We start from the raw sequence: 113,051 nt of genomic DNA on the forward strand, positions 1-113,051 counted from the left end.
TGATTCCTGTTGTCGTGGGTTCGAGCCCCATCAGCCACCCCAAAGAATTCGAGAAGTTTGAGAACGGCGTTGTGAGAAATCACAACGCCGTTTTTGTTTTTGGGCGATGAAATTGGATGGACTAGGTCTTGAGTGAGTTCCTGCACAGGCAGGGACTCACGGAGAACCAATAGCTGCGTGAATCAGCCCGTCTGCTTCGACAAAAAAACTCGCGGACAGGCCGGTTCAGCAACATCACCAAGTAATCACTTCTTCCACATAGCCGCGACGCATCGGATAGGCGTATCGAGTCGCACGGGCATCCTTAGCACCCCGGTACAACTCGCGGACCGTGTGCGCATTGAATTCATGATTGATCGACAGAACGGTGCGCGTCGCTTTGCGCGCAAAGTCCCAGTAGGACTGAGCTACGTCTTTGGGCATTTCTGTCCACGAATCGACATTGACGATGAGGTCGTATTTATCCTGATGTCCGTCGATTGCCGTATTGGAAATCACCCGAAGCGGGCCGCCGCCGTTTTCCGCGCCTAGCGATATTTCACTGTCGCCCAGCACGCGGCCCAGAAAATAGCCTTGCGCGGCGTTTGTCAGCGGCAGGTCTACGATCGTGTAATTTTTTACGCCGAACTGACGTGCAAAGTAGGCGGTTCGCCCAAGGCCTGCACCGATTTCCATGACCCGGAAGTCAGGATTCCCTTGCGCCAGTTGCCCGATACGCCAGCCTTGATAAAGAGATTGCACTGACCGGAAACCGATGACGCCACGCTTGGACGGAATGCCCAGTTCATTCGGATACGGATTCGGAAAGTTGATCTGAATCCCGAGTTCGGCTTCAATCTCGTCGAGCAACGAATCGACGTTAAACGGGACCGAGCGACTTGCCAGCGTCGTATCGACCTCGAACTCCGGGTAGGCGACTTTGCGTGCACCGATGGCCTCAGCGAAGGTGACCAGCGCATCGGAAATCCAGTAAGCGTAGAGCTCGCGCCAATCCGTTTGTTTGTTGAGGCGGGTCAGCACAAGTTCGTGCGGCTCGACTTCGCCTTCGGGCGAACTCGCAATCGCATCGAAACCCCAAAAAAACACGCTCGATGCCGGATCTCTAAGCACTCGGGTTGCAGCGTCGGCATCGTCGCCTGAAAGTGCGTCGTGGATGGGCTTCTTGATCGTGCAGTGCCAGATGTCCCAGAACCCATCGGTCGGCGCGAAGCGTTCGACCGCGTTGCGATACGCGGTCATTACGCGAAGCACCAGATTCTGGTCGGAGATCGAGCCAGGATTGGGCGACAGCGCGAGCGCGGGTGGCAGATAGGACGGCATCCGGTTCAGGAGCCAGGTGAAATTTTCCAGCCCCGACATGCGTTTGAGGAATAGCGCCCGGTGATCGGTGCTGCGCTTATATTCGCGACCTTCCTCGTGCCCATAATGCAGGTAGTGAGTGGCAGGCTCGACGCCGGCCGCCATGACATCGGGGTTGAGGGTCAGATAGTCATCGGCGTTGAAATCGTCGGGCAGCTTGACTTGCGGCATTGCAGTTCCTTGCATGGTTCAGGCGGCTTGCATGTTACCAAACTGAGTCGCGCGAAAACTCAGTATCGACAGTTTGCCGACCGCCGCCAATAGCCTTGCGGCAGGCGCGCTGAGCGGGCCGACGCTGAACGTCCACGGTGGCGAATTTTGTCTGTGGGGAAGCGTCAGAGGGATGCGAATGAGGCAGATGAGCCCCCGTTTTCAGGGGGCTATTGCTCGACAGGCTTTATTAGAATCAGGTGGACTGGCACCGTCGAGGTGCCATTTTGTTTCAAATGCCTGGCGTTTGACGGAAAAAATTAAACGACTTATATGAGCCTGCGCACAATGGATCGAATTACCGGCAACTTTCTTAGCGTAGCCAATCGCTGAAAATTCTTCGATTTCATTCTCGTGGTGAGATATGAAACTCGCTGAACGGAGGTTTTATAATCCATCGGCACGAACGGATTGGCCGCTACCATATCGCTGTATTCTTTCAGGATCGCGCAGAGTTCTTCCCGGTTGGGATCGCCCACTTTAGATGCCTCCAGTGCTTCGCGAATAAACACATCGCCGAAACGCGGAACCAGGCATTCGTGGAAAAAGAACATTTTACGCCGCGGTTCGTCCTTGAACGAAAAGGCCAGTTTCTTGAAATAGCGAAAACGGCTGCGCGACATCTTGATGCTGTACGAGGTCGATCCCGTATGCATACACCAGGCCGTAACCGGCTTGTCCAAAAAGTGGTTGGTGTAGCCCGAGCGGAACATGCGCAAAAACAGGTCATCGTCTTCATAACCCATGAACTGCTCGTCAAAGCCGCCCAGCGCTTCAAAGCTTGACCGGCGAATCAACGATGCGGACGGCAAGACGAAAATGTCATTGCGCAGCATGGTGGTGATATGGCCTTGCTTCGGGTGCTGACCCAATTGCGCACGCAACATATTGGAGTGAACGATGTTGCCGTCGCCGTCGGCCTCGCAAAGGTCGGCGTAGACGAAGCCGAGCCGCGGATCATCTGCCGGAAGCGCGCCGACAAGATCCTGGATGTGATTCGGGAAATAGTAATCGTCCTGGTCCAGAAAGCTGATGTACTCGGACGTGGTTGCCGCTACGCCGGCGTTCCGGGCTGAACCCTGGCCGCCGTTGGCCTTGTCAAGGACGGTAAAACCATATTTGGCGGTAAGCGGTTCAAGCGCTGCGCGTTCCTGCGGCGTCGACCCATCGTTCACAACGATGAATTCGTTTGCTTTAACCGTCTGATTTACAACGCTTTTTACAGCTCTCTCGAGCCACTGCGAGCCATTGTAGTAAGGAATGACGACGACGACAGTGGGTGCTGCTCCCGTTTTTTTGTCCAATTCAGGTGTCATATTGGCTGGTGAGTGGATTTTTTTGACCCCGAAGTATTACACATCCGTTCCACCCTCCCGCCCGGGGGTGGGAAACGTCCAACGGCGGCGCATCCTCGCTGGACGGATCGCACGTGGTTTGGTAGCGTCGCGGGTTTGTTGATCGCGCGGGGATTTGATGGATCTGAGGAGCTCTAGGTTTCGGGCGGTGTTCGTCTTCTTGATGGCTTTGCTCATCATCTGGTACAGGGCGCCGATGCGTATGGCGCACGGCTTTCTCTGGGCCGAGGATGCCGCGGTTTTCATGGCGCAAGCCCATCAGTTTGGCGTGAGATCAATCATCACCAGCTACGCGGGTTACCTGCATCTGATACCGCGGGTCATCGCATGGGTCCAGATGAAAATCTCGTCGGTCCAAACAGCGCCTCATTTCTTTGTCTTATGCTGCGCGGTCATCGTCTGTCTCTCCAGCGCCTGCATCGCAAAGACGCTCGACAATATTCGGCCGGGCGCGGCGATAGCGGTCGCCCTTGCTCCAGTGCTGTCGCCGCAGAACGGCGAGGTGCTTTTAACCATAACGAATTTGCAGTGGATGCTATTTCCACTGCTGATCGTCCTGCTCTGGGAATGTGTTTTCCAACCGCCTGAAAAGGGTTATGCGTGGAGAACGGCTCTGGTCGCCGTGCTTACCTTGACTGGGCCGTTCGGGGTGCTCGCGTGGCCTTTCCTCGCGGCCGCCGTAGTTCACGCGCTAAGGCAGCGCCGCCTGTCGTCCAGACAGGTCACATTGCTCGTGGTTTATTCGCTTGCGGTCGCTGTTCAGGTGTTCGTCATGATCAGGTTCCCGGGCGAGCAGCATCCTTCCGGCAAGATTGCGTGGGCGTCGCGAGCGTATAAAGAGCTGTTTCTCGATTATTTGCCGTCACAAGCCCCGATTTTGCTGGGTGCGGTTTTCGCGATTTTGCTGGCGCTAGTCGTGTGCCTGTCTCGCGGGGCGCTTGCGCTGGTGTCTATCGTGATCATGGGCGTTGCGATCTGGGCGTTGGGTGCAGTACGAATCAACATGTACGTCGCCAACTTCGTTTGGTACGGAGACGGTTCCCGGTACCTATATGTCCCACTCCTGTTCTTCATGTGGTGCGCCATTGTTTCCGCGGAAACGGCACGTTTTCGATGGGCGGCCGTGACGTCGGTATTCCTGGCTTGCGCGATGTTGCTCGCCAGTGTGTCGAAGTTCGAGGTTGCCGAATTCCCGGCAACCGTCATGCAGCGCACGGCGACGGGTTACGATATGGACGTGGCGCCGGGCTGGCATGTTCATGTCGATAGCGCCAGATAACGAACGTCCCGCCGAGGGCGTCACCGGACCTCAGGCTGGCCACGTGCCAGCCGCGCAGCATCCCCTGCGGCGCTCGTGCGCCGCTTCATCGCCAGCGCCCGTCGCTCAACCAGATGAAACGAAACAAAAGCGACCCCACACGACACCAGGATGCTAGCGACGATCTGAACGTCGATCCAGCCACGCGCGACTGGGCGCCTGCCGATCAAGGTGATCAACAATTCGGCGACCAGAAAATGCCAGATATAAATTCCGTATGAAAGGTCGCCGATAGCACCCGGAATTCGCACCGTAAAACGCGACATCGAACCTATCCCAATCACGATAATGGGAAATGCAACCATTTCCACGATGTCATAAACCCGGCGATCGCTATTCAAAAGCGCGATCAGCCATACCGCCATAAGAATTGGCGTCACTTGAGTAAGCCGCGTCACATCCTTTAAAAATGTTGCGATCATCGACCCGGCGAATAAGTAGAAAACACAGATCAAGCCGAGCCGAACAGGAAACATGAAAACAATCAGTTGCCCAACCTTCAGCGTAATCAGACTCGAAAACGAAAGCGTCGAATAATCGAAGTGGACAAACGCGGCGAACAGCAGGGCGGTCAGAACGGTCAGCAGCTTCGAGTAATCCAGTCGAGTGCCAAGCCAGCCCACAAACGCATAAAAGCTGAGTTCCGCCGTCAAGGAATAAAGCTGACCGATCAACGGTGCGCCACCAAATACACCAGGCAACGTCGAATTCAGCGGGAACACCAGCATGCTGCCCAAAAACCGCCAGGTCGCTCCCGACGCGAAATACTCCTTAACGGGCAAGCTGGACATCATCGGACCGATAAGCAGCGCCATAATCGGCACCGATACAAGCAAAGCCGGAAATATCCGCAAAATTCTCGACCGGAAAAAACCAGACGTGTCGTTATTGTTGCGGCTCTTCGTTATAAGAAATCCGCTAATGACACAGAATATATTCAGGCCGACGCCACCGAACGACTGGTTCCCGGTCGCGTCCGCCAGCGGATCCCCGCCGACGAAAACATCGTACGTATGACCCACCGCTACCAGAAGCGCCCCCAGCAGTCGTAGTGCATCAAAATTGTTCGATCGATGGGGCATCAGGCGGCTTCTGGTAGCTTCCACGGTTGCGCCGATCGGAGACCTCGGCTGAAGGGGAGCTTCAGCTGTGGCATCATTCGGCAGTGCAACGGATTTTCATCGCCAGCGCGTCAGAATGGCCCTCGATCACAACTGATTCGTGTGACGAAAGAGGGCGTCCAACCTTCCGATTCCCGCGAACATCGATCTGCTCCGTCCAGCAGGAGCGTCGCCCGCTCACCCGCTGTTGTCAACCCGAACAACCCTGAAGCAAAGCGCGTCCACGCCACCTTAAAGTTTTGCGCGTGCGCGCCGAAAACGATAAGCATGAAACACTTTTTCGACTACCCACTCGCCGAGCGATTCGGCTACGCCATGGCCGTCTTCATCGCTGCGGAAATGTCCGATCTCCAGCGCGCGATCGATTTGACGAACGTTCGACGCATCAAAGCCGGCCGACGCCCGCTCGAAGATGGTCTGATCGAAGACGTCTTGTCGTCGCTACGCAACCGGGGCCTCCTTCCCGCTGAAACGGACGTGAAAGCCGCGAACGGCGCAGAGCAGGCTGCCAACGTTCCGCGGACCAAAGCGACCCGCTGAAGCGCCGCATCCGGCATGGCGCCAAACGCTCAATGCCCATGCCCGCCGTGTCCACCACCGCCGCCGCTGCTCCACGAACTGCCGCCGCCACCGCCATACCCGCCACCGTGCCAGCCGCCGCCCCCGTGGCCGCCCCCGCCGTGCCATCCATTTCCGCCATGCCAGTAGCCATGGCCGTGGTAGTAGTAGCAGCAACCGCCGCCGCCCCAACCGCCATAGATGCCGACGCTGCCGTACACCGGCCCGTATGGTCCATAGCCGTACGCATACCCGTACCCAGGGTAGTACGGCGCGTAGCCATAGTCATAGGGCGGTGCGACCACGCATCCGGTGAGACTCGCCGCCGCTACCAACAGCACCATCGATGCAATGAGCCTGCTCACGATTTTCTCCCACGTATGTGAATGAGAAATCTCGCGCACAAACGAGTTCATTGCCATTTGTGTCCGCAAATTACGCTCCGACGGGGGCAGCGCCTCAGCGCGGATCGCACGTGCCAGCCAACACCATGATGGCGAGGCCTCGCGAGATTCTTCCGATCGCTTACCGATGATAAGCCTTGTAACAGTTAGTTAAATTTTCGCAACGTAACTGTAGGGCGCGCCTGTTAATTTCCCGTCAGACAAATCCCTTCGACTCCGCGCCCGTTTCAACGTGAGCGGACGAAAAAGCACGCATCCCCTGCCAGGCTCGCTCATGCGAAGCCTGCAAAAACCTGCCGCCAATGAAGCACGAACCTCAGCCGGCTAACTCATCCGAATGGCGCGCCGCAGGCGACGCCTGTGCCGCGCGCGGCGACTTCGCCGCCGCCTTGCAATGTTTCGACACCGCCCGCACCCTCGATCCCACCGACGCGGGCGCAATCGAGCGCTATGCCGCGACGCTTGCAGCGCTGAACCGTTTCCCCGAAGCCGTGGCCGGTTTTCGCCAGGCGATCGCGCTCGACCCGCACAACAAGGACTCGCATCACGGTCTGGGCTGGTCGTACGAACAGATGCATCGGCTGGAGCAGGCCGTGAGCGCTTATCACGAAGCGGCGCGCGTTAGCCCGAACGCGGACGGCTCGCTCAACAACATGGGCAACTGCCTGCAGGCGCTAGGGCGTTTCGACGAAGCGCACGAGGCGTATCGCCGCGCGATCGCCGCCGCGCCGCAAGTGCCGCTGTATTACCGCAATTTCGTGCAGTCCAAACGCCTGACGATCGACGATCCCGTGTTCCTCGTCCTGGAGCAATTCGTCGCGCACGCGGATTCGCTGAGCCAGGCCAATCAGGCGGAGATTCACTTCGCGTACGGCCAGGCGCTGTCCGATCTCGGTCGCAACGACGAGTCGTTCGCACACTTTCTGAAGGGCAACGCGCTGCATCGCGCCGGCGTGCCTTATAACGAAGCGGAAACGCTCGGCCTCTTCAAGCATCTGCCCGACCTGATGACGTCGGAAATGCTCGCCCGGAAGCAAGGCCTGGGCGAGCCGTCGGCGGCGCCCATTTTCATCCTCGGCATGCCGCGCTCGGGCTCGACCCTGATCGAACAGATTCTCGCGAGCCATCCGCAGGTGTTCGGCGCCGGTGAGCGCACGGAATTCGCCGAGGCGTTGGTGAATTGCATCCGCCGCACGTCCGACGATCCGCTCCGAATCGATATCGACGCCATGCAGGGCGTGGACGCGACTCAACTGGGCGCGCTCGGCGCGGACTATTTGCACCGCATGCGCGACGCGCAACCGGAACTTCAGGGCGGATCGCCGGATAACGCGCCGCACTACACGCATTTCACCGACAAATATCCGTTCAACTTCATCAACATCGGCCTGATCCATCTGGCGCTGCCGAACGCACGCTTCATTCACAGCAAGCGTGCGCCGTTGCAAACCTGCCTGTCGGTTTTTTCGCGGATATTTCACGACGTGCCCTTCAGTTACGACCTCGGCGAACTGGGTCGCTACTACCGCGCTTACGATGCCTTGATGCAGCACTGGCAACGTGTGCTGCCCGAGGGCGTGATGATCGAGGTGGAGTACGAAGACCTCGTGGAAGATTTCGAAACCAACGTGCGCCGCCTGCTCGCGCATTGCAGGCTCGATTGGGACGATCGTTGTCTCGCGTTTCATCAGACGACGCGCCGGGTGAGCACCGCGAGTGCGGCGCAGGTACGTCGTCCGCTCTACAAGAGCTCGCTACGCCGCTGGCAGCCGGAGCGTACGCTGTTGCAGCCGCTACTCGATGGATTGGGACCGCAACTCGCGCCCGCCGACGATCACACCGAATGCGAGACCGCGACGGCCCCAACGGACCACAAGTCATGAGCGCAAGGGGCGCCGTGATCTGGATGACGGGGTTGTCCGGCGCGGGCAAATCCACTTTGGCGAACGCCTTGCATGAACGTCTGACCGCAGCGGGCCATCGCGCGATCGTGCTGGATGGCGACGCGTTGCGGCGCGGGCTCAATGCGGACCTCGGCTTCGCTTCCGGGGATCGCAGCGAAAACCTGCGCCGGGTTGCGCATGTCGCACAGTTGTTCAGGCAGCAAGGGTTCGTCGCGATCGTCGCCGTGATTTCGCCCGAGCATCGACATCGGTTGACGGCGCGCGAGATCGTGGGTGAAGGGTTCGTCGAAGTGTTCGTGAGCGCGCCGCTCAAGGTGTGTGAAGCGCGCGACGTCAAAGGACTTTATGCCCGTGCGCGCCGTGGCGAGATTGCGCATTTCACCGGTATTTCCGGCCCCTTCGACCCGCCGCTTGCGCCGGACGTGGTGATCGAGACCGATCGTGTGCCGCTCGACGAAGCTGTCGAACGCCTACTCGCGCAGTTGCGTGCGGCAGGGCGTTTGTCCGGCTAGAGCCTGAGCCGCGAATCGCGAATCGCGAATCGCGCTCACGCTATCGCAGCACCGCGACGGAATGATGCAGGGCAGGGTACACGCCGACAATAAACGCCGCATACAACGCCGCCATCGTCACGCCGGCCGCCGTACCCCACACGTCGCGCGAGGCAGCGCCCTGGCGGAAATGCATGGGCAAGCCCACCACCAGATAGCCGAACAGAAAAAAGGCGATGACAGCTCGCACGGGCGATAGATCGTGACCGATGAATTCAAGCAAAGCGGGCAAGGTGAATGCGGACATGAACGGGTCGCCGGATGGCGTACGGATGAGGCGCGAAGTGTTCGAGGCATCGGCAGAAGAAGCTGTGCGATGACCTCGATGAATCAAGCAACGACTGAAGCGGATTTAAGCTCACCCGACGACAAGGTGCAAGGGAAAGTCTGTATGAATTTGTACAGCTTTCGATTCGGCTTGCACGCAGCCTGCGCGCTCGCTTTCATCGGCCTTCGCTGCACGTCATGGCGCTTTCATTTCTTGCCCGACATTGGCTTATCGCTTGCGCAGCGGCTCGATCAGCGACGACAAACCGTTGTGATCGATCTCGTGCATCAAGGCAAGCAGCCGGCCGATTTCGCCGGGTGGGAAACCTTGGGCCGCGAACCAGTTTAGATAGTGACCGGGTAGGTCCGCAATCAAACGGCCTTTATATTTCCCGTAGGGCATCACGCGCGTGACCAGCAGTTCGAGGTGTTCGGAGTTCATCGCTAGGCGGTCGGCGCAGAGATCGTTGATGCAGGCGAACGCACGGGGTGTGCGCGGAAAAACGCATTTTAGCGCGCGCTGCAGGCATTGCGCCGGCGTGGTAACGTCAGCGCTTTCCGTTCATCTTTCAACAGGACAAGTTCGATGGAACACCGCAGACTCGGCGACTCCGATGTGCAGGTTAGCCTGATTGGTCTGGGCACCATGACGTGGGGCGAGCAGAACACCGAGCAGGAAGCGCACGCCCAGATCGACTACGCACTCGATCACGGCGTCAATCTGATCGACACGGCTGAAATGTATCCGGTGCCGCCGCGCGCCGAGACGCAAGGTTCGACAGAACGCTATATCGGCACGTGGCTCGCGCAGCATCGCAGCGCGCGCGAGAAGATCGTGCTGGCCACCAAGATCGCCGGCCCGGCGCGTCAGCCGCATAATCCGCGCCATATTCGTGGCGAGGGCAACCAGTTCGATCGCAAGAATCTCACCGAAGCGCTCAACGACAGCCTGAAGCGTTTGCAAACGGACTATGTCGATCTGTATCAGTTGCACTGGCCGGATCGCAACACGATGACCTTCGGCCGCCCGTCGTACCCGTGGATCGACGACGAATACACGGTGCCCATCGAAGAAACGCTGTCGGTGCTGGCCGAGTTCGTCAAGGCGGGCAAGGTGCGCCATATCGGCGTGTCGAATGAAACGCCCTGGGGCGTCGGGCAGTTTCTGCGCGCGGCCGAGAAACTTGGCTTGCCGCGCATCGTCAGCATCCAGAATCCGTATAGCCTCCTGAACCGCACGTACGAAGTGGGTCTGTCGGAATACGCGCATCGCGACAACATCGGCTTGCTGGCTTATTCGCCGCTGGCGTTCGGCTGGTTGTCGGGCAAGTATGAAGGCGGCGCGCGGCCCGACGGCGCACGCATTTCGCTGTTCGAGCGCTTCAAGCGCTACAGCAAGCCGCAAGCGATCGAAGCGACCACGCGTTACGTCGAACTGGCCAGGCAGCATGGCTTGTCGCCTGCGCAATTCGCGCTCGCTTTCGTGAACAGCCGGCCGTTCGTGACCAGCAATCTGATCGGCGCGACCTCGCTCGATCAGCTGAAGGAAAACATCGCCAGCGCCGAGGTCAAACTGTCGCCGGAAGCGCTCGAGCAAATCGACGCGCTGCACGAGTTGCAGCCGAATCCCGCACCGTGATGCGGACGCTGAGTGCGCGCGGGGCTAGTCCAGCCCCGCTGCACTCAGCGAATCTTCAGCTTCGTGCGCACGGCGTAGAGCGCCAGCAAACTCGCCGCCGCGCAGAACATCAGGTAAAAACCGGGCGCTAGCTTGTTGCCGCTGGCGTCGATCAGCCAGGTGATCACGAAGGGCGCAAAGCCGCCGAACACCGTTACGCCGACGTTGTAGCTCACCGACAAGCCGGTCGCGCGCGTCTGCGTCGGGAATATCTCCGACATCAAGGCCGGCAGCGCGCCGAAGTAGGTCGCCTTCAACACGCCGATCCAGATCAACGCGAGCAGCATCGTCGTGAACGACGGATGCGCATTCATGTACACGAACGCCGGATAGACCGTCGCCAGCATCAACACGGCAGCCACGGCCATGATGCGGATCCGTCCCATGCTGTCGGACAGATGACCCGCGAACGGCGTCAGCACCGTCAACACGACGCCGGTGGCGAGCGTGGCCGCGAAACCGGTCGAGGCGGGCAGATGCAGTTGCTTGATCGCATACGTCGGCATGTACAGGATCATGTAATTGGCTGCCGTCGAAATGATCAGCGAGCCGACCGCCAGCAGCATGCGCAGCTTCTGCGTGCCGAACAGATCGCCCAGGGGCGTGCGGGTTTTCGGCTGGGTGTCGAACTCCGCGCCTTCATCGACGTAGCGGCGAATATAGAAACCGACTGGCCCGATGGCGAGGCCGAACAGAAACGGCACACGCCAGCCCCACGACTCGAGTTGCGCCATGCTGAGCTGACTCGTCAGCAACGCGCCGAAGCCGGACGCGAGCAACGTGGCCAGACCCTGACTCGCGAACTGCCAGCTGCCCATGAAGCCACGCCGCGTCGGCGCATGTTCGACCAGAAACGCCGTCGACGCACCGAATTCCCCACCCGCCGAAAAGCCCTGCACGAGTCGCGAAAGCATGATGCCCGCCGGCGCCCACAAACCGATCGCCGCATACGGCGGCATCACCGCGATCGTCAAGGTGCCGACCATCATCAACGCGATCGACAGCAGCAGCGATGCCTTGCGCCCGGCGCGATCCGCGAGCGAGCCCAGCACGAGGCCGCCGAGCGGGCGGATCAGATAGGAAATGCCGAAGGTGCCGAGCGTGAGCATCAGCGAAATCGCCTCGGTGCGCGCGGGGAAAAACAGCTTCGCAATCGTCACCGCAAAGAAGCCATACACGACGAGGTCGAACCATTCGAGCGCATTGCCGATCGACGCCGCGAGAATGATGCGATGGACCTTCGCGGTCGACGGCCGCGCGGCGCTGGCTTGCAAGGTGGACGTGCTCATCGTGGACGGATCTCGTGACGGATGCGGCTTGCGGCGTGCTGCGCTCGCTCAGGTTCGCGAAGGTCTCGCGCGGTTCGTACAGCTTTCAGGTGGTCGTTGAAACAGTCATCCGGCTCGCGCATGCGGCGAGTTCTCGCCCAGATCCCAGAAAAGCCCCGCCATGATCTGCAGACCTTCGCGCACGACCGGCCCGAGCAGATGCTCGTTGGGCGCATGCTGCGAACACGCGGGATAGGAATGCGGCACCCAGATGGTCGGCAAGCCCAGCGTGTCCGCGAAGACCTCGTTGGGCAACGTGCCGCCCAGGTTCGGCAGTACCGCCGTCTTCTTGCCGGTGGTTTGTTCGAGCGAGGCGATCGCCCACGTGACCCAGGGGTCGTCCGGGTTCAGTCGTGTGGCCGGCGCGCCGCGTTCGACCTCGATCTGCACAAGAGAGAATCCGTGAGCATCGAGATGGGCGCGCAGATGCTCTTCGAGCCGATGCCAATCGGTGCCGACCACGAAGCGCAACTGGCAATGCGCGAATGCCGACGACGGAATCGCATTCACCGGGTTCTCGGGATTGCCCGCCTTGAAGGCGAGTATTTCGAAGCTGTTCCAGCCGAACACACGCTCGGGCGCGGAGAGGCCGGGTTCGCCCCAGTTCTCGTCGACCTCGGGGTCGCCCGGGCCGCCGCCTACCGAGATATCCGCCAGAGCACGACGCACGGCTTCCGGAATCGGCGGCGGACGTAAGCCGTCCACGGCAATCACGCCACGTGCGTCGACGAGGCTGGCCAACGCGTTCGCCAGCACGGTGGCCGGATTGCGCAGCAGCCCGCCCCAGTTCCCCGAGTGATGCGCGCCGTCGCGCAGATTGAGCGAGAGTTTGAAGTTCACCGACCCGCGCGAGCCGAGAAACACCGTCGGGCGGCGTGCGGCGAGACGCGGGCCGTCGGAGGCGATCAGCACGTCGGCGGCCAGTTCCTGCCGGTGCGCACGGCAGATCGCGTCGAGGCCCGGCGAGCCGGTCTCTTCGCCCATCTCGATCAGCAGCTTCGCGTTGAAACCGAGCTTGCCGCCGCGCGCGGCCAGCACGCTCGCCAGCGCTGCCAGGTTAATGGTGTGCTGGCCTTTGTTGTCGGCGGTGCCGCGGCCGAACCAGCGTTCGCCTTCGATCGTCACGGCCCACGGCGTCAGCGGTGCACGCCACTGGTTGTCGTAGCCGCGTACGACGTCGCCGTGGCCATAGATCAGCACGGTGGGCAGGTGCTCGCCCTCGTGACGGCTCGCAATCAGAAACTGACCGAAGCCTGCCACCGGGTTGTCGACGATGCGTGTCTCGAAGCCGAGACGCCCGGCTTCGGGCGTGATTTCGTCAGTCAGATACGCGAGCAGGGTGGCGGCGCGGTCGCTTTCCTGGCTTTCCGTGCGAAAGCCGACGCGGCGGTTGAGGTCTTCGAGAAAGGCGCCCGATTCGAAATGCTGCGTGGCGTGCTCGATGGCCTGATGGCGGGTCATGGTCGTCTCCAATGCGGGGGGCTGGGGTGCCTGTAGTGTCGAATTGATTCTAGGAGGCCGTTTTTTTTGTCACAATGATCGTGTTTCGAAGCTTGCGTTGCCGAAAAGGCAAAGCTCGAGCATGCTCATCCGGGATCGACGAGGCACCGCTTCATGGCACTTTCGCTGCACGGCATTGCCCTGCGTTACTTCGTCGAAGTAGCGCGCTCCGGTTCGATTAGCGACGCCTCCGCGCGGCTGCATGTGGCCGTGTCGGCGATCAGCCGGCAGATTGCGCGGCTCGAGAGCGAGCTCGGGGTGGCGCTGTTCGAACGTCGTCCGCGTGGCATGGCGCTCTCGGAAGCCGGCGAGCGGCTGCTCGTCTACGCTCAGCGCAGCCTGCTCGAGGCGGCGCACGTGATGAAGGAGATCGGCGGCCTCGAGAGCCTGCACGGCAGCATGATCAGGGTGGCGAGTTCGGAAGGGTTCGCGGCGGACTTCCTGCCGGGGGCGCTGGCGAGCTTTCGGCGCCAGTATCCCGGCATCGATTTCACGCTCTCGGTGATGTCGCCGGGCGAGGCCACGCGCCGCGTGCGCGAGGGTGACGCAGACCTCGCGCTAACCTTCAGCCTCGCGCCGGAGAAGGGCGTCAAGGTCGAGCACACCGAGCGGGCGCCGGTATTCGTGCTGCTGCGCGCCGATCATCCGCTGGCCGTGCGCGCGAAAGTGTCGCTCGCGGACTTGCAGCGTTATCCGCTGGTCCTGCCCGAACCGGGCACGACCATCCGCCAGTTGATCGACATCACATGCGCGCTCGAAGGCATCCTGCTCGAGCCCGATCTCACCTGCGACAACAGCGCGGCAATGTATCGCTACGCGCAGAAGTCCGGCGCGATCATGTTCACGGGACTGCTGTCGGTACGCGATCGTTACGCGGATGACGGCTTCGTGGTGATGCCGCTCGTCCATCCGCAGATGCGTCAGCGCAGCATTCAGGTGCAGACCATGGCGGGGCGCGAGTTGCCGCCGTCGGTGCGGGCTTTTCGCGATCATCTGATCGTCGAGATTGCCGGAACGAAGCCCCCGGCGGGCGGGAGGGCGAAGACCGGCCGGCAGCGCAGCGGGCGTGCAACGTGACGCATGGGAAGGCAAATGTCTCTGCCGGAACGCGAATCACGACCTAAACTGTGGTGGACGGGGCGGGCGGTCAATGCCGGCATGCGCGGCTTGCGATGTTGCGGTGCACGCCAGTGGTAGGATTCAGCCCGAAAAATGGCGAGCGGCGTGCCAGCAATACGACACGCCTGTTCACAACAGAGCGATAGGACTCAGGACACAATGGCGCAACAAAAAACAAACCCAAAACTTGAGCAGGCGCTGACGCGCGGGGATCTGGCTATCCGTCAGGCAAATTCGGCACGAGCAACCGCCTTGCTGCGCGCGCTCGGCAAGATGATCGTGGATGCCTCGGCGACGATCGGGGTCGAAGCTTTTACGCTGATCCCCGACGGCGACAAGATCTACGATCCGGCCGACGGCTTGTGGCCGCAGGAGTTGCAGGTCTCGCTCGACGGTCCTGTCGAGGAAGCCGATCCGGACGAGGTGCGCACGGTGCGCCTGATCGCCGACGATCCGGGCACGGTGTTTCGCGTCGAATGGCAGCGCGCCGACGGCAAGATCGGTCGCCAGGATGGCGGCCCGTTCGCGACGGTGGCGTTCATTTCCGACGTGGATATTCCGTGGACGGACGACGAGGATTGAGGCGCGACTCGAGCCTGACTTGAGCGCGGCTTAACCCTTCGATGTTTCCAGTTGCGCCGGCGTTCGCCGGCGCAACGCAGCTTCCTATTTCATCATCCTGCGGCGAAACAGAATCGCCGAAATCACGAATCCACCTACGGCATACGCCGCCAGCACGGCCACATGCAGCAGCACCGCATCGACCGGGCGCCCGAGCATCGCGGGCCGGATCAGATCGACCGCATGCGCCAACGGCAACACGTTGGTCGCCACGCGCGCGGCGGGCGGCAGTTGCGACGCCGGAAAGAACACGCCGGAGAGCAGCAGCATCGGCGTCAACACCAGCGTTTGATAAAACATGAAGAAGTCGTATGACGGCGCGAGGGCCGTCACGATCATGGTGGTGCTGGCAAACGCTAATCCGGTCAGCACGATGACCGGCAACGCCAGCAGCATCGACGGAAAATTCGCGTAGCCCAGCGCGCCCGCCACCAGCATGATCGCCGCGCCCGAGAGCACCGACTTGCTGCCCGCCCAGATGACCTCGCCGAGCACGATGTCGCCGAGCGTGAGCGGCGTGTGCATGATCGCCTCCCAGGTGCGCTGCACGTGCATGCGCGAGAAGCCCGAATACATGGCTTCGAAGCTCGCGGACATCATCACGCTCGAGGCCACCGTGCCCGCCGCCAGAAACGCGATATACGACACGCCGTCGACATGTCCGACCATCAGTCCCAGCCCGAAGCCGAGGCCGAACAGATAGATCATCGGATCGGCGAGGTTGCCGAACATCGAGGCGATCGCGAGTTTCTTCCACACCAGATAGTTGCGACGCCATACGGCGACCCAGTTCGTCGCGTTGGCGGGGAACGCGGCGAAGGGTTCCTGTTTCGACGGCTTGTTGCTCGGGGTGTGGTCCGGGGCGTGGTACGTGCGTGCGTCCATTGCGTGTCTCGTGCTGGTGTGGTGCCTGTGTGGTGCTGGTGTGGTGCTGGTGTGGTGCTTTTCCGGAGCGTGGGTGGTGCGCTGTGCTGCGCGCGCGGTGTTCTGAATTGCGCTTACAGAGAACTCATGCGCTTCAATCCTGCATCTCGCGGCCGGTGAGCCGCAGGAACACATCTTCCAGATTGGCCGGGCGATGCAGATAGCGCAAATCCGTTCGCTGCTTCAGTTTCGCGTGAACGGGTTGGGCATCATGCACATAACAGAACAGTGTCTCGCCGCTGATCTCGGTGCGCTCGGCGAGCGGCGCGAGTTCATCGCGCAGCGCTTGTGGATCGGGACCGAAAATCTCGATCACGTCGCAGCCAATTTCAGACGCGATCAACACGCTCGGCGCGCCTTCGGCGATCTTGCGGCCTTCTTCGATCACGCACAGGCGATGGCAAAGCCGCTCGGCCTCTTCCATGAAGTGCGTGGTCAGCAGAATGGTCTTGCCGCGCGCGAGCAAGGAGCGCAGACGCTCCCAGATCAGATGCCGCGCTTGAGGATCGAGGCCGGTGGTCGGCTCATCCATGATCAGCACGTCGGGATCGTTGACGAGCGCGCGCGCCAGCGTGAGGCGTCGCTTCATGCCGCCCGACAACTCGCTCACGCGTGCGTCCGCCTTGCTCTCGAGGCGCGCGAATTCGAGCAGCGACGGCACCATCGCCCGACATTGCGCGGCGCTCAGACCGAAGTAGCGGCCGAACACGAGCAGGTTCTCACGCACCGTGAAGTCGGGATCGAGATTGTCGAATTGCGGCACCACGCCGACCCGCGCCCGCGCGATGCGGGCGCGGCCGGGGACCGGTTCGCCGCACAGGCGAATCGCGCCTGCGTCCGGCGCGGCGATACCGAGCAGCATGCGCAGCGTGGTGGTCTTGCCCGCGCCGTTCGGGCCGAGCAAGCCGAAGCATTCGCCGGCGTTGACGTGAAACGACAGTCCGTCGACGACCGTCTTCTCGCCGTAGCTTTTTTTGACCTGATTAAATTCGATAGCGACTTCAGACATGGATCGATCCAGGCTCCGGGAAAAGGCACGAATGACCGTGAAGGCCGCTCATTCTAGGACATTGGCCGACTCGCGGCGGGACCGCTGAAGGGTCGAATAAGCCGCTTCTTGCACTGCCGCATGAAGCAACCGGCGACGCCTCAGGAAGGGCAGACCCCGCTCGCACCGGATTAGGGCGCAGCTAGTGCGCGACAATTGCGCACTTAGCGTTTTCCATCCCTTGCAACCTGAATTGCGGCGCACCATGATTGATTTACACCGCGCTTATCGCGGGAAGGGAGAAAACCATGGCGAGCTACCAGAAAATCCTGTTGTGCTACGACGGCTCGCGAGAAGGCCGCAAAGCACTGCGCTGCGGCGCCGATCTTGCGATGGACCTGAAGGCCGAAACGCACCTGCTCTCGGTGGTGGACATGCGTTCCAGCATTGCGCAAAGTGCAGGCCTGCTGACCGACGTGGCATGCGGCAGTTTCGAAAAGACCGCGCGCGATGTTCTGAAGGAGGGCGTGGACTGGCTCACCGAGCGCGGCGTGAGCGCGCAGGGGCATTTCGCCTTCGGTCATCCAATCGATGAAATCGCCAACCTCGCGAACGATTTGCACGTGGACCTCGTGGTGGTCGGCCACCGCTGCCGAACCGGTTTGTCGCGCTGGTGGATGGGCGCGGGCAATACGCCGCTGCTCGACCGCGTTTCGTGCAGCATTCTGGTCGCGTGTTCTTCCGCGCAGGAGCAACAGCAGGCCGCGGCTTGATACGCGTTCGCTGGGAACGCGCTGACCAGCGTGGCGGCCGTGGCTCAATCCGCGTCGACGATCATTCGTTCAGATTGACCGCGGCCAGCTTCCAGGTGAATAAGCCTTCACGCTGAAAGATCGCCGAGTAACGCGCGTCACCCGCGCCGTGCTGGTACGTGACGACGAATTGATTAAGGCTGCGATAGCCCGCCGTGGTTTGCGGCGGTTGCGTTGGCGTGGTGTCCGCCTGGTTTGCCGCACTGCTGCTGGGCGGGTTGGCCTCAGCAGGTGAGGCCGGCGTGGCTGAAGTCCCGGCGTCCGCCGAAGGGCTGTTCACCGAAGGCGACGCCGATGCTGCCGGCGGCACCGGTGGCCGCTCACCCGGATTGCCACGCGGCGGCATGCCATTGAGCAGGGCCGCTACGCCATCGGGCGTCGCGTAAGCGTCGACGAGCGGACCGATCAAGGCCACGCCGATCATCGCACCGATAGCGGCCAGCGGATTGCCGCTGCTGTGCACATCGAGCCGGCGCGTTAGCAAGCCGGTGACCTGCTGCTTCAGACTCTCGCGCAACGCGGGAAAGTCGACATACTGATTGACGGTCTGCGCGTCGCGCGCGTCGGCGGCACGCTTCAGATTGTTCAGTGCGATATACGGTGTCGCATAAGCAAACCCTAACGCGGCGATCACCACGATCACGATCAGGGTAACGATTAGCGGCCGGGTGGCGCCGCCTTTGTTGCGTGTCGAAACTGCCATCGAGTGGGATTCTCCATCAGGTGTGATCTAACGATGGACCATCGCCACGCGAAAACGATCCCACGCAATGCGATCTCGTCGCCCGCACGAGGACGCTTCAAGACTCGAACACGGCGCCGTGCACGTTGGCTTCTTCAGCAATGCAGCGATCGATCATGCGGCACACCGCGTCCATCGTTCCCACCATGATCAGGCGCGACGGCCCATGGTAGACCCGCACCGGCGCACGCCGGGCCGGCTCGGCCGTATTCAGCCCGGAGTTCAACGACACCCGTGCGAAGGCCGGCAGCGACGAAGGCAGACTCGATTCGCCCACAGGCGAATCGAACAGCGACGGCGTGCTCCCGGTGGACGCCTCGATCAATGAGCACGGCACCAGCTTGCGCAAATGGCGCAGACGACCGAACTGGCGAAAAGGCAGCAGGCGGGCAAGGCGTTCCATGAGTCTCTCCAGGCGTTGCAACGTTGGACGGCGGATTCTTGGGCGAACAGGGCGGGTTAGAACTCGCCTGGGCGGATCAGCCCCACGGCGATGCCCTCCAGCGCGAACTCCGCGCTGCCGGTCTCAACGAAGATGTTGTCGTAATCGGGGTTCTCGGCAATCAGCTCGAGACCGTTCGGCCGGCGCTTCAGGCGCTTGACCGTGACGTCGTCGCCCAGCCGCGCAATGATGATCTGCCCGTCTTTGGCTTCGCTCTTCTTCTGCACGGCGAGCAGGTCGCCGTCGAAAATGCCCGCGTCGCGCATGGACAGGCCGCGTACCTTCAGCAGGTAATCGGGCTTGCTCGAGAACAACGCCGGGTCGCAGGCGTAATGCTGCGAGATATGTTCCTGCGCGAGGATCGGGCTACCCGCCGCCACCCGGCCGATCAGCGGCAGCGACAACTGCATGATGCTGGCGTGCGGCAGCGTGAACTGGTAAGGCGAGTCTTCCGGACCGCTCAGCAGACGAATGCCACGCGATGCGCCAGCCGCGAGTTCGATCACGCCCTTGCGAGCCAGCGCGCGCAAATGCTCTTCTGCCGAGTTGGCCGAGCTGAAGCCCAGTTCGGCGGCGATCTCCGCTCGGGTGGGCGGGAAACCGGTGCGTTCGATCGCCCGGCGGATGAGATCGAAAACCTGCTGCTGTCGTGCGGTGAGTTTTGTCATGGCCACTGTATGTATGAACAGGTGACTGTATTTTTATACAGTATTCGGCGCAATTCAAGCTTTACTTTAAGTTCGTCGCGAAGGGGGACGTTACATCGCCGCTCGCGGGTGCTCAAACACCCCTTTTCGTGCCGCAACGCCTTATCCCGCTGTCGTTACCACTTTTGAGTATTAAAGAATGAAGAAACATTATTTTTAATGATGAAAGCTCTTCGATAGACTGCCCTCGAGTTGGCGCTCATGTGCACGTGACCGCGACGTAGAACAACACCACACGCTGTTTCAGCGGACCACTACGCGGAGAATTGACATGCATCATCGAGATACGGGACGGGCAGGCAAGATCAGACAACTGCTCGCGGCGCTCGCCCTGGGCGCGGCAGGCGCGCTCGGCGTAATGGCCCACGCGCAGGCCGCCGACACCACGCTGCTGAACGTCTCCTACGACCCGACGCGCGAGCTGTATCAGGACGTCAATCAGGCGTTCGGCAAGGAATGGAAGGCCAAGACGGGTGAAACGATCACCTTCAAGCAGTCGCACGGCGGCTCGGGCGCTCAGGCGCGCTCGGTGCTGGACGGCCTGCAGGCCGACGTCGTGACGCTGGCGCTCGCTTACGACATCGACGCACTGGCCAGCAAGGGCCTGCTCGACAAGGGCTGGCAGAAGCGCTTGCCGGACAACGCGTCGCCCTATACGTCGACGATCGTGTTCCTGGTGCGCAAGGGCAACCCGAAACACATCAAGGATTGGGACGATCTGACCAAACCGGGCGTGTCGATCGTGACGCCGAATCCCAAGACCTCGGGCGGCGCACGCTGGAACTACCTCGCCGCGTGGGCCTACGCCGAGCATCTGCCGGGCGGCAATGATCAGAAGGCCAGGGAGTTCGTCGGCAAGCTCTATAAGAATGCCGGCGTGCTGGATTCGGGCGCGCGCGGCGCGACCACCAGCTTCGTGCAGCGCGGCATCGGCGACGTGCTGATCGCGTGGGAAAACGAGGCATTCCTGTCGCAAAAGGAGTTCGGTTCGGACAAGTTCGAAATCGTGGTGCCGTCGGTCAGCATTCTGGCCGAGCCGCCGGTCGCGGTCGTGGACAAGGTCGTCGACAGGCACGGCACGCGCAAGCTGGCCGAGGCGTATCTGAACTTCCTGTATAGCGAAGAAGGTCAGGAAATCGCCGCGAAGAACTTCTACCGTCCGCGTTCGAACAAGGTGCCGGCCGAACTGACCGCCAAGTTTCCGAAGCTGAAGCTGTACACGGTGGACGATTCGTTTGGCGGCTGGGCCAACGCGCAGAAGACTCACTTTGCCGACGGCGGCGTATTCGATTCGATCTACCAGCCGCAGTAAGACGGTTCGCCGATGCCTGAAAACGGCATCGGCGGCAAAGCGGCGCGAAGTCATGCGTCGCTTTCGAGCGCGCCCAGTGGGCGCGCTTTTGGCTAGCCAGAGCACAACACGAGCATCAACCTGAGCGAGTATCGAGCATGACCACGTTGACCTTCCGCAAACCGAGCGCGTTGCCCGGTTTTGGCCTGACACTCGGCATCACGGTGGCTTATCTGAGCCTCGTGGTGCTGATTCCACTTGCGGCGACCTTTCTCAAGACCGCCTCGCTCGACTGGAGTCAGTTCGTGCGCGCGGTCAGTTCGCCGCGTGTGCTTGCGTCGTATCGCCTGACGTTTTTCTCGGCGCTCGGCGGCGCGCTCATCAACGCGGTGTTCGGCTTTCTGGTCGCGTGGGTGCTGGTGCGCTACACGTTTCCGTTCAAACGCATCGTCGATGCCGTAGTCGATCTGCCGTTCGCATTGCCGACGTCGGTGGCCGGTATTTCGCTCGCGGCGGTGTACGCGGGCAATGGCTGGATCGGTCAGTTTCTCGAACCGCTCGGTTTGAAGATCGCCTTCACGCCGGCGGGCGTGCTGGTCGCGCTGACCTTCATCGGCTTGCCGTTCGTCGTGCGTACGGTGCAGCCGGTGCTCGAAGAATTCGAACGCGAACAGGAAGAGGCGGCCGCTTGCCTCGGCGCATCGCGTTGGCTGACGTTTCGGCGGGTCGTTTTGCCGGCCGTGTTTCCGGCGCTGTTGACGGGCTTCGCGCTGGCCTTCGCTCGTGCACTCGGCGAATACGGCTCGGTGATTTTCATAGCCGGTAACGTGCCGATGAAGTCGGAGATCACCTCGCTTCTCATCATTACCAAGCTCGAGCAATACGATTACGCGGGCGCCACGGCGATCGCCGTGGTGATGCTGGTCGTGTCGTTCCTGATGCTGTTGTTCATCAACACCCTGCAGTGGTATTTGCAGCGTCGCACGAGTCGCGGCGGCGCGGGTCCGGCACCGGGCGCCGCCAGCGTGGCAAGTGTTGCGGCGATCGGCGGAGGTGCGCAATGAGCCGCCCGTCCCTGAACGATGCGAAGACCGCCGGCAATGGTAACCCCGCAGTCGCCGTGGCGCCGCGTGCGCCGCTGAACGTCGCGCGCCGGCCCGATCCGGTCACCGAACCGCCGGTGGTGCGCTGGATTCTCATCGGCATCGCGCTGCTGTTTCTCGCGCTGTTTCTGGTCGTGCCGCTCGTCGCGGTGTTCTATCAGGCCTTGAACAAGGGCCTCGGCTTCTATCTGGAATCGCTCGCCGATCCGGACGCGCTCTCGGCCATCAAGCTGACGGTGATCACCGCTGCGATCGCCGTGCCGCTGAACCTCGTGTTCGGCCTTGCGGCCTCGTGGTGTATCGCCAAGTTCGAGTTTCGCGGCAAGGCGCTGCTGACGACGCTGATCGATTTGCCGTTCTCGGTTTCGCCGGTAATCTCGGGCCTGATCTACGTGCTGATGTTCGGCGCGCAAGGCTGGTTCGGCCCTTGGCTGATAGACCATAACGTGCAGATCATTTTCGCGGTGCCGGGCATCGTGCTGGCGACCATCTTCGTCACGTTCCCGTTCGTCGCGCGTGAACTGATTCCGCTGATGCAGGCACAAGGCAACGACGAAGAAGAAGCCGCGCACGTGCTCGGCGCGTCGGGCTGGCAGATCTTCCGCCGCGTCACGCTGCCCAACGTCAAATGGGGCCTGCTGTACGGCGTGATTCTCTGCAATGCGCGGGCGATGGGCGAGTTCGGCGCGGTGTCGGTGGTGTCGGGCCATATCCGCGGCCAGACCGACACGATGCCGCTGCACGTCGAAATTCTCTACAACGAATACAACTTCTCGGCGGCGTTCGCCGTGGCGTCGGTGCTGGCGCTGCTGGCACTCGTCACGCTCGGTTTGAAACTGCTCGCCGAGCGCCATATGTCGGCGGAACTGTCGGCCGCGCGCGATGTGCCCGCGTACGCCGGTCCAGTCACAGCGTCCGCTGCCGCTAGTGCTACACACGCGATCAATGCGTCGCAACACCCGCTCAAGCAAGGAGAGCTGTAATGGGTATCACCGTTCGTAACCTGCAAAAGCGCTTCGGCGATTTCGTCGCGCTCGATAACGTTTCGCTCGACTTTCCGCCGGGCGAACTGGTTGCGCTGCTCGGGCCGTCGGGTTGTGGCAAGACCACCTTGCTGCGCGTGATCGCGGGCCTCGAATACGCGGACGGCGGCCAGGTGGTGCTGCAAGGCCAGGATGTCGCAACGGTCGGCGCGCGTGAGCGTGAAGTCGGCTTCGTGTTCCAGCATTACGCGCTGTTCCGTCATATGACGGTGTTCGAGAACGTGGCCTTCGGCTTGCGCGTGAAGCCGCGCAAGGAGCGGCCTTCGGAAGCGGTGATTCGCGAGAAGGTGCACGAGTTGCTCAAGCTCGTGCAACTCGACTGGCTCGCGCAACGTTATCCGTCGGAGTTGTCGGGCGGTCAGCGGCAACGGATTGCGCTCGCACGCGCATTGGCGGTCGAGCCGAAGGTGTTGCTGCTCGACGAACCGTTCGGCGCGCTCGATGCGAAGGTGCGCAAGGAACTGCGCAGCTGGCTGCGGCGTCTGCACGACGACCTGCATATCTCGACGATCTTCGTGACACACGATCAGGAAGAAGCGCTCGAAGTGGCCGACCGCATCGTCGTATTGAATCGTGGTCACGTGGAACAGGTGGGCAGTCCGCAGGACGTCTACGACCATCCGCAAACTTCCTTCGTCTACGAGTTTCTCGGCGCGGCCAACCGCCTGCATGGCAAGGTCGACGCAAGCGGTTTCGTGGTGGACGGCGCGGCACTGCCGGTGTCGATCAAGGCCGATTTCAGCGGCCCGGCTTTCGCGTATGTGCGTCCGCACGATCTGCAGTTGTATCCGCAGGCGTCGGGTCACCGTGAGGGCATCGTCGTCGACGTGCGGCGCGTGGTGACGCTCGGCGGCTCGGTGCGGGTCGAACTCGCGGGCCGCGAGGGCAATCTGCTCGAAGCCGAACTCGATCGCGAAGCATGGCGCGATCTGCAACTGTCGATCGGCGACGGCGTCACCGCCGTGCCGCGCGCGTTGCGCGTATTTCCTGCACAGTAAAACTCGAATAACTCAACTCTGGCTGAACCGGAGACATCAAAAATGAACTTCCAGCAACTGCGCTTCGTGCGCGAAGCCGTGCGTCAGAACATGAATCTGACCGAAGTGGCGAACGTGCTGTACACGTCGCAATCGGGCGTGTCGAAACAGATCAAGGATCTGGAGGACGAACTCGGCGTCGATATTTTCATTCGACGCGGCAAGCGTCTCACGGGTCTGACCGAGCCGGGCAAGGCCGTGCATCAGCTGATCGAGCGCATGCTGCTCGACGCGGAAAATCTGCGCCGCGTGGCGCGTCAGTACGCCGATCAGGACAGCGGTCACCTGGTCGTCGCGACGACTCATACGCAGGCGCGCTACGCGCTGCCCAAGGTGATCCGTCAATTCACCGAAGTGTTCCCGAAAGTGCATCTGGCGCTGCGCCAGGGCAGTCCGCAACAGATCGCGCAGATGATCATCAACGGCGAAGCGGACATCGGCATCTCGACCGAAGCGCTCGACCGCTTCCCGGATATCGTCACGTTCCCGTGCTATTCGTGGCATCACATCGTGGTCGTGCCGAAGGACCATCCGCTGGTGGGCCGCCCGAATCTGACGCTCGACGACATCGCCGAATTCCCGATCATCACCTACGATCAGGACTTCACGGGCCGTTCGCACATCGACCAGGCATTCGCGAAAGCGGGCGCGTTGCCCGACGTCGTGCTGACCGCGATCGACGCCGACGTGATCAAGACCTACGTCGAACTCGGCATGGGGATCGGCGTGGTCGCGGCGATGGCCTACGATCCGAAGCGCGATAGCGAACTGGTGGCGCTCGACACGGAGCATCTGTTCGAAGCGAGCACGACGCGCGTCGGTCTGCGCAAGGGCGCGTTTCTGCGCGCCTATGCCTACCGTCTGATCGAGATGTTCGCGCCGCAGTTGAACGAAGCGGAAATCGCCGCGCAGTTGCGCGAAGCGGTTTAAGGTCGCGCGCCGGGCTCGCGCGGCCTGGCGCAGCCGGAAAGCCTCGAAACGAACGGGCAGCCGTTTTTTCGCACCTGGCGGCCGGCGGCGCATCGCTTACAATCGCCGCCATGAATACGATCACTTCCTCTAGCGTTTTCCCGTCACTGTCACGTATCGCCGTGCTCGCCACCGGCGGCACGATCGCGGGCGCGGCGGCGGACGCCACCAATACGTCGGGCTATCAGGCCGGCGTGGTGGGCGTCGATCAGTTGCTCGCGGTGGTGCCGGCGTTGTCCTCGGTGGCGCGGATCGCGGCCGAACAGATTGCAAGCGTGGACAGTAAAGACATGGCGATGCCGCTGTGGACCACGCTCGCGCAACGCATCAACACGCTGCTCGCGAGCGATGAAATCGACGGCGTGGTGGTCACGCACGGCACCGACACGCTTGAAGAAACTGCCTATCTGCTGCACCTGACCGTCAAGTCCGACAAGCCCGTCGTGCTGACTGCCGCGATGCGCCCGGCCTCGGCGTTGTCGGCGGATGGGCCGCTCAATCTGCTGAACGCCGTGACGGTCGCGGCACACGCGGGGTCGCGTGGGCAGGGCGTGCTGGTTGCGTTCAACAACAGGATTCACAGCGCACGCGACGTGGTCAAGACGAGCACCTATGCCGTCGACGCATTCCAGTCACCCGAAGTCGGCGCGCTCGGCTGGGTCCAGGATGGACGGGTCGAATTCCAGCGCAGCGTCGTGCGTCCGCATACGCTCGCAACTGAATTCGTGATCGGCCCGAACTGGCCGCTCGTGGAAATCGTCACGAGCTATGCAGGCGTTTCGCGGCTTGCGGTAGATGCCCTGGTCGGCGCCGGTGTACGCGGCATCGTGGTAGCGGGGACGGGGAATGGTTCGATTCACGCCTCGGTGCAGCAGGCGTTGGCCGACGCCGCCTCGCAGGGCGTGGCGGTGGTGCGCTCGTCGCGCGTAGGGTCGGGGCACGTGATGCGCAACGGCGCAGCCGCCGACGATGCGCTCGGCTTCATCAGCGCGGGTTCGCTGAATCCGTACAAAGCGCGCGTATTGCTGATGCTGGCTCTGGCGGCGGGCGGCGCAGGACCGGTTGCGCTACAGAAGGTGTTCGATACGTATTGATTCGCGTAGTGCCACGGGACCCTGTCCCGCACATGAACGTTCGATGAAAAACGCGGCGCCCGGATCGATCTCCGGGCGCCGCGTTTGCGTGGGTGAGTGCCTAGCTCGCCAGATCCGCAGGCAGCTTGCCGCCGTTTGCCGCCAGCGCTTTCATCACCTGTTTGTGCAGCCAGATGTTCATGCTTGCCGAATCGTTCATGTCGCCGTCGTACTTCAACTCATGGGCGAGTTGTTTGCGATGCTCGAGGCTGCTGTCGACGCCGAGCGCCTTCAGCGTGTCGACGATCGACACGCGCCAGTTCAGCGTTTGTCCGCTCTCGCTCACGAACTGGTCCATGACGACCGCGACGTCGACGTCGGCCAGCGGCGGCGGTGCGGGCGTAGCGGCCGGAGCCGCCGCTTGCGCCGCTGCCGGGTCCGGTGTCGGCTCGACGGTGGGGGCAGGCTGGTCGGGCTTCGCTTTGCCGAAGAGCTTGTTCACGATGTCACCAAAGATACTCATGCTGAATCCTTTGCAGAGGGGTTAAGGAAGCTTCAGGAAGCTTCAGGGAGCAACCGACTCAACGAGTGTAGGAGATCGTGCGGACCGATGTGTCAAAAAAGGTCGACGCGGTTTTCCCGACCACACCAGGCTGTCCGGACCCGCCTTCCGCTCGTGCACCGCGCACTCAATATCGCACGTCCCGCGCAAACCACTCCGCCAAAAAGTCGACGAATGCGCTGACCTTGGCCGACAACGTCAGCCGCTCGCCGTACACCGCGAATACATCCGCGCTCGGCAGCGACCATTCCGGCAACACCATCTGCAAGGCGCCCGATTGCAGATGCGCGCGCGCATCCCACTCCGAGCGCATCAGCACGCCGTGACCGTCGAGCGCCCAGCTGAGCGCGGTTTCGCCGTCGTTGGTGCTGAGGCCGCCGCGTACTTTGACGGTTTCCTGCTTGCGTCCGCGATGCAGGTGCCAGGTGCCGTACGCCGCGTCGCTCTCGCGCAGCACGATGCATTGATGCCGCTGCAGGTCGCGCGGCGTGGCGGGCGTGCCGGCGCGTGCCAGATAGTCCGGCGACGCGCACAGAAAGCGGCGGTTCGGCGCGATCTTGCGCGCGACGAGCCGGGAATCCGGCATTTGCCCAAACGCAATCCCGACGTCGTAGGCTTCGTCGGTGAGTTTCATGGCACGGTCGGTGAGTGTCAGTTGCACTTCGACTTCGGCGAACTGCCGCGAGAACGCTGAAATGACCGGCGCGATATGCCGCCGCCCGAAGCCGAACGTCGCATTGACACGCAGCAGCCCACGCGGCACCGCGCGCCGGCTCGATACCGAACGGTCGAGTTCTTCCAGTTCCGCGAGGATCTGTGCGCCGGTCGCGAGATACATCTCGCCTTCCTGGGTGACGCTGATGCGCCGCGTCGTACGGTTCAGCAGCCGTACGCCGAGGCGCTGCTCCATCCGCGCGAGCCGCGTGGTGACGGCGGGCGGCGTGATGCCGAGTTCGCGAGCCAGCGCCGACAGGCTGCCGTGTCGGACCAGCTGGACGAAAAACGAGAGATCGGAGACGGAATCCATTTATAAATTCAACTTAACAATAGAGTTAAGGAGATTGAATTATACGACTCCAGCTTCTGGATAAACTGTCTCCATCAAGAATGCGCCACCGATAAAACAGCGCATCGCGAGACACATAAAGACAGACGGACAACGGAGGAACCGATGCCCCGCACGCTTTACCAGAAGCTCGTCGAGTCGCACACCGTAGCGCGACTCGATGCCGAGCACATCCTGCTTTACGCAGACCTGCACATCATGAACGAGTACACCAGCCCGCAAGCGTTCAGCGGACTGGAAAGCCGCGGCCTGCCGGTACGCCGGCCCGACTCGCAAATGAGCGTCGTCGATCACGTGATTCCGACGCGGCCAGACCCGGTCGGCGAGCGCACCATCGTGATTCAGGCGGCCGCGAGCCAGGCGGGCAACTTCACGAAGAACTGCGTTCGGTACGGCATCAAGCTGTACGACGTGAACGATCCGCTGCAAGGCATCGAACACGTCGTCGCGCCGGAAACCGGTCTGATCCGGCCCGGCATGGTCGTGCTGTGCGGCGACAGCCATACGACGACTTACGGCGCGCTCGGTGCGCTCGGCTTCGGGATCGGCACCTCGGAAATCGAGCATGTGCTGGCGACCCAGACGCTCGCGTATCGCGTGGCCCGCACCATGCGTATCACGATCGACGACACGCTGCCCGCCGGGACGACCGCGAAGGACCTCGTGCTGTACCTGATTTCGCGGATCAGCGCGCAGGGCGCGCGCGGATTTGCGGTCGAATATACCGGCGAGGCGATTGATGCGCTCAGTTCGGAAGCGCGTATGACCTTATGCAATATGACGGTCGAGGCGGGCGCCCGCGCGGTGCTGATCGCGCCGGACGAGACCACCTTCGACTATGTGCGGGCCCGTTCGGGCAACCTCTCGGCGCAGGAGTTGGAGAGCGCCATCGACAGCTGGCGCGAACTGCGCTCGGACGACGGCGCGTCATTCGATCAGGAACTGCGTTTCTCCGCCGCCGAGGTCGCGCCGTTCGTCACGTGGGGCACGAGTCCCGATCAGGCGATCGCGGTGGACGGCCTGATTCCCGCCGCGTCCGACGCCGCCGACCCGTCCACGGGTTCGGCGACGACTCGCGCGCTCGACTACATCGGTCTTGCGGCCGGCGCGCCGATTGCCGGCACGCCGATCGATCGCGTGTTCATCGGTTCGTGCACGAATGGCCGTATCGAGGATTTGCGCTCGGCCGCGTCGATGGTGCGCGACGGCATGCACGTGGCCTCGACGGTGCGCGCGATGGTCGTGCCCGGCTCGGGCGCGGTGCGCGACATGGCCGAACAGGAAGGGCTGTCGGACATTTTCATCCGCGCCGGTTTCGAATGGCGTCAGCCGGGCTGCTCGATGTGTCTCGCGATGAACGACGACGTGCTGCGCGCGGGCGAGCGCTGCGCCTCGACCACCAATCGCAACTTCGAAGGCCGTCAGGGCCGCGACAGCCGTACGCACTTGATGAGTCCCGCGATGGCTGCGGCGGCGGCGATTGCCGGGCGCATCGTCGATATTCGCCAGTGGGAGGGCGCGCATGTCTGATTTTTCCACCATCGAAGGCGTGGCCGCGCCGTTGCCGATCGCCAATCTCGATACCGACCAGATCATGCCCAAGCAATTCCTGCTCGGCATCGACAAATCCGGTCTCGCCCAAGGCGTGCTGTACGACCTTCGCTTCGCCCCCGACGGCTCGAAGCGCGCCGATTTCGTGCTGAACACGCCCGAGTATGCGGACACGCGGATTCTGGTCGGCGGTGCGAACTTCGGCTGCGGATCGAGCCGCGAGCACGCGGTGTGGGGCTTGATGCAGTCGGGCATCGCGGCGGTGCTCGCGCCGAGCTTCGGCGAAATCTTCTTCTACAACGCGATCAACAACCGGCTGCTGCCGATCATCCTCACCGCCGAACAGATCGACGAAATCAGCGCCGATGTGGCTCAGCCCGCCACCCGCCGCCTGACGATCGACGTAGTCGAACAGGTCGTGCGCACGGCCACGGGCCGCAGCTATCCGTTTCATATCGAAGCGCGCCACAAGCGCATGTATCTTGAAGGCCTCGACGTGCTCGGTGCGTCGCTGAGCTTGCTGCCGGACATCGAGGCGTTCGAAGCGCGGCACTGGGCCGCGAATCCCTGGGCGCGTGTGCTGCCCGGTGCGAATACCTGATGCGTCGGCCGCCGAACCTCGCGGCGTACAGCCGACGTCATAACACGTTGTAGAAGTCCCCAAAAAAATGGAGAGCAACACCATGAAACCCCTGATTGGACTCATGCTCGGCGATGTCACCGGCATCGGCCCGGAACTCGTCGTCAAGCTGCTGTCGACGCCCGAAGCGCGCGAGAAAGCCAACGTCGTGATCATCGGCGATGCGCGCGTCCTCGAACTCGGTATGAAAGACGCCGGCGTGCGGATCGATTACCGGCTGGTGAACCACGTGCGCGAAGCACTCGACGAAAGCGCCGCCGTGCCGCTGCTGGACCTGAAGAACGTCGATCCCGCGTTGTACGAACGCGGCCAGCTGAGCGCCGAATCCGGCCGCCTGACCGGCGAAACGCTGAAGGTGATGACGGACCTCGCGCTGGCCGGCGAACTGGACGGCATCTGCTTCGCGCCGCTCAACAAGGCCGCGCTGCATCGCGGCGGCTGGAACTACCACGACGAACATCAGATGTTCGCCGCCTGGACGGATCATTCCGGCTACTTCGGCGAGGTCAACATCATTCCGCAGTTCTCGACCTTCCGCGTGACCTCACACGTGGCGTTGCGCAAGGCGGTCGACATGGTCAAGCCGGACCGGATCGAAGGCGCGCTGACGCTCGCCCACGACACGATGCGCGCGTTCGGCAAGACCCACCCACGTATCGGCGTCGCGGCGCTCAATCCGCACGGCGGCGAAAACGGCCTGTTCGGCGACGAGGAAATCACCATCATCCGTCCGACGCTGGAAGCGTTGCGCGCGAAGGGGCTGACGAGCGAAGGCCCGTTCCCGTCGGACACGGTGTTCATCAAGGCACGGCGCGGCGACTTCGACGCGGTGGTCATCATGTATCACGACCAGGGGCAGATTGCGACCAAGCTGCTCGGCTTCTCGTCGGGCGTGACGATGACGGGCGGCCTGAAGACGGTCTACGCGACACCCGCGCACGGCGTGGCCTACGACATCGTCGGACAGGGCAGTGCGGACGTCGGCGCGATGGCGGCGGCCTTCCGTGTCGCCACCGACAACGCGATCGCGCGGATGACGCATCCGGCTACCTCCGACTGACACGCCGGGCGAGGCGGTCCGGCCACGCGCAAAAGCAGTACACCATCATCAGTGAGAGAGACGACCATGCTTGAGAATTTCAAAAAGAGCGTCATCAAGACGAGCGGCGCAGAAATCGTAACCGTGACGGCCGGCAAGGGTCCGCCGCTTCTGCTCATGCACGGCAATCCGTTCAACCATCTGTCGTGGCACAAGATCGCGCCGAAGCTCGCGGAAGACTTCACCGTCGTGCTGACTGACTTGCGCGGCTACGGCGACAGTTCGAAACCGGCCGGCGGCGGCGACCACTCGGAGTACTCGTTCCGCGCGATGGCGCAGGACCAGGTGGAAGTGATGCAGACGCTCGGCTTCGACACCTTCAACGCGGCCGGTCACGACCGCGGCGCGCGCGTGTTGCACCGGATGTGTCTCGATCATCCGGACAAAGTGCTGAAGGCGGGCTTCATGGACATGCTGCCGCAGCATCATCTGCTCAACAACGTGACGCGGCAGTGGGGCAAGTTCTCGTGGCATTGGTTCTTCATGGCGCAGGACTTTCCGACACCCGAAAAGATGATGGGCGCGGACCCCGAGTTCTTCATTCGCCGCAAGTTGTCGAAGACCGATCAGGGCACCTCGTTCTTCGGGCCTGAAGCGCTGCAGGACTACATCCGCTGCATCAGGAATCCGGAAACGATCCACGGCATGTGCGAGGACTATCGCGCGACCTTCGGCATCGATCTGGAGATGGACACGGCCGACTTCGAAGCGGGCCGCCGCGTCGAAACGCCGGCGCTGATCCTGTGGGGCGAGAAGGGCGGCGTGGGCCGTAACCATAACGCGGCGGAAGTCTGGGGACGCTACGCGAACCGCATCGTCAGAACCGCGACCGTGCCGTCCGGACACTATCTGCAGGAGGAGTGTCCAGAGCAGACGTACGACGTGCTGCAGGGCTTTTTCCGCTAGCCGTACCCGGGTCTGGACCACCAGGCAGGCGCATGGGCGGTGTCGCGCACGACGCGCGCCGTCCGTGACAGACCGGCCGGTACTACATGGAGGATGACATGGCCGTTTCAGAGCCAACGCCGCAGGCCGGCCCGCAGCCGCAAGCTGGGCCGCCCGCGCGCAAACGCAAGACACCGCTCACGCTGGTGCTGTTATGCATCATGGCTTTCATCATGTACGTCGACCGGACCAACATGTCCGTCGCGGCGCCTGTGATCAGCCGTGAACTTGGTTTTAGCAACACGCATCTGGGGCTGATCTTTTCGGCCTTCGCGGTCGCCTATAGCGTCTTCATGATTCCGGGCGGCTGGCACAGCGACCGGATCGGCGCGCGCAAGGGCATGCTGGTGTATGGCGTGCTCTGGTCGGTGGCGACCATTGCGACGGGGATCGTCGGCAGTTTCGTGGCGTTGCTGGTGGCGCGTTTCGCGGTCGGTGTCGGCGAAGCACCGATCTATCCGACGGCGGCGCGCATGATCGGCCGCGTGGTGCCCGAAGAAGGGCGCGGCACCGCGCTCGGCGCGATGCACGCGGTCGGGCGTCTGGCGAATGCGCTCGCGCCGTTGATCGTGACCTCGCTGATCGTGATGTTCTCGTGGCGGTTGACCTTCATCATTCTCGGCGGCGTCACGCTCGTCTACATGTTCGTGATGTACTTCACGCTCGGCGACCCGAACCGGCGTGCTGCGCAGGATGGCGTACCGGTTGCCGCCGAAGCCGCGCCCAAGGCGAAGCCGGTCGACTGGCCCGACATGATCCGCCGGGTCTGGCCCGCCGCCGCGACCTGTTTCTGTCATGGCTGGGTGCTGTGGTTTTTCCTCAACTGGATTCCGTCGTTTTTCGCGCAGCGTTACGGCATGAAGCTCGGTCACACGGCGGTGTTTTCGACGCTCGTGCTGCTCGGCGGGATGGTCGGCACCTTCGTCGGCGGCATGTTGTGCGACTGGCATTACCGGCGCAGCGGCGACCGGCTGCGTTCGCGCCGCGACGTGATCATCTTCGGCTTTCTCGCGTCGATGCTCGGACTGGTTCCTCTGCTGTTGACGCACAACCTGGTCATCAGCGCGTGCAGCCTGAGTTTCGCGTTCTTCTGTTCGGAGATCGCGGACTCGCCGCTGTGGGTGATCGGCACCGAGGTGTCGCACGAACACTCGGCGACGTCGGCGGCCTGTACGTTCACCGGCATGGCGCTGGCGGGCGCGGCCTCGCCGGTGGCGGTGGGCATCGTGCTCGATCTGTCGCACGGCAACTGGCTGGTCGCGTTCGGCACCTCGATGCTGGTGCTCCTGCTCGGGCCGATCTTCGCAATGCGCATCCGGCTCGACGTCGAGAAACCCGGCGCCGAGGCCGAGGTGTGTCTGCCGGTCGCTCAGGCGTCGTCGCAATGACTGGAAGCGGCCTAACGAAAGCCGCCTAGTCCGGCGTACTCCATCGTCTGAAGTTCGATTCTCGGGGCGCAAGCCCGGAGGGGAAACGTGCGCGCCGGATTTTTGCGCGCAACGGTTCGCAGCACCTTGCATCACCCACTCTTTTTCAATCGCAGTTACGACTATAAGAAGCAGGAGACGGCAATGAAAAAATGGATCCTCACGGCGGGCGTCAGCGTGCTGGCCACAACGAGCGCGCATGCGCAAAGCAGCGTCACGTTCTACGGCTTGCTCGATGCGGGCGTCAGTTACGTCACTAACGCGGCGAATTCGAAAGGCGGCTCGTCGCATAACTTCAAGTTCGACGACGGCGTGATCCAGGGCAATCGCTGGGGCTTCAGGGGCAGCGAGGATCTGGGTGGCGGCATGCACGCGATCTTTACCCTGGAAGGCGGCTTCGCGGTCGGCACCGGCGTCGCCTCGCAGGGCGGCGATCTGTTCGGACGACAGGCGTTCGTGGGTATTTCGCAGGACGGCGTCGGCGCGCTGACATTCGGCCGGCAGTATTCGTTCTCGACCGATTACATCTCGCGCTTCGCGGCGGGCGGCGTGACGGTCGGCAACTACGCATTCAGGATGAACGACGTCGATCAGTTGACGTCGAGCCGCATCAACAACGCGATCAAGTTTTCGAGCGCGGATTTCTCCGGGCTGACATTCGGCGCCATGTACGGCTTCTCGAATCAGGCAGGCGACTTCGCGGGCTCACCGACCACCACCACCGGCGGCGTGACGACGCAAGGTTCGTCGCGCACTTACAGCTTCGGCGCGAACTACATTCACGGGCCATTCTCGATGGGCGCGGCTTATACGGACATTCGCTATCCGACCTCGTCGTCGCCGGCATTTCCGATCACGATCGCGAACGTGAACACATTCGGCAACAAGGATTTGCGCACGATCGGCGTGGGTGCCAAATACGACTTCGGCAAGGTGCTGGTGTTCGGCAACTGGACGAATACGCGCTTCGAGGGCACGCTCGGCCAGTCCTCGCACTTCAACAACTATGAAATCGACGGCCGTTATATGTTCACGCCGGCGTTATCGGCGGCGCTGGCTTATACGTTTTCGGATCTGTCGGGGTCGTCGACGGGTCGATGGAATCAGGTCAGCTCGATTCTCGACTATCAGTTGAGCAAGCGCACCGACGTGTATGTGATCGGCGTGTATCAGAAGGCGTCGGGCAGCAATAACGGCGTGCAGGTGCAGGCGGAAATTGGCTCGAGCTCCAGCTTCTTCGGCAATTCAGGCAGCGGCTCGAATAAGCAGATCGCCGCGCGCATCGGCATGCGCCACCGTTTCTGAGCGAAGGAAAAAACACCAGCATGAAATCCGACAGCCGGACACCCGACGACGACGTCTGACCGACCAAGGCTTCCCCGGCGCCGCCGGGTGCCGCTGCGGACCCCACTTGCCGCTCTCAGCCCAGAGCGGCACGATTTGCCCGTTGCGCCGTGCATGCTGCACGACGCAACGGGCGCCCCACCTTCGATTGCCACGACGTAGACGGCGCGGCAATCCGTGTTACTTCACATCAGCTAATCAAGCGGCTTTGGCTTCGCTATCCGGCGCTTGCGCGACTTCGTAGTTCGCCATGATTTCGAGCGCGCGCACCATTGCCGAGTGATCCCATGCCTTGCCGCCGTTGGCCGCGCACACGCTGAACAGTTGCTGCGCGCTCGCCGTGTGCGGCAGGGCGATACCCAGCTTGCGTGCGCCGTCGAGCGCGAGGTTCAGGTCCTTCTGGTGCAATTCGATGCGGAAGCCCGGATCGAACTTGCGTTTGGTCATGCGCTCGCCGTGCACTTCGAGAATCCGCGACGAAGCGAAGCCGCCCATCAATGCCTTGCGTACGCGTTCCGGATCGGCGCCCGAGCGCGACGCGAACAGCAGCGCTTCAGCCACCGCTTCGATGTTCAGCGCGACGATGATCTGGTTGGCGACCTTGCAGGTTTGACCCGCGCCGTTGTCGCCGATCAGCGAGATGTTCTTGCCCATCAACTCGAACAGCGGCCTGGCGATGGCGAACGACTTTTCCGGACCGCCCACCATGATCGTCAGCGACGCTTCGCGTGCGCCGACTTCACCGCCGGACACCGGCGCGTCGAGGTAGTCGCAGCCCAGTGCGTTGATCTTCTTCGCGAAGGCTTGCGTGTCGAGCGGCGAGATCGAGCTCATGTCGATCACGAGCTTGCCCTTCGTGAGGCCGGCGGCGACGCCGTCGTCGGCGAACAGCACGTTGGCGACATCGGGCGTGTCCGGCACCATGATGATGACGATGTCGGCCGCTTGCGCGACGGCCGTCGAATCGGCGACCACGCTGGTGGTTTTGCTCAGATCTTCCGGCACCGGGTACGCGCCATTCACGAACAGCGTGTGACCGCCCTTGATAAGGTTGCGCGCCATGTGCGCGCCCATGATGCCGAGGCCGATGAAACCGATCTTTGCCATGTGTCTGAATCTCCAGTGTTGTTTGGATGGCCCATTGGGGATGTCCCATTGGGGATGCCCCATGTTGGGATGCCCCGAGGGGCTTGCTTCCGTTGATGCGTCTAATGCGCCCGATGCGACGAACGCGTCGCTCAGGCTGCGGCGTGAGCTGCGCCGCGCGCTTGCCCAGCCACACTCTGCACCCAGCCGAGGCCGGCGGCCGTAGTCGTGCGCGGCTTGTATTCGCAGCCGACGTAGCCTTCGTAGCCAAGCGAATCGAGCAGGGCGAACAGGAACGGGTAGTTGATTTCGCCAGTGCCCGGTTCGTTGCGGCCGGGGTTGTCGGCGAGCTGGATATGCGCGATCTGCGGCAGGTTCTTCTTGATGGTTGCCGCGAGTTCGCCTTCCATCCGTTGCATGTGATAGATGTCGTACTGCAGGAACAGGTTGTCCGAGCCGACTGCCTTGATCACGTCGAGACCTTCGCCCGAACGGTTCAGCGCGAAGCCCGGAATGTCGTACGAATTGCACGGTTCGACCAGCAGCTTGATGCCGGCTTTCTTCAGCTCGCCCGCGGCGAAGCGCAGGTTGTCGACGATGGTCGAGCGCGCCTTGTCCGCATCGACGCCCGCCGTCGGAATGCCGACGAGGCAGTTCAGTTGTGGCACCTTGAGCGCCGTCGCGTATTCGATCGCGCGGCCCACGCCTTCCTGGAACTCGCTGACGCGATCCGGCAGACAGGCGATACCACGTTCGCCTGCTTCCCAGTTGCCCGCGGGCAGGTTGTGCAGAACCAGCTTCAGGCGATTCTGCTGCAGACGTTCGCTCAGTTCAGCGATTTTGTACGGATACGGAAACAGGAATTCGACGGCGTGAAAGCCCGCGTCCGCCGCCGCCGCAAAGCGCTCGAGGAACGGGACTTCGTTGAACAGCATGGTGAGATTCGCTGCGAATTTCGGCATGATGCGTGTGTCTCTCTGGTCGGTCAGTGGAATGACTTGGGTGAGGCGAATGAGCGTGGCGTGGCGCTGTTTCACTGCCACGCGGCTCATTCGCCGTCACGTGATGCTCGTTGCTAAAGTGCGTGCTGTACTGCGTTGCGAAACTCAGTCGAGCATGCTGATCGCGGTCGGTGCGTCTTCGCGCGTCGCGGCCAGTTCCTCGAACTCGTTGATCGCGTCGATCTCGGTGCCCATCGAAATGTTGGTCACACGCTCCAGAATCACTTCGACGATCACCGGCACGCTGAACTCGGAGAGCATGGCTTGCGCTTTTTGCAGCGCGGGCTTCAACTCTTCCGGCTTGAACACGCGAATCGCCTTGCAGCCCAGACCTTCGGCCACCGCGACGTGATCCACGCCGTAGCCGTTCATCTCCGGCGCGTTGATGTTCTCGAAGCCGAGTTGTACGCAGAAGTCCATGTCGAACGCGCGCTGTGCCTGGCGAATCAAACCGAGGTACGAGTTGTTCACCACCACGTGCACATACGGCAGCTTGAATTGCGCGCCCGCGGCCAGTTCTTCGATCATGAACTGGAAGTCGTAGTCGCCCGAAAGTGCGACGATCTGACGTTGCGGATCGGCTGCGCGCACACCGAGCGCTGCCGGAATCGTCCAGCCGAGCGGGCCGGCCTGGCCGCAGTTGATCCAGTTACGTGCCTTGTAGACGTGCAGGAATTGCGCGCCGGCAATCTGCGACAGACCGATCGTGCTCACGTAGCAGGTATCGCGGCCGAACACCTGGTTCATCTCTTCGTAGACGCGCTGCGGCTTCATCGGCACGTTGTCGAAGTGCGTCTTGCGCTGCATGGTCTGCTTGCGTTGCTGGCAGTCGGCGACCCATGCGCTGCGGTCCTTCAGCTTGCCTGCGGCCTTCCATTCCTTCGCAACTTCCACGAACAGTTCGAGCGCGGCTTTTGCGTCCGACACGATGCCGAGGTCCGGACCGAACACGCGGCCGATTTGCGTCGGCTCGATGTCCACGTGCACGAACTTGCGGCCCTTCGTGTAGACCTCGACGCTGCCGGTGTGACGGTTCGCCCAGCGGTTGCCGATGCCGAGCACGAAGTCGGAGGCGAGCATCGTCGCATTGCCGTAGCGGTGCGAGGTTTGCAGGCCGCACATGCCGGCCATCAGCGGATGGTCGTCGGGAATCGCGCCCCACGACATCAGCGTCGGGATCACCGGCACGCCGATGGTTTCGGCGAACGCCACGAGCAGATCTTCAGCGGCTGCGTTGAGCACGCCGCCACCCGAGACGATCAGCGGCTTTTCCGCGTTATTGAGCATCGTCAGCGCGGCTTCGATCTGCTTGCGGCTCGCTTTGGGCTTGTAGACGGGCAGCGGTTCGTACGTGTCGATGTCGAATTCGATTTCGGCGAGTTGCACGTCGATCGGCAGGTCGACCAGCACCGGACCCGGACGGCCCGAGCGCATCAAATGGAAAGCCTGCTGGAATACGCGCGGCACCAGCGCCGGTTCACGCACGGTGACGGCCCACTTGGTGACGGGCTTGGCGATCGATTCGATGTCGACGGCCTGGAAGTCTTCCTTGTACAGACGCGCTCGCGGCGCCTGGCCGGTGATGGCGAGAATAGGGATCGAGTCGGCCTGAGCGGAGTACAAACCGGTGATCATGTCGGTGCCCGCGGGGCCCGACGTGCCGATACACACGCCGATGTTGCCCGGCTGGGCGCGCGTATAGCCTTCGGCCATATGCGACGCGCCTTCGACGTGACGCGCCAGCACGTGGCTGATATTGCCTGCCTTGCGCATGGCCGAGTAGAACGGGTTGATCGCTGCGCCCGGTACGCCGAATGCGGTGTCGATGCCTTCTTTTTCGAGCACCAGCACGGCTGCGTCGACGGCTCTCATCTTGGCCATGAATGTCTCCTGAATGTCTGGGAATGGGCGAATTAAACGCGTTGAGTGCACTGTAGGCCTGACCTAAAGGTTTGATAAGATCAGTCCGGGTCGCTTATTTCGAAACAAAAAGTATGGAATGGCGGTGAGGTGCGGGCGTCCGGCCGGCGACTCGGCACGGCATCGGCGCATAAAAAAGTGGGAGACAAACAATGGATCGGTTCAAACAGATCGAAACCTTCGTGCGCGTCGCGGACGCGGGCAGCCTCGCGGCAGCCGCGCTGGAAGAAGGCGTGTCGCCGGTGATTCTCGGGCGCCGTATCGACGCGCTGGAAAAGCGCCTTGGCGTGAAGCTGATGTATCGCTCGACGCGTCGTCTCGTGGTCAGCGAGGACGGTGCCGCTTTCCTCGAGCGCTGCCGGGGTCTGCTGACCGAATGGGACCAGGCGGAAAACGAGCTGAGCGCCGGACGGCGCGCGGTGAATGGCCATCTGATCGTGTCGGCGCCGGCCGCGTTCGGCCGCAAGCACGTGGCGCCGCTCGCGCCCGACTTTCTCGCCGACAAGCCCGAATTGCAGGTGTCGTTCAATCTGACCGACCGCGTGGTGGATCTGGTGCGCGAGGGCTACGACCTGTCGATCCGCATCGGCGGCGCGGTCGATCCGAACTTTGTCGCCGTCAAGCTGGCGACGAACCGGCGGGTGGTGTGCGGCACGCCCGAGTATTTCCGCCGCTATGGCAAGCCGAAATCACTCGAAGACCTGCCGCAGCACAACTGCCTCGCGTTCAATCTGCAGGGCGGCCAGAACCGTGGCTGGTACTTTCGCCGCAACGGCAAACTGGCGACGGTGCGGGTCGGCGGCACGCTCGATTGCAACGACGGCGAACTGCTGCATCGCTGGGTCTCGGAAGGACTCGGGCTCGGCTGGCGTTCGACATGGGAAATCCAGCAGCAACTGGCGCGTGGTGAACTGGAGACCGTCCTCGACGAGTTCGCGCTGCCCGATTACGACATTCTCGCGGTGTACCCGCAACAGCGTTACGTGCCGGCCAAGGTGCGGTATTTCATCGATTATCTGAAAGAGGTGTACGCCAGTGAGGATTACTGGAATCGGCCCTCTTATTGAGCTGGGCGGTTTTCGGATATTTTCGGTTGCCGCCGACGAGCGCGGGAATAAACTCGGCATGCAGTCGGTTATGTGATGTATAGCGTGTCAAGACAAGCCACACAGCATAGTCGCAATGCCCTGGAGGGCCGAGGTGGTCCAGACCGATTCAGATCCTGTTCGCGCGCCCGGCGATAGCGACGCCCACGCCGACGCAGCGAGGAGCCGCCGCTTCCAGCAGATGGCGCTGCCGCACCTCGATGCCGCGTACAACCTTGCGCGCTGGCTGTGCGGCAACCCGAACGACGCCGACGACGTCGTCCAGGAAGCCTTCATGCGCGCGTTCCGGTTCTTCGATACGTTTCGCGGCGACACCGCGCGGCCGTGGCTGCTCGCGATCGTGCGCCGCACCTGGTACACGGAGTGGCGGCGGCGCGCGTCGTCGCATGAAACGGTGGAGTTCGACGACACCATGGACGACGCCACCTTCGACGGCTGGAGCGCGGGCGGCGACGATCCGCAGACGCTGCTGATCCGCGACGAGGACACGCGGCAGGTGCACGAGGCGCTTGCGCAGCTGCCGGTGGAATATCGGGAGGTACTGATCCTGCGCGAGATCGAAGAGATGGGTTATCGGGAGATCGCGATGGTCGCCGACGTGCCGATCGGTACGGTGATGTCGCGGCTCGCACGCGGACGCCGCAAGCTGGCCGCCGTGCTGACGGCCAGGCAGGGCGGCTCGGCGGGCCGGTTGCCGAAGAGCGGGGCGTCGCACGATGCGCCGTCCCAGTCGCCGCGCACGCGGTGCAGCGGCTCGGACGACGATCTGCCCGCGAACCCGCGACTGAGCGCCGATGCACGATCGGCGACCGGCGACGACGCGGCGCAAGCCGTGCCGCCGCTGGTCGGGAAGGCAGCGGCTTCGGCGACGGTTACGCCGCTGCGGGCGTCGGCTAACGGCCGGCCACCACTTAATGCGCCGGGCGGCACGGCCGCCGGCCACGCACAGGAGACGCCAGATGGACTGTAACGAAGCGCGGCCGCTCCTCGATGCGAACGCCGATCACGAATTGCCCGCGCCGGATGCGCAGCGGGTCCAGCAGCATATCGAGAGCTGCGACGCCTGCCGGCGCGAAAGCGACAACCTGCGCGCGCTGAGCGGGGTGCTGCGCACGGCGCCTTATCACCGTGCGCCGGCTTCGTTGCGCGAGCGGATCATGGCTGGCTTGCCGGCCATGAATGAGCCGGTCGTAGCGGCCGACGCGGCGCTGCCCGTCGCGGCCGAGAATCCGGCGCGCGAGGGGCAGGGTCAAGCGCCGCGTCAGGCGCCGAAGCGCGGTTGGCTCGATCGTTTGCTGGATGGCTGGCGAGCGCCGCAAGGCGGCCTTGGCTGGCCGGGCGCGGCGGGCGGCGGGTTCGCGTCAGGTGGCTCGGGTGGAACGGGCGGCGGCGGATTCGCCTCAGGTGGCGCGGGCGGCGTGTTTGCGCGCGGCTGGCTGGTGGCGCTGGTCGTCGCGATGTGCGCGGTGGCGGCCGGCGTGGCGTTGAATCTGCGCCGTCCGGCCGATGTCGGGCCGTTCACCGACGAACTGATAGAGAGCCACGTGCGTGCTCAGGTCTCGGGACGCGACATTGATGTGATTTCGACGGACCGGCATACGGTCAAGCCGTGGTTCAACGGCCGGCTCGACTATTCGCCGCCGGTCGAAGATCTGGCGGCAAGCGGTTTCCCGCTGGAAGGCGGGCGTCTGGATTACCTCGCGCACCAGCGGGTGGCGGTGCTGGTGTATCGCTATCAGAAGCACGTGATCGACGTCTATGTGTATCCGCAGAACGCCGCAGGCTCGAGCGCCGCGATGCCTGCAAAGCTCGGCCGGGAGGGCTACGCCATCGCGCACTGGAACGCCGAGGGCATGACGTGGTGGGCGATCTCGGACGCGGCGCCCGACGCCCTCGGCAACCTGGAAACGGCGCTCAAGGCGCGTCTGCAGAGCGGCAGTGAACGCACGGAAGGGGGTTGATCGGCTGCGGACGCCATGTGGCCCCAGTCTGGCTGCCTCCTAAACCCTTGAAAACACAACCGATTCACGCTGCCGATTAACGGGATATCTTGCAACCCGGCCCCATTCGGGTTACACTCTTTGGCTTCTCACTTGCCACACCGGATCCGACGCCCGGGTGGTTTAATCCATAAGTCAGCACAAGGAGTGAATATGCGTCATTACGAAATCGTATTTATCGTGCACCCGGATCAAAGCGAGCAAGTGCCCGCCATGATCGAGCGCTACAAGTCCACGATCACCTCGCACGGTGGCCAGATCCACCGCATCGAAGACTGGGGCCGTCGTCAACTGGCCTACATGATCGAGAAACTCGCTAAGGCTCACTACGTCTGCATGAACATCGAATGCGACCAAGCCACGCTCGACGAGCTGGAACACGCATTCAAGTTCAACGACGCGGTTCTGCGTCACCTCATCGTCAAGCTGAAGAAGGCCGAAACGGGCCCGTCGCCGATGATGAAGGAAGTGCAGCGCGAAGAAGCCAAGAAGTCGGCTGCTACGCAACCGTCCGAAGCGCAGGCTTAAGACACATTATTTAAGCTACCAGATCCAAGCGTCGTTTTCGCCAAAGGTTACATGAATCGGCTGCAGCTTACGGCCAGCGTCGTAGAACGCGAACCGGTGCGGTACACCCCCGCCGGCGTTCCGATTGCAGGCTGCACGTTGCACCACCGCACGGAAGTCGTCGAAGCCGGAATTGCCCGGCAAGTCGAACTGACCATGCAGGCGGTAGCCGCAGGCGAGGCGAGCGGTAAGCTCGAAAGCTGTCAGATGGGCGTGGAAACGCTCTTCACAGGCTTCCTGGCAAAGAGACACCGCAACGCACGAACTCTGGTATTTCACATCACAGCATTGCAGGACATTGGAAAGGACTGAACATGCCCCGCCCGACTGGTAAGAAATTCGACAAGCGTCGTCAGCAACAAAATCCGCTCTTCAAGCGCAAGAAGTTCTGCCGTTTCACGGCCGCGAATGTCGATCATATCGACTACAAGGACCTCGATACGCTGAAGGACTTCATCGGCGAAAACGGCAAGATCACGCCGGCGCGTCTCACGGGTACGAAGTCGCACTATCAACGCCAGCTGGATACGGCAATCAAGCGCGCACGTTTCCTCGCGCTGGTGCCGTACACCGACCAGCACAAGGCCTAACCCGACGACGCGATAAGGAGCATCCGAATGCAAATCATTCTTCTGGAAAAAGTCGTCAATCTGGGTAACCTGGGCGATATCGTGAAGGTCAAGGACGGTTACGCACGTAACTTCCTGATCCCGAACAAGCAAGCTCGCCGTGCAACGAAGGAAGCCCTGGCTGAATTCGAAGTGCGCCGTGCAGAACTCGAAAAGACCGCCGCTGAAAAGCTGGCTGCTGCTCAAGCTCAAGGCGAAAAGCTGGCAGGCTCGACGGTTCAGATCAATCAGAAGGCTGGCGTCGACGGCCGTCTGTTTGGCTCGGTGACGAACAGCGACATCGCTGAAGCCCTGGTCAAGCAAGGCTTCGCAGTGGAAAAGGCGCAAGTGCGTCTGCCGGAAGGCCCGCTGAAGCTGGTTGGCGAACACGCAGTTCAGGTCTCGCTGCACACCGACGTTCTCGTCGATGTGACGGTGGCTGTGATCGGCGAACACGTCTAAGCATCAAGTCGTATTTGCCAGGATAGTGCTGGCGAGGGGCAGGGGCCGGGTAACCGGCCCCTGCTTTTTTTGTGCCCGTTTTTTTTGTTTTTACCGCTCGCCGCCGCTGCCCGATTTACCCGATAATTCCTCTCCATGAACGCACCGTCCAAAGATCCCCAACTCGAGTCGCTGAAAGTCCCGCCGCATTCGATCGAGGCCGAGCAATCGGTGCTGGGCGGCTTGCTGCTCGACAATGCTGCATGGGACCGCATCGCCGACTTCCTGTCGCAGAGCGATTTCTACCGCTACGACCACCGCCTCATCTTCGAGCACATCGGCAAGCTGATCGCGGCGACGCGCCCGGCCGACGTGATCACGGTGTACGAGGCGCTCGGCACCGCGGGCAAGGCGGAAGAGGTCGGCGGTCTCGCCTATCTGAACGCGTTGGCGCAGAACACGCCGAGCGCAGCCAATATTCGCCGCTACGCGGAAATCGTGCGCGATCGTGCGGTGTTGCGCCGGCTGGTTTCCGTGGCCGATGAGATCTCCGCCGACGCCTTCAATCCGCAGGGTAAAGAAGTTCGCCAGTTGCTGGACGAGGCCGAGTCGAAGGTTTTCTCGATCGCCGAAGACGGCGCGCGCGGCACGCAAGGCTTCCTCGAGATCGGGCCGCTGCTCACGCAGGTGGTCGAGCGCATCGACACGCTGTATCACACCGCCAATCCGAGCGATGTGACGGGTACGCCGACCGGCTTTGTCGATCTGGATCGCATGACCTCGGGCATGCACGGCGGCGAGTTGATCATCGTCGCGGGCCGTCCGTCGATGGGTAAAACGGCGTTTTCGATGAACGTCGGCGAATACGTGGCGGTCGAGTATGGCCTGCCGGTCGCGGTGTTCTCGATGGAAATGCCGGGCTCACAGCTCACCATGCGTATGCTCGGCTCGGTCGGCCGGCTGGACCAGCACCGCATGCGAACCGGCCGCCTGACCGACGAAGACTGGCCGAAGCTCACGCACGCCGTACAGAAAATGAGCGAAGCGCAGATTTTCATCGACGAAACCGGCGGTCTGAACCCAATGGAATTGCGCTCGCGAGCGCGCCGGCTGTCGCGTCAATGCGGCAAGCTGGGTTTGATCATCATCGATTACTTGCAGCTGATGAGCGGGTCGTCGTCGGCCGGCGAAAACCGTGCGACCGAAATCTCGGAAATCTCGCGTTCGCTGAAAAGTCTCGCCAAAGAGCTCGACGTGCCCGTGATTGCTTTGTCCCAGCTCAACCGCGGTCTCGAGCAACGTCCGAACAAGCGACCGATCATGTCGGACTTGCGCGAATCCGGCGCTATCGAGCAGGATGCCGACGTGATCCTGTTCATTTACCGCGACGAAGTCTACAACCCGGACAGCCCGGACAAAGGCACGGCCGAGATCATCATCGGTAAACAGCGTAATGGTCCGATCGGGCCTGTTCGGCTCACGTTCCATGGTCAATTCACGAAGTTCGATAATTTTGCCGGCGCGCAGAATTTCTATAGCGACTAGGCGGAAAAGGAAAGAGGCACGTCGTGCCTCTGTTGTAATGCTGATTTCCAAAGTGCGGCCTGGGTCCTGCACCGGTACAATGTGGCGGTTTTATGTCAGCCATAATGTGACCAATTTTCGGGATTCCAATGTTCGGTCGATTCATGCCCACCGAGGGCAAGTTCTTTGAAATCTTCAATGCACACGCAGCGTGCATCGTCTCTGCAAGCCACGAACTCGAACTGCTGATCGACAATCTGCAAGACGCAGAGACCCACAAGCAGAACGTGCAAAAAGCCGAGAAGGCCGCTGACAAGCTTACGCACGAAACCATCGACCTGCTGCACAAGACCTTCATCACGCCGCTCGACCGCGACGAGATCCACAAGCTGATCACCACGATGGACGACATCCTCGACCTGATGGAGGACGTCGCCACCGCCATTTCGCTGTACGACGTGCAGGCCGTGACCTCCGAGGCGAGCCAGCTGGCGCACATCTGCACGGCGACCTCCGAGCGCGTGCAGTTCGCCGTGAGTCTGCTGTCGGACATGAAGCAGGCGAGCCAGATCCTGAAGGCCTGCGAGGACATTGACCGGCTGGAGTCGGAAGCCGACCGCGTGCTGCGCTCGGCCATGTCGAAACTGTTCCGCGAAGAAGACAACGTCAAGACCCTGATCAAGCTGAAGGCAATTTACGAATTGCTCGAGACGATCACGGACAAATGTGAAGATGTAGCGAACATCATCGAAGGCATCGTGCTGGAAAACGCATAATGCAATCGATACAACTCGCCATCTGGGTCGTTGCCGGCCTGGTCGCCGTCGCGCTGATCTTCGACTTCATGAACGGTTTTCACGACGCGGCGAACTCCATCGCCACGGTCGTCTCGACTGGCGTGCTGAAGCCGCAGCAGGCGGTCGCCTTTGCAGCGGCGTTCAACGTCATCGCGTATTTCGTGTTCCACCTGAAGGTGGCGGCGACTGTCGGCAAGGGCACGATCGACCCGAATATCGTCGACCATTACGTGATTTTCGGCGCGCTCGTCGGGGCAATTGGCTGGAACATCATCACCTGGCACTACGGCATTCCGTCGAGTTCGTCGCATGCGCTGATCGGCGGACTGGTGGGCGCGGCGCTTGCCAAGTCGGGCTGGGGCTCGCTCAATTTCGATGGCCTGATGAAGACGGTAGCTTTCATCTTCATCTCGCCGCTGCTTGGCTTCGTGCTCGGCTCGTTTTTCATGCTGCTGGTGTCGTGGATCTACTTCCGTACGCCGCCGAGCAAGGTCGACCGCCGCTTCCGGCGTCTGCAACTGGTGTCCGCGGGCTTGTACAGCCTTGGGCACGGCGGCAACGACGCGCAGAAAACCATCGGCATTATCTGGATGCTGCTGATCGCGACCGGCTACGCATCGTCGTTCGCCGATGCGCCGCCGCTGTGGGTGATCGGCGGCTGCTATCTGTCGATGGGGATCGGCACACTGTTCGGCGGCTGGCGAATCGTCCGCACGATGGGTCAGAAGATCACCAAGCTCAAGCCGGTTGGCGGTTTTTGCGCGGAATCGGGCGGGGCGATCACGTTGTTCACCGCCTCGTGGCTCGGAATTCCCGTGTCAACCACGCATACGATCACCGGCGCGATCGTCGGCGTCGGCGCTACGCAGAAGCTGAGCGCAGTGCGTTGGGGCGTGGCCGGCAACATCGTCTGGGCATGGATTCTAACGATTCCGGCCTCCGCTGCGCTCTCCGCGGTGGGCTGGTGGCTCGGCCATCGTTTCCTGTAAGCCTGCAAGCATTCAAACGTGCCAGCGCGGCGGGCAACCCGCGCTGTTCGCACAGCCAGGCGCGTCGCTTAAATCAGATCAGATCAGCGGCGCGCTGCCTCCATCCATCGGGACGATTGCGCCCGTCACGTAGCTCGCGCGGCGGCTTGCCAGAAACAGGGCGACGTCGGCGATTTCCTCCGGTTTAGCGTAGCGTCCGAGCGGCACTTTGGCCTGGCCGCGTGCCAGCGCTTCCGCACTCTCGATACCTTGCTGCGTCGCCTCCAGCTTGACCGCTTCCTCGATGCGCTCGGTCAGCGTCGCCCCCGGATTGATCGCGTTGATGCGGATGCCGTAGCGCGCGTAGTAGTGCGCGAGGCCTACGGTGGCCAGCATTAAAGCCGCGTTCGCCGCACCGCCGGCGATATGGATATCGCTCGCGATCTTGCCGCCCATGCCGATGATATTGACGATCGTCCCCGGCGTGCCGCCGTTGCCGGCTTTTGCCCGCTCGGCCATGCGCCGCAGCACTTCCTGCTGCGGGTAGATGTAGGGAAAATACTTCGCTTCCATGGTGGCGCGGAAGGCGTCGGCGTCGAGCGTTTCCGGGTCGTAGCGACGCGCCGCGCCGGCGCTGTTGATCAGCACGTCGATCGGGCCGACGGCGGTGCTGACTTCCTCGACGATATCGGCGGCGCTGTGCGGCTCGTGCAGGTCGGCGCGAGTCCGGTGCACGTGCAGTCCTTCCTGCTTCAACTGCTCATAGGCGCGTGCGAGATTGGCCGGATCGCGCGAGACGATCGCGACTTTTGCGCCTTCCTGGGCGAACGCCCGGGCGCAGGCAAGCCCGATTCCCTTGCTACCGCCCGTGATCAGCACCACTTTGTCTTTCAGTCCGAGGTCCATCGTCACCACCCGCTGTCGGAAGAATATCGATGACGATAGCAGATCGGTGGCGGGGCGGTGAGAGGGCGTTTGCGGTGCCTTGCGCAAAGGGTGTCAGGCGGGGCGGCGCTATGGTTCGTCAGAAACTGCCGTTGGCGAAGCGGGCGATCGGGTCGTCGTTGGTCTGGGTGGGCGCGGGCGTCCCGCGCGACGCCGTCGAGGCGCGCATGATCTGCACGCTGCCATTGTCGTCGGTTTGCTGCGCCTGGCGGGCTTGACGCGCTGCCACGGCGGCGGGCGGCGGCGGCTCGAAGGCGTCGGCGGCGGCATCGATCGGATCGGGCGCGCGGGCTGTCGCAGAGGGCGCGGCGGAGCGCGGCGCCGTCGGCGCTGCCGCTGCTTGTGACGTTGAACTACCGGTAGCCTCATACGCACTGGCTTGAGTGGCCGGAACCGGCGTCGGCGCTACCGCGCCGGCCGCGCGCGCCTGGATTTGCGCCGCGCTCATGCCGGGCGGTGGCGGTTCAAACGGATCGGCCTGAGGCGGCGCGGCGGTCGCGGTCGTGGCCATCGTCGGCGCGGGCTGGGCTGCCGCGGCGGTCAACGGCGAGCGCGGCGCCGTCTGCGCCACCGGTACGACCGGCGTGACCCGCTCGGGTTGCGGCGCTGCAGCCTGATAGCTGGGTGTATCGAACGGTTGAGGCATAGCAGCCGGCGCTGCCACACGCCGAATTCCGTCGAACCGCTTGGCCCAATACGGATTGGTCAAATAATCGAGCCGCACCGTGCCACCCGTGGACGGTGCATTGACGAAGCGCAGCTTGCCCACGTAAATGCCGACGTGCGAATGCGCGCGCCCGGTCGTGTTGAAGAAAATCAGATCGCCCGGCGCGACTTCATCCGGCTCGATCGATTCCCCGCGACCGCTCATGTCGGCCGTCGTGCGCGGCAGATTCACCGACGCCGCACGCGAGACGACATAGCGAACCAGACCGCTGCAATCGAAACCGCTATCCGGCGTATTGCCACCCCAACGGTATGGAATGCCGACCAGCGACATCGCCTGAATCGAGATTTCCTCGCGCCCGATACTGTGGTCGACGAAATTCGGAAAGCCCGGCGGCGGCGCGTGATACGCGCCGTTCGCCACGACGATCGAGCCGCCCGCACCGCGCGACGACGTCTTCTGCGGGGCGCCGGCACAAGCGGCGAGCAGCAGAACGGTCAGCAGCGAAAAGGCGAGTCGGCGCATGAAGACGAGGCGAGCGGTAAACGCTCGTTTAATGACGGTCGATTTCGGGATGGTAGCCGTCGAACATCGCTGCGGCAAGAATTCTTCACAATTTACTTGAAGTTCCAGCGCTAAGTGTGGCCCGACCAGCACGAACCGGCATGAAAAAAGCCGCCTCCGGATGACTCCGGACGCGGCTTCGACTACAAGCTAACTAGCTGAAACTTAAAGAATTTCCGACGCGTAATCCGCCAGACGCGAACGCTCGCCGCGCGCCAGCGTCACGTGCCCGCTGTGCGCCCAACCCTTGAATCGGTCGACCACGTAGGTCAAGCCCGAACTGCCTTCGGTCAGGTACGGCGTGTCGATCTGCGCGATGTTGCCCAGACAGATGATCTTCGTGCCCGGACCCGCGCGCGTGACCAGCGTCTTCATCTGCTTCGGCGTCAGGTTCTGCGCCTCGTCGATGATCAGATACTTGTCGACGAACGTGCGGCCGCGCATGAAGTTCATGCTCTTGACCTTCAGGCGCGAGCGGATCAGTTCCTGCGTCGCGGCGCGGCCCCATTCGCCGGCGGCGTCGTCGGTTTTCTGCAGGACTTCGAGGTTGTCGTCGAATGCACCCATCCACGGCTGCATTTTTTCCTCTTCCGTACCCGGCAGGAAGCCGATGTCTTCACCGACCGGCACCGTGGCGCGCGTCACGATGATCTCGTTGTAACGCTTGTCGTCCAGCACCTGCGCGAGACCGGCGGCCAGCGCCACCAGCGTCTTGCCGGTACCGGCCTGACCGAGCAGCGTGACGAAGTCGATCTCCGGATTCATCAACAGATTCAGCGCGAAGTTCTGCTCGCGATTGCGCGCCGTGATGCCCCACACGTTGTTCTTGTGGTGGCCGTAGTCACGCAGCGTTTGCAGCAGCGCCGTCTTGCCGTTCAACTCGCGCACCAGCGCGTGAAACGCCGGTTCACCGTTTTGCGGCTCGAGGTAGACGAACTCGTTGACCAGCATCGACGCGCACAGCGGACCCGTCACCCGGTAATACGTGGTGCCGGTTTTGGTGTCCTGCCAGCTCTCCATGCCCTGCGCGTGCTTGGTCCAGAAATCCTGCGGCAGCGCGCGGATGCCGGAATACAGCAGATCGCTGTCTTCGAGCACCTGGTCGTTGAAGTAGTCTTCGGCGGGCAGACCGAGCGCATGCGCCTTGATGCGCATGTTGATGTCTTTCGACACCAGCACGACCTGGCGATCCGGCCGGTCGCGTTGCAACGCACGCACCACGCCGAGGATCTGGTTGTCGGCCTTGCCTTCGGGCAGACCTTCCACCGGTTCGATGGTAGCCAGCGTGGTCTGGAAGAACAGACGTCCGGACGCCTCGCGGCTACCCAGACGGGCGAGCGAAATGCCGTCGGAGATATTGCCGGCGTTGGCAACCAGCGCGTCCAGCGTGCGGCTCACCTGACGCGCGTTACGCGCGACTTCCGACATGCCTTTCTTGTGGTTGTCGAGTTCTTCCAACGTCATCATCGGCAGATAGACGTCGTGTTCCTCGAAACGGAACAGGCAGCTTGGATCGTGCATCAGCACGTTCGTGTCGAGCACGAAGAGCTTCTGGACTTCAACCGGATCGGTGCTCGAACTGCGTTTCTTGCTGGTGCCGCGCGAAGTGGGCGCGACGGCCGCGGGCGTCGCGGCTTCGGCCTGCTTCGCGCTCGGCGCGCGCGCGACTACCGGCTGCGCGGGCGCGGCCGGTTCGGCTTGCGGGCGGGCGGCAGGAACGGGTTGCAACAAGGCAGCCGTCTGCTTCAACTTGCGACGGGGCGCCGGCGCGGCTTGCTCGCCGGACGCGGAAGCAGTAGCAGCAGCCGACGACGCCGGCACGGGGCGCAAGGTGGTCGCGGCATTCGCGGCGTGCGTCATGGGCGTAGCGACATTGGCGCGGCCGAAGTCGGCCGACTCTGCGGCTTCCCCGACGCCAGCCTGTTTCTTCGCGGCGGAGCGCGCCGGAGTGGCGGCTTTGGCCTTGTATTCGTCAGGCGGCAGAAGATTGCCGAGCTTGCTGGGGGGAGTAGGCAAAGGCATGGTTTCCCTCGAATTTATCGGGTCGCATTTCGTGCGCCGCCTGTCGCATTCTGCAGGTGCCAGTGAGTGCGCACGCAGTTTGCGCCCGGAGGCGCGCATTCGGTCTAGAGATGCCGTTTCGCCTTGTCTTCGATCGGCTCCTTAACGGAAGCGCGTGGCCGGGTGAACGGACGGCTGCGCGCAATTAAAAAAGCCGCCGCCCCGACGTACGGGGCAAGCGGCTCGCTTTCAGCACTCGCGTTGCACCTCACGACTCCGACGGAACCCGTGAAACGGGAAACGGCCGTCAAGTCAGGCGCAGTGGCGAAAAGTTCGGGTGGACAGGCACTCATTGAAAACCAATATAACGCGCCTCACAGCGCTTGTACAGCTTCCAGAATATCGTCGACGTGGCCCGGTACTTTTACGCCACGCCACTCCTGACGAAGCACACCTTCGGCGTCGATGAGGAAGGTGGAACGCTCGATTCCCCGTACTTCCTTGCCATACATTTTCTTCATTTTGATGACGTTGAAGAGCGCGCACAGATTTTCTTCCGGATCCGAGATCAGCGGGAACGGCAGTTCGAGTTTCGCCTTGAAGTTGTCATGCGAGCGCAGGCTGTCGCGCGACACGCCGAGGATTTCCGCGCCGGCCTTGGTGAACTTAGGATACAGATCGCGGAATTGCAGACCTTCGGTCGTGCAGCCCGGCGTGTTGTCCTTCGGGTAGAAATACAGCACCACCTTCTTGCCCCGCAGCTTGGACAGCGTGATCTCGCCACCGGTAGCGGGGGCGGTGAAATCGGGGATGGGTTGGTCGACTGCGATGGGCACGAGGTTCTCCGGTTGTTATGGCCGGCGCCGGAGCATTGCGGCGGCGTCGGCCTGGCGTCGAGGCTGGGGGAGGTCGGCCGGCGCGCGGCGGACACTCGCGCGGCGGCTGGGTCGTCAGGGCCGACGGTCGCCTGGCCAGTCAGGGCTGGACAATCAACTCGCCGGAGCGGCCTGGAATTTCGCCCCACGTAACAGGGTACGATGGCAGCGTGCTGCGGTCTAGCGTGGCGTGGTAATCCCCCATCGTCGCGAAGGTGTGGCCTTGCGCGCGCCAGCCTTCAAGCAGCTGTTCGAAAATCGGCGCGAGCTTCTGGCCTTCGAGTTCCGCGTGCAGCGTGAAGACCTGATCGTGCGGATTATTTTCGGTGTGCTTCAGCATCCACGCGGCGACGTTGTCCAGATCGACGCCGTCGACGCCGAGCACTTCGTCGAGCGTGGGCAACGTGGTCGGCATCTGCACGTGCGCGAGCGTCTTGCCGTCGACCACCGGCAGATACGGCGAATGGCCCCGGCCGTCGGAGGCGTACTGCATGCCCCACGCGTCGATCTGCTCGAACGCGTAGCCGTTCATCTGCCAGCCGGCCGCGCCGTGCGTGACGGGCGGCGCTCCGAACACGTCGACGAAACGGTCGTGGCTTTTCTGCATTTGCGCCGCGGTCCATGCACGGTCTTTCACGCGCACGTTGTCCTGCCAGTACACGTGATCCCACGTATGAATGCCGCATTCGAAGCCGGCCTCATGGATCGCACGCATTTCCGCCGAGGTCTTCGCGCCGATGTCCGGACCGGGCAGCAGCACGCCGTACATCAACTGCCTGATGCCGTAATGTTCCACCACCGAAGTACGCGACACCTTCTTCAGAAAGCCCGGGCGTAACACGCGACGCATCGCCCAACCGGTGTGGTCGGGCCCGAGGCTGAACAGAAACGTGGCGCGAGCCTTGAAGCGGTCGAAAATGCGGGCGAGATTCGGCACGCCTTCGCGGGTGCCGCGCAGCGTGTCGACGTCGATCTTCAGGACGATACGGGCCAAGGATCAGCCCTTACTGCTGTTCGACGAGCGCGCGTGCTTCGCCGACGTGGCCGCGATACGCTTCGAAAATCTTGCGCAGCGCTTCGTCGAAAGTCGACTTCGGCGCCCAGTCGAGTTCCTGCATCGTGTTGTCGATCTTCGGCACGCGGTTCTGCACGTCCTGATAGCCTGCGCCGTAGTAAGCGCCCGACGAGGTCTCGACCAGTTGCACCTGCTTGGCCGTTTCGGCGTATTCCGGGAATTCGGCGGCGAGCGCCAGCATCTTGTGCGCGAGCTCACGCACCGAGAAGTTGTTGGTCGGATTGCCGATGTTGTAGATCTTGCCCGTGGCGATGCCGTCCTTGTTGTCGATGATCTTCATCAGCGCGCCGATGCCGTCGTCGATATCCGTGAACGCGCGCTTCTGCGCGCCGCCGTCCACGAGGCTGATGTTCTCGCCGCGCACGATGTGACCCAGGAACTGCGTGACCACGCGCGAGCTGCCTTCCTTCGGCGTGTAGATCGAGTCGAGGCCCGGGCCGATCCAGTTGAACGGACGGAACAGCGTGAAGTTCAGGCCTTCCATGCCGTAGCCCCAGATCACGCGGTCCATCAACTGCTTCGAGCATGCGTAGATCCAGCGCGGCTTGTTGATCGGGCCGTACGACAGTTGCGATTCTTCCGGATCGAACTGCTCGTCCGTGCACATGCCGTACACCTCGGAGGTGGACGGAAACACGAGGTGCTTGCCGTACTTCACGGCCGAACGCACGATCGGCAGATTCGCCTCGAAGTCGAGTTCGAACACGCGCAGCGGCTGCTTCACATACGTGGCGGGCGTGGCGATCGCGACCAGCGGCAGGATCACGTCGCACTTCTTGACGTGATACTCCACCCATTCCTTGTTGATCGTGATGTCGCCTTCGAAGAAGTGCATCCGCTCATGATTGATGAGATCGCCCAGACGTTCGGTCTGCATGTCCATCCCGAAGACTTCCCAGTCGGTCGTTTCGAGAATGCGTTTGGACAGGTGGTGGCCGATGAAGCCGTTCACACCCAGAATCAGGACTTTTTTCATGAATGACGGGGAATTTGGATGAGCTGGGCGAATTCGGCCGGAGTGACGACAGCTTCACCGCCGTCGTGCTGATGCCGCAATTCGTGGATGGCGATCGCGCGGCCGTCGCCGCATATCGCGAAAACGGCATTATCGCTTACGTGCAGGCCCGGCGGCAAATCCGAACGAAGCGCACCGGGCGTGGCCAGACGTGCTCGCGCAATCACGAAACGCCGGCCGTCGAGATCGGTGAAAGCGCCGGGATAGGGCGGCGCAACCGCGCGAATCAGGTTGTAGACCTGCTGCGCCGGCTGCGTCCAATCGATCCGGCCATCTTCCGGCTTGCGCCCGCCGTAGTAGCTACCGTGCGACAGATCGTTCGGCAGATTTGGCGCTTCGCCCGCCAGCAAAGCCGGCAGCACACGCCACAGCGTTTGCTCGGCGGCCACGGTGACCTTGTCGAACACTTGCGCGGCGGTGTCGTCGGGCAGGATCGGCACCGGCGTTTGCGCGATGATCGCTCCCGCGTCGGGCTTGGCCGCCATTTCGTGCAGCGTCGCGCCGGTCTCGGTCTCGCCGAAAATCACCGCCCAGTTGGTCGGCACGCGGCCGCGGTATTTCGGCAGCAGCGAGCCGTGCATGTTGTAAGCGCCCCGTGCGGCGAGCGCCAGCAGGTCGACCGGCAACATGTGGCGGTAGTAGAACGAGAAGATGAAGTCCGGCCGCGCGGCGCTCACCGCAGCGCGCAACTCGGCGCTCTTCGGATCGGCCGGCGTGACGACCGGAATGCCGTGTTCGGCGGCGACCGAAGCAACGCTGCCGAACCAGATGTTCTCGCTCGGGTTGTCTTCATGCGTGACGACCAGCGCCACATCCACACCGCGCGCGAGCAGCACCTGCAGGCAGCGCACGCCGACGTTGTGATAGGCGAATACGACGGCGCGCGGCTTCATGGATTCGGGCCCTGATCGATCAGCGGCGCGGCTTGCACGGCCTGCACGACGGCCTGACGCGGCGCTTCGGTCACGGTCGTGCCGTCGCGTTGTTCGAGAATCGTCTGAACCAGATAACGCGGCCGCGCGCGCACCTGCTGATAAATCCGGCCGATGTACTCACCGAGCAGCCCGAGCGCGAAGATGATCACGCCGAGCAGGAAGAAGATCACGGCGAACAGCGTGAACACACCTTGCACTTCCGCACCGATGATGAAGCGTCGAATCAGCAGCAGCACGAACAGCGCCGCCGAACCGAGCGACAGGATCACGCCGATAAACGACAACCATTGCAGCGGCACGACCGAGAAGCCGGTCACGAGGTCGAAATTCAAACGGATCAGCGAATACAGCGAGTACTTCGATTCGCCCGCAAAACGCTCTTCGTGGGCGACTTCGATTTCAACCGGGTTCTGTGCGAAGGTGTACGCGAGCGCCGGAATGAAAGTGTTGATTTCGCCGCAACGGTTGATCGTGTCGATGATGTGCCGGCTGTACGCACGCAGCATGCAGCCCTGGTCGGTCATCTTGATGCGGGTGATGCGCTCGCGCAGCCGGTTCATCGCGCGCGACGCCTTGCGGCGGAACAGGCTGTCCTGACGTTGCAGACGAATCGTGCCGACGTAGTCGTAGCCTTCGCGCATCTTCGCGACCAGCTTGCCGATTTCTTCCGGCGGATTCTGCAGGTCGGCGTCGAGCGTGATGACGATCTCGCCGCGCGATTGCTCGAAGCCCGCGAGAATCGCCATGTGCTGACCGTAGTTGCCGTTCAGCAGAATCACGCGCGTCGTGTCGGGACGTGCGCGGAACTGGTCGGCGAGCAACGCGGGAGACTTGTCGCGGCTGCCGTCGTTGATGAAGATCACTTCATAACCGGCGCCGAGCGCGTCGAGCGCCGGATAAAGGCGCGCGAACAGCGCAGCCAGCCCGGCTTCCTCGTTGTACACCGGGATGATGATCGACACTTCCGGTGCGACGGCGCGATGTTCCGAATAAATCATTTCCGCTTATTTTCCGTATTGTTCGCAAATTTCATTGACCGCGTGGCAGACGCGCGCCACATCGGCTTCGTTCATGAGCGTGAACAGCGGCAGCGTGACATTGGTGGCGCCAAAGCGCTCCGCGTGCGGGAACATGCCTTCCTTGAAGCCGCGCGCGCGATACAGCGTGAACAGATGGATCGCCGGATAGTGAACGCCCGAACCGATGCCGCGTTCCTTGAGTTGACCCATGAAACCGGCGCGGTCGATCGAGAGTTTCTCGAGCGGCAGCGTGATCTGGAACATGTGCCAGTTGCTGTTTTCGAAGTCAGCAAACGGCAGGCCGACGCCCAGTTCCGCCGCCGCGCCGCCTTCCAGACCCGCGAAATACGCGCGTACCAGCTTCTTGCGCTGTGCGAGGAAGCGCTCCAGATGCGGCAACTGGCCGAGGCCGACGCGCGCGGCGACGTCCGTCAGGTTGTACTTGCCGCCCAGCACGTCGCAGTCCATGCCATCGAAACCCGTGCGCGTGATGCCTTGCAGGCGGTATTTCTGGGCCAGCGTCGCTTCGTCCTCGTTGTTCAGGACCAGCGCGCCGCCTTCGATCGAAGTCAGATTCTTGTTCGCGTGGAAGCTGAACGAGACGATGTCGCCCAGCTTGCCGATGCGCTCGCCGTTCCACGTCGAGCCGAACGCCTGCGCGGCGTCTTCGATCACGCGCAGCTTGTGCGCGCGGGCGATTTCATACAGACGGTCCATGTTGACCGGCAGCCCCGACAGGTAGACCGGCAGCAGCGCCCTGGTACGCGGCGTGATGGCTTTTTCGAGCAGGTCGAGGTCGATATTGCGGGTGGCCGGGTCGATGTCGACGAACACCGGCGTCGCGCCGACTTCATAAATCACGTTGCTGGTCGACACCCACGAGGCGGGCGTGGTGATGACTTCGTCGCCTTCACCCACGCCGGCGATGCGCAGTCCGATCTCGAGCGTTGCCGTGCCGGAATTGAAGGTGCGCACCGGACGGCCGCCGCAGAACCCGGACAGCGCCGCTTCGAATTTCTGATTCTGCGGGCCGGTGGTGATCCAGCCGGAGCGCAGCACGTCGACGACGCCCTGAATCGTTTCTTCGTCGATCTCGGGTTTCACAAACGGCAAAAACGGAAGTGTTGACTGGCTCATTGAATGCTTCGCTCGATTGATAGGGGCGCAGCCCGTAGGGCGCGGAAGTAAACCACAAACTACGCGCAAACCCAAGGCCGCGACAAAAAGGGCGCAACCATACAGCATACCCTGCTCAAGCTTACGGTTTTCTTAATCGTACCGACCGACGGCTTACGGCATCTTTTGCCGACGGCGGGCACAGGCCGTTGACCGGCCCGGCAAGCCTAGCTTCGCGCCAGCACGACCACGCCGACCAAGATAATGCCGATGCCGACCATCTTCTGTACCGACATGATCTCGCCGAACAGATACCACGCGGCGAACGCGTTGACGATATAGCCGAGCGACAGCATCGGATAGGCGATCGACACGTCGACCCGCGACAGTCCTACCACCCACACGGCCACACTGATCACATAACAGGCCAGGCCGCCGATGATGGGCGGCTGCGTTGCCAGGCGAAAGGCGATGGGCAGGATGTTCGCACGGGTGAATTCGAAGTGTCCAACGGCATTCGTTCCGGCTTTGAGCAGCAACTGCGCACCGGCGTTCAGCGAGACGCCGGCAAGAATACAAAAGAGCGAAATCGGGTTCATCGAACGGTAGATCCTGATATGGGGGGTTATTGCGGTTTTTCCATGGGCGCCGGCGCATTCGCCGCGGCGACGGGCTTGGCCACCACCACCCGGCGCGAATCGCGGGCGATCAGCTGCATCGGCAGGCCTTCCTTGAGCAGGCGGTCGTAGGTCGGCGGCGGCAGCAGGGCGAGCGCGTAGCGCTCGGACTTCCAGCGTTCCACCCAGGCGTCGAAGGTCGGCACCCATTTCTGCGGCTCGACCGACACGCCAAAGGCCAGTTCGTCGGGGTGCGCGACCATGATCATCGTGTGATCGATGTAGAACGGCAGCGTGTGGTCGAGCACGCCGACCGAGTAGAACGGCGTATCGGCCGGCAGTTTCGCGATCTCGGCCTTGATGGCGGGCGCGAGCGGTGCGCCCGAGCTCAGGCGGCCGAACACGTCGTGCCCGGTGCCGCCGATCGTGCCGAGCAGCAGCCACGCCGCGCCGAAGGTGGCGACGGCGGCAAGACTGCCGTTGCGGCCACGGCTGCGGCGGTTCAGCCACAGCGCCGCGAGCGTCAGCACGAAGGCCGTGCCGAGCGCCGCCAGCACCCAGCCGCGGAATGCCACGTAGAGTTCGTTCGGATTGCGGCTGTCGCCGAGACGCGACAGGAATAGCGCCCCAAAGGCGCCTACCACGAGAAAGAGCGCGTAGCCGGCAAGATGGCGGCGCAACTGGTCACGCGTGACCAGCGGCAAATACATGCCGATCAGCAGGGCGATGGTCGGTGCGATCGGCAACGTGTACGACAGCAGCTTCGAATGCGACGCGCTGAAGAACAGGAAGATGAAGACCGTCCACACCAGCATGATCGTCACCGGTGCGAAGCCGTTCGGCTGACGCGGCAGACGCCAGGCGTGACGCACGCTTTGCACGGTAACCGAGAGCCACGGCAGAAAGCCGATCAGCAGCACCGGCACGAAGTAGTAGAAGGCGCCCGGGCGATTCTGCTCGGGCGTCAGATAGCGCTCGAACTGCTGAACGATGAAGAAGAAGTTCAGGAATTCCGGATTGCGTTGCTGCACCAGCACGAACCACGGCGTGACGATCACGAAGAAGACGATCAGGCCGCCGATCAGGTGCAGACGCTTCCAGAGCGCCCAATCGCGTGCGATCAGCGTATAGAGCACCAGCACCGCGCCCGGCAGAATCACGCCGACGAGCCCCTTTGAGAGCACGGCCAGCGCCATCGAACCCCAGCAGACCCACATCCAGCCGCGCACGGAGGCGGTCGGCAGGTTGGGGCGCTGCGCGAGCAACAGCGCGCACAGCGTCAGCTCCATCCAGAACGACAGGCCCATGTCGAGCGTGTTGAAGTGGCCCATCAGGTTCCAGTACGGCGAGGTCGCGAGGACGATCGCCGCGAACACGCCGGTCGCCGCGTTGAACACGCGCGCGCCGGTGAAGCCGACCAGCAGCACGCCGGCAAAGCCCGTCAGCGCGGTATAAAGCCGCGCCTGCCATTCGCCGATGCCGAACCACGCGAACGTGAGCGCGTTCGCCCAGGTTTGCAGCGGCGGCTTCTCGAAATACTTGTAGCCGTTGTAGCGTGGCGTGATCCAGTCGCCCGTGAGGAACATCTCGCGCGCCATCTCGGCGTAACGGCCTTCGTCGCTCGGCAGCAGATGGCGCCAGCCCAGCGGCACGAACCAGATCACGGCAAGGGCGAGCACCAGCAGCAGGATCGTGGTGCGGTTGAGCGGTAGCCTCGAGGGCGTCTCGTTCATGAATTTCAACCTTTCTGGCGACGCCGCGGGTGCGGCGCAGCGGTGTTATTTGGAGGCGGCGATCGCGTACTAACCGGTACCAGGTGCTTGCTGGTGCCATGCCCGGCGCCGGCGCGCCCGAAGGGCGCTGCCTCGCGCGTGACCACGCAGGGCGGTGCGCCGCCGATGGCGCGCAGTGTACGTGATCGGCCGTGGCGCGGCCAGGGCGCCCGATTCGTCGGGCACGCCGGACGCACCCGCCGACGGGCCGTCAGGCTTCGATCAGCAGCGCGGCCGCGACCTTGCGGCCCTCGGCCATCAGAATGTTGTAAGTGCGGCAGGCGGCCTTGAAGTCCATCGTCTCGACGCCGATGCGCTTCGCGGTCAATGCCGCGATCAGGCGCGGGTGGGGAAAGCGGATGCGCTCGCCGCTGCCGAAGATGACCACCTCCGGCGCGTAGTCGACCAGCATCGCGAAGAGTTCGGGGCTCAGTTGCTCGAACGACGAGACGGGCCACGGGATGACCGGCGCCTGCGGCAGCACGAGCAGGCTGCCCGTGTGGCGGACGAGATTGATTTCGACATAGTCGGCACCGTAGCCGGTGACGGTATTGAGGGCGCCGCTGGATTCCTGATGTAATTTCAAATTCGTTTTCCGAAGTCGTCGTGCGACACCATGCGTATTGGCGGCTCGACCGGCTACAGCCGGATCAGGCGGTTCGACGCGAATGGTTGACGCGAGTGGGACACGAAGAGGCCGAAACGGCTTGCCGATGCGGGTGGTGCATTGCGGAAGTCGGCCAAAATCCGCTAAATTATAGCTTTTTAGCCGCCTCGCGGCGCCCCTCGCTCATGTGCCGCCACAAGCCGCACCGAGAACATGGGTGCGGCCCACCGGCTACCTGCCCTGGTTTTGCCCGCTTTCGTCAGCTTTTCGTCTGTTTTGCCATTGCCCCGGCGCAACCCGCCACCCGCAGGCTCAAGACGTTCGGGAAAGCGACCCCGATCCGCGCCTGACGGCCCTTGCCGGCCGCGCCGCGACCGAATCTCCGTATCGGCGAACTAGCCGGCCTGGCGTCTTTTGCCCGCGCTCGTTTGCCCAAGCCATCAACAGGATGAAGTGCCCGCCGTGAAACCGATTCTCAAATCCAACAAGTTGTTGAATGTCTGCTACGACATTCGCGGGCCCGTCCTCGAACATGCGAAGCGGCTTGAAGAAGAAGGCCATCGCATCATCAAGCTCAATATCGGCAACCTGGCGCCGTTCGGTTTCGACGCGCCGGACGAAATCATTCAGGACATGATCCTGAATCTGCCCAACTCGTCGGGCTATTCCGATTCGAAGGGCGTGTTCGCCGCGCGCAAGGCGATCATGCATTACACGCAGCAAAAGGGCGTGCATGGCGTGGAACTGGACGACATCTACATCGGCAACGGCGCGTCCGAGTTGATCGTGATGGCGCTGCAGGGCTTGCTCAACGACGGCGACGAAGTGCTGCTGCCCGCGCCGGACTACCCGCTGTGGACCGCCGGCGTAAGCCTGTCGGGCGGCACGCCGGTGCATTACATCTGCGACGAATCGAATCGCTGGATGCCCGACCTCGACGACATCCGCGCGAAAATCACGCCGAACACGCGCGCGCTCGTCGTGATCAACCCGAACAACCCGACCGGCGCGCTGTATTCAGACGAACTGCTGCTCGGCCTGATCGAGATCGCCCGCCAGCACGGCCTCGTGATTTTCGCCGACGAGGTCTACGACAAGATCGTCTACGACGGCAAGAAACACACGTCGATGGCCGCGTTGTCCGAAGACGTGCTCACGGTCACTTTCAACAGTCTCTCGAAGAGCTATCGTTCGTGCGGCTATCGCGCGGGCTGGATGTTCATCTCGGGCCTGACGGGCGAGAACCGCCGCCACGCCAGGGATTACTTCGAAGGCCTCGGCATCCTCGCGTCGATGCGCCTGTGTCCGAACGTGCCCGGCCAGTATGCGATCCAGACCGCGCTCGGCGGCTATCAGAGCATCAACGACCTGATCGTGCCGAGCGGGCGCCTCTACAAGCAGCGCGAACTCGCGTACGACATGCTCACGTCGATTCCGGGCGTAAGCTGCGTGAAGCCCGAGGCGGCGCTATACATGTTCCCGCGCCTCGATCCGAAGGTGTACCCGATCCAGGACGATCAGCAGTTCATCCTCGACCTCCTGCTGGAAGAGCGCGTGCTGCTCGTGCAGGGCACCGGCTTCAACTGGAAAACGCCGGATCACTTCCGCGTCGTGTTCCTGCCGAACGTCGACGACCTCGCGGATTCGATCAACCGGATCGCGCGCTTCCTCGACGGTTACCGCAAGCGTCACACGGCCTAGCGCACAATGGGGGTTTGGCGCGGCCCGAGTCGCGCCGCAAACGCCCCCTGCGTCACCCGATTCTTTCTAAACCTCTAATCGAAAACACACGCTGCATGGAACCGATCAAAGTTGGACTGCTGGGCTTCGGCACGGTAGGCAGCGGCACCTTCACGGTACTGCGCCGCAATCAGGAAGAAATCAAACGTCGCGCCGGCCGCGGCATCGAGATCGCGCGCATTGCCGTGCGCAATCCCGCCAAGGCAACCGCGGCGCTCGGCAGCGAAGCCGGCACCGTGGCGCTCACCGATGACTTCAACGCCGTGGTCGACGATCCGTCGATCGATATCGTCGCGGAAATGATCGGCGGCACGGGCGTGGCGCGCGATCTGGTGCTGCGCGCCATCAAGAACCGCAAGCACGTGGTCACGGCCAACAAGGCGTTGCTTGCAGTGCACGGCACGGAGATTTTCGAAGCGGCGCGCGCCAACGGCGTGATGGTGTCGTTCGAAGCGGCGGTGGCGGGCGGCATTCCGATCATCAAGGCGCTGCGCGAAGGGCTGACGGCCAATCGCATCCAGTACATCGCGGGCATCATCAACGGCACCACGAACTACATTCTTTCGGAGATGCGCGACCGCGGGCTCGATTTCGCGACCGCGCTGAAGGCGGCTCAGGAACTGGGTTATGCCGAAGCCGATCCGACCTTCGACATCGAAGGCGTGGACGCCGCGCACAAGGCGACGATCATGAGCGCGATCGCGTTCGGCGTGCCGGTGCAGTTCGACAAGGCTTACGTCGAAGGCATCAGCAAGCTCGCCGCGATCGACATCAAGTACGCCGAGGAACTCGGCTATCGCATCAAGCTGCTCGGCATCGCGCGCCGTACGGATAAGGGCATCGAATTGCGCGTGCACCCCACGCTGATCCCGGAAAAACGCCTGCTGGCGAACGTGGAAGGCGCGATGAACGCGGTGGTCGTGCATGGCGACGCCGTGGGCACCACGCTGTATTACGGCAAGGGCGCGGGCGCGGAGCCGACGGCGTCCGCCGTGGTCGCCGATCTGGTCGACGTGACGCGTCTGCATACGGCGGACCCGGAGCATCGCGTGCCGCATCTGGCGTTCCAGCCGGACAGCCTGTCGAGCACCCCGATCCTGCCGATCGACGAAGTGACGAGCGGCTACTACCTGCGTCTGCGGGTGGCGGACGTGACCGGCGTGCTGGCCGACATCACGCGCATTCTGGCCGACACCGGCATCTCGATCGACGCGCTGCTGCAGAAGGAATCGGAGCAGGTCGACGCGAACGGCAAGGGCGAAACCGACATCATCCTGATCACGCACGAGACGGTTGAAAAGCACGTCAATGCCGCGATCAAAACGATCGAAGCGTTGAAGACCGTTGTCTCGCAAGTCACGAAGCTGCGCATGGAAGCGCTGAACTAGGCCGAACTATGAACTACCTCTCCACGCGCGGCGCCGGAGCCGGCGAACGCCATACCTTTTCCGACATCCTGCTGGGTGGTCTCGCGAAAGACGGCGGCCTGTACCTGCCCGCTGAATACCCGCGCGTCAGCGCCGACGAACTGACGCGCTGGCGCACGCTGCCGTACGCAGACCTCGCCTTCGAAATCCTCTCGAAGTTCAGCGACGACATTCCCACCGAAGACCTGCGCGCGTTGACGCGCAAGACCTACACGGCGGCGACTTACTGCAATGTGCGCGACGACGAAAGCGCCGCGCAGATCACGCCGCTGAAGACGCTCGGCGTCGAGAACGGTGCGCCGTTGTCGCTGCTGGAATTGTCGAATGGCCCGACGCTCGCGTTCAAGGACATGGCGATGCAGTTGATCGGCAACCTGTTCGAGTACACGCTCGCCAAACACGGCGAAACACTGAACATTCTCGGCGCGACCTCGGGCGACACCGGCAGCGCCGCGGAATATGCGATGCGCGGCAAGCAGGGCATTCGCGTATTCATGCTCTCGCCGCACAAGAAGATGAGCGCGTTCCAGACCGCGCAGATGTACAGCCTGCAGGACCCGAACATCTTCAACCTCGCAATTGAAGGCGTGTTCGACGACGCGCAGGACATCGTCAAAGCGGTGTCGAACGATCACGCGTTCAAGGCGAAGTACAAGATCGGTACGGTCAATTCGATCAACTGGGCGCGGGTCGTTGCCCAGGTCGTGTACTACTTCAAGGGCTATTTCGCCGCGACGAAATCGAACGACGAGCGTGTTTCGTTCACGGTGCCGTCGGGCAACTTCGGCAATGTGTGCGCGGGTCACATCGCCCGCATGATGGGTTTGCCGATCGAGAAGCTGGTGGTCGCCACGAACGAAAACGACGTGCTCGACGAGTTCTTCCGCACCGGCATTTATCGCGTGCGCAAGGCGGCTGAGACGTATCACACGAGCAGCCCGAGCATGGACATTTCGAAGGCGTCGAACTTCGAGCGTTTCGTGTTCGATCTGCTCGGCCGCGATCCGGCGCGCGTGCTGCAACTGTTCCGCGACGTCGAGGAGAAGGGCGGTTTCGACCTCGCGGCGAGCGGCGATTTTGCGCGCGTGCAGGAATTCGGTTTCGTCTCGGGCAGCAGCAATCATGAAACGCGCGTGGAGACGATCCGCGACGTGTTCGAGCGCTACGACACGATGATCGACACGCACACCGCCGACGGCCTGAAGGTGGCCCGGGAACATCTGCAAGCGGGTATCCCGATGATCGTTCTGGAGACGGCGCAACCGATCAAGTTCGGCGAAACGATTCGTGAAGCGCTGTTGCGTGAACCGGAGCGGCCGGCTGCGTTCTCCGGGCTCGAGTCGTTGCCGCAGCGTTTCGAAGTGCTGCCGAACGACGCGCAGCGCGTGAAGGACTTCGTGGTCGCGAATACCGGCGAGTAAAGCGTGCGGTGCTGCGTGAGCCGGCGGCTCATGCAGCACCCTCGCTCGCCGCCGTCAGTTGAAAACCCAAAAAATCCCTCCATAACGCACGGCCGCCCAGGCCGACGCCATCGGCCGCTACAATATTCTTTTAACCTGCGGCTTCGACACCCGATGTCCACACCCACGCCCCGCGCGCCGATGCTCGCCACCGCCGAAGCCCTCGCGACCCTGCTGAGCGCCGCGATGCCGATTGCCGGCACAGAATCGATTGCCACACTCGAGGCGCTGAACCGGGTGCTCTCGGCCGACGTCACCTCGCCGCTCGACGTGCCGCCCATGAACACCAGTTCAATGGACGGCTACGCAGTGCGCGTCGCGGACCTGACGGGCGAGGGCACGACCCGGCTGCCGGTCTCGCAGCGCATTCCCGCCGGTCACGCTCCCGAGCCGCTGAAAGCGGGGACGGCCGCGCGCATCTTCACGGGCGCGACGGTGCCGCCCGGCGCGGATGCCGTCGTGATGCAGGAGCAGACCGAGGTCAACGGTGACGCCGTCACGATGCTGCACAGCCCCGAGGCCGGCGAATGGATCACCGCCCAGGGCGCGGACATCCGCAGCGGTTCGGTGATCTTGCCGGAGGGCACGCGGCTCACGCCGCAGGCTTTGGGACTGGCCGCCTCGGTGGGCTGCGCGCAGCTCGAAGTGCGGCGGCGCGTCAAGGTCGCCGTCTTCTTTACCGGCGACGAACTGACCATGCCGGGCGAGCCGCTCAAACCCGGCGCGATCTACAACTCGAATCGCTTTACGCTGCGCGGTTTGCTGGAGAAGCTGGGCTGCGAAGTGACCGACTACGGCAATGTCGTCGACAAGCTCGACGCGACGCGTGCCACCTTGCGCGAGGCGGCTGCGGCGCACGATCTGATTCTGACGTGCGGTGGCGTCTCGGTCGGCGAGGAAGATCACGTCAAGCCCGCCGTGGAAGCCGAAGGGCGGCTCGCGATGTGGCAGATCGCGATGAAGCCGGGCAAGCCGCTGGCATTCGGCGCAGTGCGGCGTGGGGCGGAATCGGCTTCGGCTTCGGCGTCGACCCCAACCTCACCCGAAACCTTCTTCATCGGCTTACCCGGCAACCCGGTTTCCGGCTTCGCCACCTTCCTGCTGTTCGTGCGTCCGTTTATCCTGCGTCTGGCCGGCGTGCAGTCGGTCGCGCCGCGCGCGTTGTCGTTGCGCGCGGACTTCACGCAGAAGAAAGCCGATCGTCGCAACGAATTCCTGCGCGCGCGGATCAATCCGGCGGGCGGGCTCGACCTGTTCCCGAACCAGAGCTCGGCGGTGCTGACTTCTACCGTGTGGGGCGACGGCCTGATCGACAATCCGCCCAATCATGCAATCAGCGCGGGCGAAACCGTGCGCTTTATTCCCTTCTCCGAATTGCTGAACTGAGGCCGGCGAACACCGGCCGCATCCCGATGAAGATCCAACTCCGCTATTTTGCGAGCGTGCGCGAAGCGCTCGAGACCGCCGACGAAACCGTCGATCTCCCCGACGGCATCGCCACCGTCGGCGATGTACGCGCCTGGCTGCGTGTGCGTGGCGGCATCTGGGCCGACACGTTGGCCGAAGGCCGCGCGTTGCGCATGGCCTGCAACCATGTCATGACCGACCCCGGCACCCGTATCACCGAAGGCTGCGAAGTCGCGTTCTTTCCGCCCGTCACCGGCGGCTGATGGACGCGCCGGGCGGCGAGTCGAGCCACGCCGCACTGCAGCGCAACACCGCAACACCGCATAACCGCAAGGAGCCCTTCATGCCCGTTCGCGTCCAGACAGAAGATTTCGACCTCACCGCCGAGGTCGCCGCGTTGCGCGCACGCAATCCGAAGATCGGCGCGGTGGCGTGCTTCGTCGGCACCGTGCGCGACCTGAACGAGGGCAGCGCGGTCGAAGCGATGGAACTCGAACATTATCCCGGCATGACAGAGAAGTCGCTGGAGGCGATTGTCGTGAGTGCGCGCGAACGTTGGCCGGGCATCGAGGTGCTGATCGTGCACCGCGTCGGCAAGCTGTTTCCGCTCGACCAGATCGTGCTGGTCGCGACCACGGCGGCGCATCGCGGGGAGGCCTTTGCGTCGTGCGAATTCGTGATGGACTATCTGAAGAGCGAAGCGCCGTTCTGGAAGAAGGAGAAGACCGAAGCCGGGGAGCGCTGGGTCGACGCCCGCGTCACCGACGACGCCGCGCTGGCCCGTTGGGGCATCGACTCCGGCAATCGAACTGGAGAATAGGCGAGCGTCGGACGGTCGGCGCCGCCCGCATGACTTCACTCGTCCTGCGGCTTGCCGATGATCCGTGTCGGAAACGGCTCGCCGGCCGGCCGAACGGCATGGTGCTCATCGGCATCGTCACGCGGACGCCGTTTCGGCGCGATCCGCTCGAGTAGTGCCTGCTGCTCTGCCGGAATCTTGTAATCCCAGCCGAACCGGCTCAATTGCAGACTCTGCGCGATGCGCAGCGCCGGCTCCATGAAGCGGACCGCCGCAGCGGGCTGATAGCGCGATTCCACCGTATCCAGAAACAGATACAGCCAGCGGCTGAAGTGCTCGGGCTCCACGCCTTCCAGCGGCTGGTGCGCCTGCTGCACGTTGCCGCGATACTGCTTCGCACCGAGCACGAGGCTGCCCCAGAAGACACACATCTTGGGCAGATGATCGTCCCAACGCCCCGCAAGCGTTGCTTCGAAAACCGGGCCGAGCAGCGCATCCGCACGCACGCGGTCGTAAAAACCGTACACGAGATCGCGAATGTTGGCCTCGGTGGGCTCGGCGGCGCGTTCGACGACCGGCGCGGCGGGAAATGGGGGGATCATACGAATTCCAGAAAACGTGGCGATTCAAACCGCATCGCCACATGGCGCCATAAACTGCCGCCCATGACCTCGGATTTCAGCCAGACGAAAAGAACTGGGCGGCAAATACCCGGCTTTTCGTATCAATGGACTTAGCGGGAAAAACGTTACCATTGCTGTCGAAAGACAAACACCGCCTGTCAGCGCAGAATGAGAAACATGCGTAGCGTCCGCATCTTAGGGCGAAGCGACGGCCCCGGCAACCCTTGCCTCGACGCGGTTATCCTCCGGATCGCGGCTTGCGCTCATTGTGACACCTGCGATATGAGACTGACCGACTATACGGATTACTCACTACGCGTTCTGCTATACCTCGCCGTGCGCGGCGAGGGCTTGTCGACGATCCAGGATATTTCGGACGCGTACGGCATCTCCAAGAACCACTTGATGAAAGTCGTCCAGCAACTCGGCGAACTGGGCTGGGTGGAGACCGTACGCGGTCGCAACGGCGGTCTGCGTCTTGCCGAGCGAACCAACGCATTGACGGTCGGCGAGATCGTGCGCGAAACGGAAAGCGACTTCGCGCTGGTCGGCTGCTTCCCGGACGATCAGGGTGAGCGGCGCGCCTGCGTGATTACGCCGCAGTGTCGTTTGCGCGGTGCGCTCGAAGCGGCGCGCAACGCCTTCCTCGCCGAACTCGACCGGCATACCATCGGCGAAGTCGCTCAGCCGCACGGCCCGCTCGCCGCGCTGCTCGGCCTGAACGGCGTGATCCCGATCGTGCCGGAGGCGAGCGCCGGAAGCGCCACCCCGCTCCCCTGAACGGGGCAAGGGCATTCTCTCGCGGCAATTGTTAAAAAGTTGCCGTCGGGGGCAAAAAAGCGCTTGAAACCTGGGTAAAAAGCCTCATTTTGGTGGTAATCGAAAAATTGGAGGTCTCTTGATGAGAATCGACAAGCTCACCACTAAATTCCAGGAAGCACTGGCCGATGCGCAGAGTCTGGCGGTCGGTCGCGACAATCAGTACATTGAACCGGTTCATGTCCTGTCGGCGCTGATCGCGCAGCAGGATGGGTCGGCACGCTCGCTGCTCTCGCGTGCCGGCGTGCATGTCCAGGCGCTGCAAACGGCGCTGGGCGACGCCATCACGCGTTTGCCGCAGGTGCAGGGCACCGACGGCAACGTGCAGATCGGCCGCGAGTTGACGGGTCTGCTGAATCAGGCCGACAAGGAAGCGCAAAAACTCAACGACACGTTCATCGCGAGCGAAATGTTTCTGCTCGCCGTGGCGGACGACAAAGGCGAAGCGGGCCGCCTCGCGCGTCAGCACGGCCTGTCGCGCAAGTCGCTCGAAAGCGCGATCGTCGCCGTGCGCGGTGGCTCCCAGGTGCACAGCCAGGACGCCGAAAGCCAGCGCGAGGCGCTGAAGAAATACACCGTCGACCTGACCGAGCGCGCGCGCGCCGGCAAGCTCGACCCCGTGATCGGCCGCGACGACGAAATCCGTCGCTCGATCCAGATCCTGCAGCGCCGTACCAAGAACAACCCGGTGCTGATCGGCGAGCCGGGCGTGGGTAAGACCGCGATCGTCGAAGGTCTGGCGCAACGTATCGTCAACGGCGAAGTGCCGGAAACGCTCAAGGGCAAACGCGTCCTGTCGCTGGATATGGCGGCGCTGCTTGCCGGAGCCAAGTATCGCGGCGAGTTCGAAGAACGCCTGAAGGCCGTGCTGAGCGACATCGCCAAAGACGAAGGACAAACCATCGTCTTCATCGACGAAATTCATACGATGGTCGGCGCGGGCAAGGCCGAAGGCGCGATGGACGCGGGCAACATGCTCAAGCCGGCGCTCTCGCGCGGCGAACTGCATTGCGTGGGCGCTACCACGCTCGACGAATACCGCAAGTACATCGAGAAGGACGCCGCGCTCGAACGTCGCTTCCAGAAGGTGCTGGTCGATGAACCGTCGGTCGAAGCGACCATCGCGATCCTGCGTGGCTTGCAGGAAAAGTATGAGCTGCACCATGGCGTCGATATCACCGACCCGGCGATCGTCGCGGCGGCGGAGTTGTCGCATCGCTACATCACGGATCGTTTCCTGCCGGACAAGGCCATCGACCTGATCGACGAAGCTGCGTCGAAGATCAAGATGGAAATCGACTCGAAGCCCGAAGAGATGGATCGGCTCGATCGTCGTCTGATCCAGTTGAAGATCGAACGCGAAGCCGTCAAGAAGGAAAAGGACGAAGCATCGCAAAAGCGTCTGCAACTGATCGAAGAGGAAATCGAGCGCCTGAATCGCGAATATTCGGACCTCGAAGAAATCTGGACCGCGGAAAAAGCGGCGGTGCAGGGCAGCGCGCAGTTGAAGGAAGAGATCGAGAAAACCCGTGCTGAAATCACGCGTTTGCAGCGTGAAGGCAAGCTCGAGAAGGTCGCCGAATTGCAGTACGGCAAGCTGCCGGGTCTCGAAGCGCAACTGAAGGAAGTGACGCAGGCCGAAGCGAAGGAGCAGAACAATCCGACGCGTCCGCGTTTGCTGCGCACGCAGGTCGGTGCGGAAGAAATCGCGGAAGTCGTGTCGCGTTCCACCGGCATTCCGGTCTCGCGCATGATGCAGGGCGAGCGTGAAAAGCTGCTGCAGATCGAAGAGAAGTTGCACGCTCGCGTGGTCGGTCAGGACGAGGCGATCACTGCGGTGGCCGATGCGATCCGCCGCTCGCGTGCGGGTCTGTCGGATCCGAATCGTCCGTATGGTTCGTTCCTGTTCCTCGGCCCGACCGGTGTCGGCAAGACCGAGTTGTGCAAGGCGCTCGCATCGTTCCTGTTCGATTCGGAAGATCATCTGATCCGGATCGACATGAGCGAATTCATGGAGAAGCATAGCGTCGCGCGTTTGATCGGCGCACCGCCGGGATACGTCGGTTACGAAGAAGGCGGGTATCTGACCGAAGCCGTGCGTCGCAAGCCGTACAGCGTGATTCTGCTCGACGAAATCGAGAAGGCGCATCCGGACGTGTTCAACGTGCTGCTGCAGGTGCTCGACGACGGCCGTATGACCGACGGCCAGGGCCGTACCGTGGACTTCAAGAACACGGTGATCGTGATGACCTCGAATCTCGGTTCGCAGGTGATCCAGGCGATGGTCGGCGAGCCGCAGGAAGCGGTCAAGGACGCGGTTTGGGAAGAGGTGAAGCTGCACTTCCGGCCCGAGTTCCTGAACCGGATCGACGACGTCGTGGTGTTCCACGCACTCGACCGCTCGAACATCCAGTCGATCGCGCGGATTCAGCTGCAACGTCTGCATGAGCGGCTTGCCAAGCTCGACATGCAGCTGGAAGTATCGGACGAAGCGCTCGCGCACGTCGGCAAGGTCGGCTACGATCCGCTGTTCGGTGCGCGTCCGTTGAAGCGCGCGATCCAGCAGGAGATCGAGAATCCAGTGGCCAAGCTGATTCTGGCGGGCAAGTTTGGTCCGAAGGACGTGATTCCGGTGGAATTAGACGACGGCAAGCTGGTGTTCGAACGCGTCGTGCATTAAGCACAGACGGCGAATCGGCCGGGGTTCAATCTAGCACCGGTCGAGAAGCAAAAACGGCAACGAAGGCGACTTCGTTGCCGTTTTTTTTCGCCTGCGCGAAACTTTTTTTCAGGCGTTGCCCTTGCCGAACAGCGATGCCAGACCGCCGAGCGCGCCGAGCACGGTCGTCGAATTCAGTTTGCCTTCGGCGGGCACTTCGCCCTCTGGCGTTGCCGCGTTGACGACGTGCGGCAGAATCTGCGACAGCAGGCCGGTGACCTGGTCCGGTTGCACGCCGGCTTTCGCGGCGAGGTTCGTGACGGTGTCCGAGCCGAGCACGCCATGCAGCGCGTCGGCCGAGATCGGCTGGTTATCGCCATTGCTGACCCACGAGGTCACGACGTCGCCGAGACCTTTTTCCTTGAAGCGCTCGATCAGGCCGTTCAACCCGCCCGGCTGGCTATTCACGAATTCGAGTGCGGCGGAAACCATGGCTTGCTGGCCACCGCCTTCAGGCGATTTGCCAACCAGGGAACCGATAGTGTCGAGTAGGCTCATGACGCTCTCTCTCTTGAGTGCCGACGCGTGCTCGACGGGTCGGCGGGTGAAAACGCCGCGCGGTTGCGCGGCGCCGTGGACGGACGGCAGACGGCAGCAGGCGGCACGGATGGATGCATGGCGTGGAAGCCGCGCGCACATCGATAGGCCGGTTATGCTGTCGACGCTCGATCCTGTTTCGTACTCCGTTTCAATCTCGTTTCAATCTTGCTGGCTACGACATTTCGTCGTGTCACGCACCGCCCGAGGCCGCCGCTGCCGATGCGGCCTTGCTCTTCTTCGCTTTCTTCTTCGAAGCCTTGGTGCCGGACGCATCCGCCGGCGCTGCCGCAGCCGTCGTGGCCGGTGCGGACGCCGCCGCCGCCGCCGCGTCGGACGCGGCCTTGCTCTTCTTCTTCGACTTCGACGCCTTCGCGCCGGAAGCCTCGGCTGGCGCAGCCGGTGTCGTGGCCGCCGTGGTGGCCGGCGCGGGCGTAGCGGCCGCTGGCGCGGCTGCCGGGGCCGCCTTGGTGCTTGCTGTGCTGCTGGACTTGGCGGCCGGCTTGACGCCCGTCGGCGGCGCGGAGGAGCCGTTGATCGTCAACCCGGCTGCTTCGAGATTGCTGACCGATTTGGTGCCGATGCCTTTGACGCGCGTAGCGAGGTCGCCCGCATCTTTGAATGGGCCATTTTTGGTGCGTTCGTCGATGATCGCTTTCGCATGGACCGGGCCGATGCCCTTGACCGATTCGAGCGCCGCCTGATCGGCGGAGTTCACTTCGACGGCCGCCGCGAATCCGGCCGACAGCGACAAAGCCAAAGCAACGCAAAGCATTAAAAGCTTCTTCAGCATGGCAAGCACTCCATTGAGGGCGAAAAAGTTAGCCGCAAAAAAGACAAACTCAAAACAACTCGGAACCACGCACCTTGTCAGCGGGCGCTGCGCTTAAGCATAGGACAAATTGCGCGCCCTTATTTGCGACTGCCGACGATTTATACCGATCGATTCATGACAAGTAAATCAGCGTGGACAATATTTAAACCTTTTGCCTGGCGATTAGGCTGTTATGAGTTTATCGGTCAATGCAAGCCGCCATAAAAAATGACAAAGCAGACAAATGACAACACCACGCGCTTGACTTAGAGTGCACTCGAAGTCCTAACCTGAGTTCTGTCATGTCGAAACTGTCACACGCACTCACCATCGGGCAGGTTGCCGGGACGATCGGCGTCTCCACGCACACGTTGCGCTATTACGAACAGGCCGGGTTGATCCGGGCGGTCGGGCGGACGCAGGCAGGGCATCGCCTGTACTCGCCCGCCGATCTCGACTGGCTGCAGTTCGTGATGCGACTGAAGGCGACCGGTATGCCGATCGCCGGCATGCAGGCGTTCGCGGCGTTGCGCACGGAAGGCCAGCCTACCGTCGGGGCGCGTCGGGACATGCTGGTGGCGCATCGGGACGCGGTTTTGGCGCGGATCGCCGAGTTGCAGGTGAACCTCGGCGCGATCGTCGACAAAATCGCGTACTACGAACGGGAGGCGGCGCAGCAGGCCGTCGCCGGGTGCCATTCGACAGGACAGATCGACGACACCTCGTCGCATCCCCATTCGGAAAAGGAAAAGGACTCGCCATGGACCACGCAGAAAACGACCGCTACACCCGAGGCTGGGACAAGCTGAAGGAAATCGACGGCTCGGCCGGCGAACAGGTGATTGCGGCGCTTGCGCCGATTGCGCCGGATTTCGCGCGTCTGCTGATCGAGTTCGGTTTCGGCGATATTTATAGCCGCTCGCAACTGGATCTGCGCAGCCGTGAAATCGCGACGATTGCGTCGCTTGCCACACTCGGCTGCGCACAGCCGCAGTTGAAAGTGCATATCGAAGCGGCATTGAACGTCGGCTGTACGCGCGAGGAAATCGTCGAGGTGTTTATGCAGATGGCGCTTTATGCGGGCTTTCCGGCCGCGTTGAATGCGCTGTTTGCCGCCCGCGAGATTTTCGAGCGCCATGATCGGGCGGCGAGCGACAGTTCGCTGACGGAAGAGGCGCAAGCGGCGTGATGGCTGCGGAGTAGGGTGGTGGAAGAGCGGTTGCATTGCGCAGCCGCTTTTTTGTTGATTGGAATGCAACTAACGGCCGGTTGAACCGAGTCACTTCGACAGTATGCCGTGACGACCTGGCGCCTGTTTCAAGCCGCGGAATCCAAAGGACGTCCCGTATCCGCGCGTAAGTAGCGCTTGCTCACATGCCGCCAGTAAATCAGCAAGCCGATGCCCGCAATCGCCAGACTCGCCGTATTCGCGACCCAGAAGCCACGCGCGCCGGTCAACCAGACGGGCACACCGCCGCCGATATCGAAGCCCAGCAAATAGCCGCCGCCGAGCCCGACGCCCCACAGCGCGACGGCATAAATCACCGTCGGCACGACCGCCACCTTGTAGGCGCGCAGCACGAACGCGGTGGTGATCTGCAAGGCGTCGAACAGGTGGTAGCAGACGACGATCAGCACCAGGGGCATGGCCGCCGCCACGACCTGCGCATTCGGCGTGTAGCCCTCGATCACATACGGCCGCAGGACCAGCACGATCGCGCCGTAGCAGCAGGCGATCGTCACGGCCATCATGATGCCGTGACGCGACAGCGTACGCGCCGCTTCGGGACGGTGCGCGCCGAGCGCCTGGGCGACCAGAGTAGATGAAGCAATGCCGATCGACAGCGGCGTCATGTACAGCACTGCGCCGATATTGCCGGCGATCTGATGCCCGGCGAGCGTCGTCGTGCCGAAGCGCGCAATGAAGAGCGCCATGAACGTGTACGACGTCACTTCGATCAGATACGACAGGCCCATCGGGATGCCCAGCCGCAGTTGCGCCGCCTGACGCCGCCACACCGGCCAGCAGAAGCGTCCGAAGACCCCGAACGGTCTGAACAGATCGACGCGCGTGAGCAGCACCATGCCGACCACGGCGAGCGTCCAGTTGATCATCGTGCTGGCCAGCGCGCAACCCGGCCCGCCGAGCGGCGGCACGCCGAATCCACCGAATATGAACCACGTATTGAGCGGCACCTTGATCAGCAATGCACCGACTTGCAGGATCATCACGAGGCGCGGCTGACCAACCGCGTTGCTGATCGAACTGTAGACGCGAAACGCAAGACCGGCCGGCAGGCCGAACGCCAGAATCCGCAGATACGCGACCGTGCGCTCATGCAGCGCCTCGGGCACGCGCGCGACTTTCAGCATCGGGCCGGGAAAGTACAGAATCAGCGAGCCGATCACGGTCAGCGCGAGAGCCAGCCATAAGGCCTGGCGAACTTCCTCGCCGATCTCGGCGTAGCGGCGTGCGCCGTAGAGTTGCGCGGTGATCGGTTGCAGCGCGGTCAGAATACCGGTCAGCCCGATGTAGACGGAGATGTAGATCGACGAACCCAGGCCGAGCGCGGCCAGATCGACGGCTGAAAAACGGCCGACCATGGCGGTGTCGATCACGCCGAACGCGATGATCGCCAGTTGGCCGATCAACACCGGCCAGGCGAGGCCGGCGATTTTCCGTACGTCGGCGAACATGGTCAGTCGGACTTCTTGTGCCAGCCGCGACGTTTGACGACCGGCGGCTTCGGCCGGTCGATGCGCACATACAAACGGAAGCGCTCGTCACGGTCGGCGACGCGGCGGCCTTCCCAGACCATCTTCCAGATGTAGTCCGGCATCGAACTCGGATCGCCGTAGTCTTGCGAGTCTTGCCGCAGGATCACGTCGCAGTCGTCGTTGAACGAGAAGTGCATGTCGCCGAAATAGGCGAACGTGGCGATCTGCGCATTGCCGAGGCGCACCGGCGAGATGCAGGTGTAGTCGTCGGGCAAATGGCTCGCGATCTGTTCGGCGACGTCCTTATAGGTCCGGCTGTAGTTGACGACCGGCAGCCACAGCGTCATCAGCAGCACCCACATCAGGGTCGTGCCGGCGCTCGAGAGCACCACGCTGCGCCACAGCACCTTCGGGTGACGCGCGAGGCGCCAGCGCACCAGCACGAACCAGCACACCGTGACGGCCACCGCGCAGACGAACGAGAGGATCTTGAATTGCGGCGCGAAACCCGGCGCCAGACGCGCGAGGTTGCGCGCGAGCGGATGCGGAAAACCCGTCAACCCGGCCACGTACACGAGCCAGACGAAACTGCCGAGGATCGTGAAGCTCAGGAGCGCGAACCAGTCGATCGCATTGATCGCGCCGCGCTTGAGCGTGGGCAACGCGAAAGCGGCGAGCACCGCGAGCGGCGGCAGCAACAGCATGTAAAGCCGGTTCGACTGATGGCTTTGCAGGACCACCAGCACCAGCAGCGGTCCGATCACCGAGAGCGGAATCGCTACGTGCGGCGCGCGCCGCAGGCCCGACCAGCTGAACCATGCCCAGATCGCGAGCGGCCAGGCCGGCCACGTGAAGAGCGGGAGGTTTTTCAGCGCGTAGGCCGTGACCGAGCCCGGCGGCCCGGCAAACGAACTCAGGCTGACGTGGAGCCATTGATTCAGATACCAGACGGCGTCGTCGGGAAAAGTCGCGAGGGCGGCGACGGGCCACGAGATCGACAGCGCAAGTGCGACCGGCAGGCCGGCGAGCAGCAGCCAGCGCGAGCGCACCTGGCGCACGATCAGCGTCATGGCAAGCGTGCCGAGCAGCAGCGCACCGACCAGCACCGGACTGCTGGCGAGCGTGACGAAGCCGATCGCGCCGCCCCAGATCACCGCACCCTGGATCGGCTTGTCCATCATGCGCACGAGCCCGTACACCAGCATGGCGATGCCGACGAACTGCGCGAGTTGCGGGGTGGTCTCGTGACCGCGTTCGGCGAGGCCAAAGCAGGCCAGCAGGATCAGCAGCGCGCCGTCGGCGAGAGTGCGGCCGTAGTCGCGCGGCTCCGGTTCGCCGCCGAACGCGTATTTGAACGGTTGCACTTCGGCGCGGCGGCCGAGCAGGTAGGCGGCATACCAGACGAACGCGCAGCCCGCGCAGAACAGCAGGCCGGTGAAGACGCGCGAGGCGTTGCTCGCATCGACCCACGGCGCGAGCGCGCGGATCGCGCCGGCGCCCAGCCAGTAGCCGAGCGGGCCGTCTTCCGTCATGTATTTGCCGACCAGATTCGGCAGCATCCAGTCGTGGGCGCCGCCCTTGGCCATGGTCCACATGACACCGAAGCCGGCTGCGTCCTCGTTCTTCCACGGATCGCGGCCGAAAAGTCCGAACGATGCGTAGACGATACAGATGGTCAGCAGTAGCCAGCGCGGCAATGCACTGGTCGCTGAGGCAGTGAGGCGAACGGCAGGTCTCATGCGGTGTGTGGATATTGGATAAGCGGTGCAGCCGGGGCCGGACGGCTAGTCCGGCTGGAATGGCCAATCTGGAGCATCCGGCATTGTAGTCGTGCCGTACGATGCGCGTCACGGCCGGTAACGGCGCGCAACGTAGTCGGGAAAGCTGTAACAGGGCGACGCCCGGGTCGCGCACTCAGCGTGCGGTGCCGGGCAAGCGTCGCGAGGCAGGCGACAAAAAAGGGCAGCTCGCGCTGCCCTTTTTTTGTTGCTTCGTGGCTGGCCAAAGCCGGCGACGATGCGGGTATTACTTTGCTGCTGCCTTGCCGGTAGCGCGCGTGCCGAACTTCTTGTTGAACTTCTCGACGCGGCCTGCCGTGTCCATGATCTTTTGCTGGCCGGTGTAGAACGGATGCGATTCCGACGACACTTCGATCTTGGCGAGCGGGTAGGTCTTGCCGTTGAATTCGCCAGTTTCACGCGTGTTGATGGTCGAGCGCGTCACGAACTTGAAGTCGATCGACATGTCGACGAACAGGACTTCGCGGTAATCCGGGTGAATGCCTTCTTTCATGATCTTTCCTTTAATCTGGCGGTAGCCAACCCGCGTGCGGCCGCTGTTGAGCGCGAACCGCATCTAGGCGCGAGCCACTTGCCTGTGGTCGAAAAACGGCGATTATGCCAGAAAATCAGTCGCTTGACGACTTTTGTGCGAGCTTTTTGCCTGGTTTCAGACGTGTCATTGGGCGATAGCAGCTCGAACGGAGGGACGGGACGCCTCAGCCCGTCAACCCGGCGCGAAGCTCAACCCGACCCGCGCCGGGTCTTGCCGGTAAAAGTGCGCGAGAAGGCGATAAAGCTCCGGATACTCAGCCTCGAACGCCTTCGGCTTGACGAACAGCGCCTCGCTGCAAACGGCAAAAAATTCCGATGGATGGTCGGCGGCGTAGGGATCGATCAGCGAGTCGCGCTCGAAACGCGCCCAGCGGCGCTCCGGCACCGCGTCGACCCTCGCGCAGAAGTGGTCGTAGGCGTGATCGAACACGTCGGCCCATCGTTGCGAGTCGAGCGGCGCGTGCCAGCGGCGCATGAGCGGCGGGTGGCCGTCCGCGTCGCCGCTCAGCATGTCGATCTTGTGGGCAAATTCGTGAATCACGACGTTATAGGCGTCCGCGCCGTCCGTCATCTGCGCGTCTTCCCACGACAACACCACCGGGCCGCCTTCCCAGGCCTCGCCGCTCGCGTCCTGTTCCACCTCGTGCACCACACCGTCTTCGTCCTCGACGGTCTTGCGGATCACGAATTCGCCCGGATAGACGATCACGCCGACCCAGCCGCGATACAGATCGAGGCTCAGATTCAGCACCGGCAAGCAGGCCTGGGCGGCGATGCCGACGGTCATCGCGTCGGTGAGTTCGAGTTCATGTGCAGTCGAAAATTCCTTTTGCGCGATGAACAGGCTGGTCAGTTCGCGCAGCCGCTCGAGTTCGGGTGCGTCGAGATGGGCGAGGAACGGCAGGCCTTCCAGTGTGGCCTGCCAGAGGGCGTCGTCGATGGCGTAGTCGCGCAGCGCACGGTCGCGGCGGCGCGTGCCCAGCCAATGAGTGAGTTTCGAGAGCATGGCTTGATGAAACCCCTAGTCGATCTGTTTTTGCCACGCGGCAAACAGGCCGCCGCAGACGGCGATGCCGATCAGGAAGTAGAAACCGTCCAGCGAGCTGAGGAAGCTGGCCTGCTGGGCAACCGTGCGGCTGATTTGCACGATCGCGAGCGAGTGAGCCTCGGACGGCGAGCGGCCGGCGGCGGCAAAGCTTCGTGTGAGCGCGGCGAGCGAGTTCTGGAATATCGGATTGTACGGATTCACGAACTCGGCGAGGCGAGATTCGTGCAGCGCCTGCCGATGCTGCTCGACGATGATGACGGACGCGGTCGCAAACGAGATCGTCAGTTGCCGCACGATGTTTTTCAGGCGATAGCCGTGCGTGAATTCCTCGATCGCAAAGATTCTGAAGGTGAGATTGGCGACCGGCAGCACGATGAACAGCAGGAGCAGCCCGCGCAACAGCAGCGGCACGACTAGCGCGGCCTCGCCGACGCCCGGCGACATACGCGTCATCCATGCCGCCGCGAACGCCGCCACCGCGAAGCCGGGCACGATGATCCACTTTTTGCGCGGCAGCAGCTTCGCGTAACGCAGATAGACGAAGAGGGCGCTCGCCGAAATCAGCGATGTCACGCCGACCAGTTGCCCGGTGTTTTCGACCGGATAACCGAGGCCGCCTTCGAGGAAGCGCGAGATCAGATAGCTGAAGACCGTCGAGATGAAGTAATAGAAGACGTACAGGACGAGGCCAGCCTGGAAAACTTTCTCGCGCAACGCATGCAGACGCATCAGCGGCGAAGGATGATGCCATTGCTGATAAGCAAACCAGCCGAGCGCGACGAGGCCGGCCGCCGTCAGCAGAATCAGCCCCGGCGACGCGCTGAACAACTGGAAGCGCACCTGCTGCATGACGATCTGCAGCGCGCCTTGTGCGAAGGCGAACACGATGTACGGCCAGAAATGCGCTGAACCGCGTTCCTCGGGCAGGCGGTTGCCGGCGTCGGGCAGCGTGAGGAAGGCCGCCAGGGCGAACAGTGCGCCGACGGGCGCCGTGCACATGAACAAGGCGCGCCAGTCGAAATGCGCGACGAGTTGCCCGCCGATCAGCGGCGCGAGCGCGCTGCTCAATACGATCAGAACGAGAAACGCGCGAATTGCCCCCGGGCGGCGCTGTGGCCCAAAGCTCATCTGAATCAGAATGCGGCAGGTGCCCATCATCGGGCCGATGAAATAGCCTTGAAAACCGCGCGCGAAAGCGAGTTCGATCGACGATTCGCTCAGCGCCGCCGCTACCGCGCCGGCGGAATAGAGGAGCATGCAGCCCGCCACATAGCGACGGTAACCGAAGCGCTCGACCCACCACTCCTGCTGGAGAATCCCCAGCACGGCGGCGACCGCATAGGCGCTCGACGCCCACACGAGTTCATCGGGCGACGCGTTCAGGCCGCCGGCGATATAGCTCGTAAAGAAGGAGAAAATCGCGTTGTCGAAGTAATCGAGACCGGTGACGACCGCCAGCACCCAGGGAAAGAAGTCGCCGCGCAGTTTGTCGGCGCTGAACAGTGGGATACGGGACGAGCCGGCGTTCATGCGGATTCGTCCGGCGTGGCTTCGTCCGGCTTGGCGTTGGTGCTTTTTTTACCTCGTTTTGCCGGCGATTTCCCTACCAATGCGGCATGCGCATTGCGGCGCTGTTCAAGCAGGGCGTCGGCGTTCTCGCCGGCCAGGCGTCGTGCGAGGTAATCGAGGTCGGGGCTCAGTTCGGCGCGTATCTTTTGCGCCTCCTTGAGTTCGCGACGCATGGCTTCGATGCGCGCGTCGAGCGCCTCGACCTGTTGCCCGATAGCGTCGTGAATCTGCCGTAGCGATTCCTTCGAAAAACGATGGCCGCCGTCGACCGGCTCGAGTGGACGCTTGAGCATCTCGGTGATGCCGTGCAGCGAAAAACCGAGCGAGCGCAATCGCAGAATGCGGCCGAAGCGCTTCAGGTCTTCCTCGTCGTAGAGGCGGTAGCGGCCCTCGCTGCGCGAAGGCGACACGAGGCCGCGTTCCTCGTAGTATTTCAGCGTGCGCGGCGTGACGCCGAGACGTTCGGCCGCATCGCGCACGGTTAGCAGAGTGGGTGAGTCCTTCGACATGGACGTTCTCAAGCATTGCAGACAAGCGTCGCATTGTACTCCAACGTGTACGTTCACGTACATGTTGGCGAACGCGATGGCTCTGGCGGGATCGTATGCGGCAGCGCCGGCGGGCTAGCAACGGACGAAAAAAAGCCGCTCGTGGTAGCGAGCGGCTTTTCCATGTGATGCGTTTGGTGAGGCCAGGGCAGCTTCGTGGACAGAGGCCTTCTTAAGCTTTAGCTGCCGCCGCCGCGACGCATCATGTCGAAGAACTCGGAGTTGCTCTTCGTCTGACGGATCTTGTCGAGCAGGAATTCCATCGATTCGACTTCGTCCATGTCGTGAATGAACTTGCGCAGCACCCAGATCTTTTGTAGGACTTCGGGCTTGATCAGCAGTTCTTCGCGGCGCGTGCCGGACTTGTTCAGGTTGATCGACGGATAGACGCGCTTTTCAGCAAGACGACGTTCCAGGTGCACTTCCATGTTGCCGGTGCCCTTGAACTCTTCGTAGATCACGTCGTCCATACGGCTGCCGGTTTCGATCAGCGCCGTACCGATGATGGTCAGTGAGCCGCCTTCTTCGATATTGCGCGCGGCGCCGAAGAAGCGCTTCGGACGTTGCAGCGCGTTGGCGTCGACACCACCCGTCAGCACCTTGCCCGAGGCCGGCACGACCGTGTTGTACGCACGCGCGAGACGCGTGATCGAGTCCAGCAGAATCACCACGTCGTTCTTCATTTCGACGAGGCGCTTGGCTTTTTCGATCACCATTTCGGCGACCTGGACGTGACGCGCGGCCGGTTCGTCGAACGTGGAGGCGATCACTTCGCCTGCCACCGAACGCTGCATTTCCGTCACTTCTTCAGGGCGTTCGTCGATCAGCAACACGAACAGCACCACGTCGGGGTGGTTCTGCTTGATGGCATGAGCGATGTGCTGAAGCATCACGGTCTTGCCGGACTTCGGCGACGCCACCAGCAGGCCGCGCTGGCCCTTGCCGATCGGCGCGATCATGTCGATGATGCGGCCCGTGACGTTTTCTTCGCCACGCATTTCACGTTCGAGCAGCAGCACCTTGTTCGGGTGCAGCGGCGTCAGGTTTTCGAACATGATCTTGTGCTTCGAGGCTTCCGGCGGCTGGCCGTTGACCTTGTCCACCTTGACCAGGGCAAAGTAGCGCTCGCCGTCTTTCGGCGTGCGGACTTCGCCTTCGATCGTGTCGCCCGTATGCAGGTTGAAGCGGCGGATTTGCGACGGGCTGATATAAATATCGTCCGTGCTGGCGAGGTACGAGGTTTCCGGAGAACGCAGGAAACCGAAGCCGTCGGGCAGCACTTCGAGAGTGCCGTCACCGAAGATCGTATCGCCTGTTTTGGCGCGTTTTTTTAGAATGGCGAACATCAATTCCTGCTTGCGCAGGCGGTTCGCACTTTCGATCTCGAGGCCATTGGCCATCTCGATCAATTCAGACACGTGCTGAGTCTTAAGCTCGGATAAATGCATACGGAGAACCCGCGGGAGAAGGTGCGACGAAATGAAATCTGGGAGGAGAGTGAGCGGAACCGCTCAAGGACTTACACGTCTTTTCGACGTTTTGCGGATTCTAGCATAGCACACGCCAATTTCCGTCAGTGCGACGGGATGGCATCTTTCTTGTTGAGCGTGTTGCCGGTTGACAACACGCTCAACCCGGCGCGCTCACGAGTCTGGAGAGACCCGCGCGAGCGCCGATGCGACCGTTTTACAGGTTGCCGTCGAGGAACGCGGTGAGTTGCGACTTCGACAGTGCGCCGACCTTCTGGGCGGCAACTGCGCCATTCTTGAAGAGGATCAGCGTGGGGATGCCGCGCACGCCGAACTTGACCGGCGTCGATTGATGTTCGTCGACGTTGATCTTGGCGATTTGCAGGCGATCGGCGTAATCCTTCGCGACTTCGTCGAGGATCGGCGCGATCATCTTGCACGGACCGCACCATTCAGCCCAGAAGTCGAGCAGCACGGGTTTATCGGATTTCACGACGTCCTGTTCGAACGATGCGTCGCTAATATGCTTGATGTTTTCGCTCATTGTATGAATACCTCTATCGGTTCGAGGCCCGCCTGAATTGCTCGCCACGATACGTCAAAACCTAAGGAAACTTCCGTTCGCTTTGCCGCAAGCGGAGTCTTGCCAGCGTTCGTCAAAACAGGGTGAAACCGTTTTGGCCAAATGCGGGAAGGCTCGCGTTTGCGGGTCATCCGTACGGCAGTTTAGCTTAATTCGCTATGCGTTGCCGGGGGCGATAGTACTCATCAGGGGCAGTGGGGCCAAGGTCTGCCGATGAAGTGCCACCGTGTTTCATCCATCACGACATGCCGTATCTGGTGGCGCGGCGAACAAACTCAAGTGCCCTGCAAACGGATCGGCGGCATCGCCGGCTATATGGTGCAGAAGACGCGATTCGGTGGGCCGTGGCAGCTTTGCTCGTATTAACAGTCGCACAACGGGCCAAGCGATGATAGAATGTTTCGTGACGGGCCTCCTCGCATGGAGGGATGGTCAACCTGGTCAGGTCGGGAACGAAGCAGCCACAGCCGTTTTCCACCAGTGCCGAGGGTCAGGCTCGTCACCTTCCTCTTTCTGCTTTCTTCAGCAGCGCTTTAGCAGCATGTGTCCGCTGCAGCACCCACCTCCTGTTTTACCCCTGGCGTGTCGTGACGACTCGTTGGCTCGACGCAGCGCGCGGCGTTTGTCACGCATGGCGCTCACGCACCCCGTCTATTTTTTTCTATCGGTTCAGTAGCCTGTTTCAATGAGGCAGGACGATGCGTTCGCAGGCCGCCTCGATTCGGTTTTGCGCGCCATTGTTACTGATACAATTTCCGGATGACCTATCAAGTTCTCGCACGCAAATGGCGGCCGAAGGATTTCGCTTCGCTCGTCGGACAGGAGCACGTGGTGCGCGCGCTCACGCACGCGCTCGACGGCGGCCGTCTGCACCACGCCTATTTGTTTACCGGTACGCGCGGCGTCGGCAAGACCACGCTTTCGCGCATTTTCGCCAAGGCGCTGAATTGCGAAACTGGCGTGACCTCCACGCCGTGCGGCGTATGCCGGGCGTGTCGCGAGATCGACGAAGGGCGCTTTGTCGACTACGTCGAGATGGACGCGGCGAGTAATCGCGGTGTCGATGAAATGGCCGCGCTGCTGGAGCGCGCGGTGTACGCGCCGGTGGATGCCCGCTTCAAGGTCTACATGATCGACGAAGTGCACATGCTCACGAACCACGCCTTCAACGCAATGCTGAAGACGCTGGAAGAACCGCCCGCGCACGTCAAGTTCATTCTCGCCACGACCGATCCGCAGAAGATTCCGGTGACCGTACTGTCGCGCTGCCTGCAGTTCAATCTGAAGCAGATGCCGGCCGGCCATATCGTTTCGCATCTCGAGCATATTCTCGGCGAAGAGAAGGTGCCGTTCGACGCCCAGGCGCTGCGCCTTCTGGCGCGTGCCGCCGACGGTTCGATGCGCGACGCGCTCTCGCTGACCGATCAGGCGATCGCCTATTCGGCCAATCAGGTCAATGAAGAAGCCGTTCGCGGCATGCTCGGCGCACTCGATCAGAGTTACCTGATTCGCTTGCTCGACGCGCTCGCGGACGGCGACGGCGCCGCCGTGCTCGCGGTGGCCGACGAAATGGCATTGCGCAGTCTTTCTTTTTCGACGGCTTTACAGGATCTGGCAAGTCTGCTGCATCGGGTTGCGTGGGCGCAATTCGCGCCGTCGTCGGTGCTCGACGAGTGGCCGGAAGCGGGCGATCTGCGTCGTTTCGCCGACGCACTGAGCGCTGAGCAGGTGCAACTGTTCTATCAGATCGCGACGATCGGCCGGAGCGAGCTGGGTCTTGCACCGGACGAATACGCCGGCTTCACGATGACCTTGCTGCGCATGCTGGCGTTTGAACCGGCGCCGACTGGCGGGGGTGGTGGCGCGGCGGGTTCGGGGCGTCCGGGTGGGCAGATTGGAGCGGGTGGTGCTGGCGGCGCGAAGCGCGCCGGTGCGCCGGTCGTGGCGGCACAGAACAGTGTTGCCGGTGCGCCGGTCGTGGCGGCACCGAATAATGTTGCCGTTGCGCCGGTCGTGGCGGCACAGAATCGTGCGTCGAGTGCGCCGGTCGGAGCGACTCAGAATAGCGCTTCGGGTGCGTCAGTCGCGGCCGCGCCGTCGGTGGTCGAGCGAGAAGCGGCGAGCGCTCCTGCTGCGCCTGTTCGCGAGGCAACTCGGACTGCTGAGATCGAAGAAGCGCCGATGCAAGCGTCCGTCGCTCAAGCCGTGCCCGTCGCTGAGTCGATGCCGGTGGCAACCGAGGCAGATTCGGCGTCGGAGTCTTTCGGCGAAAATGCGAACGCCGCTGCAAAGTCCGAAGCTGAAACAATTGCCTCGGTGTCCGCTGTCGCCGCTACTCATGAAGCCGTTCTCGAAGCCACAGCAGATGTTGAAGCAGCCAGCCCAGTTGCATCGTCGTCCAACGCAACCGCGGCACAGCCCTTGGCCCCATGGGACGACGCGCCCGCCGAAGCGACTACCGACGAACGTTCCTTAGCCTCCGCGACGGACAACCCAGCGCCCGCATCCTCGCTTACGGCACCGGCCGCGGCCGCACAAGCGCGCGCTGAAGAAGCCGCACCCGTCGCACCCGTCGCCGCACAGCAACCGCCGCCAGCCGCCGAGGTCCCGTCGCGTCGTGCGGGCGGTGCGAGCGCCGCGCTCGACGTCCTGCGCAGCGCGGGTTTGAAAGTGTCGTCGGATCGTGGCCGCGCTGCCGCAGCCGCCGTCGCGCCGGCCACGCCGAAACCCGCCGTACCCCGCGTAGTCGTGCCGGTGCCGACCCCTGGTGCTCCCCGTCGCGCACCGCAGGACGCTGCGCCGGGTTCATCCGCAGCACCAGCCGCTCGCCCCGCCGCAGCCCCAGCCGCAGCCGCAGCCGCAGCCCCAGCCCCAGCCCCAGCCCCAGCCGCAGCGCCCCAGCGCAACAGCCCCGAGCAAAACGGCGCATCGCCGCCGCCGTGGGACGACATGCCGCCCGACGACTACATGCCGATCTCGACCTCGGACGACGGCTATTACGGCCCGCCCGACGACAGCTACATGCCGGTCTTCGACAGCGGCCCCGACGACGTTCGCGTAAAGTCCGCGTCCGCACCGCAACCGGCGCCCGCGATCGACAGGCGTCCGCTGCCGCCCGTCATACCGCTCGATGCACTGGGTTTCACGGGCGACTGGCCCGCGCTTGCCGTCGACCTGCCGCTCAAGGGCATCTCATATCAGCTCGCCTTCAACAGCGAACTGATGGCGCTAGAAGGCAACACGCTCAAGCTGAACGTGCCGGTGCCGCAGTACGCGGAAGCCTCGCAGGTCGCTAAACTGAAAACCGCGCTCGCCGACAAGCTCGGCCGGGTGGTCGAGGTGCTGGTCGACGTCGGTCCGGCCCGCCGCACCGCCGCCGCGCACGACACCGCCCAGCGCGCGCAACGTCAGCAGGAAGCGGAGCGCGAGATCGGCGCGGACCCGTTCGTGCAGTCGCTGATTCGCGAGTTCGGCGCGAGCATCGTGCCCGGCTCGATTCGCCCGATTTCCCCTGACGCCGGCCCTGGTGGCGCGCCGTCGGTCCACTGATTCGCGGCGCGCGAGCGCCCGATAGACGAATTTCACGCTATCAAGAAGGAGCATGTCCATGATGAAAGGTCAACTCGCCGGGCTGATGAAGCAAGCCCAGCAGATGCAGGAAAACATGAAGAAGATGCAGGAGCAACTCGCTCTGATCGAAGTCGAGGGCCAGTCGGGCGCCGGTCTCGTGAAGGTGACGATGACCTGCAAGAACGACGTGCGCCGTGTCTCGATCGACCCGAGCCTGCTCGCCGACGACAAGGACATGCTGGAAGACCTCGTCGCCGCTGCGTTCAACGACGCCGTGCGCAAAGCCGAAGCCACCGCCCAGGAAAAAATGGGCGGCATGACATCGGGGCTGCCGCTGCCGCCGGGCTTCAAACTGCCGTTCTAATCGACGCGCCGCAAGGCGAGGCCTGCGCTGCGGCAACGATTGCCGCAGCGCGGTCCGACACTCTCCGCATTCCCCACTTCGACGCCGATCCGCATGAAACAACCTTCCGCCTTGTCGGCGCTCGTCGAAGCGCTGCGCGCGCTGCCCGGTGTCGGGCCGAAGTCCGCGCAACGCATGGCGTACCACCTGATGCAGCACGATCGCGACGCCGCCGAGAAACTCGGCCGTTCGTTGTTGTTCGCGACCGAGCATCTGCAGCACTGCGAGAAGTGCAACACCTTTACCGAAGCGCAGATCTGCGAAGTCTGTCTGGACGAAGAGCGCGATCCGGCCTTGCTGTGCGTCGTAGAGACGCCGGCCGACCAGATCATGCTCGAGCAGACCCTGACTTATCGCGGCCTTTATTTCGTGCTGATGGGCCGGCTCAGTCCGCTTGACGGCATCGGCCCGAAAGAGATTCATTTCGACCGGCTGGTCAGGCGCGCGACGGATGGTGTCGTCAAGGAAGTCGTGCTCGCCACCAATTTCACCAACGAAGGCGAGGCTACCGCGCATTACCTCGGGCAGACGCTCAAGGCACGCGGCCTCTCGGTCACACGCCTCGCGCGCGGTGTGCCGGTGGGCGGCGAACTCGAATATGTCGACGCCGGCACGATCGCCCGCGCGATGCTCGACCGTCGTTCGATGTAACGCTTCCACGCACGAGCTCGCCGGCCCTCAGCGGCTGAGCGCAGCTGCCAATGTTGGGCGCCGGGCGCGCGCCACGAACCGAAGAGAGGAGACACATGAGCGTCACCCCCGAATCAGGCACGAGCGCCGCGCCTAAGGACGCCGCCGACACCGCCGCCACGTCCGGCAAAGCCGGCCCGCTCGCCGGCGTCAAGGTGCTGGAGTTGGGCACGTTGATCGCCGGCCCGTTCGCCGCGCGCTTTCTCGGCGAGTTCGGCGCCGACGTCATCAAGATCGAAGATCCCAGGGGCGGCGATCCGCTGCGCAAATGGCGCAAGCTCTATCCCGAAGTCGGCGGCACCTCGCTGTGGTGGGCCGTACAGGCGCGCAACAAGAAATCCGTCACGATCAATCTGAAGGCCGAAGAGGGCAAGGAAATCGTGCGGCGTCTCGCGAAAGAAGCGGATATCGTCGTCGAAAATTTCCGGCCGGGATTACTGGAGAAACTCGGGCTCGGTTATGACGTGTTGTCCGCGGAGAACCCTGGGCTCGTGATGGTGCGTCTGTCCGGCTATGGGCAGACCGGGCCGTATCGCGACCGGCCGGGCTTCGGTGCGATCGCCGAATCGATGGGCGGCTTGCGTCACATCACCGGTTATCCGGATTTGCCGCCGCCGCGCATCGGCATTTCGATCGGCGATTCGATCGCGGCACTGCACGGCGTGATCGGCGCGCTGATGGCGCTGCATCACAAGCAGGTGAACGGCGGCAAAGGGCAGGTGGTGGATGTCGCGTTGTACGAGGCCGTCTTCAACATGATGGAGAGCGTGGTGCCCGAATACGGCGTGTACGGCATGGTGCGCGAGCGCACTGGCGCGTCGCTGCCCGGCATCGTGCCGTCGAATACCTATCCGTGCCGCGACGGCAGCATCGTGATCGGCGGCAATAGCGATCCGATTTTCAAACGCCTGATGATGGCGATCGGGCGCGACGACCTCGCGAACGATCCCGGCCTCGCGCACAACGACGGTCGCGTGCCGCGCACCGAGGAAATCGACGGCGCGATCGCGGCCTGGCTCGCCACGCGCACCATCGACGAAGCGCTCGATGTGCTGAACGCCGCCGACGTGCCGGTGGGCCGCATCTTCAGCGTGGCCGATATGTTCACCGATCCGCAGTTCATGGCGCGCCAGATGATCCAGCGCTTCAAATGGCAGGACGGTCAGGAAATCACGCTGCCGGGCGTGACGCCGAAGCTGTCGGCAACCCCGGGCGAGACGCGTTGGCTCGGCCCCGAACTGGGTGAACATACCGATGAAGTCCTGCAATCGCTAGGTTATGATGCTGACGACATTGCAAGGTTGCACGCGCAACAGATCGTCTGACTGAGCGCGTGTGGCGGGGCACCGTGGCGCCGACGAGCGTCGCGGTAAAAAAGAAAAAGCCGGATAACAAAAGTTTGGAGACGACAGACCATGCAACGCAGAACCTTCCTCGCCGGAACCGCCGCGCTCGCCGGCGCTTCACTCGCCACTACGCCGCTCGTTTTCGCCCAGCAGGGCAAACTCGAGACCAGTAAGGTGGCCATCGCCGTCGGCGGCAAGAACCTGTTTTACTACTTGCCGCTCACCATCGCCGAGCGTCGCAATTACTTCAGGGACGAAGGGCTCGAAGTCGAAATCTCCGACTTCGCGGGCGGCTCGCAGGCGCTCAAAGCGGCGGTCGGCGGCAGCGCGGACGTGGTGTCCGGCGCTTTCGAACATACCTTGTTGCTGCAGGCTCAGAAGCAGATGTTCCGCGAATTCGTCCTGCAAGGTCGCGCGCCGCAGATCGTGCTCGCCGTGTCGAAGAAAACCCTGCCGAACTACAAGTCGATCGCCGATTTGAAGGGCAAGAAAATCGGTGTGACCGCGCCGGGTTCGTCGACCTCGATCATGGCCAGTTTCGTGCTGGCGAAAGCCGGACTGACGGCGAAAGACGTCGCGTTCGTCGGCGTGGGTGCGGGCGCGGGCGCGATTGCCGCGTTGCAGTCGGGGCAGATCGACGCGATCGCCAACCTCGATCCGGTCATGACCAAGCTCGAACGCACCGGTGAGATTCGCGTCGTGTCGGACACGCGCACGCTGGCCGACACGCGCAACGTGTTCGGTGGCGACATGCCGGCCGGCTGTCTGTACGCGTCGCAAAGTTTCATCACGAAGAATCCGAACACAACCCAGGCGCTGACCAACGCGATGGTGCGCGCGCTCAAGTGGCTGCAGACGGCGACCGGCAGCGAGCTCATCAACACCGTGCCGGAAGGTTATCTGCTCGGCGACCGTGCGGTTTATCTGGACGCCTGGCAGCACGTCAAGGAAGCCATGTCGCCCGATGGCCTGATGCCCGCCGACGGTCCCGCGACCTCGCTGAAAACCTTGCAGGCGTTCGATCCGGCCGTGCAGGGCAAGCCGATCGATCTGTCGAAGACGTGGACCAACGACTTCGTCAAGAAAGCGCTGACCACCGTCAAGGCGTAACGCGCCGTTGGCCCGGACGGTCGTCGCCATGACGGCCGTCCACACAAAACCGACTTCGAAGAAGCGAGCCGAACGATGACCGTTGCCGCCCTGGCGCTCGAAAACATCACCTGCACGTTCAGTGCGCGCGACAACCGCGCGCAACGCTACACGGCCGTGAAGGACACCACTTTGCGCATCGCGCCGGGCGAGTTCGTCTCGGTGGTCGGCCCGACCGGCTGCGGGAAATCCACCTTGCTGAATATCGGCGCGGGTTTGCTGGAGCCGTCGTCGGGTGCGGTGACGGTATTCGGCGAGCCGCTCAAGGGCATCAACCGCCGTGCCGGCTATATGTTCCAGGCCGACGCGCTGATGCCGTGGCGCTCGGCCATCGACAACGTCATGGCCGGCCTCGCGTTTCACGGCGTGCCGCCGACGGAGGCGCGTGTCAAAGCCGACGAGTGGTTAAAGCGCGTCGGTCTGGGCGGTTTCGGCGACCGTTATCCGCATCAACTGTCCGGCGGCATGCGCAAGCGCGTCGCGATGGCGCAGACGCTGATTCTCGATCCCGACATCATCCTGATGGACGAGCCGTTTTCCGCGCTCGATATCCAGACGCGTCAGCTGATGGAAAACGAATTGCTCGACCTGTGGGCGGCCAAACGCAAAGCGGTGCTGTTCATCACGCACGATCTCGACGAAGCCATCGCGATGTCCGATCGCGTGGTGGTGCTGTCGGCGGGGCCGGGCACGCATCCGATCGGCGAATTCACGATCGACTTGCCGCGTCCGCGCGACGTCGCCGAAATTCGTGCGCATCCGCGTTTCGTCGAGTTGCATGCGCAGATCTGGAGCGTGTTGCGAGACGAAGTTCTCAAGGGTTATCAGCAGCAGCTCACCGCCGTTTAATGCCGGCGCGTCCGGCCGGTCCGACGCGTCCCATCATCCTCCGAGGCAAACCGAGTCATGTGGAAGAAGTTGCGCCCGAACCGGGCGAATCTGGTGATCTGGCAGTGGCTATTGCTCGTGCTGTGCTTCGTGCTCTGGTACGTGCTGACCAGCCCGACGCTTTTGCCGGCTTTCTATTTCGACGATCCGAACAAAGCCGCGTTCTTCTTCGGCGAACCGCAAAAGGTGCTGCAGCGGATCTGGGAGTGGTTCACGGGCGGCGAGATTTATCTGCACCTGTGGATCACGCTGGTCGAGACCGTGCTCGCGTTCGTGCTCGGCACCGCACTCGGGCTCGGTGTCGGATTGTGGCTGGCGTTGGCGCCGCTCGCGAGCGCGCTGTTCGATCCGTATATCAAGGCCGCCAACTCGATGCCGCGCGTGATTCTCGCGCCGATCTTCGGCGTGTGGTTCGGTTTGGGCATCTGGTCGAAGGTGGCGTTGGGCGTCACGCTGGTGTTCTTCATCGTGTTCTTCAACGTCTATCAGGGCGTGAAGGAAGTCAGTCCCGTGGTGCTCGCCAACGCGCGCATGCTCGGTGCGAACCGCAAGCAGTTGTTGCGCTCGGTGTATTTGCCGAGTGCGATGAGCTGGGTGTTCTCCAGCTTGCATACGTCGGTGGGGTTGGCGTTCGTCGGCTCGGTGGTGGGCGAATATCTCGGCTCGGCGCGCGGGGTCGGCTATCTGATTCTGCAAGCCGAAGGCACCTTCGATATCAATACCGTGTTCGCCGGGATTCTGGTGCTGACCGCATTCGCGCTGATTCTCGATGCAATCGTGGGCGTCGGCGAGCGACGGCTGATGAAGTGGCAACCGAAGAGCGGCGATACGGAGAAGCTGTAAGCCTGACAAGCTGAAACGCTGAGCACAACCAAAACGGCGCGCGGTCTTCGAACCGCACGCCGTATTTTTTTCCTTACTCGGGCAACGCACGCTACGGCGTGATCACGACCTTGCCGATCACGCGCCGCTCGGCCATATCGCGCAACGCGCGTCCTGTTTCTTCCAGCGGATAACGTGCCGATACATACGGCTTGAGCTTGCCCGCGCCGATCCATTGGGTCATCTGCTGGAATGCAGCGTGATTGTGCTGCGGCTCGCGCCTGGCAAAATCGCCCCAGAAAACGCCGACCAGACTCGCGCCTTTGAGCAACGTCAGATTCAATGGCAACTTCGGGATCTCGCCGTTGGCGAAGCCGACCACCAGATACCGTCCGCGCCAGCCGATGCTGCGAAATGCGGGCTCCGCATACACGCCGCCGACCGGGTCGTAAATGACATCCGGGCCCTTGCCGTCGGTCAGCGCCTTGATGCGTTCGCACAGATCTTCGGTGCTGTAGTTGATGGTGGCGTCCGCGCCATGTTTTACGCAGATGGCCAGCTTCTCATCGCTCGACGCCGCCGCGATCACGCGCGCGCCGAGCGCCTTGCCGATTTCGACCGCGGCCAGTCCGACGCCGCCCGCCGCGCCCAGCACCAGCATCGTCTCACCGGCCTGCAACGCGCCACGATCGACCACCGCGTGATGCGAGGTGCCGTAGGCCAGCGTGAACGCCGCCGCCAATTCGAAGTCGACGCCGTCCGCGAGCGGCACACAGGCGGCAGCCGGCGCGATCGCCTGTTCGGCAAAGCCGCCTTGCCCCGTGAAAGCGACCACCCGCGAGCCGGGCTTGAACTGCGTAACGCCAGCGCCCACCGTGCGCACGATGCCCGCGACTTCCGAGCCGGGCGTGAAGGGCAGGGGTGGTTTGAACTGGTATTTGTTTTCGATGATCAGCACGTCCGGAAAATTGACGGCTGCGGCTTTGACGTCGATCACCACGTGGCCGGCGGGCGCCTCAAGTTCCGGCAGGTTTTCGACAACCAGGCTCTCCGGCGGCCCGTATTGATTACAGCGAATCGCGCGCATCGTGTCTCCATATCGATCAGGGTCCTCGAGTGGACTTCCCTGGGGCGTTAGCAAGCATTCTGAGTGTAAAACAATCAGCACGACCGTGCGTTTTTACTGTCGTGCTGAAGTTCGTGACGCAAGTACGGCGCAAGCCGCGCGTGGGCGTCGCGAGTTCATCGTGCAGGACGTCCGTGCGCCATGCATATGGCGCGTCGGTGGCTCGCCGTGTCGTCCGCGCGCCTTCTTTCCTCGGTTACAATCGCCGCATGCGAATCCTACTCAGCAATGACGACGGTTATCTGGCGCCGGGCCTTGCTGCGCTTTACGAAGCGCTCAAGCCGATCGCGGATGTCACCGTGATGGCTCCCGAACAGAATTGCAGCGGCGCGTCGAATTCCCTGACGCTGTCGCGGCCCCTGTCGGTTCTGCGTTCGGCGAACGGTTTCTACTACGTGAACGGCACGCCCACCGACTCGGTGCACATCGCGCTGACGGGCATGCTCGACCACACGCCGGACCTCGTGGTCTCGGGCATCAACAACGGTCAGAACATGGGCGAAGACACGCTCTATTCGGGCACCGTCGCCGCCGCCACCGAAGGCATCATGTTCGGCGTCCCGGCCATTGCGTTTTCGCTGGTCGATAAAGACTGGGTGCATCTGGACGACGCCGTCCGTGTTGCCGCGGAAATCGTCGAGCATTACCTCAAGCAGCCGTTGCCCGGGCATCCGCTGCTCAACGTCAATATTCCGAATCTGCCGTACGCGGAACTGGAGGGCTGGCACATCACGCGGCTGGGCAAGCGGCATCCGTCCCAGCCGGTGATCCGCCAGACCAATCCGCGCGGCGAGCCGATCTACTGGATCGGTCCGTCCGGCAGTGCGCGCGACGCGAGCGAAGGGACGGACTTTCATGCCGTCGCCAACGGCCGCGTGTCGATCACGCCGCTGCAACTCGACCTGACCCACACGCAAATGCTGCCCGCAGCGCGTGACTGGGTGCGTGCCGGTAGCGGTAATTCATGAGCAGCGAGCGCGCCAAGCGCTTTCCGCTCGGCCTAGAGGATCTGGTGCGCGAACCGCGCCGGCCCGAAGGGCGTCCGGGCGAAATCCGCGCGGCGGCACTGGCCGCGAGTGCGGCGTTGAACTCGCGTCAACAACCGGCGAAGAAGCCGGTGGCGGGTATGACGGCCAAGCCGCAGGCGAAGGCGTCGCACCCGTTGCAAGCCAAGCCTCAGACCCAGCCAAAAACGCCGACCATTGCCGCGCCCAAGCCGCTCGCCGCGCCGTCGTCGCCGAGAGCGCCGGTCATGCCGGTCGTGCAGACCACGAGCGCACGCGCGGCGAGGTCCGCTGGCGCGCCAGCAAAGCCCGGCGTGCAGAAGCCGACGCCGCGCCCGACGCCGACCTCTTCGGTGGTGTCGAAGTCCGCAGCCCGCTCGAATGAACGGTCTGCCACGCCGAACGTGGCATTGAACGGCGCCTTGGCGCTGACTTCGGAACGGGTTCGCGAACGGATGGTCGAACGCCTGCGTGCGAACGGCGTGACCGATCAACGTGTGTTGAACGCGATGGCGGCGGTGCCGCGCCACATGTTCGTCGACCCGGGCCTCGCGGCCCAGGCTTACGAAGATGCAGCGTTGCCGATCGGTCATCACCAGACGATCTCGAAGCCGTCGGTGGTGGCGCGCATGATCGAACTGGCGGCCACCGGGCGCACGCTGAACAACGTGCTCGAAATCGGCACCGGCTGCGGCTATCAGGCGGCGGTGCTAAGCCAGGTCGCGCGCGAGGTTTACTCGATCGAACGCATCAAGCCGCTATCCGAACGCGCGAAGACGAATCTGCGTCCGCTGCGCATTCCGAACATCCGGCTGCATTACGGCGACGGCCGGCTGGGATTGCCGGCCACGGCCCCGTTCGATGCGATCCTGATCGCCGCGGCGGGGCTCGACGTACCCCAGGCTTTACTTGAACAACTCGCGATCGGTGGCCGCCTGGTCGCACCGGTCGGCTCGCAGGACGGTCAGAACCAGGTGCTGACCCTGGTCGAGCGTCTCGGACCCGCGCAGTGGCGCGAGTCGCGGCTTGATCGCGTTTTCTTTGTACCCTTAAAATCCGGAGTGATTTGACACCGATGAGTATGTTGCGCGCGATGCAAAGAACCAGCCTGACTGCCCCCCTGACCGTAACCCAGCGTAGCGTGTGCGTGCTCGCCTTGTCCCTGTTGATGACGGCCTGTGCGACCCGGCTCGATCAGGCGCCGGTCGTCGACCGCTCCGGCGGCAGCCCGCTCAGTACGCAAGCCGAGCAACCGGCCGTGCCGCTCGGCCCGCCGCCGCCGGGCTACTACCGCGTGAAGCCGGGCGATACGTTGTATCGGATCGCGCTGGAGAACGGCCAGAATTACCGCGATATCTCGACGTGGAACAATCTCACCAACCCGAATCAGATCGAAGTCGATCAGTTGCTGCGCGTCGTGCCGCCGGGTGCGAACACCGCCGCGCTGACGCCGGGTGTGTCGACCGCGCCGATCGGCAGCGGCGGTGCGGTGCAAAGCGCACCGCTCGGCAGCACGCCACCGTCCGCAGGCGCGGCCGCCGGTGTCGCGGCGCCGCCGATCTACGGTTCGGGCGCGAACAACGCGTCGCTCACGCCGCCGTCCACGCCGGGCGCCGCAAGCGATACGGGCGCGGCCGGCAACGTCGTGTTCGCGTGGCCGGTGCGCGGTCCGTTGCTCGGCACCTTCAACGACTCGACCAACAAGGGCGTCAACATTGGCGGCGCGGCGGGCGACCCAGTGAAGGCGTCGGCAGATGGCCGGGTGGTTTATGCCGGAAATGGGCTGCGTGGTTACGGCAATCTCATTATCATCAAGCATGATGCAACTTATCTCACAGCGTATGCACACAACCGCGCTTTGATGGTAAAAGAGGGAGACGCGGTAACGAAGGGGCAGAAGATCGCTGAGATGGGCAATAGCGATTCCGACCGCGTGATGTTGCATTTCGAAGTTCGCCGGCAGGGCAAACCTGTCGACCCACTGAAGTATTTGCCGCCGCAATAAGCGATACCACCATGCCGAAATCGAAGCGCCGCCCGCCGCAAGCCGAATCTGAGACGATCAGCCTAGCCACGTCCGCTTCGGTGGAAGAAAGCGGCGCTTCGGAAGTAGAGGAGGAGGTCGCAGAAGAGCGCGATCTCGACGAACGTCAGGCGAGCACGGAAGAAGGCGGCGACACGCGTGAGAGCGCGAGCGAAGCCGCGCCGGATGCCGACGATTTCCGCGCACTCCTGCAAGCCGAACTGACGGCCGACACGATCCAGCACTATCTGAACCGGATCAGCGTCAAGCCGCTCCTCACCGTCGAGGAAGAGCAGAAGTACTCACGCCTTGCCAAGGCGGGCGAGTTCGACGCGCGGCAAGTCATGATCGAGCGTAATCTGCGGCTCGTTGTCAGCATCGCGAAGGGTTATCTGAATCGGGGCGTGCCGTTGCTCGATCTGATCGAGGAAGGCAATCTCGGCCTCATGCACGCGATCGAGAAATTCGATCCGACGCGCGGTTTCCGTTTCTCCACTTACGCCACGTGGTGGATTCGCCAGAGCATCGAGCGCGCCATCATGAATCAGGCGCGCACCGTGCGTTTGCCGGTGCACGTGATTCGCGAGCTCAATCAGGTGCTGCGCGCCAAGCGTCATCTGGAAAAAAATTCGATGAATTCCGGCGAGGCGGCCGACCGCCGCGACGCCAGCATCGACGACATCGCTTATCTGACCGGCAAGACCACCGACGAAGTCACCGACATCCTGGCGTTGAACGAGCACACCGCGTCGCTCGACGCGCCGCTCGATCTCGACCCGGCGAGCAGCCTGCTCGATCTGCTTTCTGACGACCAAAGTCAGTCTCCAGACGCCGAAGTGCAGCATCGCGAACTGGAAACGCTGACTCGCGCGTGGCTTGCCCGACTGTCGGACAAGCATCGTCATGTGATCGAGCGACGCTTTGGGCTCAACCACATCGAACCCGCCACGCTCGAAGAGCTGGCCGACGAAATGGGCCTCACGCGCGAGCGTGTGCGCCAGATCCAACAGGAAGCGCTGGTGCGGTTGAAGCGCTTCTTCGCCTCCAACGGTGTGCGCAAGGACGCCGTTCTATAAAACTGATGACACCGATTCTTGTTTTCGACATCGAGACGATTCCCGATGTCGCCGGCATTCGCCGCCTGGAAGATTTGCCCGCCACGCTGAGCGACGCCGAAGTCGCCGAGCACGCGTTCGCCGCGCGCCGCGAAAAGACCGGCGGCGATTTCCTGCCGCATCATCTGCAACGCATCGCCGCAATTTCCTGCGTGTTCCGCGACAACAACGGCTTTCGTGTGCGCTCGCTCGGCACGCTCGAAGACGGTGAGGCGGCGCTGGTGCAGTCGTTTTATCGCGTGATCGAGAAGTACACGCCGCAACTCGTGTCGTGGAATGGCGGCGGATTCGACCTGCCGGTGCTGAACTATCGGGCGCTCGTCCACGGTATTCCGGCGTACCGGTTCTGGGATCTCGGCGAGGACGACCGCGAGTTCAAGTGGAACAACTACATCAGCCGTTATCACGCGCGTCACACCGATCTGATGGACGTGCTCGCCATGTATCAGGCGCGCGCCAATGCGCCGCTCGACGCGCTCGCCAAGATGTGCGGCTTTCCCGGCAAGATGGGCATGGACGGCAGCCAGGTGTGGCACGCGTACCAGCAAGGCCGCATCGAGGAAATCCGTAATTATTGTGAGACTGACGTCGTCAATACCTACCTGCTGTATTGCCGTTTTCAGCTGATTCGCGGTGCCTTTTCGGCCGAAGAATATGCGGACGAAATCAATCTGGTGAAGAACGCTCTGGCGCAGGAAACCGCGCCGCAATGGGCCGAATACCTGGCGGCGTTCGACCAGTAACCGCCTGGCGCGCCCGCAGGCGTGGCTGCCGTGCCGGCCACGCCGAATCGTCGGCAAGCGCGGCGCTTCGTCTACAATCTCGCCTTTCCCCAAGTTTGTCAGGAAGTCGCAGGTGTCCCGAACTGCCCCCAAACGTCGCGCGCCGAAGCGCCAGAAGGCGCCTGCTCCGGCGCGCGCACTCATCGTCACCGGCAACGAACCGGTCATCGACATCGTTTCGCTCGATATGGAAGCGCGCGGCGTCGGCCGTACGGTCAGCGAAGACGGCACGCCCGGCAAGGTGATTTTTGTCGAAGGCGCGTTGCCCGGCGAGCGCGTCAGTTATTCCACCCATCGCAGCAAGGCAAAATTCGAGCAGGCGGAGGTCGTGCAGGTATTTCGCGAAAGCGTGATCCGCACCCAGCCGAAATGCGTCTACTTCGATATCTGCGGCGGCTGTTCGATGCAGCACGTGGACATTCGCGCGCAGGTCGCCGTCAAGCAGCGCGTGCTGGAGGACGATCTCCAGCATATCGGCAAGCTGCGCCCCGAAACGGTGTTCCGGCCAATTCACGGACCGGCTTGGGGTTATCGCTATCGCTCGCGCCTGGCCGTGCGGTTCCTGCCCGAAAAGGGCGGTATGCGGATCGGCTTTCACGAGAAGAAGAGCGGCAACATCGCCGACATGAAGACCTGCGAGGTGCTGCCGCCGCACGTGTCGGCCATGCTGATGCCGCTGCGCTTCATGATCCGCAAGCTGTCGATCTATGAGCGCCTGCCGCAACTGGAACTGGCGGTCGGCTCGTCGGTGACGGCTCTGGTCGTGCGTAATCTCGCGCCTCTCACCGCCGCCGACGAACAGGTGCTGCGCGATTTCGCCGACGAGCACAAGGTGCAGTTCTGGCTGCAGCCTGGCGGCCCGGAAACGGTCGCGCCGTTCTACCCGCTCGACCAGCAACTCGACTACACGCTGCCGGAATACGGCATCCGCATGCCGTTCAAGCCGACCGATTTTACCCAGGTCAATCACGCGATCAACCGCGTGCTGGTGAGCCGCGCGTTGCGCCTGCTGGCGCCGGCGCGCACGGATCGCGTGCTGGATCTGTTCTGCGGGATCGGCAATTTCACGCTGCCGCTCGCGCGGGTTTCGCGGGAAGTGGTGGGTATCGAAGGTCTGGAAGTGTTGACCGAGCGCGCGCTCGCCAACGCCGAGCTGAACGGCGTGGCAGGGCATACGTCGTTCGCCTGCCGCAACCTGTTCGAAGTCACCGCCGACGATCTGCGCGCGCTCGGTCACTTCGATAAATTCCTGATCGATCCGCCGCGCGAAGGCGCGCACGCTGTCGCCAAAGCGTTGGCGGAGATCGCGCAGAGCGGCGTTGGGCCGCTGCCCAAACGCATCGTCTACGTATCGTGCGCGCCGGCCACGCTCGCACGCGATGCCGGTCTGCTGGTGCACGAGGCGGGTTATCGCATGGTCGGCGCGGGCGTGGTGAACATGTTCCCGCATACCTCGCACGTCGAGTCGATTGCTTTATTCGAGCGGGACTGAGCCAGGTCGCACGAACCCGGCGCGCAAACAAAAACGCCACGACCGAAGTCGTGGCGTTTTTTATGGTCGGCTGATTTCAGCGTGCCGTGGAGTTTAGAACTGCCACCACGACTTTTCCGTCCCCGGCCGTGCGCGCCCCGTGATGTACGGGCTGTCGGGGAAGGTGCCGGCCAGCACGCGCTTCGTGTCTTCGGCCAGTTGCGGCTGGTCCAGCTTCTGATACGACAGCATCATGATGTGCAGCGCGTCTTCGATCGCCGGTGCGTTCTTGTATTGCGTGAGCGCCAGTTGCGCGCGGTTGATCGCGGCGACATAGGCGCCACGGCGGTAGTAATAATCCGCCGCGTGGACTTCGTGCGAGGCCAGCGCGTTCACGATGTAGCGCATGCGTTGCGCGGCGTCCGGTGCATACTTGCTGTTCGGGTACTTGTCGACCACGACCTTGAACGCGTCATACGACTCGCGCAGCGACTTCGGATCGCGCTCGCTCATGTCCTGGCCGGAGAAGCGGCCGAACAGACCGAGGTCGTCGTTGAAGTGGATCATGCCCTTCAGGTAGTACGCGTAGGCGATGTCCGGGTGATCCGGATGCAACTGGATGAAGCGGTCGATGGCCTGGTCGGCGGCGGCGTTTTCGCTGTCTTTCCAGTTACAGTACGCGACATTGATCTGCGCCTGCTGGGCAAAGTGACCGAACGGGTCGCGGCCTTCGAGCATTTCAAAATACTTGGCGCACTTGCCGAAATCGCCACCGCTCAAGGCGTCGTTCGCCTCCGTATATAATTTGTTGTTGTTCCACGTTGCCGTTTCGTCGGTCTTTTCCGGCAGGCCGTGGCAAGCCGCAATAACCGCGACGGCTGCGGCACACGCAATGTATCCGGCCACTTTACGGGCCGCCTTCTTGATGGCCGCCAAATTGATCGCCGCTTTAGTGATGGTGTTCAAGGCTCGCATTTTCCAGTCTAGCTTTACGTCCAGGTGACCCAGACTCAATGACCCGCTCAAATACTCCAGGCGCCGCAACCGGTGCCGGGAATAGCAACAAAGATTATAGCGTAAGCGCTGACCCCTCCGACGCGTTGGGCGTCGATTCCCTCGACGACGATCTCGGCAGCGAGGCGCTGGGCGCTGTCGACCCGCAGAGCCTGATTCCGACGGTGGCGAATCGCGTGACGGACGAGACCCCGCGCCACGTCCTCGTGCCCGACGAATGGGCGGGCGAACGTCTCGACAAGGTGCTCGCGCGGCTGTTCCCCGAGTTCTCGCGCAACCGCCTGCAGAGCTGGATCGAGGCCGAGCGGGTGCGCATCGACGGTAAGGCGGCGAAGATCCGCCAGCCGGTTCCGCTCGGCGCGACCCTCGAACTCGTGCCCGATCTGCTGCCCGAGCAACTCGCCTTCACGCCGGAGCCCGTGCCGCTCGAGATCATCTACGAAGACGACACGCTGCTGGTCATCAACAAGCCGGCTGGCATGGTGGTGCACCCGGCGGCGGGCAACTGGAGCGGCACCGTGCTCAACGGCTTGCTGTATCGCTACGGCGACGCCGCGGCGGGCTTGCCGCGCGCGGGCATCGTGCACCGGCTCGACAAGGAGACCTCCGGTCTGATGGTGGTGGCGCGCACGCTCGAAGCGCAAACCGACCTCGTGCGCCAGTTGCAGGCGCGCACGGTCAAGCGACGTTATCTGGCGCTGGTGTGGGGCAACATGCCCGAGTCCGGCACGATCGACGCGCCGATCGGCCGCGATCCGCGCGAGCGCACCCGCATGGCCGTGGTGACGAGCGCGTCGGGCAAGCCCGCGCGCACGCATTTCCGGCGCGTCGAAACGGCGATCTGGGAACGTCAGCCGGTCACCGCGGTCACCTGCGATCTCGAAACGGGGCGCACTCATCAGATTCGCGTGCATTGCGCACATATCGGTCATCCGCTGCTTGGCGATCCGGTCTATGGGCGCGCGCGCGGTAAGCGCTCCGTCGCGCCGCTGCCCGGCGGCTTCGCCCGTCAGGCGCTGCATGCATGGCGCCTCGGCCTGGTTCATCCGCAGACCGGCCGCACGATGAACTGGCGCGCCGATGTGCCGGCCGACATGGAGGCGCTCTCGGTGGCGCTCGGTCTGGGCCGCGATGAAGCGGGCGAGTACGACGAGAACTACTACGAGGAAGACGATTACGAGGACACCCTCGAGCATGACGACGACCTCGACGCAGGCGAAGAACAAGAAGAACAAGAAGAGCACGAAGAGCACGAAGAGCACGACGAGCACGCCGAGCACGACGGCCAGAACGAGGGCAACGAAGACGAACAGGGCGATCGCGCATGAATACACCGGAGCTGAGCTTTGCCGATGTCGTGCAACCCGCATGGAACGTGTCGCCGCGCGTGCGCGCGCTGGTCACCACGCGTAACGGCGGCATGAGCGAGCCGCCGTTCGGCCGCTGGCAGGACGGCGTGGACTTGCCCGGCGGCCTGAATCTGGGCATGAAGGCCGGAGACGAGCCGGCTGCGGTCGCCGCCAATCGCGCGCGTCTGTTGCATCTGGCCGGCGTCGAAGAAGCCGCCTGGCTCGAGCAGATTCACGGCGCGGGCATCGTCCGGGCGGACGACGTCCTCGCGCAGACGCAGGCCGGCGGCACGCCGACGCGCGCCGATGCGAGCGTCACGGATCGGCCCGGCACGGTGTGCGTCGTGATGGTCGCGGATTGCATGCCGGTGCTGATTTGCGACGAAGCCGGCCGCGCGGTCGGCGCGGCGCATGCGGGATGGCGCGGGCTTGCCGCGGGCATCGTCGAACAGACGGCGCAGCGGGTCGCGCAACTGGCCGGCGTGAAGGCGGGTGGATTGCACGCTTACCTCGGACCCGCGATTGGACCGAGCGCCTTCGAAGTCGGCCCGGACGTGCGTGACGCCTTCATGAACGGTGTCGACGGCGCACAACGCGAAGCGACCGCCAATGCGTTCATGGCACATCCCGGGAACCCCGGCAAATATCTCGCCGATCTGCCCGCGCTCGCGCATTTGCGGCTGCAACGGCTTGGTGTCACCCACATCACCGGGGGCGATCTCTGCACGGTCACGCAACGTGATCGCTTCTACTCGTATCGCCGCGATCGCGAGACCGGTCGCATGGCTGCGCTGATCTGGCTGGACGATCGCGCGCAGAGCCTCGCCGACTAGCGCGCGCCGTTCGCCCGGCCTGACTACCGGCCCGGGTATGAGGGTTTGTTCGGAGGCGCACCAAGCGGTTTTGCTGCGCTGCCGGAAATCTTCGCGAGCGCGTAAATCTGCCGCGAAAAGCGTCCCTCCGCGAATGGATAAACGCACATAAGCCCATGCAATATGGGAGCTTTTTTCGCGTTACCCAACCTCGATTCATGCATGTGCCAAAAGCGCGTTCTGCTACACAGGGAAAACGATAATTAAAAAACTATCGCACTGCGGCAAAATCGGGAACAAGCATTGACATGCCTTGCGATGGGGAGCAAGAATGTTCCTCACGAGCTCCTCGTAAATGGGACAGGGCGTGACGAGGTCGCGAGCAATCGCCCACTTTGCGCACGAACCTGCCTCTCCACCCGTCCGCAAGGACTCACCGGTCAAAAGCAGGTATGGCAGCATCACATTCCTCAGCTTCCCCCAGCACGGACTCCTCGACGGAGCACACGCAGCAGGCCGGTACCAGCGGCGCGACATCGACCGCAGGCATGCAGCAGTTATTCGATACCTGGCTGAACGCGTGGCGTTCGCTCGGCGCGCCGCAAGGTGCGACGGCAGGTATGCCGTTCCCCATGCCGGGCATGCCTTCGATGCCGCAAATGGGCATTCCGCAGATGCCGTCCATGGGCTTGCCGCCGATGCCGTCGTTTCCCGGCATGCCCGACTTCAGCAAACTGACGGCGGGCGCGATGCCGTCCATGCCGTCGTTCGCCGGACTCAATATTCCGAACGCCGCGATTCCGCCCGAGCGTCTGAAGAAATTGCAGGCCGACTATTCGCGCGAAGCGATGGCTTTGCTCCAGCAGGCGAGCGCACCCGCCACGCAGATTCCCGAACTGAAGGACCGCCGTTTCAGCGCCGAAGCATGGAGCGCGACGCCGGCCTACGCCTTCACTGCCGCGTGGTATCTGCTGAACGCGCGCTATCTGCAGGAAATGGTCGACGCGCTCGACACCGAACCGAAGGTGCGCGAACGCATCCGCTTCGCCGTCCAGCAGTGGACCGCGGCGGCTTCGCCGAGCAACTTCTTCGCGCTGAATCCGGAGGCGCAGAAGACCTTGCTGGACAGCCAGGGTGAAAGCCTGCGCCAGGGCGTGATGAACCTGCTCGGCGACCTGCAGCGCGGCAAGATTTCGCAAACCGACGAGTCGCGTTTCGTGGTCGGCGAGAATCTCGCGAACACCGAAGGGTCGGTGGTGTTCGAAAACGAGTTGATGCAGCTGATCCAGTACAAGCCGCGCACGGCGACCGTGCGTGAGCGGCCGCTGCTGATCGTGCCGCCGTGTATCAACAAGTTCTACATTCTCGATCTGCAACCGGAGAATTCGCTGGTCGCGCACGGGCTCGATTCCGGGCACCAGGTGTTCCTGATTTCGTGGCGCAACGCGGACCAGTCGATCGCGAACAAGTCGTGGGACGACTACATCGGCGACGGCGTGCTCAAGGCGATCAACACGGTCAGCAAGATCAGCGGCCGCGAGCAGATCAACACGCTGGGCTTCTGCGTCGGCGGCACGATGCTCGCCACGGCGCTCGCGGTGGCCGCGGCGCGTGGCGAACATCCCGCCGCTTCGATGACGCTGCTCACCGCCATGCTCGATTTCTCGGACACGGGCGTGCTCGACGTATTCGTCGACGAGGCGCATGTGCAGATGCGCGAGCAGAGCATCGGCGGCAAGAACGGCGCGCCGGCGGGACTGATGCGCGGCGTCGAATTCGCCAACACGTTCTCGTTTCTGCGCCCCAACGATCTGGTGTGGAACTACGTCGTCGACAACTACCTCAAAGGTCGCACGCCGGTGCCGTTCGACCTGCTCTACTGGAACAGCGATTCGACTAGCCTGCCGGGCCCGATGTACGTCTGGTATCTGCGCAACACGTACCTCGAGAATCGTCTGCGTGAGCCGGGCGCGCTCACTACGTGCGGCGAGCCGGTCGACCTCTCGAAGATCGACGTGCCGACCTTCCTCTACGGTTCGCGCGAAGACCACATCGTGCCGTGGCAAACCGCGTATGCGTCGGCGCCGCTGCTCACCGGGCCGCTGAAGTTCGTGCTCGGCGCGTCGGGTCATATCGCGGGCGTCATCAATCCGCCCGCGAAGAAGAAGCGCAATTACTGGACGCTGGAAGGCGACGCCGCAACGCTGCCGCAAAGCGCGGACGAATGGCTCGACGCGGCCACCGAAGTGCCAGGCAGCTGGTGGCCCGAATGGACCACGTGGCTCGACCAGTACAGCGGCAAGAAGGTCAAGCCGCGCGCCACCGCCGGTTCGGCCGAATTCCCGGTGATCGAACCGGCGCCCGGGCGTTACGTGCGGCAGCGCGAGTAACGTGCAACGGCAGTGTGAGCAACGGGATTTTTAACTTGACGGGCTGCGGCGTATCAAGCCGACATGCCCGGAGGATATGGAAATGACTGATGTTGTGATCGTATCGGCGGCCCGTACGGCAGTCGGCAAATTCGGTGGATCGCTCTCGAAGGTCGCTGCGCCCGAACTCGGCGCCACGGTGATCCGTGCCGTGCTCGAACGGGCCGGCATGAAACCCGAACAGGTGAGCGAAGTGATCCTGGGTCAGGTGCTGACCGCAGGCTCCGGTCAGAATCCGGCGCGTCAGTCGCTGATCAAGGCGGGCTTGCCCAACGCCGTGCCCGGTATGACGATCAACGTGGTGTGCGGTTCGGGCCTGAAGGCCGTGATGCTGGCCGCCAACGCGATCATCGCGGGTGACGCGGATATCGTGATCGCCGGCGGTCAGGAAAACATGAGCGCGGCGCCGCACGTGCTGCCGGGCTCGCGCGACGGTTTCCGCATGGGCGACGCGAAGCTGATCGACTCGATGATCGTCGACGGCCTGTGGGACGTCTACAACCAGTACCACATGGGCGTGACGGCGGAAAACGTCGCCAGGGAATACGGCATCACGCGCGAGCAGCAGGACGCGTTCGCGGCCTTGTCGCAGAACAAGGCCGAAGCCGCGCAGAAGTCGGGCCGTTTCGACGACGAAATCGTGCCGGTCGAGATTCCGCAACGCAAGGGCGAACCGCTGCGTTTCGCCACCGACGAGTTCGTGCGTCATGGCGTGACGGCTGAGGCGCTGGCAGGCCTGAAGCCGGCCTTCTCGAAGGAAGGCTCGGTGACGGCCGCCAACGCGTCGGGTCTGAACGACGGCGCGGCCGCGGTGCTGGTGATGTCGGCGAAGAAGGCCGAAGCGCTCGGCCTCAAGCCGCTCGCGCGCATCAAGGCTTACGCCACGTCGGGTCTCGATCCGAAGGTGATGGGCATGGGCCCCGTGCCCGCTTCGCGCCGCTGTCTCGAACGCGCGGGCTGGACACCGGCCGACCTCGACCTGATGGAAATCAACGAAGCGTTCGCGGCGCAAGCCTGCGCCGTCAATCAGCAGATGGGCTGGGACACTTCGAAGATCAACGTGAACGGCGGCGCGATCGCGATCGGCCATCCGATCGGCGCGTCCGGTTGCCGGATTCTCGTCACGCTGCTGCACGAAATGCAGAAGCGCGATGCGAAGAAGGGTTTGGCGTCGCTGTGTATCGGCGGCGGCATGGGTGTGGCGCTCGCGCTCGAGCGCGATTGAAGGTGAGCGAACACGCTTGACCATCGCCAGGCGTGCGGCGCCTGGCGTGGTGATGTGGTGATAGCAGAGTTGCCGCGCGGGGCGCTGATGCAGGCGCCGCGCGCTTAGCAGTGGCCTCGTCGGCCGGTCGCCCGGCGGCAGCGGAGATGAAGTATCAGGCGAGGAAAGGGGCGCCGCTCGGCGCCTCGAAAACGATAACGGAGTGTGGTTTATGACACAGCGAATTGCGTACGTAACGGGCGGGATGGGCGGCATCGGCACGAGCATTTGCCAACGGCTGCACAAAGAGAACTACCGGGTGGTCGCGGGTTGCGGCCCGAACTCGCCGCGTCGCGTGAAATGGCTCGAAGAGCAGAAGGCGCTCGGCTACGATTTCGTCGCTTCCGAAGGCAACGTCGGCGATTGGGAATCGACCAAGGCCGCGTTCGACAAGGTCAAGGCTGAAGTCGGCGAAGTCGACATTCTGGTCAACAACGCCGGCATCACGCGCGACGTCGTGTTCCGCAAGATGACGCATGAAGACTGGACGGCGGTGATCGACACCAACCTGACCAGCCTCTTCAACGTCACCAAGCAGGTGATCGACGGCATGGTGGAGCGTGGCTTTGGCCGCATCATCAACATCTCGTCGGTGAACGGCCAGAAGGGCCAGTTCGGCCAGACCAATTACTCCACCGCGAAGGCCGGGATTCACGGCTTCACGATGGCGCTGGCGCAGGAAGTGGCGACCAAGGGCGTGACGGTCAACACCGTGTCGCCGGGCTACATCGGCACGGACATGGTCAAGTCGATCCGCCCCGACGTGCTGGAAAAAATCGTCGCGACGATTCCAGTGCGTCGTCTCGGTCAGCCGCAGGAAATCGGCTCGATCGTGGCGTGGCTCGCCTCGGACGAATCGGGTTTCTCCACGGGCGCCGACTTTTCGCTCAACGGTGGTTTGCATATGGGCTGAGTCTGCGGCGCGCCGCTCACAAGGCGGCGCACTTCGGCTCAGATGGTTCGGCGGCGTCTCGACTGTGCAATGGCCCGATTGTGCAGCCGGTGTGACGCCGTTTCCGCGCTCAACTCGCGCTCAAAGGCGTTACATGACCACTACTACAAAGAAAACAGCCGAACGACTGATCAAGAAATATCCGAATCGTCGGCTCTACGATACCGAGACAAGCACGTACATCACGCTGACGGATGTCAAACAGCTCGTGCTGGATCAGGAGGATTTCAAGGTCATCGATGCCAAGAGCAACGAGGACCTGACGCGCGCCATCCTGTTGCAGATCATTCTCGATGAGGAGAGCGGCGGCTTGCCGATGTTCTCGTCGTCGATGCTGTCGCAGATCATCCGTTTCTACGGTCATGCGATGCAGGGCATGATGGGCACGTATCTGGAAAAGAACATTCAGGCCTTCATCGACATTCAGGCGAAACTCGCCGACCAGTCGAAGAATCTGTACGAAGGCAAGGCCATGAACCCCGAGGTCTGGTCGCAGTTCATGAACATGCAGGCGCCGATGATGCAGGGCATGATGACCAGCTACATCGAGCAGTCGAAGAATATGTTCGTGCAGATGCAGGAGCAGATGCAGACCCAGGCCAAATCGATGTTCGCGACTTTCCCGTTCACGCCGGGTGGCCCGGTGAATGCCGGCACCGCGCCGGCCGCCGCGCCGCAGACCAATCCGGAGCCGGAGAAGAAGTAAGGGCTGAAGCGCGTGATCGCGGGCGGCGTTTCCCGGTTTGCGGGGCGGCGCCCGCTCCTCGCGCGGCCCGGCCGGTCGACTTGCGTCGCCACGGTACAATCGCGGGCTGCGGGTGTGGGGCATTTTCCTCGAAGAGGGCGCTCTGGCCGCCAACTCGATCCCCATTCTCACGGTCCGTCCCATGTTTCACCTTTTCCCCCTTGATCCTCACGCGCGACGCTTCCCGTCGGCGTGGGCTGCCGCATGAGCCGCCTGTTCCTCGCGCCGATGGAAGGGGTCGCGGACTACATGTTGCGCGACGTGCTGACGAGCGCGGGCGGCTTCGACGGATGCGTGTCCGAGTTCATCCGCGTGACGGGTTCCGTGCTGCCGAGCCGCGTGTACGAGCGCGAGGCGCCCGAAGTGCTGCACGGCGGTCGCACCCTGAGCGGCACGCCGATGGTGATCCAGCTGCTCGGCAGCGACGCCGACTGGATGGCGCGCAATGCGGCCCACGCGGCCACGCTTTCGCCGCACGGCATCGATCTGAATTTCGGTTGTCCTGCCAAGATCGTCAACCAGCACGGCGGCGGCGCGATGCTGCTGGCCGACCCTCGTCAGTTGAACCGGATTGTGTGCGCCGTGCGCGCCGCGGTGCCGGCCCATATCGCGGTGACGGCGAAGATGCGCCTTGGCGTGTCCGATACCTCGCAGGCGATCGATTGTGCCGTGGCGCTGGCCGAAGGCGGTGCCGCGTCGCTCGTCGTGCATGCCAGAACACGCGAAGACGGCTACCGGCCGCCCGCGCATTGGGAGTGGATCGCCCGCATCGACGCGGCGGTCGACGTTCCCGTGATCGCGAACGGCGAAGTCTGGAGCGTGGCCGACTGGGAGCGCTGCCGGGCAGTTAGCGGCTGCGCGGACGTGATGATCGGGCGAGGCGCCGTTTCCGACCCCTTTCTGTCGCTGCGCATACGTGGCCTGATGGATCGAACGCCGTCCGCCGGGGAGTGGCCTTTCGTTTTGCGCGACATGGCCGGTTATCTGACCAAAATGCAAAACCGCGTCGCGTCGCGCCACGAGCATGGCCGCGTCAAGATGTGGCTCAGCTATCTGAAGCGCACCTGGGCACAAGCGGCCGACCTGCACGCGGCGATCCGGCGTTTGCACGATTCACGCGAGATTATCGAGGTGATCGAGCGCGCAATCGGGGTCTGCGGCGCGATGCCGGAGGCCGATCCGGCGAGCGTCGATCAGCCCGAAACGGCGCAAGCCGCAGCCAGTTGAGGGCGGAAATTCAAAGACTTACGAGCGGCGGCGGTGCCAAACCGCTACAATTCAAGGTTTAACGTCTTCCACGCGGTCCCCCATGTCCACCCCCACGATTGCCCCGACTGCTGCGCCGAAAGTCGGCTTTGTCTCCCTCGGCTGCCCGAAAGCGCTGGTCGATTCCGAACAGATCATCACCCAGTTGCGTGCCGAAGGTTATGAAATCTCCGGCACGTACGACGGCGCGGATCTCGTGGTCGTCAACACCTGCGGTTTCATCGACGAAGCGGTGCAGGAAAGTCTCGACGCGATCGGCGAAGCGCTCAACGAAAACGGCAAGGTGATCGTCACCGGCTGTCTCGGCGCGAAGAAGAGTGCGAGCGGCACGGGCCTGATCGAAGAAGTGCACCCCAAGGTGCTGGCCGTGACTGGCCCGCATGCGCTGGGCGAGGTGATGCAGCATGTGCATGCCCATCTGCCGAAGCCGCACGACCCGTTCGTCGATCTCGTGCCGGCTGCCGGCGTCAAGCTCACGCCGCGCCACTACGCGTATCTGAAGATTTCCGAAGGCTGCAATCACCGCTGCACGTTCTGCATCATCCCGTCGATGCGCGGCGACCTCGTGTCGCGTCCCGTCGCCGAGGTGATGCTCGAAGCGGAGAACCTCTTCAAGTCGGGCGTGAAGGAACTGCTGGTGATTTCGCAGGACACGAGCGCGTATGGCGTCGACGTCAAATACCGCACGGGCTTCTGGAACGGCAAGCCGATCAAGACGCGCATGACCGATCTGGTCGGCGCGCTCGGCGAACTGGCTGCGCAATACGGCGCATGGGTGCGCCTGCACTACGTCTACCCGTATCCGAGCGTCGACGACGTGATTCCGATGATGGCCGAAGGTCCGTACAAGGGCCACGTGCTGCCGTATCTCGACGTGCCGTTCCAGCACGCGCACCCCGAAGTGCTCAAGCGCATGAAGCGTCCGGCCAATGCCGAAAAGGTGATGGAGCGGGTGAAGAAATGGCGCGAAATGTGCCCGGATCTGACGATCCGCAGCACGTTCATCGCCGGATTCCCGGGTGAGACCGAAGAGCAGTTCCAGACCCTGCTCGATTTCATCCGCGAGGCGGAACTGGATCGGGTCGGCTGCTTCGCCTATTCGCCAGTCGAAGGCGCAACGGCCAACGAACTCGACGGCGCGTTGCCCGACGAAGTGCGTGAAGAACGTCGCGCGCGTTTCATGGAAGTGGCCGAAGAAGTATCGGCCAAACGCATCGCGAAGAAGGTCGGCAAGACGCTGAAGGTGCTGGTCGACGAGATCAATGCCGACGGCGGCATCGGCCGCACGGCGGCTGATGCGCCGGAGATCGACGGCGTCGTGTATATCGCGCCGGCTACCAAGGCGTCCAAACGCTACAAGGTCGGCGATTTCGTTTCGGTGAAGATCACCGGCGCTGACGGTCACGACCTGTGGGGCGAGGTCTGAACGATGACGTCGAGCACGGCCGCCGTCCAGCCAACCCAAACGTCTGACATCCTCGCTCTCGGCGAGGCGATGATCGAATTCAACCAGTCGGCGAAGGACCAGCCGAACTATCTGCAAGGCTTCGGCGGCGACACGTCGAACTTCTGTATCGCGGCGGCGCGGCAGGGCGCGAAGACCGGTTTCGTGTCGGCGGTCGGGGCGGATCATTTTGGCCGTTTGCTGGTCGATTTGTGGGAGCGCGAGCAGGTGGATACGTCGCTCGTCAAGGTCGATGCGCAGGCGTCCACCGGGGTCTACTTCGTCTCGCACGGTCCCGAGGGTCACGCGTTCGACTATCTGCGCGCGGGGTCGGCGGCAAGCCGCTACGCGCCGCACGAATTGCCGCTCGAAGCGATCGCCGCAGCGAAAGTCATTCACCTGTCCGGCATCAGCCTGGCAATCAGCCTGAGTGCTTGTGACGCCGCGCTCGCCGCGATCGCGCATGCTCGCGGCAACGGCGTGCAGGTGAGCTTCGACACCAATCTGCGTCTGAAGCTATGGCCGCTTGCGCGGGCGCGCGCGGTGATGCTCGAAGCGATTCGCCTGACCGACATCTGCCTGCCGAGCTGGGACGACGTGACCGAACTCACCGGTTTGACCGGCCGCGACGAGATCGTCGATTTTCTGCTCTCGCACGGCCCGCGTGTGGTGGCGCTCAAGCTCGGCAAGGAAGGCTCGTACATCGCCACGCCGAACGAGCGGCGCGTCGTGCCGGGTCACGCGGTCAATGCCGTCGATGCAACCGGTGCGGGCGACTGTTTCGGCGGCGCGTTCATCGCGCGCATCGTCGCGGGTGACGATCCTTTTGCCGCCGCGCGTTATGCGAACGTCGCCGCTGCGCTGTCCACGCAAGGCTATGGCGCGGTCGCGCCGATTCCCTCGCGTGCGACGGTCGAACGACTTCTGGCAGGCTGAAACACACGCGCCGCGACGCGCAGCCCGTCGCGGCACATCATCTTGAGAGACTGGAGAGGAGCGAGCGATGCAACGGGAAGTAGTCGTGGTGAGCGGTGTGCGTACGGCCATCGGTGGTTTCGGCGGCAGTCTGAAAGATTTCCCGCCGACCGATCTCGGCGCGCGTGTAGTGCGTGAAGCACTGGAGCGCGCCAAGGTATCGGGCGACGAAGTCGGGCACGTGGTATTCGGCAACGTCGTGCATACCGAGCCGAAGGACATGTATCTGGCGCGCGTGGCCGCGATCAACGGCGGCGTCGCGCAACACACCCCGGCGCTGACCGTGAACCGCCTGTGCGGGTCCGGCTTGCAGGCGATCGTGTCGGCTGCGCAAGGCATCTTGCTAGGCGACGCCGACATCGCGATCGGCGGCGGCGCGGAGAACATGAGCCGCGCCCCTTACTCGATGCCCGCCGCGCGCTTCGGTCAGCGCATGGGCGATGCCCGTCTCGTCGACATGATGGTCGGCGCACTGAACGACCCGTTCCAGTCGATCCATATGGGCGTGACCGCCGAGAACGTCGCGCGCAAGTACGAAATTTCGCGCGAGGCGCAGGACGCGCTCGCGCTCGAATCGCATCGCCGCGCGGCCAACGCGATCACGAACGGTTACTTCAAGGACCAGATCCTGCCGATCACGATTCCGTCGAAAAAGGGCGACGTCGTGTTCGATACGGACGAACACACGCGCATGAATGCATCGCCGGAAGACTTTTCGAAGCTGAAGCCCGTGTTTGCGAAAGAAAACGGCACGGTGACGGCCGGCAATGCGTCGGGCATCAACGACGCCGCGGCCGCTGTCGTGCTGATGGAGCGCAGCGTCGCCGAACAGCGCGGCATCAAGCCGCTGGCGCGGCTGGTGTCGTACGCGCATGCGGGTGTCGATCCGGCTTACATGGGCATCGGTCCCGTGCCGGCTACGCGCCGGGCGCTGGAGCGGGCCGGTCTGACGGTCGCCGACCTCGACGTGATCGAGGCCAACGAAGCATTCGCCGCCCAGGCTTGCGCGGTCAGCAAGGAACTTGGCTTCGATCCGGCCAAGGTCAATCCGAACGGCTCGGGCATTTCGCTCGGCCATCCGATCGGCGCGACCGGCGCGGTCATCACCGTGAAGGCATTGTATGAATTACAGCGGATCGGCGGCCGCTATGCGCTGGTGACGATGTGTATCGGCGGCGGGCAAGGTATTGCCGCGATCTTCGAGCGAATCTGAAGCCTGTCGCGGCATGGTCCGGCAGGTCGGCGCGAATTCAAAGGCCGGCGGTCGGACACGCCACAGGCGGCTATTGAGCGGTAACGGGCAATGGGGAAGCAAGGGATGCGGGAATCGAAAGCGAAGAAGGGTGCCCTGCAGCGGCGCGTCTGGGCAGTGGTGAGCGCCGCCGCCTTGCTGGGTGTCGGCGCGGGCGCGGTATGGCCGATTCAGGCATGGGCCGAAAGCGATGCGGTCAAGGAATTGGCGGCGCCGCCGCCGATTCAGCTGCCGCTCCGGCCGAGCGCCGAATTCGCGAAGTT

At 63.0% G+C, this 113,051-nt stretch carries 107 protein-coding genes, 1 tRNA gene and 1 other RNA gene (2 of these 109 only partly in view); 66 read left to right on the forward strand and 43 right to left on the reverse strand.

Going from position 1 to position 113,051, the window contains the following annotated elements; genetic code table 11:
- A tRNA-His gene (locus FQ705_RS17460) sits at positions 1-42 on the forward strand (it extends 34 nt beyond the left edge of the window).
- A 192-nt stretch (positions 43-234) separates the two neighbouring features.
- Here the strand turns inward: FQ705_RS17460 and FQ705_RS17465 are convergent.
- Entirely contained in the window at positions 235-1,530 is a 1,296-nt protein-coding gene (locus FQ705_RS17465; protein ID WP_144143244.1) for a putative sugar O-methyltransferase, read from the reverse strand.
- Between the two features lie 308 nt (positions 1,531-1,838).
- A complete protein-coding gene (locus tag FQ705_RS17470) occupies positions 1,839-2,885 on the reverse strand; it encodes a glycosyltransferase family 2 protein (protein ID WP_144143246.1) in 1,047 nt (348 codons plus the stop codon).
- 202 nt (positions 2,886-3,087) lie between these two features.
- On the opposite strand from FQ705_RS17470, the gene FQ705_RS17475 reads away from it, so the two are divergent.
- Positions 3,088-4,203, forward strand: a complete 1,116-nt coding sequence (locus FQ705_RS17475) for a hypothetical protein (protein ID WP_144143248.1) — start codon at positions 3,088-3,090, stop codon at positions 4,201-4,203.
- Between the two features lie 20 nt (positions 4,204-4,223).
- Here the strand turns inward: FQ705_RS17475 and FQ705_RS17480 are convergent, their stop codons facing one another.
- Entirely contained in the window at positions 4,224-5,324 is a 1,101-nt protein-coding gene (locus tag FQ705_RS17480; protein WP_186307888.1) for an acyltransferase family protein, read from the reverse strand.
- Positions 5,325-5,630: 306 nt separating this feature from the next.
- On the opposite strand from FQ705_RS17480, the gene FQ705_RS17485 reads away from it, so the two are divergent.
- Positions 5,631-5,903: a hypothetical protein gene (locus FQ705_RS17485; protein WP_144143252.1), complete on the forward strand. Its 273-nt coding sequence runs from the start codon at positions 5,631-5,633 to the stop codon at positions 5,901-5,903.
- Positions 5,904-5,932: 29 nt separating this feature from the next.
- Here the strand turns inward: FQ705_RS17485 and FQ705_RS34115 are convergent, their stop codons facing one another.
- Positions 5,933-6,286, reverse strand: a complete 354-nt coding sequence (locus tag FQ705_RS34115) for a hypothetical protein (protein ID WP_186307889.1) — start codon at positions 6,284-6,286, stop codon at positions 5,933-5,935.
- 341 nt (positions 6,287-6,627) lie between these two features.
- On the opposite strand from FQ705_RS34115, the gene FQ705_RS17495 reads away from it, so the two are divergent.
- Both FQ705_RS17495 and cysC read left to right on the forward strand, forming a co-directional pair.
- Complete coding sequence (locus tag FQ705_RS17495) at positions 6,628-8,208, forward strand: tetratricopeptide repeat-containing sulfotransferase family protein (protein WP_144143254.1); 1,581 nt, start codon at positions 6,628-6,630, stop codon at positions 8,206-8,208.
- Positions 8,205-8,741: an adenylyl-sulfate kinase gene (gene cysC, locus FQ705_RS17500; protein WP_260854553.1), complete on the forward strand. Its 537-nt coding sequence runs from the start codon at positions 8,205-8,207 to the stop codon at positions 8,739-8,741. The genes FQ705_RS17495 and cysC overlap by 4 nt, the downstream gene beginning before the upstream one ends.
- Before the next feature lie 40 nt (positions 8,742-8,781).
- Here cysC and FQ705_RS17505 read toward each other — a convergent pair whose 3' ends face one another.
- Both FQ705_RS17505 and FQ705_RS17510 read right to left on the reverse strand, forming a co-directional pair.
- The gene (locus FQ705_RS17505) at positions 8,782-9,027 is read right to left on the reverse strand and encodes a hypothetical protein (protein ID WP_144143258.1); all 246 of its coding nucleotides are present in this window, start codon (positions 9,025-9,027) and stop codon (positions 8,782-8,784) included.
- A 249-nt stretch (positions 9,028-9,276) separates the two neighbouring features.
- On the reverse strand, positions 9,277-9,489 hold the full coding sequence (locus FQ705_RS17510; protein WP_144143260.1) for a DUF3820 family protein: 213 nt from the start codon (positions 9,487-9,489) through the stop codon (positions 9,277-9,279).
- A 144-nt stretch (positions 9,490-9,633) separates the two neighbouring features.
- Here FQ705_RS17510 and FQ705_RS17515 point away from each other — a divergent pair, with 144 nt between their 5' ends.
- Entirely contained in the window at positions 9,634-10,686 is a 1,053-nt protein-coding gene (locus tag FQ705_RS17515) for an NADP(H)-dependent aldo-keto reductase (protein WP_144143261.1), read from the forward strand.
- 44 nt (positions 10,687-10,730) lie between these two features.
- On the opposite strand, the gene FQ705_RS17520 is transcribed toward FQ705_RS17515, so the two are convergent.
- Both FQ705_RS17520 and FQ705_RS17525 read right to left on the reverse strand, forming a co-directional pair.
- A complete protein-coding gene (locus tag FQ705_RS17520; protein WP_144143263.1) occupies positions 10,731-12,014 on the reverse strand; it encodes an MFS transporter in 1,284 nt (427 codons plus the stop codon).
- A gap of 105 nt (positions 12,015-12,119) precedes the next feature.
- Entirely contained in the window at positions 12,120-13,514 is a 1,395-nt protein-coding gene (locus FQ705_RS17525; protein WP_144143265.1) for a M20 family metallopeptidase, read from the reverse strand.
- 153 nt (positions 13,515-13,667) lie between these two features.
- On the opposite strand from FQ705_RS17525, the gene FQ705_RS17530 reads away from it, so the two are divergent.
- Entirely contained in the window at positions 13,668-14,630 is a 963-nt protein-coding gene (locus FQ705_RS17530; protein WP_144143266.1) for a LysR family transcriptional regulator, read from the forward strand.
- A 201-nt stretch (positions 14,631-14,831) separates the two neighbouring features.
- A complete protein-coding gene (locus FQ705_RS17535; RefSeq protein ID WP_116141074.1) occupies positions 14,832-15,254 on the forward strand; it encodes a hypothetical protein in 423 nt (140 codons plus the stop codon).
- Between the two features lie 84 nt (positions 15,255-15,338).
- On the opposite strand, the gene FQ705_RS17540 is transcribed toward FQ705_RS17535, so the two are convergent.
- Entirely contained in the window at positions 15,339-16,178 is an 840-nt protein-coding gene (locus FQ705_RS17540; RefSeq protein ID WP_144143268.1) for an ABC transporter permease, read from the reverse strand.
- 133 nt (positions 16,179-16,311) lie between these two features.
- Positions 16,312-17,226 (reverse strand): nodulation factor ABC transporter ATP-binding protein NodI, encoded by a 915-nt coding sequence (nodI, locus tag FQ705_RS17545; protein WP_144143270.1) that lies wholly within the window; start codon positions 17,224-17,226, stop codon positions 16,312-16,314.
- 287 nt (positions 17,227-17,513) lie between these two features.
- Between nodI and FQ705_RS17550 the strand changes: the two genes are divergently transcribed.
- On the forward strand, positions 17,514-17,978 hold the full coding sequence (locus FQ705_RS17550; protein ID WP_144143272.1) for a universal stress protein: 465 nt from the start codon (positions 17,514-17,516) through the stop codon (positions 17,976-17,978).
- Between the two features lie 61 nt (positions 17,979-18,039).
- Here FQ705_RS17550 and FQ705_RS17555 read toward each other — a convergent pair whose 3' ends face one another.
- The 3 genes from FQ705_RS17555 to lexA all read right to left on the reverse strand — a co-directional run bounded on the left by FQ705_RS17555 (position 18,040) and on the right by lexA (position 19,869).
- Positions 18,040-18,720 carry a DUF2939 domain-containing protein gene (locus FQ705_RS17555; RefSeq protein ID WP_144143273.1) on the reverse strand — a complete coding sequence of 227 codons (681 nt, stop codon included), beginning with the start codon at positions 18,718-18,720 and terminating at the stop codon, positions 18,040-18,042.
- A 97-nt stretch (positions 18,721-18,817) separates the two neighbouring features.
- Positions 18,818-19,162, reverse strand: coding sequence for a hypothetical protein (locus tag FQ705_RS17560; RefSeq protein ID WP_144143275.1), 345 nt, complete (start codon positions 19,160-19,162; stop codon positions 18,818-18,820).
- Between the two features lie 56 nt (positions 19,163-19,218).
- Positions 19,219-19,869: a transcriptional repressor LexA gene (lexA, locus tag FQ705_RS17565; RefSeq protein ID WP_144143277.1), complete on the reverse strand. Its 651-nt coding sequence runs from the start codon at positions 19,867-19,869 to the stop codon at positions 19,219-19,221.
- A gap of 310 nt (positions 19,870-20,179) precedes the next feature.
- On the opposite strand from lexA, the gene FQ705_RS17570 reads away from it, so the two are divergent.
- The 6 genes from FQ705_RS17570 to FQ705_RS17595 all read left to right on the forward strand — a co-directional run bounded on the left by FQ705_RS17570 (position 20,180) and on the right by FQ705_RS17595 (position 26,445).
- On the forward strand, positions 20,180-21,220 hold the full coding sequence (locus FQ705_RS17570) for a sulfate ABC transporter substrate-binding protein (RefSeq protein WP_144143279.1): 1,041 nt from the start codon (positions 20,180-20,182) through the stop codon (positions 21,218-21,220).
- A 137-nt stretch (positions 21,221-21,357) separates the two neighbouring features.
- Positions 21,358-22,263: a sulfate ABC transporter permease subunit CysT gene (cysT, locus tag FQ705_RS17575; protein ID WP_144143280.1), complete on the forward strand. Its 906-nt coding sequence runs from the start codon at positions 21,358-21,360 to the stop codon at positions 22,261-22,263.
- A complete protein-coding gene (gene cysW, locus FQ705_RS17580; RefSeq protein ID WP_186307890.1) occupies positions 22,260-23,285 on the forward strand; it encodes a sulfate ABC transporter permease subunit CysW in 1,026 nt (341 codons plus the stop codon). The genes cysT and cysW overlap by 4 nt, the downstream gene beginning before the upstream one ends.
- Entirely contained in the window at positions 23,285-24,343 is a 1,059-nt protein-coding gene (locus FQ705_RS17585) for a sulfate/molybdate ABC transporter ATP-binding protein (protein WP_144143282.1), read from the forward strand. Before cysW ends, FQ705_RS17585 begins: the two co-directional genes overlap by 1 nt.
- Positions 24,344-24,385: 42 nt before the next feature.
- A complete protein-coding gene (locus FQ705_RS17590) occupies positions 24,386-25,312 on the forward strand; it encodes a CysB family HTH-type transcriptional regulator (protein WP_144143284.1) in 927 nt (308 codons plus the stop codon).
- Positions 25,313-25,422: 110 nt separating this feature from the next.
- Positions 25,423-26,445 (forward strand): asparaginase, encoded by a 1,023-nt coding sequence (locus FQ705_RS17595; protein ID WP_144143286.1) that lies wholly within the window; start codon positions 25,423-25,425, stop codon positions 26,443-26,445.
- A 100-nt stretch (positions 26,446-26,545) separates the two neighbouring features.
- On the opposite strand, the gene FQ705_RS17600 is transcribed toward FQ705_RS17595, so the two are convergent.
- A complete protein-coding gene (locus FQ705_RS17600; RefSeq protein WP_144143288.1) occupies positions 26,546-26,947 on the reverse strand; it encodes a DUF3597 domain-containing protein in 402 nt (133 codons plus the stop codon).
- A gap of 166 nt (positions 26,948-27,113) precedes the next feature.
- The gene (locus FQ705_RS17605) at positions 27,114-28,013 is read right to left on the reverse strand and encodes a LysR family transcriptional regulator (protein ID WP_144143289.1); all 900 of its coding nucleotides are present in this window, start codon (positions 28,011-28,013) and stop codon (positions 27,114-27,116) included.
- Between the two features lie 144 nt (positions 28,014-28,157).
- On the opposite strand from FQ705_RS17605, the gene leuC reads away from it, so the two are divergent.
- The 6 genes from leuC (at position 28,158) to FQ705_RS17635 (ending at position 35,019) form a co-directional block, all read left to right on the forward strand.
- The gene (leuC, locus tag FQ705_RS17610; RefSeq protein WP_144143291.1) at positions 28,158-29,582 is read left to right on the forward strand and encodes a 3-isopropylmalate dehydratase large subunit; all 1,425 of its coding nucleotides are present in this window, start codon (positions 28,158-28,160) and stop codon (positions 29,580-29,582) included.
- Complete coding sequence (gene leuD / locus FQ705_RS17615; RefSeq protein WP_144143293.1) at positions 29,575-30,204, forward strand: 3-isopropylmalate dehydratase small subunit; 630 nt, start codon at positions 29,575-29,577, stop codon at positions 30,202-30,204. The genes leuC and leuD overlap by 8 nt, the downstream gene beginning before the upstream one ends.
- A gap of 82 nt (positions 30,205-30,286) precedes the next feature.
- Positions 30,287-31,303 (forward strand): PdxA family protein, encoded by a 1,017-nt coding sequence (locus FQ705_RS17620; RefSeq protein ID WP_186307891.1) that lies wholly within the window; start codon positions 30,287-30,289, stop codon positions 31,301-31,303.
- A gap of 66 nt (positions 31,304-31,369) precedes the next feature.
- Positions 31,370-32,248, forward strand: coding sequence for an alpha/beta fold hydrolase (locus tag FQ705_RS17625; protein WP_144143297.1), 879 nt, complete (start codon positions 31,370-31,372; stop codon positions 32,246-32,248).
- Between the two features lie 98 nt (positions 32,249-32,346).
- A complete protein-coding gene (locus FQ705_RS17630) occupies positions 32,347-33,675 on the forward strand; it encodes an MFS transporter (protein ID WP_144143299.1) in 1,329 nt (442 codons plus the stop codon).
- Between the two features lie 183 nt (positions 33,676-33,858).
- Positions 33,859-35,019, forward strand: a complete 1,161-nt coding sequence (locus FQ705_RS17635) for a porin (RefSeq protein ID WP_144143301.1) — start codon at positions 33,859-33,861, stop codon at positions 35,017-35,019.
- Between the two features lie 237 nt (positions 35,020-35,256).
- On the opposite strand, the gene FQ705_RS17640 is transcribed toward FQ705_RS17635, so the two are convergent.
- The 3 genes from FQ705_RS17640 to gcl all read right to left on the reverse strand — a co-directional run bounded on the left by FQ705_RS17640 (position 35,257) and on the right by gcl (position 39,026).
- Positions 35,257-36,165, reverse strand: a complete 909-nt coding sequence (locus FQ705_RS17640) for a 2-hydroxy-3-oxopropionate reductase (protein WP_144143303.1) — start codon at positions 36,163-36,165, stop codon at positions 35,257-35,259.
- 131 nt (positions 36,166-36,296) lie between these two features.
- Positions 36,297-37,106, reverse strand: coding sequence for a hydroxypyruvate isomerase (hyi, locus tag FQ705_RS17645; RefSeq protein ID WP_144143564.1), 810 nt, complete (start codon positions 37,104-37,106; stop codon positions 36,297-36,299).
- A 144-nt stretch (positions 37,107-37,250) separates the two neighbouring features.
- Complete coding sequence (gene gcl / locus FQ705_RS17650; protein WP_144143305.1) at positions 37,251-39,026, reverse strand: glyoxylate carboligase; 1,776 nt, start codon at positions 39,024-39,026, stop codon at positions 37,251-37,253.
- A gap of 191 nt (positions 39,027-39,217) precedes the next feature.
- Between gcl and FQ705_RS17655 the strand changes: the two genes are divergently transcribed.
- The 10 genes from FQ705_RS17655 (at position 39,218) to FQ705_RS17700 (ending at position 47,097) form a co-directional block, all read left to right on the forward strand.
- The gene (locus FQ705_RS17655) at positions 39,218-40,132 is read left to right on the forward strand and encodes a LysR family transcriptional regulator (protein WP_144143307.1); all 915 of its coding nucleotides are present in this window, start codon (positions 39,218-39,220) and stop codon (positions 40,130-40,132) included.
- Between the two features lie 133 nt (positions 40,133-40,265).
- Complete coding sequence (locus tag FQ705_RS17660) at positions 40,266-41,141, forward strand: RNA polymerase sigma factor (RefSeq protein WP_144143565.1); 876 nt, start codon at positions 40,266-40,268, stop codon at positions 41,139-41,141.
- On the forward strand, positions 41,131-42,132 hold the full coding sequence (locus FQ705_RS17665) for an anti-sigma factor family protein (RefSeq protein WP_144143308.1): 1,002 nt from the start codon (positions 41,131-41,133) through the stop codon (positions 42,130-42,132). The genes FQ705_RS17660 and FQ705_RS17665 overlap by 11 nt, the downstream gene beginning before the upstream one ends.
- A 192-nt stretch (positions 42,133-42,324) precedes the next feature.
- Positions 42,325-42,699: a 30S ribosomal protein S6 gene (rpsF, locus tag FQ705_RS17670; RefSeq protein WP_144143310.1), complete on the forward strand. Its 375-nt coding sequence runs from the start codon at positions 42,325-42,327 to the stop codon at positions 42,697-42,699.
- A 51-nt stretch (positions 42,700-42,750) separates the two neighbouring features.
- A complete protein-coding gene (gene priB, locus FQ705_RS17675; RefSeq protein ID WP_144143312.1) occupies positions 42,751-43,050 on the forward strand; it encodes a primosomal replication protein N in 300 nt (99 codons plus the stop codon).
- A gap of 2 nt (positions 43,051-43,052) precedes the next feature.
- Entirely contained in the window at positions 43,053-43,328 is a 276-nt protein-coding gene (rpsR, locus tag FQ705_RS17680) for a 30S ribosomal protein S18 (protein ID WP_035550554.1), read from the forward strand.
- Between the two features lie 27 nt (positions 43,329-43,355).
- A complete protein-coding gene (gene rplI / locus FQ705_RS17685) occupies positions 43,356-43,808 on the forward strand; it encodes a 50S ribosomal protein L9 (protein ID WP_144143314.1) in 453 nt (150 codons plus the stop codon).
- Between the two features lie 135 nt (positions 43,809-43,943).
- Positions 43,944-45,332 (forward strand): replicative DNA helicase, encoded by a 1,389-nt coding sequence (locus FQ705_RS17690; RefSeq protein ID WP_144143316.1) that lies wholly within the window; start codon positions 43,944-43,946, stop codon positions 45,330-45,332.
- Positions 45,333-45,460: 128 nt separating this feature from the next.
- The gene (locus FQ705_RS17695; RefSeq protein ID WP_144143318.1) at positions 45,461-46,087 is read left to right on the forward strand and encodes a DUF47 domain-containing protein; all 627 of its coding nucleotides are present in this window, start codon (positions 45,461-45,463) and stop codon (positions 46,085-46,087) included.
- Positions 46,087-47,097, forward strand: a complete 1,011-nt coding sequence (locus tag FQ705_RS17700) for an inorganic phosphate transporter (RefSeq protein WP_144143319.1) — start codon at positions 46,087-46,089, stop codon at positions 47,095-47,097. Before FQ705_RS17695 ends, FQ705_RS17700 begins: the two co-directional genes overlap by 1 nt.
- Positions 47,098-47,175: 78 nt before the next feature.
- Here the strand turns inward: FQ705_RS17700 and FQ705_RS17705 are convergent, their stop codons facing one another.
- The 12 genes from FQ705_RS17705 to FQ705_RS17765 all read right to left on the reverse strand — a co-directional run bounded on the left by FQ705_RS17705 (position 47,176) and on the right by FQ705_RS17765 (position 60,263).
- Positions 47,176-47,982, reverse strand: coding sequence for an SDR family NAD(P)-dependent oxidoreductase (locus tag FQ705_RS17705; protein ID WP_144143322.1), 807 nt, complete (start codon positions 47,980-47,982; stop codon positions 47,176-47,178).
- Between the two features lie 118 nt (positions 47,983-48,100).
- A complete protein-coding gene (locus FQ705_RS17710) occupies positions 48,101-49,213 on the reverse strand; it encodes a C40 family peptidase (RefSeq protein WP_144143324.1) in 1,113 nt (370 codons plus the stop codon).
- A 204-nt stretch (positions 49,214-49,417) separates the two neighbouring features.
- Positions 49,418-51,274 (reverse strand): PhoH family protein, encoded by a 1,857-nt coding sequence (locus FQ705_RS17715; RefSeq protein ID WP_144143326.1) that lies wholly within the window; start codon positions 51,272-51,274, stop codon positions 49,418-49,420.
- 353 nt (positions 51,275-51,627) lie between these two features.
- Positions 51,628-52,089: a peroxiredoxin gene (locus FQ705_RS17725; protein WP_144143328.1), complete on the reverse strand. Its 462-nt coding sequence runs from the start codon at positions 52,087-52,089 to the stop codon at positions 51,628-51,630.
- A 139-nt stretch (positions 52,090-52,228) separates the two neighbouring features.
- Complete coding sequence (locus tag FQ705_RS17730) at positions 52,229-53,122, reverse strand: polysaccharide deacetylase family protein (protein ID WP_144143330.1); 894 nt, start codon at positions 53,120-53,122, stop codon at positions 52,229-52,231.
- 10 nt (positions 53,123-53,132) lie between these two features.
- Positions 53,133-54,179 (reverse strand): bifunctional UDP-4-keto-pentose/UDP-xylose synthase, encoded by a 1,047-nt coding sequence (locus FQ705_RS17735; protein ID WP_144143332.1) that lies wholly within the window; start codon positions 54,177-54,179, stop codon positions 53,133-53,135.
- Entirely contained in the window at positions 54,176-55,111 is a 936-nt protein-coding gene (locus FQ705_RS17740; protein ID WP_144143333.1) for a formyltransferase, read from the reverse strand. Before FQ705_RS17740 ends, FQ705_RS17735 begins: the two co-directional genes overlap by 4 nt.
- Positions 55,108-56,151 (reverse strand): glycosyltransferase, encoded by a 1,044-nt coding sequence (locus FQ705_RS17745; protein ID WP_144143335.1) that lies wholly within the window; start codon positions 56,149-56,151, stop codon positions 55,108-55,110. The genes FQ705_RS17740 and FQ705_RS17745 overlap by 4 nt, the downstream gene beginning before the upstream one ends.
- A 6-nt stretch (positions 56,152-56,157) precedes the next feature.
- A complete protein-coding gene (locus FQ705_RS17750; RefSeq protein WP_144143337.1) occupies positions 56,158-57,309 on the reverse strand; it encodes a DegT/DnrJ/EryC1/StrS family aminotransferase in 1,152 nt (383 codons plus the stop codon).
- A gap of 206 nt (positions 57,310-57,515) precedes the next feature.
- Complete coding sequence (locus FQ705_RS17755) at positions 57,516-57,887, reverse strand: SMR family transporter (RefSeq protein WP_144143339.1); 372 nt, start codon at positions 57,885-57,887, stop codon at positions 57,516-57,518.
- A gap of 26 nt (positions 57,888-57,913) precedes the next feature.
- Entirely contained in the window at positions 57,914-59,638 is a 1,725-nt protein-coding gene (locus FQ705_RS17760) for an ArnT family glycosyltransferase (protein ID WP_144143341.1), read from the reverse strand.
- A gap of 250 nt (positions 59,639-59,888) precedes the next feature.
- Positions 59,889-60,263, reverse strand: coding sequence for an Mth938-like domain-containing protein (locus FQ705_RS17765; RefSeq protein WP_144143343.1), 375 nt, complete (start codon positions 60,261-60,263; stop codon positions 59,889-59,891).
- A 474-nt stretch (positions 60,264-60,737) separates the two neighbouring features.
- On the opposite strand from FQ705_RS17765, the gene FQ705_RS17770 reads away from it, so the two are divergent.
- From FQ705_RS17770 to FQ705_RS17795, 6 genes are all read left to right on the forward strand, one after another.
- Entirely contained in the window at positions 60,738-61,985 is a 1,248-nt protein-coding gene (locus FQ705_RS17770) for a pyridoxal phosphate-dependent aminotransferase (protein ID WP_144143346.1), read from the forward strand.
- Positions 61,986-62,080: 95 nt separating this feature from the next.
- Entirely contained in the window at positions 62,081-63,412 is a 1,332-nt protein-coding gene (locus FQ705_RS17775; protein ID WP_144143348.1) for a homoserine dehydrogenase, read from the forward strand.
- 8 nt (positions 63,413-63,420) lie between these two features.
- On the forward strand, positions 63,421-64,872 hold the full coding sequence (thrC, locus tag FQ705_RS17780) for a threonine synthase (RefSeq protein WP_144143350.1): 1,452 nt from the start codon (positions 63,421-63,423) through the stop codon (positions 64,870-64,872).
- 180 nt (positions 64,873-65,052) lie between these two features.
- Positions 65,053-66,297: a gephyrin-like molybdotransferase Glp gene (gene glp, locus FQ705_RS17785; RefSeq protein WP_144143566.1), complete on the forward strand. Its 1,245-nt coding sequence runs from the start codon at positions 65,053-65,055 to the stop codon at positions 66,295-66,297.
- Between the two features lie 26 nt (positions 66,298-66,323).
- Entirely contained in the window at positions 66,324-66,581 is a 258-nt protein-coding gene (gene moaD, locus FQ705_RS17790) for a molybdopterin converting factor subunit 1 (protein ID WP_144143351.1), read from the forward strand.
- An 80-nt stretch (positions 66,582-66,661) separates the two neighbouring features.
- Entirely contained in the window at positions 66,662-67,138 is a 477-nt protein-coding gene (locus FQ705_RS17795) for a molybdenum cofactor biosynthesis protein MoaE (protein ID WP_144143353.1), read from the forward strand.
- Between the two features lie 35 nt (positions 67,139-67,173).
- Here the strand turns inward: FQ705_RS17795 and FQ705_RS17800 are convergent, their stop codons facing one another.
- Positions 67,174-67,719: a group III truncated hemoglobin gene (locus FQ705_RS17800; protein WP_144143354.1), complete on the reverse strand. Its 546-nt coding sequence runs from the start codon at positions 67,717-67,719 to the stop codon at positions 67,174-67,176.
- A gap of 303 nt (positions 67,720-68,022) precedes the next feature.
- On the opposite strand from FQ705_RS17800, the gene FQ705_RS17805 reads away from it, so the two are divergent.
- Positions 68,023-68,520, forward strand: a complete 498-nt coding sequence (locus FQ705_RS17805) for an Rrf2 family transcriptional regulator (protein ID WP_144143355.1) — start codon at positions 68,023-68,025, stop codon at positions 68,518-68,520.
- A 121-nt stretch (positions 68,521-68,641) separates the two neighbouring features.
- Positions 68,642-71,239 carry an ATP-dependent chaperone ClpB gene (gene clpB, locus FQ705_RS17810; protein ID WP_144143356.1) on the forward strand — a complete coding sequence of 866 codons (2,598 nt, stop codon included), beginning with the start codon at positions 68,642-68,644 and terminating at the stop codon, positions 71,237-71,239.
- A 108-nt stretch (positions 71,240-71,347) separates the two neighbouring features.
- Here clpB and FQ705_RS17815 read toward each other — a convergent pair whose 3' ends face one another.
- Positions 71,348-71,776 carry a YidB family protein gene (locus FQ705_RS17815; RefSeq protein ID WP_144143357.1) on the reverse strand — a complete coding sequence of 143 codons (429 nt, stop codon included), beginning with the start codon at positions 71,774-71,776 and terminating at the stop codon, positions 71,348-71,350.
- Between the two features lie 232 nt (positions 71,777-72,008).
- Positions 72,009-72,608, reverse strand: coding sequence for a ComEA family DNA-binding protein (locus tag FQ705_RS17820; protein ID WP_144143358.1), 600 nt, complete (start codon positions 72,606-72,608; stop codon positions 72,009-72,011).
- 323 nt (positions 72,609-72,931) lie between these two features.
- On the opposite strand from FQ705_RS17820, the gene FQ705_RS17825 reads away from it, so the two are divergent.
- Positions 72,932-73,438, forward strand: coding sequence for a MerR family transcriptional regulator (locus FQ705_RS17825; protein WP_144143359.1), 507 nt, complete (start codon positions 72,932-72,934; stop codon positions 73,436-73,438).
- Positions 73,390-73,818 (forward strand): carboxymuconolactone decarboxylase family protein, encoded by a 429-nt coding sequence (locus FQ705_RS17830; RefSeq protein WP_144143360.1) that lies wholly within the window; start codon positions 73,390-73,392, stop codon positions 73,816-73,818. The genes FQ705_RS17825 and FQ705_RS17830 overlap by 49 nt, the downstream gene beginning before the upstream one ends.
- A 128-nt stretch (positions 73,819-73,946) precedes the next feature.
- On the opposite strand, the gene FQ705_RS17835 is transcribed toward FQ705_RS17830, so the two are convergent.
- The 8 genes from FQ705_RS17835 to trxA form a co-directional block, all read right to left on the reverse strand.
- Positions 73,947-75,326, reverse strand: coding sequence for an MATE family efflux transporter (locus tag FQ705_RS17835; protein ID WP_144143361.1), 1,380 nt, complete (start codon positions 75,324-75,326; stop codon positions 73,947-73,949).
- A 2-nt stretch (positions 75,327-75,328) separates the two neighbouring features.
- A complete protein-coding gene (locus FQ705_RS17840) occupies positions 75,329-77,086 on the reverse strand; it encodes an ArnT family glycosyltransferase (RefSeq protein ID WP_144143362.1) in 1,758 nt (585 codons plus the stop codon).
- A gap of 286 nt (positions 77,087-77,372) precedes the next feature.
- A complete protein-coding gene (locus tag FQ705_RS17845; RefSeq protein ID WP_144143363.1) occupies positions 77,373-77,639 on the reverse strand; it encodes a type B 50S ribosomal protein L31 in 267 nt (88 codons plus the stop codon).
- Between the two features lie 213 nt (positions 77,640-77,852).
- Positions 77,853-78,686: a zinc-dependent peptidase gene (locus tag FQ705_RS17850; RefSeq protein ID WP_144143364.1), complete on the reverse strand. Its 834-nt coding sequence runs from the start codon at positions 78,684-78,686 to the stop codon at positions 77,853-77,855.
- 15 nt (positions 78,687-78,701) lie between these two features.
- Positions 78,702-80,258 carry an MFS transporter gene (locus FQ705_RS17855; protein WP_144143365.1) on the reverse strand — a complete coding sequence of 519 codons (1,557 nt, stop codon included), beginning with the start codon at positions 80,256-80,258 and terminating at the stop codon, positions 78,702-78,704.
- The gene (locus FQ705_RS17860; protein ID WP_144143366.1) at positions 80,255-80,806 is read right to left on the reverse strand and encodes a MerR family transcriptional regulator; all 552 of its coding nucleotides are present in this window, start codon (positions 80,804-80,806) and stop codon (positions 80,255-80,257) included. The genes FQ705_RS17855 and FQ705_RS17860 overlap by 4 nt, the downstream gene beginning before the upstream one ends.
- A gap of 218 nt (positions 80,807-81,024) precedes the next feature.
- A complete protein-coding gene (gene rho / locus FQ705_RS17865) occupies positions 81,025-82,293 on the reverse strand; it encodes a transcription termination factor Rho (RefSeq protein ID WP_144143367.1) in 1,269 nt (422 codons plus the stop codon).
- A 238-nt stretch (positions 82,294-82,531) separates the two neighbouring features.
- Complete coding sequence (gene trxA / locus FQ705_RS17870; protein WP_035550463.1) at positions 82,532-82,858, reverse strand: thioredoxin TrxA; 327 nt, start codon at positions 82,856-82,858, stop codon at positions 82,532-82,534.
- A 444-nt stretch (positions 82,859-83,302) separates the two neighbouring features.
- Here trxA and ffs point away from each other — a divergent pair.
- From ffs to FQ705_RS17910, 8 genes are all read left to right on the forward strand, one after another.
- An RNA gene (gene ffs / locus FQ705_RS17875) (signal recognition particle sRNA small type) lies at positions 83,303-83,401 on the forward strand.
- 255 nt (positions 83,402-83,656) lie between these two features.
- The gene (gene dnaX, locus FQ705_RS17880; protein ID WP_144143368.1) at positions 83,657-86,446 is read left to right on the forward strand and encodes a DNA polymerase III subunit gamma/tau; all 2,790 of its coding nucleotides are present in this window, start codon (positions 83,657-83,659) and stop codon (positions 86,444-86,446) included.
- 58 nt (positions 86,447-86,504) lie between these two features.
- A complete protein-coding gene (locus FQ705_RS17885) occupies positions 86,505-86,831 on the forward strand; it encodes a YbaB/EbfC family nucleoid-associated protein (RefSeq protein WP_007182071.1) in 327 nt (108 codons plus the stop codon).
- Between the two features lie 93 nt (positions 86,832-86,924).
- Positions 86,925-87,521: a recombination mediator RecR gene (recR, locus tag FQ705_RS17890; RefSeq protein ID WP_144143369.1), complete on the forward strand. Its 597-nt coding sequence runs from the start codon at positions 86,925-86,927 to the stop codon at positions 87,519-87,521.
- A 95-nt stretch (positions 87,522-87,616) separates the two neighbouring features.
- Entirely contained in the window at positions 87,617-88,885 is a 1,269-nt protein-coding gene (locus FQ705_RS17895; protein ID WP_144143370.1) for a CaiB/BaiF CoA transferase family protein, read from the forward strand.
- 90 nt (positions 88,886-88,975) lie between these two features.
- A complete protein-coding gene (locus tag FQ705_RS17900; RefSeq protein ID WP_144143371.1) occupies positions 88,976-90,016 on the forward strand; it encodes an ABC transporter substrate-binding protein in 1,041 nt (346 codons plus the stop codon).
- Positions 90,017-90,091: 75 nt separating this feature from the next.
- A complete protein-coding gene (locus tag FQ705_RS17905) occupies positions 90,092-90,904 on the forward strand; it encodes an ABC transporter ATP-binding protein (protein WP_144143372.1) in 813 nt (270 codons plus the stop codon).
- Positions 90,905-90,961: 57 nt separating this feature from the next.
- The gene (locus tag FQ705_RS17910) at positions 90,962-91,786 is read left to right on the forward strand and encodes an ABC transporter permease (RefSeq protein WP_144143373.1); all 825 of its coding nucleotides are present in this window, start codon (positions 90,962-90,964) and stop codon (positions 91,784-91,786) included.
- 91 nt (positions 91,787-91,877) lie between these two features.
- On the opposite strand, the gene FQ705_RS17915 is transcribed toward FQ705_RS17910, so the two are convergent.
- Positions 91,878-92,852: an NADPH:quinone oxidoreductase family protein gene (locus FQ705_RS17915; RefSeq protein ID WP_144143374.1), complete on the reverse strand. Its 975-nt coding sequence runs from the start codon at positions 92,850-92,852 to the stop codon at positions 91,878-91,880.
- Between the two features lie 248 nt (positions 92,853-93,100).
- On the opposite strand from FQ705_RS17915, the gene surE reads away from it, so the two are divergent.
- The 6 genes from surE (at position 93,101) to rlmD (ending at position 99,307) form a co-directional block, all read left to right on the forward strand.
- Complete coding sequence (surE, locus tag FQ705_RS17920; protein WP_144143375.1) at positions 93,101-93,859, forward strand: 5'/3'-nucleotidase SurE; 759 nt, start codon at positions 93,101-93,103, stop codon at positions 93,857-93,859.
- On the forward strand, positions 93,856-94,965 hold the full coding sequence (locus tag FQ705_RS17925) for a protein-L-isoaspartate(D-aspartate) O-methyltransferase (RefSeq protein WP_144143376.1): 1,110 nt from the start codon (positions 93,856-93,858) through the stop codon (positions 94,963-94,965). The genes surE and FQ705_RS17925 overlap by 4 nt, the downstream gene beginning before the upstream one ends.
- Before the next feature lie 5 nt (positions 94,966-94,970).
- Positions 94,971-95,900, forward strand: coding sequence for a peptidoglycan DD-metalloendopeptidase family protein (locus tag FQ705_RS17930; RefSeq protein WP_144143377.1), 930 nt, complete (start codon positions 94,971-94,973; stop codon positions 95,898-95,900).
- A gap of 11 nt (positions 95,901-95,911) precedes the next feature.
- Positions 95,912-96,994 (forward strand): RNA polymerase sigma factor RpoS, encoded by a 1,083-nt coding sequence (gene rpoS / locus FQ705_RS17935; protein ID WP_144143378.1) that lies wholly within the window; start codon positions 95,912-95,914, stop codon positions 96,992-96,994.
- A 5-nt stretch (positions 96,995-96,999) separates the two neighbouring features.
- Positions 97,000-97,776, forward strand: coding sequence for a 3'-5' exonuclease (locus FQ705_RS17940; RefSeq protein WP_144143379.1), 777 nt, complete (start codon positions 97,000-97,002; stop codon positions 97,774-97,776).
- A 112-nt stretch (positions 97,777-97,888) separates the two neighbouring features.
- Positions 97,889-99,307, forward strand: coding sequence for a 23S rRNA (uracil(1939)-C(5))-methyltransferase RlmD (gene rlmD, locus FQ705_RS17945; protein WP_144143380.1), 1,419 nt, complete (start codon positions 97,889-97,891; stop codon positions 99,305-99,307).
- Positions 99,308-99,400: 93 nt separating this feature from the next.
- On the opposite strand, the gene FQ705_RS17950 is transcribed toward rlmD, so the two are convergent.
- The gene (locus tag FQ705_RS17950) at positions 99,401-100,261 is read right to left on the reverse strand and encodes an outer membrane protein assembly factor BamD (protein ID WP_144143381.1); all 861 of its coding nucleotides are present in this window, start codon (positions 100,259-100,261) and stop codon (positions 99,401-99,403) included.
- 38 nt (positions 100,262-100,299) lie between these two features.
- On the opposite strand from FQ705_RS17950, the gene FQ705_RS17955 reads away from it, so the two are divergent.
- The 11 genes from FQ705_RS17955 to FQ705_RS18005 form a co-directional block, all read left to right on the forward strand.
- Positions 100,300-101,628, forward strand: a complete 1,329-nt coding sequence (locus FQ705_RS17955) for an RluA family pseudouridine synthase (RefSeq protein WP_144143382.1) — start codon at positions 100,300-100,302, stop codon at positions 101,626-101,628.
- Positions 101,625-102,482 carry a peptidoglycan editing factor PgeF gene (pgeF, locus tag FQ705_RS17960; RefSeq protein ID WP_144143383.1) on the forward strand — a complete coding sequence of 286 codons (858 nt, stop codon included), beginning with the start codon at positions 101,625-101,627 and terminating at the stop codon, positions 102,480-102,482. Before FQ705_RS17955 ends, pgeF begins: the two co-directional genes overlap by 4 nt.
- A gap of 527 nt (positions 102,483-103,009) precedes the next feature.
- Positions 103,010-104,851, forward strand: a complete 1,842-nt coding sequence (gene phaC / locus FQ705_RS17965) for a class I poly(R)-hydroxyalkanoic acid synthase (RefSeq protein ID WP_144143567.1) — start codon at positions 103,010-103,012, stop codon at positions 104,849-104,851.
- An 82-nt stretch (positions 104,852-104,933) separates the two neighbouring features.
- Positions 104,934-106,115, forward strand: a complete 1,182-nt coding sequence (locus tag FQ705_RS17970; RefSeq protein WP_144143384.1) for an acetyl-CoA C-acetyltransferase — start codon at positions 104,934-104,936, stop codon at positions 106,113-106,115.
- 211 nt (positions 106,116-106,326) lie between these two features.
- Positions 106,327-107,067, forward strand: a complete 741-nt coding sequence (locus FQ705_RS17975; RefSeq protein WP_144143385.1) for a 3-ketoacyl-ACP reductase — start codon at positions 106,327-106,329, stop codon at positions 107,065-107,067.
- 133 nt (positions 107,068-107,200) lie between these two features.
- The gene (phaR, locus tag FQ705_RS17980) at positions 107,201-107,812 is read left to right on the forward strand and encodes a polyhydroxyalkanoate synthesis repressor PhaR (protein ID WP_144143386.1); all 612 of its coding nucleotides are present in this window, start codon (positions 107,201-107,203) and stop codon (positions 107,810-107,812) included.
- Between the two features lie 243 nt (positions 107,813-108,055).
- Entirely contained in the window at positions 108,056-109,078 is a 1,023-nt protein-coding gene (locus FQ705_RS17985; protein WP_144143387.1) for a tRNA dihydrouridine synthase, read from the forward strand.
- An 82-nt stretch (positions 109,079-109,160) separates the two neighbouring features.
- A complete protein-coding gene (gene rimO, locus FQ705_RS17990; protein WP_144143388.1) occupies positions 109,161-110,543 on the forward strand; it encodes a 30S ribosomal protein S12 methylthiotransferase RimO in 1,383 nt (460 codons plus the stop codon).
- Between the two features lie 3 nt (positions 110,544-110,546).
- Entirely contained in the window at positions 110,547-111,497 is a 951-nt protein-coding gene (locus FQ705_RS17995) for a sugar kinase (protein WP_144143389.1), read from the forward strand.
- A gap of 67 nt (positions 111,498-111,564) precedes the next feature.
- Positions 111,565-112,749 carry a beta-ketothiolase BktB gene (gene bktB, locus FQ705_RS18000; protein ID WP_144143390.1) on the forward strand — a complete coding sequence of 395 codons (1,185 nt, stop codon included), beginning with the start codon at positions 111,565-111,567 and terminating at the stop codon, positions 112,747-112,749.
- 105 nt (positions 112,750-112,854) lie between these two features.
- Positions 112,855-113,051 carry the 5' portion of a hypothetical protein gene (locus FQ705_RS18005; RefSeq protein ID WP_144143391.1) on the forward strand. Its footprint extends 457 nt past the window's final position, so only the first 197 of its 654 coding nucleotides appear in the window; it begins with the start codon at positions 112,855-112,857; its stop codon lies off the right edge, out of view.

Source organism: Paraburkholderia sp. BCC1884 (genome assembly GCF_900996225.1).
Classification (GTDB): Bacteria; Pseudomonadota; Gammaproteobacteria; order Burkholderiales; family Burkholderiaceae; genus Paraburkholderia.

Excerpts from the sequence above, each read along its gene's own strand:
- FQ705_RS17815 (WP_144143357.1), bottom strand. The coding sequence starts at position 71,776 with ATGAGCCTACTCGACACTATCGGTTCCCTGGTTGGCAAATCGCCTGAA.
- dnaX (WP_144143368.1), top strand. The coding sequence starts at position 83,657 with ATGACCTATCAAGTTCTCGCACGCAAATGGCGGCCGAAGGATTTCGCT.
- FQ705_RS17915 (WP_144143374.1), bottom strand. The coding sequence starts at position 92,852 with ATGCGCGCGATTCGCTGTAATCAATACGGGCCGCCGGAGAGCCTGGTT.
- clpB (WP_144143356.1), top strand. The coding sequence starts at position 68,642 with ATGAGAATCGACAAGCTCACCACTAAATTCCAGGAAGCACTGGCCGAT.
- FQ705_RS17895 (WP_144143370.1), top strand. The coding sequence starts at position 87,617 with ATGAGCGTCACCCCCGAATCAGGCACGAGCGCCGCGCCTAAGGACGCC.
- FQ705_RS17970 (WP_144143384.1), top strand. The coding sequence starts at position 104,934 with ATGACTGATGTTGTGATCGTATCGGCGGCCCGTACGGCAGTCGGCAAA.
- nodI (WP_144143270.1), bottom strand. The coding sequence starts at position 17,226 with ATGTCTGAAGTCGCTATCGAATTTAATCAGGTCAAAAAAAGCTACGGC.
- FQ705_RS17950 (WP_144143381.1), bottom strand. The coding sequence starts at position 100,261 with ATGCGAGCCTTGAACACCATCACTAAAGCGGCGATCAATTTGGCGGCC.
- cysC (WP_260854553.1), top strand. The coding sequence starts at position 8,205 with ATGAGCGCAAGGGGCGCCGTGATCTGGATGACGGGGTTGTCCGGCGCG.
- FQ705_RS17750 (WP_144143337.1), bottom strand. The coding sequence starts at position 57,309 with ATGAGCCAGTCAACACTTCCGTTTTTGCCGTTTGTGAAACCCGAGATC.
- FQ705_RS17715 (WP_144143326.1), bottom strand. The coding sequence starts at position 51,274 with ATGCCTTTGCCTACTCCCCCCAGCAAGCTCGGCAATCTTCTGCCGCCT.
- FQ705_RS17955 (WP_144143382.1), top strand. The coding sequence starts at position 100,300 with ATGACCCGCTCAAATACTCCAGGCGCCGCAACCGGTGCCGGGAATAGC.
- cysW (WP_186307890.1), top strand. The coding sequence starts at position 22,260 with ATGAGCCGCCCGTCCCTGAACGATGCGAAGACCGCCGGCAATGGTAAC.
- FQ705_RS17585 (WP_144143282.1), top strand. The coding sequence starts at position 23,285 with ATGGGTATCACCGTTCGTAACCTGCAAAAGCGCTTCGGCGATTTCGTC.
- FQ705_RS17910 (WP_144143373.1), top strand. The coding sequence starts at position 90,962 with ATGTGGAAGAAGTTGCGCCCGAACCGGGCGAATCTGGTGATCTGGCAG.
- FQ705_RS17905 (WP_144143372.1), top strand. The coding sequence starts at position 90,092 with ATGACCGTTGCCGCCCTGGCGCTCGAAAACATCACCTGCACGTTCAGT.
- FQ705_RS17925 (WP_144143376.1), top strand. The coding sequence starts at position 93,856 with ATGAGCAGCGAGCGCGCCAAGCGCTTTCCGCTCGGCCTAGAGGATCTG.
- FQ705_RS17665 (WP_144143308.1), top strand. The coding sequence starts at position 41,131 with ATGGACTGTAACGAAGCGCGGCCGCTCCTCGATGCGAACGCCGATCAC.
- moaD (WP_144143351.1), top strand. The coding sequence starts at position 66,324 with ATGAAGATCCAACTCCGCTATTTTGCGAGCGTGCGCGAAGCGCTCGAG.
- FQ705_RS17840 (WP_144143362.1), bottom strand. The coding sequence starts at position 77,086 with ATGAGACCTGCCGTTCGCCTCACTGCCTCAGCGACCAGTGCATTGCCG.
- bktB (WP_144143390.1), top strand. The coding sequence starts at position 111,565 with ATGCAACGGGAAGTAGTCGTGGTGAGCGGTGTGCGTACGGCCATCGGT.
- FQ705_RS17625 (WP_144143297.1), top strand. The coding sequence starts at position 31,370 with ATGCTTGAGAATTTCAAAAAGAGCGTCATCAAGACGAGCGGCGCAGAA.
- FQ705_RS17885 (WP_007182071.1), top strand. The coding sequence starts at position 86,505 with ATGATGAAAGGTCAACTCGCCGGGCTGATGAAGCAAGCCCAGCAGATG.
- FQ705_RS17690 (WP_144143316.1), top strand. The coding sequence starts at position 43,944 with ATGAACGCACCGTCCAAAGATCCCCAACTCGAGTCGCTGAAAGTCCCG.
- FQ705_RS17655 (WP_144143307.1), top strand. The coding sequence starts at position 39,218 with ATGGATCGGTTCAAACAGATCGAAACCTTCGTGCGCGTCGCGGACGCG.
- FQ705_RS17775 (WP_144143348.1), top strand. The coding sequence starts at position 62,081 with ATGGAACCGATCAAAGTTGGACTGCTGGGCTTCGGCACGGTAGGCAGC.
- surE (WP_144143375.1), top strand. The coding sequence starts at position 93,101 with ATGCGAATCCTACTCAGCAATGACGACGGTTATCTGGCGCCGGGCCTT.
- gcl (WP_144143305.1), bottom strand. The coding sequence starts at position 39,026 with ATGGCCAAGATGAGAGCCGTCGACGCAGCCGTGCTGGTGCTCGAAAAA.
- FQ705_RS17570 (WP_144143279.1), top strand. The coding sequence starts at position 20,180 with ATGCATCATCGAGATACGGGACGGGCAGGCAAGATCAGACAACTGCTC.
- FQ705_RS17595 (WP_144143286.1), top strand. The coding sequence starts at position 25,423 with ATGAATACGATCACTTCCTCTAGCGTTTTCCCGTCACTGTCACGTATC.
- FQ705_RS17825 (WP_144143359.1), top strand. The coding sequence starts at position 72,932 with ATGTCGAAACTGTCACACGCACTCACCATCGGGCAGGTTGCCGGGACG.
- FQ705_RS17550 (WP_144143272.1), top strand. The coding sequence starts at position 17,514 with ATGGCGAGCTACCAGAAAATCCTGTTGTGCTACGACGGCTCGCGAGAA.
- FQ705_RS17485 (WP_144143252.1), top strand. The coding sequence starts at position 5,631 with ATGAAACACTTTTTCGACTACCCACTCGCCGAGCGATTCGGCTACGCC.
- rimO (WP_144143388.1), top strand. The coding sequence starts at position 109,161 with ATGTCCACCCCCACGATTGCCCCGACTGCTGCGCCGAAAGTCGGCTTT.
- FQ705_RS17470 (WP_144143246.1), bottom strand. The coding sequence starts at position 2,885 with ATGACACCTGAATTGGACAAAAAAACGGGAGCAGCACCCACTGTCGTC.
- FQ705_RS17495 (WP_144143254.1), top strand. The coding sequence starts at position 6,628 with ATGAAGCACGAACCTCAGCCGGCTAACTCATCCGAATGGCGCGCCGCA.
- FQ705_RS17740 (WP_144143333.1), bottom strand. The coding sequence starts at position 55,111 with ATGAAGCCGCGCGCCGTCGTATTCGCCTATCACAACGTCGGCGTGCGC.
- FQ705_RS17760 (WP_144143341.1), bottom strand. The coding sequence starts at position 59,638 with ATGAACGAGACGCCCTCGAGGCTACCGCTCAACCGCACCACGATCCTG.
- FQ705_RS17515 (WP_144143261.1), top strand. The coding sequence starts at position 9,634 with ATGGAACACCGCAGACTCGGCGACTCCGATGTGCAGGTTAGCCTGATT.
- FQ705_RS17480 (WP_186307888.1), bottom strand. The coding sequence starts at position 5,324 with ATGCCCCATCGATCGAACAATTTTGATGCACTACGACTGCTGGGGGCG.
- FQ705_RS17930 (WP_144143377.1), top strand. The coding sequence starts at position 94,971 with ATGAGTATGTTGCGCGCGATGCAAAGAACCAGCCTGACTGCCCCCCTG.
- FQ705_RS17735 (WP_144143332.1), bottom strand. The coding sequence starts at position 54,179 with ATGAAAAAAGTCCTGATTCTGGGTGTGAACGGCTTCATCGGCCACCAC.
- FQ705_RS17590 (WP_144143284.1), top strand. The coding sequence starts at position 24,386 with ATGAACTTCCAGCAACTGCGCTTCGTGCGCGAAGCCGTGCGTCAGAAC.
- pgeF (WP_144143383.1), top strand. The coding sequence starts at position 101,625 with ATGAATACACCGGAGCTGAGCTTTGCCGATGTCGTGCAACCCGCATGG.
- FQ705_RS17940 (WP_144143379.1), top strand. The coding sequence starts at position 97,000 with ATGACACCGATTCTTGTTTTCGACATCGAGACGATTCCCGATGTCGCC.
- rpoS (WP_144143378.1), top strand. The coding sequence starts at position 95,912 with ATGCCGAAATCGAAGCGCCGCCCGCCGCAAGCCGAATCTGAGACGATC.
- FQ705_RS17850 (WP_144143364.1), bottom strand. The coding sequence starts at position 78,686 with ATGCTCTCGAAACTCACTCATTGGCTGGGCACGCGCCGCCGCGACCGT.
- FQ705_RS17695 (WP_144143318.1), top strand. The coding sequence starts at position 45,461 with ATGTTCGGTCGATTCATGCCCACCGAGGGCAAGTTCTTTGAAATCTTC.
- FQ705_RS17835 (WP_144143361.1), bottom strand. The coding sequence starts at position 75,326 with ATGTTCGCCGACGTACGGAAAATCGCCGGCCTCGCCTGGCCGGTGTTG.
- thrC (WP_144143350.1), top strand. The coding sequence starts at position 63,421 with ATGAACTACCTCTCCACGCGCGGCGCCGGAGCCGGCGAACGCCATACC.
- rho (WP_144143367.1), bottom strand. The coding sequence starts at position 82,293 with ATGCATTTATCCGAGCTTAAGACTCAGCACGTGTCTGAATTGATCGAG.
- FQ705_RS17975 (WP_144143385.1), top strand. The coding sequence starts at position 106,327 with ATGACACAGCGAATTGCGTACGTAACGGGCGGGATGGGCGGCATCGGC.
- cysT (WP_144143280.1), top strand. The coding sequence starts at position 21,358 with ATGACCACGTTGACCTTCCGCAAACCGAGCGCGTTGCCCGGTTTTGGC.
- FQ705_RS17845 (WP_144143363.1), bottom strand. The coding sequence starts at position 77,639 with ATGAAAGAAGGCATTCACCCGGATTACCGCGAAGTCCTGTTCGTCGAC.
- FQ705_RS17795 (WP_144143353.1), top strand. The coding sequence starts at position 66,662 with ATGCCCGTTCGCGTCCAGACAGAAGATTTCGACCTCACCGCCGAGGTC.
- phaR (WP_144143386.1), top strand. The coding sequence starts at position 107,201 with ATGACCACTACTACAAAGAAAACAGCCGAACGACTGATCAAGAAATAT.
- FQ705_RS17630 (WP_144143299.1), top strand. The coding sequence starts at position 32,347 with ATGGCCGTTTCAGAGCCAACGCCGCAGGCCGGCCCGCAGCCGCAAGCT.
- leuD (WP_144143293.1), top strand. The coding sequence starts at position 29,575 with ATGTCTGATTTTTCCACCATCGAAGGCGTGGCCGCGCCGTTGCCGATC.
- FQ705_RS17560 (WP_144143275.1), bottom strand. The coding sequence starts at position 19,162 with ATGGAACGCCTTGCCCGCCTGCTGCCTTTTCGCCAGTTCGGTCGTCTG.
- FQ705_RS17510 (WP_144143260.1), bottom strand. The coding sequence starts at position 9,489 with ATGAACTCCGAACACCTCGAACTGCTGGTCACGCGCGTGATGCCCTAC.
- phaC (WP_144143567.1), top strand. The coding sequence starts at position 103,010 with ATGCAGCAGTTATTCGATACCTGGCTGAACGCGTGGCGTTCGCTCGGC.
- rpsR (WP_035550554.1), top strand. The coding sequence starts at position 43,053 with ATGCCCCGCCCGACTGGTAAGAAATTCGACAAGCGTCGTCAGCAACAA.
- FQ705_RS17700 (WP_144143319.1), top strand. The coding sequence starts at position 46,087 with ATGCAATCGATACAACTCGCCATCTGGGTCGTTGCCGGCCTGGTCGCC.
- FQ705_RS17755 (WP_144143339.1), bottom strand. The coding sequence starts at position 57,887 with ATGAACCCGATTTCGCTCTTTTGTATTCTTGCCGGCGTCTCGCTGAAC.
- trxA (WP_035550463.1), bottom strand. The coding sequence starts at position 82,858 with ATGAGCGAAAACATCAAGCATATTAGCGACGCATCGTTCGAACAGGAC.
- hyi (WP_144143564.1), bottom strand. The coding sequence starts at position 37,106 with ATGCCGAAATTCGCAGCGAATCTCACCATGCTGTTCAACGAAGTCCCG.
- FQ705_RS17900 (WP_144143371.1), top strand. The coding sequence starts at position 88,976 with ATGCAACGCAGAACCTTCCTCGCCGGAACCGCCGCGCTCGCCGGCGCT.
- FQ705_RS17635 (WP_144143301.1), top strand. The coding sequence starts at position 33,859 with ATGAAAAAATGGATCCTCACGGCGGGCGTCAGCGTGCTGGCCACAACG.
- FQ705_RS17465 (WP_144143244.1), bottom strand. The coding sequence starts at position 1,530 with ATGCCGCAAGTCAAGCTGCCCGACGATTTCAACGCCGATGACTATCTG.
- FQ705_RS17745 (WP_144143335.1), bottom strand. The coding sequence starts at position 56,151 with ATGATTTATTCGGAACATCGCGCCGTCGCACCGGAAGTGTCGATCATC.
- FQ705_RS17805 (WP_144143355.1), top strand. The coding sequence starts at position 68,023 with ATGAGACTGACCGACTATACGGATTACTCACTACGCGTTCTGCTATAC.
- FQ705_RS17525 (WP_144143265.1), bottom strand. The coding sequence starts at position 13,514 with ATGACCCGCCATCAGGCCATCGAGCACGCCACGCAGCATTTCGAATCG.
- FQ705_RS17995 (WP_144143389.1), top strand. The coding sequence starts at position 110,547 with ATGACGTCGAGCACGGCCGCCGTCCAGCCAACCCAAACGTCTGACATC.
- leuC (WP_144143291.1), top strand. The coding sequence starts at position 28,158 with ATGCCCCGCACGCTTTACCAGAAGCTCGTCGAGTCGCACACCGTAGCG.
- FQ705_RS17605 (WP_144143289.1), bottom strand. The coding sequence starts at position 28,013 with ATGGATTCCGTCTCCGATCTCTCGTTTTTCGTCCAGCTGGTCCGACAC.
- FQ705_RS17520 (WP_144143263.1), bottom strand. The coding sequence starts at position 12,014 with ATGAGCACGTCCACCTTGCAAGCCAGCGCCGCGCGGCCGTCGACCGCG.
- FQ705_RS17830 (WP_144143360.1), top strand. The coding sequence starts at position 73,390 with ATGGACCACGCAGAAAACGACCGCTACACCCGAGGCTGGGACAAGCTG.
- FQ705_RS17540 (WP_144143268.1), bottom strand. The coding sequence starts at position 16,178 with ATGGACGCACGCACGTACCACGCCCCGGACCACACCCCGAGCAACAAG.
- FQ705_RS17535 (WP_116141074.1), top strand. The coding sequence starts at position 14,832 with ATGGCGCAACAAAAAACAAACCCAAAACTTGAGCAGGCGCTGACGCGC.
- FQ705_RS17710 (WP_144143324.1), bottom strand. The coding sequence starts at position 49,213 with ATGCGCCGACTCGCCTTTTCGCTGCTGACCGTTCTGCTGCTCGCCGCT.
- FQ705_RS17640 (WP_144143303.1), bottom strand. The coding sequence starts at position 36,165 with ATGGCAAAGATCGGTTTCATCGGCCTCGGCATCATGGGCGCGCACATG.
- FQ705_RS17555 (WP_144143273.1), bottom strand. The coding sequence starts at position 18,720 with ATGGCAGTTTCGACACGCAACAAAGGCGGCGCCACCCGGCCGCTAATC.
- FQ705_RS17620 (WP_186307891.1), top strand. The coding sequence starts at position 30,287 with ATGAAACCCCTGATTGGACTCATGCTCGGCGATGTCACCGGCATCGGC.
- FQ705_RS17860 (WP_144143366.1), bottom strand. The coding sequence starts at position 80,806 with ATGTCGAAGGACTCACCCACTCTGCTAACCGTGCGCGATGCGGCCGAA.
- rpsF (WP_144143310.1), top strand. The coding sequence starts at position 42,325 with ATGCGTCATTACGAAATCGTATTTATCGTGCACCCGGATCAAAGCGAG.
- recR (WP_144143369.1), top strand. The coding sequence starts at position 86,925 with ATGAAACAACCTTCCGCCTTGTCGGCGCTCGTCGAAGCGCTGCGCGCG.
- FQ705_RS17505 (WP_144143258.1), bottom strand. The coding sequence starts at position 9,027 with ATGTCCGCATTCACCTTGCCCGCTTTGCTTGAATTCATCGGTCACGAT.
- glp (WP_144143566.1), top strand. The coding sequence starts at position 65,053 with ATGCTCGCCACCGCCGAAGCCCTCGCGACCCTGCTGAGCGCCGCGATG.
- FQ705_RS17530 (WP_144143266.1), top strand. The coding sequence starts at position 13,668 with ATGGCACTTTCGCTGCACGGCATTGCCCTGCGTTACTTCGTCGAAGTA.
- FQ705_RS17820 (WP_144143358.1), bottom strand. The coding sequence starts at position 72,608 with ATGCTGAAGAAGCTTTTAATGCTTTGCGTTGCTTTGGCTTTGTCGCTG.
- FQ705_RS17705 (WP_144143322.1), bottom strand. The coding sequence starts at position 47,982 with ATGGACCTCGGACTGAAAGACAAAGTGGTGCTGATCACGGGCGGTAGC.
- lexA (WP_144143277.1), bottom strand. The coding sequence starts at position 19,869 with ATGACAAAACTCACCGCACGACAGCAGCAGGTTTTCGATCTCATCCGC.
- rplI (WP_144143314.1), top strand. The coding sequence starts at position 43,356 with ATGCAAATCATTCTTCTGGAAAAAGTCGTCAATCTGGGTAACCTGGGC.
- FQ705_RS17855 (WP_144143365.1), bottom strand. The coding sequence starts at position 80,258 with ATGAACGCCGGCTCGTCCCGTATCCCACTGTTCAGCGCCGACAAACTG.
- priB (WP_144143312.1), top strand. The coding sequence starts at position 42,751 with ATGAATCGGCTGCAGCTTACGGCCAGCGTCGTAGAACGCGAACCGGTG.
- FQ705_RS17475 (WP_144143248.1), top strand. The coding sequence starts at position 3,088 with ATGGCTTTGCTCATCATCTGGTACAGGGCGCCGATGCGTATGGCGCAC.
- FQ705_RS17985 (WP_144143387.1), top strand. The coding sequence starts at position 108,056 with ATGAGCCGCCTGTTCCTCGCGCCGATGGAAGGGGTCGCGGACTACATG.
- FQ705_RS17600 (WP_144143288.1), bottom strand. The coding sequence starts at position 26,947 with ATGAGTATCTTTGGTGACATCGTGAACAAGCTCTTCGGCAAAGCGAAG.
- FQ705_RS17800 (WP_144143354.1), bottom strand. The coding sequence starts at position 67,719 with ATGATCCCCCCATTTCCCGCCGCGCCGGTCGTCGAACGCGCCGCCGAG.